Source organism: Devosia sp. Root413D1, assembly GCF_001425235.1.
GTDB lineage: Bacteria > Pseudomonadota > Alphaproteobacteria > Rhizobiales > Devosiaceae > Devosia_A.
The window spans coordinates 56795-172137 of record NZ_LMEA01000014.1 but is presented as its reverse complement, the minus strand read 5'-3'; the positions used below and the strand labels follow the sequence as shown (position 1 = coordinate 172137).

101 protein-coding genes (1 of these 101 cut by a window edge) are annotated in these 115343 nt (G+C 66.2%); 54 read left to right on the top strand and 47 right to left on the bottom strand.

Annotated elements, in window-relative coordinates:
* Window positions 1-326, top strand: partial view of an N-acetylglucosamine kinase gene (locus ASC89_RS27725; RefSeq protein ID WP_056004292.1) — the final stretch only. Its footprint begins 568 nt before the window's first position; the window shows 326 of its 894 coding nt (coding positions 569-894); its start codon lies off the left edge, out of view; the stop codon is at window positions 324-326.
* A gap of 233 nt (window positions 327-559) precedes the next feature.
* Here the strand turns inward: ASC89_RS27725 and ASC89_RS27720 are convergent, their stop codons facing one another.
* The 3 genes from ASC89_RS27720 to ASC89_RS27710 all read right to left on the bottom strand — a co-directional run bounded on the left by ASC89_RS27720 (window position 560) and on the right by ASC89_RS27710 (window position 3377).
* A complete protein-coding gene (locus ASC89_RS27720; protein WP_056004462.1) occupies window positions 560-871 on the bottom strand; it encodes a HigA family addiction module antitoxin in 312 nt (103 codons plus the stop codon).
* 38 nt (window positions 872-909) lie between these two features.
* Entirely contained in the window at window positions 910-1188 is a 279-nt protein-coding gene (locus ASC89_RS27715; protein WP_056004288.1) for a type II toxin-antitoxin system RelE/ParE family toxin, read from the bottom strand.
* A 92-nt stretch (window positions 1189-1280) separates the two neighbouring features.
* On the bottom strand, window positions 1281-3377 hold the full coding sequence (locus tag ASC89_RS27710) for an ADP-ribosylglycohydrolase family protein (protein ID WP_056004285.1): 2097 nt from the start codon (window positions 3375-3377) through the stop codon (window positions 1281-1283).
* Window positions 3378-3501: 124 nt separating this feature from the next.
* Here ASC89_RS27710 and ASC89_RS27705 point away from each other — a divergent pair, with 124 nt between their 5' ends.
* The 4 genes from ASC89_RS27705 to ASC89_RS27690 all read left to right on the top strand — a co-directional run bounded on the left by ASC89_RS27705 (window position 3502) and on the right by ASC89_RS27690 (window position 7787).
* Complete coding sequence (locus tag ASC89_RS27705; RefSeq protein WP_056004283.1) at window positions 3502-4593, top strand: LacI family DNA-binding transcriptional regulator; 1092 nt, start codon at window positions 3502-3504, stop codon at window positions 4591-4593.
* Window positions 4590-5900 (top strand): ABC transporter substrate-binding protein, encoded by a 1311-nt coding sequence (locus ASC89_RS27700; RefSeq protein ID WP_056004282.1) that lies wholly within the window; start codon window positions 4590-4592, stop codon window positions 5898-5900. Before ASC89_RS27705 ends, ASC89_RS27700 begins: the two co-directional genes overlap by 4 nt.
* Window positions 5901-6115: 215 nt before the next feature.
* The gene (locus tag ASC89_RS27695; protein ID WP_055883386.1) at window positions 6116-6958 is read left to right on the top strand and encodes a carbohydrate ABC transporter permease; all 843 of its coding nucleotides are present in this window, start codon (window positions 6116-6118) and stop codon (window positions 6956-6958) included.
* Window position 6959: 1 nt separating this feature from the next.
* A complete protein-coding gene (locus ASC89_RS27690) occupies window positions 6960-7787 on the top strand; it encodes a carbohydrate ABC transporter permease (protein ID WP_056004279.1) in 828 nt (275 codons plus the stop codon).
* Here the strand turns inward: ASC89_RS27690 and ASC89_RS27685 are convergent.
* On the bottom strand, window positions 7784-8401 hold the full coding sequence (locus ASC89_RS27685; RefSeq protein WP_055883390.1) for a hypothetical protein: 618 nt from the start codon (window positions 8399-8401) through the stop codon (window positions 7784-7786). The two genes, ASC89_RS27690 and ASC89_RS27685, sit on opposite strands and share 4 nt — an antisense overlap.
* A gap of 229 nt (window positions 8402-8630) precedes the next feature.
* Here ASC89_RS27685 and ASC89_RS27680 point away from each other — a divergent pair, with 229 nt between their 5' ends.
* The 9 genes from ASC89_RS27680 to ASC89_RS27640 all read left to right on the top strand — a co-directional run bounded on the left by ASC89_RS27680 (window position 8631) and on the right by ASC89_RS27640 (window position 17307).
* A complete protein-coding gene (locus ASC89_RS27680; protein WP_056004276.1) occupies window positions 8631-9287 on the top strand; it encodes a response regulator transcription factor in 657 nt (218 codons plus the stop codon).
* Window positions 9284-10495, top strand: coding sequence for a HAMP domain-containing sensor histidine kinase (locus tag ASC89_RS27675; protein WP_056004273.1), 1212 nt, complete (start codon window positions 9284-9286; stop codon window positions 10493-10495). Before ASC89_RS27680 ends, ASC89_RS27675 begins: the two co-directional genes overlap by 4 nt.
* Before the next feature lie 344 nt (window positions 10496-10839).
* Entirely contained in the window at window positions 10840-11310 is a 471-nt protein-coding gene (locus ASC89_RS27670; protein WP_056004272.1) for a hypothetical protein, read from the top strand.
* The gene (locus ASC89_RS27665) at window positions 11307-12782 is read left to right on the top strand and encodes an efflux RND transporter periplasmic adaptor subunit (protein ID WP_056004269.1); all 1476 of its coding nucleotides are present in this window, start codon (window positions 11307-11309) and stop codon (window positions 12780-12782) included. Before ASC89_RS27670 ends, ASC89_RS27665 begins: the two co-directional genes overlap by 4 nt.
* Window positions 12779-13465 carry an ABC transporter ATP-binding protein gene (locus ASC89_RS27660; protein ID WP_056004266.1) on the top strand — a complete coding sequence of 229 codons (687 nt, stop codon included), beginning with the start codon at window positions 12779-12781 and terminating at the stop codon, window positions 13463-13465. The genes ASC89_RS27665 and ASC89_RS27660 overlap by 4 nt, the downstream gene beginning before the upstream one ends.
* Window positions 13462-14661, top strand: a complete 1200-nt coding sequence (locus tag ASC89_RS27655; RefSeq protein ID WP_056004263.1) for an ABC transporter permease — start codon at window positions 13462-13464, stop codon at window positions 14659-14661. The genes ASC89_RS27660 and ASC89_RS27655 overlap by 4 nt, the downstream gene beginning before the upstream one ends.
* A gap of 233 nt (window positions 14662-14894) precedes the next feature.
* Window positions 14895-15722 carry an ABC transporter substrate-binding protein gene (locus ASC89_RS27650; protein WP_056004260.1) on the top strand — a complete coding sequence of 276 codons (828 nt, stop codon included), beginning with the start codon at window positions 14895-14897 and terminating at the stop codon, window positions 15720-15722.
* Window positions 15719-16555 (top strand): amino acid ABC transporter permease, encoded by an 837-nt coding sequence (locus ASC89_RS27645; RefSeq protein ID WP_056004257.1) that lies wholly within the window; start codon window positions 15719-15721, stop codon window positions 16553-16555. The genes ASC89_RS27650 and ASC89_RS27645 overlap by 4 nt, the downstream gene beginning before the upstream one ends.
* Entirely contained in the window at window positions 16552-17307 is a 756-nt protein-coding gene (locus ASC89_RS27640; protein ID WP_056004255.1) for an amino acid ABC transporter ATP-binding protein, read from the top strand. The genes ASC89_RS27645 and ASC89_RS27640 overlap by 4 nt, the downstream gene beginning before the upstream one ends.
* A gap of 224 nt (window positions 17308-17531) precedes the next feature.
* Here the strand turns inward: ASC89_RS27640 and ASC89_RS27635 are convergent, their stop codons facing one another.
* Window positions 17532-18695, bottom strand: a complete 1164-nt coding sequence (locus tag ASC89_RS27635; RefSeq protein ID WP_056004252.1) for a M20 aminoacylase family protein — start codon at window positions 18693-18695, stop codon at window positions 17532-17534.
* A gap of 50 nt (window positions 18696-18745) precedes the next feature.
* Between ASC89_RS27635 and ASC89_RS27630 the strand changes: the two genes are divergently transcribed.
* On the top strand, window positions 18746-19360 hold the full coding sequence (locus ASC89_RS27630) for a hypothetical protein (RefSeq protein WP_056004249.1): 615 nt from the start codon (window positions 18746-18748) through the stop codon (window positions 19358-19360).
* Between the two features lie 231 nt (window positions 19361-19591).
* On the opposite strand, the gene ASC89_RS27625 is transcribed toward ASC89_RS27630, so the two are convergent.
* Window positions 19592-20428 carry an SDR family oxidoreductase gene (locus ASC89_RS27625; RefSeq protein WP_056004246.1) on the bottom strand — a complete coding sequence of 279 codons (837 nt, stop codon included), beginning with the start codon at window positions 20426-20428 and terminating at the stop codon, window positions 19592-19594.
* A gap of 112 nt (window positions 20429-20540) precedes the next feature.
* On the opposite strand from ASC89_RS27625, the gene ASC89_RS27620 reads away from it, so the two are divergent.
* Window positions 20541-21443, top strand: a complete 903-nt coding sequence (locus ASC89_RS27620; RefSeq protein WP_056004244.1) for an AraC family transcriptional regulator — start codon at window positions 20541-20543, stop codon at window positions 21441-21443.
* A 294-nt stretch (window positions 21444-21737) separates the two neighbouring features.
* Here the strand turns inward: ASC89_RS27620 and ASC89_RS27615 are convergent, their stop codons facing one another.
* Window positions 21738-22745, bottom strand: a complete 1008-nt coding sequence (locus ASC89_RS27615; protein ID WP_056004241.1) for a LacI family DNA-binding transcriptional regulator — start codon at window positions 22743-22745, stop codon at window positions 21738-21740.
* 211 nt (window positions 22746-22956) lie between these two features.
* On the opposite strand from ASC89_RS27615, the gene ASC89_RS27610 reads away from it, so the two are divergent.
* The 5 genes from ASC89_RS27610 (at window position 22957) to ASC89_RS27590 (ending at window position 28261) form a co-directional block, all read left to right on the top strand.
* Window positions 22957-24279: an alpha-L-fucosidase gene (locus tag ASC89_RS27610; RefSeq protein WP_056004238.1), complete on the top strand. Its 1323-nt coding sequence runs from the start codon at window positions 22957-22959 to the stop codon at window positions 24277-24279.
* 5 nt (window positions 24280-24284) lie between these two features.
* Window positions 24285-25091, top strand: coding sequence for a DUF4037 domain-containing protein (locus ASC89_RS27605; RefSeq protein WP_244488579.1), 807 nt, complete (start codon window positions 24285-24287; stop codon window positions 25089-25091).
* A gap of 93 nt (window positions 25092-25184) precedes the next feature.
* Window positions 25185-26399 (top strand): sugar ABC transporter substrate-binding protein, encoded by a 1215-nt coding sequence (locus tag ASC89_RS27600; protein WP_244488578.1) that lies wholly within the window; start codon window positions 25185-25187, stop codon window positions 26397-26399.
* A 94-nt stretch (window positions 26400-26493) separates the two neighbouring features.
* Window positions 26494-27420, top strand: a complete 927-nt coding sequence (locus tag ASC89_RS27595; protein WP_407065088.1) for a carbohydrate ABC transporter permease — start codon at window positions 26494-26496, stop codon at window positions 27418-27420.
* Window positions 27410-28261, top strand: a complete 852-nt coding sequence (locus ASC89_RS27590; protein ID WP_055883442.1) for a carbohydrate ABC transporter permease — start codon at window positions 27410-27412, stop codon at window positions 28259-28261. The genes ASC89_RS27595 and ASC89_RS27590 overlap by 11 nt, the downstream gene beginning before the upstream one ends.
* A 481-nt stretch (window positions 28262-28742) precedes the next feature.
* Here the strand turns inward: ASC89_RS27590 and ASC89_RS28870 are convergent, their stop codons facing one another.
* The 4 genes from ASC89_RS28870 to ASC89_RS27565 all read right to left on the bottom strand — a co-directional run bounded on the left by ASC89_RS28870 (window position 28743) and on the right by ASC89_RS27565 (window position 33780).
* On the bottom strand, window positions 28743-30632 hold the full coding sequence (locus ASC89_RS28870) for an ABC transporter permease subunit (RefSeq protein ID WP_200940494.1): 1890 nt from the start codon (window positions 30630-30632) through the stop codon (window positions 28743-28745).
* 11 nt (window positions 30633-30643) lie between these two features.
* Window positions 30644-32017 (bottom strand): N-acetylglucosamine/diacetylchitobiose ABC transporter substrate-binding protein, encoded by a 1374-nt coding sequence (gene ngcE, locus ASC89_RS27575; protein WP_055883445.1) that lies wholly within the window; start codon window positions 32015-32017, stop codon window positions 30644-30646.
* A gap of 64 nt (window positions 32018-32081) precedes the next feature.
* The gene (locus tag ASC89_RS27570; protein ID WP_055883447.1) at window positions 32082-32831 is read right to left on the bottom strand and encodes a sugar isomerase domain-containing protein; all 750 of its coding nucleotides are present in this window, start codon (window positions 32829-32831) and stop codon (window positions 32082-32084) included.
* Window positions 32832-32847: 16 nt separating this feature from the next.
* Window positions 32848-33780, bottom strand: a complete 933-nt coding sequence (locus tag ASC89_RS27565) for a MurR/RpiR family transcriptional regulator (RefSeq protein WP_056004227.1) — start codon at window positions 33778-33780, stop codon at window positions 32848-32850.
* A 108-nt stretch (window positions 33781-33888) separates the two neighbouring features.
* Here ASC89_RS27565 and ASC89_RS27560 point away from each other — a divergent pair, with 108 nt between their 5' ends.
* Entirely contained in the window at window positions 33889-34896 is a 1008-nt protein-coding gene (locus ASC89_RS27560; protein WP_056004224.1) for an N-acetylglucosamine kinase, read from the top strand.
* A 328-nt stretch (window positions 34897-35224) separates the two neighbouring features.
* Complete coding sequence (locus tag ASC89_RS27555) at window positions 35225-36259, top strand: aldo/keto reductase (protein ID WP_056004221.1); 1035 nt, start codon at window positions 35225-35227, stop codon at window positions 36257-36259.
* Window positions 36260-36276: 17 nt separating this feature from the next.
* On the opposite strand, the gene ASC89_RS27550 is transcribed toward ASC89_RS27555, so the two are convergent.
* From ASC89_RS27550 to ASC89_RS27515, 8 genes are all read right to left on the bottom strand, one after another.
* On the bottom strand, window positions 36277-37779 hold the full coding sequence (locus tag ASC89_RS27550) for a DUF5060 domain-containing protein (RefSeq protein ID WP_056004218.1): 1503 nt from the start codon (window positions 37777-37779) through the stop codon (window positions 36277-36279).
* A 10-nt stretch (window positions 37780-37789) separates the two neighbouring features.
* Window positions 37790-39373 carry a DUF5060 domain-containing protein gene (locus ASC89_RS27545; protein ID WP_056004215.1) on the bottom strand — a complete coding sequence of 528 codons (1584 nt, stop codon included), beginning with the start codon at window positions 39371-39373 and terminating at the stop codon, window positions 37790-37792.
* 154 nt (window positions 39374-39527) lie between these two features.
* Complete coding sequence (locus ASC89_RS27540; RefSeq protein WP_056004213.1) at window positions 39528-40349, bottom strand: ABC transporter ATP-binding protein; 822 nt, start codon at window positions 40347-40349, stop codon at window positions 39528-39530.
* Window positions 40346-41257 (bottom strand): ABC transporter ATP-binding protein, encoded by a 912-nt coding sequence (locus tag ASC89_RS27535; protein ID WP_056004210.1) that lies wholly within the window; start codon window positions 41255-41257, stop codon window positions 40346-40348. The genes ASC89_RS27540 and ASC89_RS27535 overlap by 4 nt, the downstream gene beginning before the upstream one ends.
* On the bottom strand, window positions 41254-42159 hold the full coding sequence (locus ASC89_RS27530) for an ABC transporter permease (RefSeq protein ID WP_056004207.1): 906 nt from the start codon (window positions 42157-42159) through the stop codon (window positions 41254-41256). The genes ASC89_RS27535 and ASC89_RS27530 overlap by 4 nt, the downstream gene beginning before the upstream one ends.
* On the bottom strand, window positions 42156-43157 hold the full coding sequence (locus ASC89_RS27525; protein ID WP_055883475.1) for an ABC transporter permease: 1002 nt from the start codon (window positions 43155-43157) through the stop codon (window positions 42156-42158). The genes ASC89_RS27530 and ASC89_RS27525 overlap by 4 nt, the downstream gene beginning before the upstream one ends.
* A gap of 75 nt (window positions 43158-43232) precedes the next feature.
* Complete coding sequence (locus tag ASC89_RS27520) at window positions 43233-45140, bottom strand: ABC transporter substrate-binding protein (protein WP_056004204.1); 1908 nt, start codon at window positions 45138-45140, stop codon at window positions 43233-43235.
* 400 nt (window positions 45141-45540) lie between these two features.
* The gene (locus tag ASC89_RS27515; protein ID WP_244488577.1) at window positions 45541-46380 is read right to left on the bottom strand and encodes a DeoR/GlpR family DNA-binding transcription regulator; all 840 of its coding nucleotides are present in this window, start codon (window positions 46378-46380) and stop codon (window positions 45541-45543) included.
* A 308-nt stretch (window positions 46381-46688) separates the two neighbouring features.
* On the opposite strand from ASC89_RS27515, the gene ASC89_RS27510 reads away from it, so the two are divergent.
* From ASC89_RS27510 to ASC89_RS27460, 11 genes are all read left to right on the top strand, one after another.
* Window positions 46689-47441, top strand: coding sequence for a transketolase (locus tag ASC89_RS27510; protein ID WP_244488582.1), 753 nt, complete (start codon window positions 46689-46691; stop codon window positions 47439-47441).
* Entirely contained in the window at window positions 47441-48394 is a 954-nt protein-coding gene (locus tag ASC89_RS27505) for a transketolase family protein (RefSeq protein ID WP_056004198.1), read from the top strand. Before ASC89_RS27510 ends, ASC89_RS27505 begins: the two co-directional genes overlap by 1 nt.
* The gene (locus ASC89_RS27500; RefSeq protein ID WP_056004195.1) at window positions 48391-49863 is read left to right on the top strand and encodes a glycerol kinase GlpK; all 1473 of its coding nucleotides are present in this window, start codon (window positions 48391-48393) and stop codon (window positions 49861-49863) included. Before ASC89_RS27505 ends, ASC89_RS27500 begins: the two co-directional genes overlap by 4 nt.
* A gap of 44 nt (window positions 49864-49907) precedes the next feature.
* On the top strand, window positions 49908-50888 hold the full coding sequence (locus ASC89_RS27495; RefSeq protein WP_056004192.1) for a sugar phosphate isomerase/epimerase: 981 nt from the start codon (window positions 49908-49910) through the stop codon (window positions 50886-50888).
* Between the two features lie 204 nt (window positions 50889-51092).
* The gene (locus ASC89_RS27490) at window positions 51093-53972 is read left to right on the top strand and encodes a monovalent cation/H+ antiporter subunit A (protein WP_407065087.1); all 2880 of its coding nucleotides are present in this window, start codon (window positions 51093-51095) and stop codon (window positions 53970-53972) included.
* The gene (locus ASC89_RS27485) at window positions 53963-54298 is read left to right on the top strand and encodes a Na+/H+ antiporter subunit C (protein ID WP_055883493.1); all 336 of its coding nucleotides are present in this window, start codon (window positions 53963-53965) and stop codon (window positions 54296-54298) included. Before ASC89_RS27490 ends, ASC89_RS27485 begins: the two co-directional genes overlap by 10 nt.
* Window positions 54298-55887 carry a monovalent cation/H+ antiporter subunit D gene (locus ASC89_RS27480; RefSeq protein WP_244488576.1) on the top strand — a complete coding sequence of 530 codons (1590 nt, stop codon included), beginning with the start codon at window positions 54298-54300 and terminating at the stop codon, window positions 55885-55887. The genes ASC89_RS27485 and ASC89_RS27480 overlap by 1 nt, the downstream gene beginning before the upstream one ends.
* On the top strand, window positions 55884-56369 hold the full coding sequence (locus tag ASC89_RS27475) for a Na+/H+ antiporter subunit E (RefSeq protein ID WP_056004184.1): 486 nt from the start codon (window positions 55884-55886) through the stop codon (window positions 56367-56369). The genes ASC89_RS27480 and ASC89_RS27475 overlap by 4 nt, the downstream gene beginning before the upstream one ends.
* Entirely contained in the window at window positions 56366-56647 is a 282-nt protein-coding gene (locus ASC89_RS27470; RefSeq protein ID WP_056004181.1) for a K+/H+ antiporter subunit F, read from the top strand. The genes ASC89_RS27475 and ASC89_RS27470 overlap by 4 nt, the downstream gene beginning before the upstream one ends.
* A complete protein-coding gene (mnhG, locus tag ASC89_RS27465; protein ID WP_056004178.1) occupies window positions 56644-56988 on the top strand; it encodes a monovalent cation/H(+) antiporter subunit G in 345 nt (114 codons plus the stop codon). Before ASC89_RS27470 ends, mnhG begins: the two co-directional genes overlap by 4 nt.
* A 121-nt stretch (window positions 56989-57109) precedes the next feature.
* Window positions 57110-57475, top strand: coding sequence for a helix-turn-helix domain-containing protein (locus tag ASC89_RS27460; RefSeq protein WP_056004175.1), 366 nt, complete (start codon window positions 57110-57112; stop codon window positions 57473-57475).
* 96 nt (window positions 57476-57571) lie between these two features.
* Here the strand turns inward: ASC89_RS27460 and ASC89_RS27455 are convergent, their stop codons facing one another.
* Window positions 57572-58156, bottom strand: a complete 585-nt coding sequence (locus tag ASC89_RS27455; protein WP_056004171.1) for a hypothetical protein — start codon at window positions 58154-58156, stop codon at window positions 57572-57574.
* Window positions 58157-58401: 245 nt separating this feature from the next.
* Here ASC89_RS27455 and ASC89_RS27450 point away from each other — a divergent pair, with 245 nt between their 5' ends.
* A complete protein-coding gene (locus ASC89_RS27450) occupies window positions 58402-58761 on the top strand; it encodes a c-type cytochrome domain-containing protein (RefSeq protein WP_156384800.1) in 360 nt (119 codons plus the stop codon).
* A 273-nt stretch (window positions 58762-59034) separates the two neighbouring features.
* Here ASC89_RS27450 and ASC89_RS27445 read toward each other — a convergent pair whose 3' ends face one another.
* From ASC89_RS27445 to ASC89_RS27435, 3 genes are read right to left on the bottom strand one after another with little or no spacing between them, the layout of a single operon-like run.
* The gene (locus tag ASC89_RS27445) at window positions 59035-60438 is read right to left on the bottom strand and encodes an efflux transporter outer membrane subunit (RefSeq protein WP_056004165.1); all 1404 of its coding nucleotides are present in this window, start codon (window positions 60436-60438) and stop codon (window positions 59035-59037) included.
* A gap of 22 nt (window positions 60439-60460) precedes the next feature.
* Entirely contained in the window at window positions 60461-63595 is a 3135-nt protein-coding gene (locus ASC89_RS27440; RefSeq protein WP_056004162.1) for an efflux RND transporter permease subunit, read from the bottom strand.
* Between the two features lie 3 nt (window positions 63596-63598).
* A complete protein-coding gene (locus ASC89_RS27435; protein WP_056004158.1) occupies window positions 63599-64822 on the bottom strand; it encodes an efflux RND transporter periplasmic adaptor subunit in 1224 nt (407 codons plus the stop codon).
* 204 nt (window positions 64823-65026) lie between these two features.
* Here ASC89_RS27435 and ASC89_RS27430 point away from each other — a divergent pair, with 204 nt between their 5' ends.
* Window positions 65027-65698, top strand: coding sequence for a response regulator transcription factor (locus ASC89_RS27430; protein WP_056004154.1), 672 nt, complete (start codon window positions 65027-65029; stop codon window positions 65696-65698).
* Window positions 65695-67059 (top strand): cell wall metabolism sensor histidine kinase WalK, encoded by a 1365-nt coding sequence (locus ASC89_RS27425; RefSeq protein WP_056004151.1) that lies wholly within the window; start codon window positions 65695-65697, stop codon window positions 67057-67059. Before ASC89_RS27430 ends, ASC89_RS27425 begins: the two co-directional genes overlap by 4 nt.
* Window positions 67060-67278: 219 nt before the next feature.
* On the opposite strand, the gene ASC89_RS27420 is transcribed toward ASC89_RS27425, so the two are convergent.
* From ASC89_RS27420 to ASC89_RS27405, 4 genes are all read right to left on the bottom strand, one after another.
* Window positions 67279-68010, bottom strand: coding sequence for a GntR family transcriptional regulator (locus ASC89_RS27420; RefSeq protein ID WP_056004148.1), 732 nt, complete (start codon window positions 68008-68010; stop codon window positions 67279-67281).
* A gap of 126 nt (window positions 68011-68136) precedes the next feature.
* Window positions 68137-70056 carry a glycoside hydrolase family 127 protein gene (locus tag ASC89_RS27415; protein ID WP_056004146.1) on the bottom strand — a complete coding sequence of 640 codons (1920 nt, stop codon included), beginning with the start codon at window positions 70054-70056 and terminating at the stop codon, window positions 68137-68139.
* 181 nt (window positions 70057-70237) lie between these two features.
* Window positions 70238-72013: a M24 family metallopeptidase gene (locus ASC89_RS27410; RefSeq protein ID WP_056004143.1), complete on the bottom strand. Its 1776-nt coding sequence runs from the start codon at window positions 72011-72013 to the stop codon at window positions 70238-70240.
* Between the two features lie 2 nt (window positions 72014-72015).
* Window positions 72016-72930: a dihydrodipicolinate synthase family protein gene (locus tag ASC89_RS27405; protein ID WP_056004140.1), complete on the bottom strand. Its 915-nt coding sequence runs from the start codon at window positions 72928-72930 to the stop codon at window positions 72016-72018.
* Between the two features lie 206 nt (window positions 72931-73136).
* On the opposite strand from ASC89_RS27405, the gene ASC89_RS27400 reads away from it, so the two are divergent.
* From ASC89_RS27400 to ASC89_RS27380, 5 genes are all read left to right on the top strand, one after another.
* Entirely contained in the window at window positions 73137-74894 is a 1758-nt protein-coding gene (locus ASC89_RS27400) for an ABC transporter substrate-binding protein (RefSeq protein ID WP_082533654.1), read from the top strand.
* 313 nt (window positions 74895-75207) lie between these two features.
* Entirely contained in the window at window positions 75208-77052 is a 1845-nt protein-coding gene (locus tag ASC89_RS27395) for an ABC transporter ATP-binding protein (RefSeq protein ID WP_056004137.1), read from the top strand.
* Entirely contained in the window at window positions 77049-77972 is a 924-nt protein-coding gene (locus ASC89_RS27390) for an ABC transporter permease (protein WP_056004134.1), read from the top strand. The genes ASC89_RS27395 and ASC89_RS27390 overlap by 4 nt, the downstream gene beginning before the upstream one ends.
* Window positions 77969-78922, top strand: a complete 954-nt coding sequence (locus ASC89_RS27385; protein ID WP_056004131.1) for an ABC transporter permease — start codon at window positions 77969-77971, stop codon at window positions 78920-78922. Before ASC89_RS27390 ends, ASC89_RS27385 begins: the two co-directional genes overlap by 4 nt.
* Window positions 78923-79154: 232 nt before the next feature.
* Window positions 79155-80450, top strand: coding sequence for an alpha/beta fold hydrolase (locus ASC89_RS27380; protein WP_056004128.1), 1296 nt, complete (start codon window positions 79155-79157; stop codon window positions 80448-80450).
* A 142-nt stretch (window positions 80451-80592) separates the two neighbouring features.
* Here the strand turns inward: ASC89_RS27380 and ASC89_RS27375 are convergent, their stop codons facing one another.
* The 5 genes from ASC89_RS27375 to ASC89_RS27355 form a co-directional block, all read right to left on the bottom strand.
* Window positions 80593-81372, bottom strand: coding sequence for an NAD(P)-dependent oxidoreductase (locus ASC89_RS27375; protein ID WP_056004125.1), 780 nt, complete (start codon window positions 81370-81372; stop codon window positions 80593-80595).
* Window positions 81373-81380: 8 nt separating this feature from the next.
* Window positions 81381-83072 (bottom strand): ABC transporter ATP-binding protein, encoded by a 1692-nt coding sequence (locus tag ASC89_RS27370; protein ID WP_056004122.1) that lies wholly within the window; start codon window positions 83070-83072, stop codon window positions 81381-81383.
* Window positions 83062-84219 carry an ABC transporter permease gene (locus tag ASC89_RS27365; protein ID WP_056004119.1) on the bottom strand — a complete coding sequence of 386 codons (1158 nt, stop codon included), beginning with the start codon at window positions 84217-84219 and terminating at the stop codon, window positions 83062-83064. Before ASC89_RS27365 ends, ASC89_RS27370 begins: the two co-directional genes overlap by 11 nt.
* Window positions 84216-85202 carry an ABC transporter permease gene (locus tag ASC89_RS27360; protein ID WP_055883555.1) on the bottom strand — a complete coding sequence of 329 codons (987 nt, stop codon included), beginning with the start codon at window positions 85200-85202 and terminating at the stop codon, window positions 84216-84218. Before ASC89_RS27360 ends, ASC89_RS27365 begins: the two co-directional genes overlap by 4 nt.
* A 71-nt stretch (window positions 85203-85273) precedes the next feature.
* Window positions 85274-87184 carry an ABC transporter substrate-binding protein gene (locus tag ASC89_RS27355; protein WP_056004116.1) on the bottom strand — a complete coding sequence of 637 codons (1911 nt, stop codon included), beginning with the start codon at window positions 87182-87184 and terminating at the stop codon, window positions 85274-85276.
* A 216-nt stretch (window positions 87185-87400) separates the two neighbouring features.
* Between ASC89_RS27355 and kdgD the strand changes: the two genes are divergently transcribed.
* Complete coding sequence (gene kdgD / locus ASC89_RS27350; RefSeq protein ID WP_056004113.1) at window positions 87401-88306, top strand: 5-dehydro-4-deoxyglucarate dehydratase; 906 nt, start codon at window positions 87401-87403, stop codon at window positions 88304-88306.
* Window positions 88307-88592: 286 nt separating this feature from the next.
* Here kdgD and ASC89_RS27345 read toward each other — a convergent pair whose 3' ends face one another.
* Window positions 88593-89603, bottom strand: a complete 1011-nt coding sequence (locus tag ASC89_RS27345) for a mannonate dehydratase (protein ID WP_056004111.1) — start codon at window positions 89601-89603, stop codon at window positions 88593-88595.
* A 149-nt stretch (window positions 89604-89752) separates the two neighbouring features.
* Between ASC89_RS27345 and ASC89_RS27340 the strand changes: the two genes are divergently transcribed.
* From ASC89_RS27340 to atzF, 3 genes are all read left to right on the top strand, one after another.
* Window positions 89753-90481, top strand: coding sequence for a FadR/GntR family transcriptional regulator (locus tag ASC89_RS27340; RefSeq protein WP_055877692.1), 729 nt, complete (start codon window positions 89753-89755; stop codon window positions 90479-90481).
* On the top strand, window positions 90478-91359 hold the full coding sequence (locus ASC89_RS27335; protein ID WP_056004108.1) for an SMP-30/gluconolactonase/LRE family protein: 882 nt from the start codon (window positions 90478-90480) through the stop codon (window positions 91357-91359). The genes ASC89_RS27340 and ASC89_RS27335 overlap by 4 nt, the downstream gene beginning before the upstream one ends.
* Before the next feature lie 384 nt (window positions 91360-91743).
* Window positions 91744-93456 carry an allophanate hydrolase gene (gene atzF / locus ASC89_RS27330; RefSeq protein WP_244488575.1) on the top strand — a complete coding sequence of 571 codons (1713 nt, stop codon included), beginning with the start codon at window positions 91744-91746 and terminating at the stop codon, window positions 93454-93456.
* Between the two features lie 55 nt (window positions 93457-93511).
* Here the strand turns inward: atzF and ASC89_RS27325 are convergent, their stop codons facing one another.
* From ASC89_RS27325 to ASC89_RS27280, 9 genes are all read right to left on the bottom strand, one after another.
* Entirely contained in the window at window positions 93512-94153 is a 642-nt protein-coding gene (locus tag ASC89_RS27325) for a GntR family transcriptional regulator (RefSeq protein WP_056004105.1), read from the bottom strand.
* Window positions 94154-94183: 30 nt separating this feature from the next.
* The gene (hpxZ, locus tag ASC89_RS27320; RefSeq protein ID WP_056004102.1) at window positions 94184-94564 is read right to left on the bottom strand and encodes an oxalurate catabolism protein HpxZ; all 381 of its coding nucleotides are present in this window, start codon (window positions 94562-94564) and stop codon (window positions 94184-94186) included.
* Complete coding sequence (locus ASC89_RS27315) at window positions 94561-95226, bottom strand: cysteine hydrolase family protein (RefSeq protein WP_056004099.1); 666 nt, start codon at window positions 95224-95226, stop codon at window positions 94561-94563. The genes hpxZ and ASC89_RS27315 overlap by 4 nt, the downstream gene beginning before the upstream one ends.
* 342 nt (window positions 95227-95568) lie before the next feature.
* The gene (locus ASC89_RS27305) at window positions 95569-97083 is read right to left on the bottom strand and encodes an ABC transporter ATP-binding protein (protein WP_056004094.1); all 1515 of its coding nucleotides are present in this window, start codon (window positions 97081-97083) and stop codon (window positions 95569-95571) included.
* On the bottom strand, window positions 97083-97802 hold the full coding sequence (locus tag ASC89_RS27300; RefSeq protein ID WP_056004091.1) for a cysteine hydrolase family protein: 720 nt from the start codon (window positions 97800-97802) through the stop codon (window positions 97083-97085). Before ASC89_RS27300 ends, ASC89_RS27305 begins: the two co-directional genes overlap by 1 nt.
* Entirely contained in the window at window positions 97799-98815 is a 1017-nt protein-coding gene (locus ASC89_RS27295; protein WP_056004088.1) for a formamidase, read from the bottom strand. Before ASC89_RS27295 ends, ASC89_RS27300 begins: the two co-directional genes overlap by 4 nt.
* A gap of 27 nt (window positions 98816-98842) precedes the next feature.
* A complete protein-coding gene (locus ASC89_RS27290) occupies window positions 98843-99760 on the bottom strand; it encodes an ABC transporter permease (protein ID WP_056004087.1) in 918 nt (305 codons plus the stop codon).
* Window positions 99760-100875 (bottom strand): ABC transporter permease, encoded by a 1116-nt coding sequence (locus ASC89_RS27285; protein WP_056004084.1) that lies wholly within the window; start codon window positions 100873-100875, stop codon window positions 99760-99762. Before ASC89_RS27285 ends, ASC89_RS27290 begins: the two co-directional genes overlap by 1 nt.
* 171 nt (window positions 100876-101046) lie before the next feature.
* Complete coding sequence (locus tag ASC89_RS27280) at window positions 101047-102150, bottom strand: BMP family ABC transporter substrate-binding protein (protein WP_055877668.1); 1104 nt, start codon at window positions 102148-102150, stop codon at window positions 101047-101049.
* Window positions 102151-102437: 287 nt separating this feature from the next.
* Here ASC89_RS27280 and ASC89_RS27275 point away from each other — a divergent pair, with 287 nt between their 5' ends.
* From ASC89_RS27275 to ASC89_RS27265, 3 genes are read left to right on the top strand one after another with little or no spacing between them, the layout of a single operon-like run.
* Window positions 102438-103046, top strand: coding sequence for a Rieske 2Fe-2S domain-containing protein (locus ASC89_RS27275; protein WP_056004081.1), 609 nt, complete (start codon window positions 102438-102440; stop codon window positions 103044-103046).
* Window positions 103043-103921 (top strand): hypothetical protein, encoded by an 879-nt coding sequence (locus ASC89_RS27270; protein WP_056004076.1) that lies wholly within the window; start codon window positions 103043-103045, stop codon window positions 103919-103921. The genes ASC89_RS27275 and ASC89_RS27270 overlap by 4 nt, the downstream gene beginning before the upstream one ends.
* Window positions 103914-104537, top strand: a complete 624-nt coding sequence (locus tag ASC89_RS27265) for a glutathione S-transferase family protein (RefSeq protein ID WP_056004073.1) — start codon at window positions 103914-103916, stop codon at window positions 104535-104537. The genes ASC89_RS27270 and ASC89_RS27265 overlap by 8 nt, the downstream gene beginning before the upstream one ends.
* Window positions 104538-104611: 74 nt before the next feature.
* Here ASC89_RS27265 and ASC89_RS28655 read toward each other — a convergent pair whose 3' ends face one another.
* Entirely contained in the window at window positions 104612-104929 is a 318-nt protein-coding gene (locus ASC89_RS28655; protein ID WP_056004070.1) for an acylphosphatase, read from the bottom strand.
* Window positions 104930-105227: 298 nt separating this feature from the next.
* The gene (locus ASC89_RS27255) at window positions 105228-106220 is read right to left on the bottom strand and encodes a LacI family DNA-binding transcriptional regulator (RefSeq protein WP_056004067.1); all 993 of its coding nucleotides are present in this window, start codon (window positions 106218-106220) and stop codon (window positions 105228-105230) included.
* A 175-nt stretch (window positions 106221-106395) separates the two neighbouring features.
* Here ASC89_RS27255 and ASC89_RS27250 point away from each other — a divergent pair, with 175 nt between their 5' ends.
* From ASC89_RS27250 to ASC89_RS27230, 5 genes are read left to right on the top strand one after another with little or no spacing between them, the layout of a single operon-like run.
* Window positions 106396-107505 (top strand): BMP family ABC transporter substrate-binding protein, encoded by a 1110-nt coding sequence (locus ASC89_RS27250; RefSeq protein WP_056004064.1) that lies wholly within the window; start codon window positions 106396-106398, stop codon window positions 107503-107505.
* A gap of 6 nt (window positions 107506-107511) precedes the next feature.
* A complete protein-coding gene (locus ASC89_RS27245) occupies window positions 107512-109056 on the top strand; it encodes an ABC transporter ATP-binding protein (RefSeq protein ID WP_056004060.1) in 1545 nt (514 codons plus the stop codon).
* The gene (locus tag ASC89_RS27240; protein ID WP_056004057.1) at window positions 109053-110120 is read left to right on the top strand and encodes an ABC transporter permease; all 1068 of its coding nucleotides are present in this window, start codon (window positions 109053-109055) and stop codon (window positions 110118-110120) included. Before ASC89_RS27245 ends, ASC89_RS27240 begins: the two co-directional genes overlap by 4 nt.
* Window positions 110117-111037: an ABC transporter permease gene (locus ASC89_RS27235; protein WP_055877643.1), complete on the top strand. Its 921-nt coding sequence runs from the start codon at window positions 110117-110119 to the stop codon at window positions 111035-111037. Before ASC89_RS27240 ends, ASC89_RS27235 begins: the two co-directional genes overlap by 4 nt.
* A gap of 24 nt (window positions 111038-111061) precedes the next feature.
* Window positions 111062-112453, top strand: coding sequence for an ADP-ribosylglycohydrolase family protein (locus tag ASC89_RS27230; protein ID WP_056004054.1), 1392 nt, complete (start codon window positions 111062-111064; stop codon window positions 112451-112453).
* A gap of 355 nt (window positions 112454-112808) precedes the next feature.
* Here the strand turns inward: ASC89_RS27230 and ASC89_RS27225 are convergent, their stop codons facing one another.
* From ASC89_RS27225 to ASC89_RS27215, 3 genes are all read right to left on the bottom strand, one after another.
* Window positions 112809-113792, bottom strand: a complete 984-nt coding sequence (locus ASC89_RS27225) for a fumarylacetoacetate hydrolase family protein (RefSeq protein WP_056004052.1) — start codon at window positions 113790-113792, stop codon at window positions 112809-112811.
* A gap of 8 nt (window positions 113793-113800) precedes the next feature.
* On the bottom strand, window positions 113801-114094 hold the full coding sequence (locus ASC89_RS27220; protein WP_055877635.1) for a putative quinol monooxygenase: 294 nt from the start codon (window positions 114092-114094) through the stop codon (window positions 113801-113803).
* A gap of 304 nt (window positions 114095-114398) precedes the next feature.
* Window positions 114399-115181, bottom strand: coding sequence for an IclR family transcriptional regulator (locus ASC89_RS27215; RefSeq protein WP_055877632.1), 783 nt, complete (start codon window positions 115179-115181; stop codon window positions 114399-114401).
* Window positions 115182-115343 lie beyond the last annotated feature (162 nt).

The following is a 115343-nucleotide window of genomic DNA, read 5'->3' as shown; positions in this document are numbered from 1 at the left end:
GCGTCAACGACGACCCGACGGTCGACAACTGGGCCCCCCACGCCCCCGCCATCTTCGCCGCCGCCGACGCTGGCTCGGCGCTGGCCCAGTCCGTCATTACCGAAGGCGCCCACGCCCTCGCCGCCCTCGTCGACCAGCTCCTCTCCCGCGGCGCCACCGGCACCGATGTCGTCGTCGCCGGCAGCGTCATCGTCAACCAGCCGCGGCTCTACACGGCATTCGAGCAGGCGGTGACGGGGCGACATAAGCAGCTGAAGGTGCATGTGTTGCGCGACGCGCCGGTGGAGGGTGCGGTGCAGCTGGCGAGGCGGGCGGTGGGCAAGTAGCGAACGAACGGTGCCCCTATCGTCCCCTCTCCCCTCTGGGGAGAGGGCCAGGGTGAGGGGTAGCCAAGCACACCGGCCTATCCGCCACCGCTCAACACCTGTCCCAGCGCTTGGCGCCCCTCACCCCGCGGATGAAGCCGTCGGCCTCATCCGCCGCCCTCTCCCCAAAGGGGCGAGGGGGCGATAGGGGCACGGCCGGTGCAAAACTGGCAGGGTCCGCCATCCCCCAAATCTCAGGCCACCGCAAGCGTCGGGATGCCGCTCACGTCTACGTCTCGCTCGGCCTGCCAGGTGTCATAGGCGCCCTGCATGCGGACCCATAGGGTCGCACCGTTGCCGAACAGCTTGCCGAGGCGAACGGCCATCGCCGGCGACACCGGCTTCTTCTCGTCCAGAATGTCGTAGAGCTGCTGGCGAGAGATCCCGAGCAGCCGGGCGATCTCCGCCTTCGGCTTGCCAACGGCCGGCAGCACGTCCTCGCGCAGCAACTCGCCGGGGTGGGTGGGCTGGCGATCGGGATTACGCAGAGCCGCGTAAGTCATCATCATCGGCGCGGGGTCAAACCGCGCCCTCCATCAATCCATCAGTGATACTGCTCGAACTCGACATCCACCGCATCGGCTCCGTCGAATGCGAACGTCACGCACCACGGGCCATTGATGTGGACCGTATATCGCGTGGGATCAAAGCCCTTCAGGGCATGAAAGTCGAAACCTGGGAGGTTCATGTCTTCGGGTTTGGCCGCCGCGTCCAAAGCATCGAGACGACGCAGGATGCGTTTGTGCATCTTGGCGTCGATCTTCGCTGAGGTGCCTTTGGCCCACAGCTCGACGAGACCTTTGCCTTTGAAGCTCTTGATCACGGATGTATGTAAGCCATCAGCCGACGTACTGTCAACTATCCGCTTACATTTCTCCAAGAGCTACGGTCAATCGGCTGCCCCGATAGCACCCCCTACCGCACGCGGCCGATATGCACCTTGTCGGTCGACAGCGCCCCCTCATACACCGCGAGCCCGGTCATCCCCCCGGCATAGGTCCCGTCGCTGACCTCGAGCACCGTCCCTCCCGCGTCCACCGTGATCTGCGGCCCCGATAGCGTCACCCGCACGGGGATCGCCGTTTCGAACACCACCGGCAGCGCCGTTTCAGCCAATACCTGCTCAACCTCATCGCGGCGGCAGACCACCTGCAGCTTGCCGGTACGCGTCAGCCTCGCGGCGTAGTACTGCCGCAGCCCCTGCGCCCGAAACACCAAGGCGCCGTAGTTGCCGAGGTGCAGGTTCAGCTCCGCTTCGATCGTGATATCGCGCCAGTCGCGCGTGCCGGTGAGGATGATGCCCTCGCCGCGGTTGGCGGAAAGCCGGAACGACTCGCGGAAGTTCTTCGAGAACACACTGGCGCCGTTGATCCAGGCGCTGCGCCACATATTGCCCTCGTTATGCGGGCGGCGCAGCGTCAGCTCGGGCTCGCCACCCCAGCGCAGCCAGTCGACCAGCACCCGCCCCACTGTCGCGGTGTCGCGCACCGACATGACGAGGCCGATTTCGGCGATCGGGTTGCCGTCGAACTGCGGCACCTGCCAGCTGAGCCTTGCCGATTGACCGGCTTCCACCGTGACGCTTTGCGGCGAGATGACGCTCACCAGCGCATCGTCCTGGCCGTAATGGCGCACGGCCAGCGCCACCTCCACCGTGCCGCTGAGCCCGGCAGCCCCGGCAATGCTGGCTTCGATGGTCTGCCCGGGCCACACCCGCGGGCTCGCCAGCACTTCGTACCAGCTATGGCCGATCATCGCGGGCGGAATGAACACCGGGGTGCCCACATAGGCCGAGCGGCCCGGCGCCACCGAGATCAGTTCCACCGCCAGCGCCTCGCCGGTGCCGGAAACGGCGATGTCGCTGCCATTGCCCTCGGTGCCGCCGGCCATAAACCCCTGCACCGCACCGGGCAGTGCGAAATGGAACTGCGCCCCGCCCTTCGGCGCCGGCCGCGCCGGCTCTTTCGCCAGCTGCCGCGCCAGGTCATCGAGCCAATAGGCGATGCTGGGCGCATCGGTGAGGCCGCGCCCGCCATCGGCGGTGGAGAGGTAGAGCCGGTCGGCCACCGGGCCGCGCCAATCCTGCTCGCCGTCGAACCCGGCGAGCCCGAGCATGATGCCCTGGAGGCACCCGAGGTTGCCGGCATTGCAGTCGGTATCCCAGCCCGAAGTGTTGACGATCATCTGGCCGCGGCTGAAATCGTCCGGCGCGTGCAGCAGCGCCATGATCATCAGCGCGTGGTTGGGCGCCACGTGACACACCCCGGCATATTTGTCATAGCCGTACGTGTCCTCGATCTGCCGGCGCGTCGCCTGCCAGTCATCGCCATTGGCCCGCACCCAGCCGCGGATATCGGCAACCAGCCTGGCGATCAGGCTGTCCGCGGGAATGAAGCTCAACCCGGTTTCGAGCAGGTGCTCGACATCGCGGCTCAAAAACGCCTCGGCCTCCATCGCCGCCCACAGCACCGCCGCATGGACGCTTTCGCCATCATGGCTGACGCTGCCGGCGGCGCGGGCGAGCTTTGCCGCCTGCGCCGGGTTGCCCGGCGATACCAGTGCCCAGCCATCGATGAAGATCTGCGCCCCGATCTGTTCGGCGACGATCTTGCCATTGGTTTCGATGGCGCCCGAGCGCGGCGCCGGAATGCCCTTAGCAAGGTTCAGCCAGGCGGTGTGCTCGGTCGAATTGCCCGCCCCGCCCCACCAGAACACCGCGCGGTTCTCGACCACGTAGTTGAGCCAGGTCCGCCCAATGTCCTCGGCGCTGAGGTTCGGTGAAGCGCCGTAATCCTCGAGCGCCCGGACGAAGCTGAAAGTGCCCGAGACGTCATCGTCGGTCACCACCAGCTCGGCCCCCAGCCGCTCGTTGACGTAATAGGTGATCGGGCCGAGTTCCTTGAGGATGCGCTGGTAGGTCCAGTTCTCGAACGGCCGTCCGAGATAGACGCCGATCAGCTTGCCGAGCACGCCGGCATAGATCCGCTCGAGGGTATCGGTGGGGAGGGTCATGGGGGTCTCAATACTCTGAAGGGTCGAACGGGCGGGTGCAGACGGGTGTGAAGCTCGTAAGCCATCCGGCTTGACGGAAACAGCTCATCTGCCTACTGATACGTATCAGTAGCCGAGTTTCAAGATGAAATCGACCAGAAAACCGACGCAGAAGGATGTCGCGACCCACGCCGGGGTGTCGCAGGCGGCGGTATCGTCGGTGCTGTCGGGTGATGCCGCCGGCATCAGGCCAGAGGTGCAGGAACGCATTCGCGACAGCGCCAAGGCGCTGAACTACGTGCCCAACCGCATGGCGCAGGCGCTGAAGACCAACCGCTCGATGATGATCGCCTGCATCGTCCCCGATCTCTCCAACCCGTTCTATCCGCCGCTGATCCGCGCCGTGCAGAAAGTGGTCGAACCGCAAGGCTACGACGTCATCGCGCTCAGCACCGATGGCTCCGGCGCCGCGGAAGCGCGGATGATCGAACTCTGCATCGACCGGCGCGTTGCCGGCATTGTCGGAGTGTTCTTCGTCGCCACCATCCGCGAGCTCGCTGGAGCGCTCGCTGCCGACATTCCCGTCGTGCGCTATGAATCCGCCCCCAAGCGCGGCGGCGCCCTGCCGGTCGACGACTACTATGTCGACAACCACCAGGTGGCGTCCGCCCTGACGGCGCAACTGATCGGGCTCGGACACCGCGACATCGTCTTCATGGCGTCGCCCGGCGGCCCGGAGCGCGCCCGTATCGGCGGCTACAGCGCGGCGCTCGTCGCCGCGGGGCTCACCCCGCGCGTCGTCACCGCCCCGAGCTATTCCATCGATGGCGGCGCGGCCATCGCGGCAGAGCTGCTCGCCGAGGGCAGCGGCCGCCCCACCGCCATCATGTGCGCCGACGACCTCTTGGCCTGCGGCACCATCCGCGCCTGCCAGACCAGCGGTCTGTCGCTACCTCAGGACATGTCGGTCACCGGGTTCAATAACCTGGCGATGACCGACGTTCTCAATCCGTCGCTGACGACGGTATCGCTCGGGCAGGAGCTGTTCGGCCAGTTGGCTGGCGAACGGCTGCTGGCCCGGGTTCGTGGCGATGTGGAGGGGCCGGGGGAGGCCGTCGCATTGCCCTATGCAATCGTAGATCGCGCTTCGACTGCTCGTCCCAGAGGCGATACCTCGTCCTCACGGGTGCAGCAGGCGAGCCTCCCCGACACCGGCATATCAGGGAACGCTTCATGACAAAATTCTCACGCCTCTTTTCGGGTGTGGCCGTCGCGGCCATGACCCTTCTGACGCCCGGCCTCGCTGCGGCGCAATCGGCTTCGTGGTGGTACGAAGCGCTGACCCCCGAGCAGCAGCGCCTGCTCGACGACACGCTGGTCGCGGGCTTCAATGCCAGCCACCCCGGCTCGACCCTCGCCCTCGAGTATCGCGGCAACGCCATCGAGAACCAGCAACGCCTGGCGCTGATGTCCGGTGGTGGCCCCGACATCATCAATTCCAACGGCCCAGCGACGGCGCTGCCGATGGCCAAGGCCGGCCAGCTGCTGAAGCTCGATGATTATGCCGCCAAATACGGCTGGAACGAGCGGCTGATCCCGATGTTCCTCGAACTCGGCAAGGTCGATGGCGAGCTCTACTCCATCCCCAAGAACTACGAGGCGATGGGCCTGTTCTACAACGCCGATTTGTTCGCAGAGAAGGGTTGGACGGCGCCTAAAACCGTCGCCGAGATGGAAGCTCTCGCCGATACCATGCTGGCCGAGGGGATGACCCCGTTCGTCGCCGGCAATGCCGGCTTCCGCCCCGCCAACGAGCAGTTCTTCACCGTGGCGCTCAACCAGCTGGTCGGCCCCACCGCCATCCATGAAGCACTCTCGGGTAAGCGCCCGTGGACCGACCCGGTCTTCGTCGACGCCATGCAGAGGTTCAAGGCCTGGTACGACAAGGGCTATTACGGCAAGGACTACTTCTCCACCTCGACCATCGATGCCTTTGCCGGCATGGTCACCGGCAAGACCGGCATGGCGCCGCAGGGCACCTGGGCCTTCTCCTGGGTGAAGGATTACTTCGATCCGGCCGGCGCCAAGGCCGCCTTCACCTCGATCCCGGTGGCCGAGGGCGTTCCCTATCCGCTGTTCCCGATCGGCATCGGCTCGACCCTGTCGATCAACGCCCATTCGCCGAGCCCTGATACCGCGGCGCAAGTCATCGACTATGTGTTCAGCGGCGATTTCTACGGCGCGATCGTCCCGCAATGGCAGGGCGAATGGAACGTGCCGCTCGGCGACTTGAGCAAGGTGACGCTCAAGGGTGAGGTGACCCCGCTCTACCAGGAGGCGACGACGATGATCGCCGATGCCCTCGCCAGCGGCAATTACGGCTACACCACCTGGACTTTCTGGCCGCCCAAATCCGAGCAGTACATCATCTCGGGCGTCGAAGAACTCTGGCTCGGCACGGCCACACCGGAGAAGTTCCTCGCGGGCTTGCAGGAGCTGTTCGCCGCCGAGCTCGCCGAAGGCAGCGTCCCGCCATTGCCGTGAGGTGATGGGGCCCGAGCACCGGCCTCTCCGCTAATCCTCCCCCGCGTGGCGGGGGAGGGGGACCAGCGAAGCTGGTGGAGGGGGCGGCAAGACCCTCGGCTTTGAGTTCCCCCTCCACCGCCTTCGGCGGTCCCCACGCGGTGAAGGCCTAAAGCCTTCATCCGCCTCCCCCGCCACGCGGGGGAGGATAACCGAGAGTCCCGGAATCCCCGCCCATGTGGTTGTTCGCCCTCCCTGCCCTTGCCATCAATGTCGCGCTGATCCTGATCCCGGCGCTGCTGACCGTGGCTTTGGCTTTCTGCACCTGGGACGGCTTTTCGGCTCCGGTGTTTGTCGGCTTCGCCAATTTCCAGGCGATGTTTGCCGACCGGGTGTTCTGGATTGCGCTCGGCAACAACCTCAAGTGGACGCTGATTTTCCTCACCGTGCCGATCGCCATCGGGCTCGTCGCGGCAACGCTGCTGCTCACCATCAAGCGCGGCCGCACCTTCTTCCAGATCGTCTATTTCATCCCCGTGGTGGTGGCGACCGCCATCACCGCGCGGGTCTGGCAGGGGATGATCTACAACCCCAATACCGGCGTCTTCGGCCTGCTCGCCCGCTTCGGCATCGAGCTCTCCGATCCCCTCGCCGCCACCCACTCGGCGCTTTACGGCATCGCCGTGGTCGACCTCTGGCACTGGTGGGGGTTCCTCGCGGTGATCTTCCTTGCCGCGCTCCGCCAGGTGCCTGAGGAAATGGTCGAAGCCGCCCGGCTCGATGGCGCCGGCTTCTTCGCCTTGATGCGCGACATCCTGATCCCCGCCATCGCCCCCACCATCAAGCTGATGATGGTGATGACGGTGATCTGGTCGTTCCTGGTGTTCGACTTCGTCTACATCCTCACCCAGGGCGGCCCGGCCTATTCCAGCGAAGTGCTCTCCACCCTCGCCTATCGCAACGCCTTCTTCGAGTTCGATCTCGGCCGCGCCGCGGCTGTCGCCCTGGTTATCGCCCTGTTCGGGCTTACCGCCACCTTCGCCTATGTGCGGCTGCAGACCCGGGAAAGGGTGAACTGAAATGCTCGGAACCCGCAGGTCGCGCGCTATCTCCTACATCGTCCTGGCGCTCGGCGCGCTGTTCGCGCTTGGGCCCCTGCTCTTGATGCTGCTCAACGCCTTCAAGACGACACCCGAGATCATCCTCAGCCCCTTGAGCTGGCCAACTGAGCTCAACTGGTCGAACTTTGTCCGCGCCTGGACCGATGCACGGTTGGGCGAAACCATGCTCAACAGCGCCAAGGTCACCGTGATGACCATTATCCTCGTGCTCACCACCGGGGCCGGCGCCGCCTATGTGCTGGCGCGCCAGAAGATCAAGCCATGGAAGGCGGTGAGCGCCTATTTCCTCGCCACCACCACCGCGCCGATCCAGCTCTTCCTGTTCCCGCTCTATTTCGGCTTCGCGCGGCTCGGGCTGATCAACAACCCGGTGGCAGTGTCCTTCGTCTACTGCGCCATGTTCAGCCCCTTCGCCATCATGCTGCTGCGCACTTACTTCATCGCCATCCCCAAGGAGCTCGAGGAAGCCGCCAATCTCGATGGCGCCAATGCCTGGCAGGTGTTTTCGAAGGTCATGCTGCCGATCGTCTCGCCCGGGCTGCTCACCGTGGCGCTGATCATCGGGCTCTATTGCTGGAACGAATTCCTCATCGCCTCGACGTTCCTGCAGAGCAAGAACGAGATGACGGCGGTGGTTTCCTTCACCCTTCTGAGCGGCAAATACACCAGCGACTGGGGGCAGATCATGGCCGCTGCCATGATCATCGTGCTGCCGATCCTGATGCTGTTCCTGCTGCTGCAGCGGCATTTCATCGACGGCATGGCGGGCGGGTCGACAAAGGGCTAGTGCCTCGGTCTGCGACTGCGCACGCCGCCACGCACTTCCGCGGCTGCGGCAATGCCGACACCTGCCCCACTGTTACCGGACCGCCCGCGCAGACTCTTGCGACAGATCGCTGCCGCTTCGGCCACGAAGCGATGAAAGGGATGGATGGAGAAGCGTGACAGCAGGTCGTTCCAGACCTCGGTGTCGCCGGTCCAGTCACCGATCGAGCCCTCGATCGGTTCAGCAAGCAGGTGAAACGCGAGGTGCGGATTGTACCGCGAAACGCCGCGCACCAGCCCGTCGGTCACCTCGGTCGGCACCGGCCGGCTGAACACCAGCAGCAGCGGGCCCCGTTGACGTAGCAATGCCCGGGTTTTGCGGCACAAGTAGTCGTGCCGGGCCCGCGCCGCGGGGTAATGCGCATCGAGCTGATCCTCGGTGAGGCCTCGCGGAAACTCGTGTTGATGGGAGCTGTTGTGCCGTCCATTCCACACCACGCCGGAACGGATTTGCAGGTCTGACCGCTCGAACATGCCTTCGAAGTCCCGTTCGAGATAGCGATGGATCGCTTCAGCAGGGGTGATCTGCCAGTCGAAGATCCCGCTTGGGCTGGCGTCCCCGAAGACGCGCTGCAAGTGAAACTTGCCCCGGCAGTTTGGCCCCAGACTTACCGCGGCACGCACCCTTTGCATTGCGCGAGCGTGGCACGGCCCGATCGTCTCCGCAACGCCCCCACCCGCTATGGCGCCAGCCGTCGCTTCCTAACGCCGCCCTAACACCGCGTCGCCTAGAGCGAGAGCGGCGAGCTCTGGCGTTTCACCCGTTCGGTGAAAGCTTTAGCATGGTTTGCTGGAGGGTAAGCGGGTGCGCGTTTTAGTGGTCGAAGACGAACGGCAGCTGGCGGATTCGATCGCCGAGGGCCTGCGGCTCCATGCCATGGCGGTGGATGTGGCCTATGACGGGGCAGCCGGGCTCGATCGGGCGCTGGTCAACGATTACGACGTGCTGGTGCTCGATCGCGATATCCCGCTCGTCTCGGGCGACGAGGTCTGCGCCGTGCTGGTCGAGACCCAGTCCCCGACCCGCATCCTGATGCTCACCGCTGCCACTGCCGTGGCGCAGCGCGTTGCCGGGCTCGGGCTCGGCGCCGACGACTACCTGACCAAGCCCTTTGCCTTCGCCGAGCTGGTGGCCCGCGTCCAGGCCCTGGCCCGCCGCGCCCGGCCGGCCATCCCGCCGGTGCTCGAACGCTCCGGCCTCCGGCTCGATCCCCACCGCCGCATTGTGCTTCGAGGTGATAAACCGATCGATCTGTCGAAGAAGGAATTCGCCGTTCTCGAGGAACTGCTGCGCGCCGATGGCGGCGTCGTCTCGGCCGAGCAGTTGCTCGAAAAAGCCTGGGACGAACAGATCGATCCGTTCTCCGGCGTGGTGCGCTTCACCGTGATGAACGTGCGCCGAAAGCTCGGCGAGCCGCAGCTGATCGAAACCGTGCAGGGCGTGGGGTACCGGCTCAAATGAAGATTTTCGGCTTCCCCTGGACCATCCGCACAAGGCTGAGCCTCCTCTATGCCGGCGCCTTCTTCGTTGCCGGCGTGGCGCTGATTGTCGCCATCTACCTCTATCTCGGCGTCGTGCTCGACCGGCAGTTCAGCATCCGCCTGGTGACCGACGACGCGCCGATGGCCCAAGGCCAGTTGGGCGCCCCGGGCGAGCTGCCGCCGCGCGAGCTGATGGACGAGGCCGGGCGCATCAGCGTCATGGTGCGACAGGCGCGGGTCAACACGCTCGACACCATGCTGATGGTGTCGTTCATCCTCGTCGGCATCCTCACCATCATTGCCGGGGTGATCGGCTGGCTGGTGGCCGGCCAGGCGCTGCAACCCTTACGCGACATCACCGCCACGGCCCGCCGCGTCGCCGACCGGAGCCTCCATGAACGCATCGCGCTTGATGGCCCCAGGGATGAGATCAAGGATCTCGCCGATACGCTCGACGCCATGCTGGAGCGGCTCGACCGCTCCTTCGACAGCCAGCGCCGCTTCGTCGCCAATGCCAGCCATGAGCTGCGCACCCCGCTCACCATCACCCGCACGCTGATCGAGGTGGCGCTGCTCGAAGCCGGCCCCGACGACAAGCTGCGCCAGCTTGGCACCACGCTCCTCGCCGTCAACCAGCGCCACGAGAAGCTGACCGATGGGCTTTTGACCCTCGCCAGCGGCGAGCAGCGCGCCGCCGAGTTCCATACCGTCGAACTGGGCGAAATCGCCGGACACATCGTCACTGAGCTCACCCCGATCGCCGAACGGGCCGGCGTGCGGCTCGGCGCCGCCTTCGTCCCCGGCACCGTGATGGGCGACGCCTTCCTGCTCGAGCGGCTGATCCAGAACCTCATCGAGAACGCCATCCAGTACAATGTTGCTGAGAACGGCTGGGTGAGCGTCCACACTGCGCTGAGCGGCAACGGCGTCGAACTGGTGGTCGAAAACACCGGCCCCCTCGTACCGGCCTACGAGATCCCCAGCCTGTTCGAACCGTTCCGCCGCCTCGCCGCCACCGAACGCCTCGCCGGCGCCACCCGCGGCCCCATCACCCGCGGCGCCGGCCTCGGCCTCTCCATCGTCCGCTCCGTCGCCCACACCCATGGCGGCGAGGTTGAAGCCACCCCACGCGAGGGCGGTGGGCTGGTGGTACGGGTGCGGTTTCCGGCGGCTTCGGCCGCTGACTGAACGTGCAGTCAGCGCACCCTCTCCCGCTTGCGGGGGAGGGGGGACCAGCCGAAAGGCTGGTAGGTGGGGGGCCACAAACACCGGCCGAACACCCTCCCCTTGACGGGGAGGGATGGGGTGGGGTGTGCCACGCGCTCGATGCTCGCTGAAGCCGCCAAGCACCGTGCCTTCCCACACCCCCTCCGAGCTCCGCTAGGTCGCTTCGCTCCCAAGCTCCGCTTGCCTCCCCCGTCCAGGGGGAGGTGGGCATCGAGTCCTTGGCCAGCTCTGTACTCACCTAACACCCGCCTAATACCGCATCTCGTATCCCGTCGCTCCCAAGTGCAAACGACGGAGACATGACGATGCTCACCCAGACTTTCCTCCCCCTCCTCACCGCCGCCCTGCTGCTGGTCGCCCCGCTACCCTCCTTCGCCCAGGCCCCCGCCGACAACGACGATGCCGCCCTCGCCTATGCCCAGTGCATGCGCGACAACGGCTATGCCGAGTTTCCCGATCCGACGCCGGGCGAGGGCATGCGCTTTCTCATCACCCCTGGCAGCGCCGCCCGTTTCGAAAAAGCCTCGGCCGCCTGCCACGATCTCGCCCCCGAGGGGATGCGCGGCGAAGGCGTCACCCCTGAGCAACTCGAGGGCCTGCTGAAGCTGGCGCAATGCGTGCGCGAGCACGGGCTGCCGAACTTCCCCGATCCGAGCCCCGATGGCGGCTTCGATGCCGGCAAGATCGGCGCCGGACCGGATGATCCAAAGCTCCGTGCCGCCATGGATGCCTGCCGCGAGCTGAGCGGTGGCGCCCGGATCATGATCGGCGGATGATCCACCTCCGCACCATGCTCTCCGGCGGCGCGCTTGCTATTGCCGCCGGGGCCGTCGCGATCGCGGGCTTTGTGCTGCTGCAGCCGGCGCCTCCATCGGCTGCACCGAGCGCCGCCCCCATCGCGACGGCCGAGATCACCCGGGGCGAGCTGGTCGACAGTAAGACCGTCACCGGCACGCTCGGCTATAGCGAGCTCACGGCCTTGCGCCCGAGCCTCGCCGGCGCCTCGGCAATGGTCACCGCGCTGGCGCCGGTGGGCGCCACCATCGAGCGTGGCGAAGCGCTCTACGGGCTCGATGGCCAGCCGGCCATCCTGTTCTACGGCACCGTGCCGCAACACCGCACACTCCGCTTCGATGCCGATACGGACGTTCCCGTCTGGGTCGAGCTCGAACAGAGCGAAGCCGCCGTGGCCGCCGCCGACCTGACGGTGGCGCTCGAAACCCAGCGCCTCGCCGATGCCGAAGCACGCAGCACCGATCTCGCCGCCCGGCTCGCCGACGCCAGCGCCAGCGCCCCTGCCCTCCCCGAGTTCATTGAACTAAGCGGCGCCGTCGCGGTCGCTGCGGCGAAGCTGGCGCGGGTCACCGAACTCTCGGCCGCCGAACTGGCGCCCAGCGCCGAAATCGCGGCCGCCGAAGCCGAGCTCGCCAAGGCCCGCGCCGCCGCGGCCGCCGCCATCCGCACCCTCGATAAGGACCTCGCCGCGGCAAAACTCGATGCCGTCGCAGCCCGCGTCGCCATTGCCGATGCCACAGTGAAACGCGACGCGCTGCGCGATACCCACGCGGCGCTCGTCGCCCGGGCCGACGACACTGCCGATGTCGCGCAACTGGCCGACAATCTCGCCGCCCTCGGCTATGCCGGCCCGCTCGGCCAACAGGTGCGCAGCTGGCAACGCGTCTCCGGCCTCGCCGTCACCGGCATTGTCAGTCTCGGCCAGGTGGTGATTGCAGAGGGGCCGGTGCATGTCGCCGCGCACGATGCCAGTGTCGGCGAAACCCTGCTCGCCGCCTCAGCCGACCGCAGCTCGATCCTCGATTATTCCGACATCACCAAGCTGGTGACCGTGCCGCTCGCCGTCGCCGACCAGGCGCTTGCCGCGGTCGGCCGCCCCGTCACCGTCACCCTGCCTGATGATCGCAAGGTGGCCGGCACGATCTCCGAGGTCGGCTCGGTGGTGACCGACGGCAATATCGAGGTGACCGTGGGGATCGCCGACCAGGCCGCCCTCGACGGGCTGGAAGTCGCCTCGGTCGACGTGGATTTCGTCAGCGAGCGCCGCAATGACGTGCTCTCGGTGCCGATCGCCGCGCTGCTGGCCCGGCCGGAAGGCGGCTTTGCCGTCGAGCTCGTCGATGCTGGCGGCACCAAGCTGGTGCCCGTCGATACCGGCCTGTTCGCCGCCGGGCGGGTCGAGGTCAGCGGCGACGGCATTGCAGAGGGCGAGCGGGTCAGCGTGCCCGGATGACGGCAACCATCGTTTCCCTGAGGAACGTGTCGCGCGGCTTTGCCGGCGGCGTGCTGGCGCTGCGCGATGTCAGCCTCGAGATCGGGCGCGGCGAGCTCGTCGCCATCGTCGGCCCCTCCGGCTCGGGCAAATCCACCATGCTCAACATCATCGGTACGCTCGATCGCGCCAGCGCCGGCACTGTCGAAATCGACGGGCTGGCGGTCGAGAACCTCAAGGACAGCCAGCTCTCGGCGCTGCGGGCCCGCCACATCGGCTTCGTGTTCCAGCATTTCCACCTGTCGCCCGGCGTCTCGGCGCTCGACAATGTCGCCGATGGCCTGCTCTACACCGGCACCGGATTGCGCGAACGGCGCGAGCGCGCCGAAGCGGCGCTGTGCGAGGTCGGGCTTGCCCACCGGCTCGACCACCGCCCACATCAGCTGTCGGGCGGCGAAAAGCAGCGCACCGCCATTGCTCGCGCCCTGGCGCGGCGGCCGCTGCTGCTGCTCGCCGACGAGCCGACCGGCGCGCTCGACAGCACCTCGGGCGAAGGCGTGGTGCAGTTGCTGCTCGGCCTCCACCGCGCCGGCACCGCCGTGGTGGTAATCACCCATGATCGCGACCTCGCCGCCCGCTTCGACCGGCAGGCCGCCATGCGCGACGGGCAACTGGTCGAAGACACCAGGCGGAGCATAAGATGAGCACGCTGCAACCCGCCAAACTGCTGGCCATCGACGTGGTGCGGCTCGCCGCCTATGGCTTAACGGCCCGGCCGCTGCGTGTCGTGCTCTCTGCGCTCGGCATCGCCATCGGCATTGCCGCAATGATCGCGGTGGTCGGCATTTCCACCTCGAGCCGCGCCCAGCTCAACCAGCTGCTCTCCGAACTCGGCACGAACCTCCTCAGCGCCGGGCCGGGCAAGTCGATGTTCGGCGAAGCCGCGACCATGCCGCCCGAATCCATCGCCATGCTCGGCCGTATTGCCGAGGTCGAAATGGTGAGCGCCATCGGCGTCCTGGCCGATGCGCGGATCTATCGCTCCAACCGCATCCCCGTGAGCCAGTCGGGCGGCCTTGCCGTCTACGCCGCGAGGCTGAACCTGCTCGAAACCCTGAGCGCGGAGGTCGCCGTCGGCTCCTGGCTCAACGAAGCCACCGCCAACTACCCCGCCGTGGTGCTCGGCGCCCGCGCTGCCGCCCGGCTCGGCATCGGCCGCGGGCTGATCGGTCAACAGGTGTGGCTCGGCGGCCGCTGGTTCACCGTGGTCGGTATCCTCGCACCGGTCTCGCTGGTGCCCATGCTCGATCTATCGGCGCTGATCGGCTGGCCCGCCGGCGAGCGCCACCTCGATTTCGAGGGCGATATCACCACGCTCTACCTCCGCACCGCCCCCGACGCAGTGGAAGCCGTGCGCAGCATCCTCGCCCCCTCCGCCAACCCCAAGGAGCCCAACGAGGTCGATGTCTCCCGCCCCTCCGATGCGCTGGCCGCCGAAGCCGCGGCCGACGTCGCCTTCACCGGATTGCTGCTCGGGCTCGGCGCTGTGGCGCTCCTGGTCGGCGGCATCGGCGTCGCCAACACCATGGTGATTTCGGTGCTGGAGCGGCGCGCCGAAATCGGCCTCCGCCGCTCACAGGGCGCGACACGCGGCCATATCCGGATGCAGTTCTTCGGCGAGGCGCTGCTCCTCGCGCTGCTCGGCGGCGGCAGCGGCGTCCTGATCGGCGCGCTGGTCACCATCGGCTACGCCCACGTCATGGGCTGGCCGGTGGACATCCCCCTGTGGGTGCCGGCCGGCGGCATGGCCGCAACGCTGCTGATCGGCGGCATTGCCGGGCTGTACCCGGCGATCCGCGCCGCGCGGCTCGCGCCGACCGAGGCGCTGAGCGTGGGGTGAGCGGCCACCGGCCTCTCCATGATCCTCCCCCGCGTGGCGGGGGAGGATCACTGCACTATCAGCGGCTCCGCCCCATTCCCCGCAACTCATTGCAACTGCAATGAACTTTCCCGCCATTCCGAATCTCTGCAATTCTATGGCTGGCGTCGCGCCGGATTGTCGGTAAATTCCCCCGCGGGGCTTGGTGGACGGGGCATTTCAGCTTGCCGCCGGGCGAAAACACGAGAGTGAAGATGGCTCAAAAGCACAATGTTCTGACTGTTGCGCTGCTGGCTCTGATGGCGATGGTCGTCACGCCGGTGCTGGCGCAGGAAAAGACTCCCAACGATCCGCGGCTGTTCACGCCCGGCAAGCTCACCGTCTCGACCTCCGAGCCGAGCTATCCACCATGGGTGCTCGACAACAATCCGGAAGCCGGCGAAGGCTTTGAGGCGGCGCTGGTTTACGCGCTCGCCGCCGAACTCGGGTTCAAGAAAGATGACGTGGTCTGGGTCGACGTGACCTTCGACGGCGCCATCGCACCCGGCCCGAAGGCCTATGATTTCTCGATCCAGCAGATCTCGGTCACCCCGGATCGCGCCAAGGTCGCGACCTTCTCCGATGTCTACTACCAGTCCGACAAGGCCGTGATCGCGCTCCCGGCCTCGGCCGTCGCCGGCGCCAAGAGCTTCGCCGACCTGAAGGCGGCCAAGTGGGGCGTTGCCGTCGGCACCACCGATTTCGACTACGTGACCAACGTGCTCGGCATTGCCGATGCCGCCGTGTTCGACGACCAGGCGGGCGTGTTCCAGGCGCTGCAGGGTGGCCAGATCGACGCCACCGTCGCGGCGCTGCCGACGGCGCTCTATGCCACGTGCTGTCAGGTGCCTGAGGCCAAGATCACCGCGATCCTGCCCAAGGACCCCAAGGACGAGGGCCTCGGCCTGCTCTTCGCCTACGAGAACCCGATCGTGCCGTGGATCAACGAAGGCCTCGCCGCGCTCAAGTCCAAGGGCACCATCGACGAGCTGGCCAAGAAGTACCTGATCGCCGATCCGAGCATTCCCGAGATCACGCAATGACACGACGACCCGGCAAAGGACGCCGGCAGATCGCTCTCAAGGACCGGCTCGCGCCGGTCCTTATTAGTTTGGCCAGCGTCGTCCTGGTGTTCGGCGCCATCGCGTACTTCGTCGGTACGGCCGAGCAATGGCCACGCATCCAGAGCCAGTTCTTTTCCGTCGACGCCATGATTGAAGCAGCGCCGGGCGTTGCCCGCGGCTTCCTCGTTTCCTTGCAGATCTGGCTGATCAGCCTCGTCTGCATCGGCATCTGGGCGCTGGTGCTGGCGATTTTCCGCGCCATGAGCGGCCCGTGGTTCGCGCCGCTGCGCGTCTTCGCCATCGTCTATGTCGATCTGTTCCGCGGCCTGCCGGCGCTGCTGTTGGTGCTGCTGTTCGGCTTCGGCATTCCGGCGTTGAACCTCCCCGGCCTGCCCAAGGAAGGGCTGTTCTGGGGCGGGGTGGCGCTGATCCTGAGCTATTCGGCCTATGCCACCGAGGTCTATCGCTCCGGCATCGAGGCGGTGCATGAGGGCCAGGGCATGGCGGCCAAGGCGCTCGGCCTCAGCCAGTGGCAGACCCTGCGCTACGCCATCCTGCCGCAGGCCTTGCGCAATGTGGTACCGGCCATGCTGAACCTCGTCGTCGCGCTGCAGAAGGATGTGGCCCTGCTCTCAGTGCTCGGCGTCCGCGATGCAGTGCGCGAGGCGCAGATCTACACCGCCCGCACCTTCAACTATTCCTCGCTCGTCGTCGCCGCGATCCTGTTCCTGCTCGCCACCATCCCCCTGGCGCGCCTGACCGATCACCTCGCCCGCCGCGACCGCCAGCGCCGCCTGCAAGGTGCCAAATGAACCGCATCGAGATCGAACAGCTCACCAAATTCTATGGCGAACGCCAGGTGCTGGACGCGGTGGATCTCTCGATCGCACCGCACGAAGTGGTGTGCCTGATCGGCGCCTCCGGCTCCGGCAAATCGACGCTGCTCCGCTGCATCAACGGGCTCACCGAGTTCGACGAAGGCACCGTCAGGCTCGACGGCGTCGATATCTACGACGAGAGCTTTGGCCGCACCGGGCTCTACAAGCGCGTCGGCATTGTCTTTCAGGCCTATAACCTCTTCCCGCATATGAGCGTGCTCGAAAACATCACGCTGGCGCCGATCCGCGTCCATGGCCGCGATCGCCGCGAGGCCGAGGCGGCCGGGCTGAAACTGCTCGAACTGTTCGGCCTCGGCCAATATGCCAAGGCCTATCCCGAGCAGCTCTCGGGCGGCCAGCAACAGCGCGTCGCCATCGTCCGCTCGCTCGCCACCGAACCCGACGTGCTGCTGCTCGACGAGGTGACGGCGGCGCTCGACCCCGAGCTGATCGGCGAAGTGCTGAAGATCATCCGGGATTTGAAGACCAGCGGCATGACCATGGTGATCGTCACCCACGAAATGGGCTTCGCCCGCGACGTCGCCGACCGCGTCTGCTTCCTCGACGGCGGCCGCATCGTCGAACAAGGCAACCCGCACCAGCTGTTCTCAAAGCCGGAAAACCCGCGGACGCAGAAGTTCCTGGAGCGGATTATCGCAGCGGGTAGGTTGGAGGCGACGGTTTAGATCAAGCGCTGCACTCTCCTTGATCCTCCCCCGCGTGGCGGGGGAGGGGGACCGCCGAAGGCGGTGGAGGGGGCGGCAAGAGTCGCCGGTTGGTTTAGCNGGCAAGAGTCGCCGGTTGGTTTAGCTCCCCCCACCACCAGCTTCGCTGGTCCCCCTCCCCCGCCACGCGGGGGAGGATCACCGCACCGCCGGTGGTCTACTGCGCCGACTGCCGGCGTCAGTGCCTACCCGTTCGCCGCCAGATAGTCCTCGACCAGCGCCACCCAATACTTCGCCGCCGGCGCAATCACCGCGTCGTTGAAATCATACCGCGGGCTGTGTAGATCCGCGCTCGCCCCATTGCCGACGAACAGATAGCTCCCCTTCTGCTTCTGCAGCATGAAGGCGAAATCCTCGCTCACCAGCAGCGGCTTCAGCGCCCCGACCTTCTCCTCGCCGAAGTGCTTTATCGCCGTCTGCCGGGCGAACGTCGTCTGGTCATGGTGGTTGAACAGCGCCGGAAAGCCCGGCGGGTGGACCACCTCAGCCACCGCGCCAAAACTCGCTGCCTGCGCTTCGGCCAAGAGCTTGATCCGCTCGCGGATCCGGTCGCGCACCGCCTCGGTGAAGGCGCGGGTGTTGAGCTGCAGTTCGACGCTGTCGGGGATCACATTGGGCATCGAGCCGCCATGCATCATCCCGACGGTGACCACCGCGGTTTCCAGTGGGTCGATGTTGCGCGAGACGATCGATTGCAGCGCCAGCACCAGCGACGAGGCGGCGACGATCGGGTCCACCGCCTCATGCGGCATGGCGCCGTGCCCGCCCTTGCCCTTGATGGTGATGATGATCCAGTCGACCGCGGCCATGGCCGGCCCGTCGATGAAGCGGAACTCGCCCTCCGGCACCCCCGGCCAGTTATGCATGCCGAACAGCGCATCGACCGGGAAGCGCTCGAACAGCCCGTCCTCGATCATCTCGACCGCGCCGCCGACTTCCTCGGCCGGCTGGAAGATCAGCCGTACCGTGCCGGAGAAGTTGCGCGTCTCGGCCAGGTGCTTCGCCGCGGCGAGGAGGATGGTGGTGTGCCCGTCATGCCCGCAGGCATGCATCACGCCGGGCTTCTGGCTGGCATAGTCGAGGCCGGTCGCTTCGGCGATCGGCAGCGCGTCCATATCGGCGCGGAGCCCGATTATGCGCTCCCCTGCCCCGGCCCTGAGCGTTGCCACCACGCCGGCGCCGCCAATGCCGGTCGCCACCTCATAGCCCCAGCCGGTGAGCAGTTCGGCGACCAGCGCGCTGGTGGCGAATTCCTCGCGGCTCAGCTCCGGCGCGGCATGCAGCCGCCGGCGCAGGGCGATGAAATCGGCGATGTCGTTCGGGGCGGTAAGGGGCGGAGTGACTTTCATGGCGAGCGCCTGTATCGCAGACTTCCGACCCCGATAGAACAGCCTACGCGATGCACCATCCCCTGCTCGACCTGTTGACCAACGCCGCCGAAGGGCGCTTTCCCGCTGTCGATGGCGGCGTCACCGTGCTGCCGCCTTTGGCCGGCGGCTGGGAATGTTCGGTCGCCTTCACCGGCCACGCCGTCGTCGCCACCGCACGCTCGGCCGACGAGGTGCTGCGCCAGGGCCCCGATGGTTTCGGCGCCTCGATGGCGCCGGATTTCCTGCGCTGGCTGGCTGGACCAGCAGGCTTCATCGGCGTCATCGACGCGATGCTCTATACCCGCGGCACCGGCACTTCGAGCCTGCCGCTCCGCACCGATGCCGACGATCACCCACGGGTGAAGTATGCCCGGCAATACCGTTCCGATGTCCGGGTCTATGGCGACGAGCGCGGCCTCATCACCATCGGCGCCGGCCTCGCCGGGCGGCGCGAACTGAGCGTCGAAGCCGGCACCCACAATCTCGGCTTCGGCACCTCGCTGATCAAGGAGGCCGTCGGCCTCGTCCCCGAAGGCGAACTGCTGTTCGCCGCGGTTTCGCCGGGCAACGCGCGCTCGCTCCGGGCGTTCCTCAGTTTGGGCTTCACTCCGATCGGCAGCGAAGCGCTGATCCGGCCGGCTTGATGCTCACCGGCGGCAGGGGGGTGGCCTTCTCCCCTTGTGGTCGCGGGACGAGGGCGTAGCCCTCGCCCGGAGGTGCCCGAAGGGCGGATGAGGGGTCCGCGCACGAAGTGTAGCGCGATCGGAGCGTAAGCGACGAGCGACCGGAGTGCGCGGAGAGAGACCCCTCATCCGGCCTTCGGCCACCTTCTCCCACAAGGGGAGAAGGCACTCACACCACCGTCAGCGCTCTCGTCACACAAACCGCGCCGCATTATCCGCGACATAATCCACCAGCCGCCGCGCCGCGCGGCCGGTGACCCGCGAAACATCGCCGCTGTCCGCCGCCACCCAGCCCTGCGTCACCGGGTAAAAGATCGGCGCCAGGTGCTCGGCATATTCGCGCGTCAGCCCGCTGCGCTCAGCCGAGGCGATGAACTGGCTGACCTCGATCGGCTCGTAGCGGATCGGCTTGCCGCTCACTGCCGAAAGCACCGAAACCGCATCGGCATAGGTGAGGCTCTCGGCCCCGGTGAGGGTCAGCGCCTCGCCGTCGAAATCCGGCCGGGTCAGCGCCGCCGCCGCGACGTCGGCAATGTCCCGCGCATCGACGAAGCTGGTCCGCGTCTCGCCGGCCGGCAGCTGGATCAGGCCGCGCTCGCGCACATCCTTCAGCCAATAGGTGTGGAAATTGTCGAAGAACCAGTTCGGCCTGAGCAGGACATAGGGCGTGCCCGACGCTTCGATCTTCCGCTCCAGCTGGCGGAACGGGATCGCCTCGTCGGCATCGACGCCGATGGCCGACTGCAGCACGATCTTGATGCCCGCTGCCGCAGCCGCGTCGACGAAACGGCCGAGCATATGCAGCGGATGGTGCGGGCCGGTGGGCACCACGAGGTAGATCGCGTCGACACCCGCCAGGGCCCCCGCAAAGCTCTCCGGCGCTTCGAAATCGAGGCGAGTGGCTTCGCCGAGGCTGGCCTCGCCGCGGCGCGAGGCGGCGCGGACGCGATGGCCGAGCGCCAGGAGGCGCGGCACCAGGTGTTTGCCGACGGTGCCGTTGGCGGCGGTGACGAGAATGGTCGAGGACATGGGCGTTGCTCCAGTTGTTATCAGCCACATGTGGTCACCTCGGTGAGCCGATCCATGCTCATGTCGTGCAATTCCATTGCCGATCGTCTCATCTCGCATTATCTGTCCCTGCATGACCGTGCTCGACCAATGGATGCGGATGTACTCCCGACCCCAGCTCACACTGGTGCGCAGCGCCGTGGTGGGGCGTTGGGGTTTTAGTCTCGACCCCGGCGCCACCGTGGCCTTCCACCTGGTGAAGAAGGGCAGCGGCTGGCTGCGCCGCCCGGGCGTGCCGGCCATCCGGCTCGAACAGGGCGACCTCGTCGTCATCGCCAATGGCGAAGCGCACGACGTCACCGACCGGAAGGACGGCCTCGCCGAGCCCGTTGCCGAATTTGCCAGGCGGAGCTTCGAGCTCAGCGGGCGCGAGCCCGACGCGGTGATCTTCTGCGGCACGCTCAGGGCTGACACGGCGCGGCGCCAAACCGGGGTGTTCGCCATCCCGCCTTTCATCCATCTGAGCGGCGCCGAGATCGCCGACGACCCGGGGATTGCCGGGCTGGTGGCGCTGCTCAGCGCCGAACTCGAATGCACCTTTGAAGGCAACGAGACGCTGATCGAAAGCCTCACCGCCGGACTGATGATCTACGTGCTGCGCCGCGCCGCCGAACAGGCCGGCCACTCCCCCGGCTGGCTGGTGGCGATGAACGACCCGCAACTGGCGCGAGTGTTCCAGGCCATCCACGCCACGCCCGCCGAGCCCTGGACCGTCGAGGAGATGGCCAGCTCCGCCGGCCTCTCCCGCGCCACCTTCTCGCGCCGTTTCGCCGAACGGGTGGGCGAACCACCGCTCAGCTACCTCACCGCCTGGCGCATGACGCTCGCCGGACGGCGGCTCTTGCAGGGCAAACAGCCGCTTTCACGTATTGCGGCCGAGGTGGGCTACAGTTCGGAGGCAGCGTTCAGCCGGGCGTTCAAGCGGCATCACGGCGTGGCGCCGGCGGCGTATCGGAATGTGGGGGTGGGTGTGTAGCAACGGCGGTGCCACGTACGTCCCCTCGCCCCTCCTCGGGGCGCGATAGCGCCTCCGGGGGGAGAGGGTCAGGGTGAGGGGCGCCAAGCACACCGCGGTAGCCGAGTGAGCGCGAGTGGCACCGCCTCACCCCTCAACCGGCCTTCGGCCACCTTCTCCCCTGAGGGGAGAAGGGAAGGAGACCATCGTTCAGCCAGCGCGCTTGGCGCCCCTCACCCCGCGATGCGGGCCTTCGGCCCACATCGCCGCCCTCTTCCCAGAGGGGCGAGGGGGCGCTAGTGGCCCAGCCGGTGCTCAAACCCGCCGACAAGAATTCCCCGGCACGAACTTCGGCGACAGCACGAAATCCTGCGGTGGCTCCGCCGCCGCCTCCGGCGTGGTGATCCGCTGCAGCAGCCGCCTTGCGATGATGCCGCCCAGCTTCAGCGTATCCTGCACCACCATGGTGATGCGGGGGGTGATGACGTTGCTCCACTGCACGTCGTCGATCATGCACAGCGAAATGTCGCCCGGGCAGTTGAAGCCCAGCTCCTGCATCGCCTGCAGCGCCGCCAGCGCCACTGCGTTATTGGCGCCGAGGATGGCGGTGGGGCGCTCGGGCTGGATCAGCAGCCGCATCGCCGCCTCATAGCCAGCCGAGCGGGTGAACTGGCCATCGACCACATAGTTGGGGTTCACCTCAACCCCGGCGCTGGCCATGGTCTCGACGAAACCGCGATAGCGTTCCGACGCCGTGTGCATGTGCTGTGGCCCAGCGATGAAGGCGATACGCCGGTGCCCGAGCTGCAACAGGTGCTCGGTCAGCATGGCGCCGGCGAGGTAATTGTCCGAGCCGACGAAATCGCGCTCGATGCCGGCAACCTTCTGGTCGAAGCAGACCATCGGCACCTTGATGCTCTCGACGAAGCGCACATAGTCCGGCCCGAAGCTCGACGGCGCCAGGGCGAGGCCGGCGATCTTCAGCCCGATCAGGTGCTCGACCAGCGCCTGCTCGCGCCCCGGCTTGCCCGAGGAGTCAGTGATGAGGACGAAATGCTCGTGCTCGAGCGCGTAGTTCTCGAGCTCGCGACGGATATCGCCGAAGAACGGGTTGCCGACATTGCCGACGACCAGCCCGATCATCTTCGAGCGCCCGCGCGCCAGGCTCTGCGCCAAGGGGTCGGCGACATAGCCCACCGCCGCCACGGCGCTGCGGATCCGCTCCAGCGTTTTCTGGCTCACCCGGCCCGGATTGCTGAGCGCCAGCGACACGGTCGAGACCGAGACTTCCGCGAGCCTCGCTACGTCACGAATGGTGGCCATCAGTTGGTTCTCGAACCGCTTCTATCCGGAGTGGGAGCTTGGTTGGTGAGACGCTCGGCGGACAATTCTGTTGCAATACCTAGCAGTTGCAGGGCTTCACGCAACTGAAATCCACCGAACTGCCCTGTTCCAGATTCCGCCTTGACTCATTGCGCAGTCGACATCAGGATAAAAATCGAACCGGTTCGATAACCGGACCAAGGAGGATAGATTGGATAGCGCACTCACCGTCAGCGGTGGCCTCGACTCGTCGGCGGGCAAGGCCTGGTTCAGCAATGACCGCTTCGGCATGTTCATTCACTTCGGGCTTTACGCCCTCGCCGCGCGCCATGAATGGGTGCAGCACCGCGAGGAAATCGCGCCGGAAACCTACGCCAAGTATTTCGAGAACTTCGACCCCGACCTGTACGACCCCAAGGAGTGGGCGCGCCGGGCGCGCGAGGCCGGGATGAAATATGTGGTGCTGACCGCCAAGCACCACGAGGGCTTCTGCCTGTGGGATTCGAAGTTCACCGACTACAAGGCGACCAACACCCCCTACGGCAAGGACCTGTTGAAGCCCTATGTCGAGGCGTTCCGCGCCGAAGGGCTGAAGGTCGGCTTCTACTATTCGCTGATCGACTGGCACCATCCGGAATTCCCGATCGACGGCATCCATCCGCTGCGCAACCACCCCGATGCGCTGGAGATGAACAAGAGCCGCGATGTCAAAAAGTACGCCGAGTACATGCATAACCAGGTGCGCGAGCTGCTCACCGGGTTCGGCGAGATCTCGGTGATCTGGTTCGACTTCAGCTACCCCAAGCGCGAGTACAAGGGCATGCCCGGCAAGGGCCGTGCCGACTGGCAGTCCGAGGAGCTGATCGGGCTGGTGCGCGAGCTGCAGCCCAACATCATCGTCGGCGACCGGCTGGACCTGCCCACCGACGGCAACTTCCCCAAGGATCTCGCCACGCCGGAGCAGTATACGCCGCGCGTCGCGCCCACCATCAACGGCAAGCCGGTGCGCTGGGAAGTCTGCCACACCTTCTCTGGTTCGTGGGGCTACCACCGCGACGAGAACACTTGGAAGGATGCCGGCCAGCTGATCAACATCCTGATCGATACCGTGGCGCTCGGCGGCAACCTGTTGATGAATGTCGGGCCCACGGCCCGCGGCACCTTCGACAAGCGCGCCGTCACCGCGCTCGAAACCTATGGCGAGTGGCTGCATGTCAACGGCCGCGCGATCTATGGCGCCGGGCCGTCCGAATACCAGGCGCCGGCCGGCACCCGCTTCACCCAGAAGGGCAACCGGCTCTACCTCCACCTCCAGACCTGGCCGTTCCGCCACGTCCATATCCCGGGGCTGGGGCGCAAGGTGAAATATGCCCAGTTCCTGCACGATGCGAGCGAGATCCACTGGCTCGACCCCGATGCCGAGGTCGATTCCAACATCGGCGTCGCAGTCGGCGACGGCATGCTGACGCTCGAACTGCCGGTGCTGAAGCCCGATGTGGTGACCCCGGTGGTCGAGCTGATCCTCAGGGATTGACGATCTTGCCGGTAGCATTGGCTGACGCGATGGCCCCCGAGGCCGAACTGATCGCGGCGATGGCTCCGCTCATCGCCGACCTTGCCGAGGACGGCGCCGGCGCGGTTGCGCTCGCCGGGTCGCGCGGCAAGGGCCGGTCGGACCGGCAGTCGGACTACGACTTCCGCGTCTACGCCCATGCCTACCGGCAAGACCTGAAGCAGACCGGGCAATGGAACCGCTTCGAGGCGGCCATGGCCGAGTGGCAGTCGCAGGGCGTCCGCATGGATGGGGTCTGGATGCGCAGCTACACCGGCGTCGAGAGCGATCTTGGCGCCTGGCTCGGCGGCACTGCCATCCCCAAGAGCTTCGAGTGGACCATCTGGGGCTACCACCTGCCGACCGATCTTTCGAGCCAGCAGATCGTCAGCGATCCGGAAGGCCGGCTCGCCGGCTGGAAGGACCAGCTCGCCTGCTACCCGGAGCCGCTGCGTAACTCGGTGCTCAAGCAGTACCGCGAGATCCTGAACTACTGGGCTGCCGACTATCACTATGAGAGCAAGGTCGACCGGCGCGACCTGGTGTTCCTTGTCGGCATCACCGGCAAACTCAGCAACGCGATCCTGCAGGTCGTGTTCGCGCTCAACCGCGCCTATTACCCGGGCGATGGCTGGAACCTGCCGATGGCGGCAGAGCTGCCGCTGCTGCCGCCCGATTTCACCTCCCGCATGGCGGCGATCCTGGAGCCGGGGCGCGACCCCGACGCCTTCCACCGCCAGCGCACCGAGCTCATTTCCATGATCGCCGATCTGGAGGTGCTGATCGCGGCCTGACCGGCCGTGGTGACGCCGGAGCCGAGGACTCCGGAACAACGACCAAAAAACTACCGAAGACCCAACGAATACCTGTGATTGAGGAGACACATCGTGAAGTTCACGCATCAACTGGCTGCCCTGGCGCTTGCCGGCACCGCCATCCTGTCCACCGCCAGCTTTGCCCAGGAGCAGGTGAACCTGACCTGGCAGATGTGGGGTGACGAGAAGGATACCCCGCTGTTCCAGAGCCTCGCCGACCTGGTGACGGCCGAATACCCCAACATCAAGGTGACGCCGCAATTCTCCGGCTGGACCGATTACTGGACCCGCCTGCCGGTGCTGGCCTCGTCCGGCCAGATCGCCGACCTCGTCGCCATGCAGTCGATGCGCATGCCGAGCTTCTATGGCGTGCTCGAGCCGCTCGATCCGTTCATCGCGGCGGACAATTTCGACAAGTCGGCGTTCGAATCCTCGATCATTAGCGGCCTGTCGCAGGATGGCGTGCAATACGCCCTGCCCTATGACGTCGGCCCGTGGCTGATGTTCTATAACCGCGACAAGTTCGCCGAGGCCGGCATTGCCGAACCCAAGCCCGACTGGACTTTCGACGACTTCAAGGCAGCCGCCGAAAAGCTGACCAGCGGCGACAATTACGGCTACGCCGTGCAGGCCTTCGATTTCGTCGCCCAGCCGATCGCCCTCGGGGCCGAGTATTTCAATGACGGCAACCAGTTCGACCTGACCAACCCCGGCTATGCCGCCGCGGTGGGTAAGCTCGTCGACCTCGTGGCGGTCGCCAAGGCCTCGCCGGTCTTTGCCTCGGGCGCCGGCGCCCAGACCGGCAGCGGGCGCTTTGCCGCCGGCAACGCCGCCATGGTGATCGATGGCCCCTGGTCGCTGCTGACCACCCAGGCCTCGGTCGGCTTCAAGGTCGGCGTCGCCCCGCTGCCGCGCGACGAAGGCCCGTCCCGCTACATCACCGCCGGCTCGGGCTGGGGCATCTCGGCCGCCAGCCAGCACAAGGATGAGGCGTTCAAGGCACTGAAGGTGCTGACCGGTCCCAAGGCGGCGGAGATCCTCGCTTCGGCCGGCCGTGCCCTGCCCGGCCGCCTCGCCGAGCAGAAGTTCTGGTACGACGTCGCCGCCAAGGATATCGCCGGCGCCCGCGAGACGCTGCAATACTCCTTCGACCACTCGACCCCGTTCCGCCTCAATGAAAGCTGGAACGAGTTCGAGAACCTGCTCACCCAGTATCTCCCGCTGGCGCTCAACGGCGACAACACCACGGACGCGGTGCTGGCCGATATCCAGAGCCAGCTGCCGTAAGTCCCGACGCCCGGCCGGCCCCGAATCCGGCCGGGCTACCTACTGCAATGGCGCCGTCACAGGCGCTGCGAGGGAGGAGGTGCCCATGACACTTATCCAGGATACCGCGGTCGCGACCAGCGCCCCGGCCGCCCGCCCGCGAAGGCGCAGCGGGCGACGCGAGGGCCGCACGGCCTTCTTCTTCCTGCTGCCTAGCCTGTTGGGGGTACTGCTCTTCCTGGTGCTGCCGATCATCGCCTCCCTGGCGCTGAGCTTCACCAACTGGAAGCTGCTCGGCAAACCCGCCTTTGTCGGCTTCCAGAACTACATCCGGCTGTTCACCGCCGACCCGCAGTTCTGGACCGTCCTACGCAACACGCTGTTCTTCACCGTCGAATATCTGGTGCTGAACATCATCATCTCGGTGGGGCTCGCGACCTGGATCGCCAGCCTCAAGCGAGGGCAACGGTGGTTCCGGGTGGTGTTTTTCCTCCCCACATTTACACCCGGAATCGCCGTCGCCATCGTCTGGATGCTGATCTTCGCGCCGGGCGGCTTCTTCGATTTCATCATGAAGTCGCTGTCGCTGGGCGTGCCGAACCTGTTGACCGACCAGACCCTCGCCATGCAGGCGGTGATCATCGTCTCGCTCTGGGCCAATGTCGGCTACAACACCGTGCTGTTCAACGCGGCGCTCGACATGGTGCCGCCGAGCTATCTCGAGGCGGCCAAGATCGATGGCGCCAGCGCCTGGGATCGCTTCTGGAAGATCCGCCTGCCGCTGATCTCGCCCACCCTGTTCTTCGGCACGGTGATGACCGCCATCACCTCGCTGCAGGTGTTCGACCAGATCTATGTGATGACCCGCGGCGGCCCCGGCAACGCCACCGCCACGCTGGGCTACGCCATCTACCAGCGCGGCTTCCAGAATTTCCAGATGGGTTACGCCTCTTCCATCGCCTGGGTGATGTTCGCGCTGATCATGGCGCTGACTGCCCTGCAATTCTGGCTGCAGCGCAAGTGGGTGCACTATGACAACTAAGGTCCGGTCCCGGCGCCTCACCCTGGCGCTCGATATCCTCAACCACGGCGCGCTGATCCTCGTGGCGCTGCTGTTCCTGTTCCCGTTCTTCTGGATGGTGTCGAACGCGGTGCGCTCGAATGCCGAGGTGCTGGCCATCCCGGTGCGCATCCTGCCGCAGGAGTTCCAATGGGATAATTTCGCCAAGACCTGGTCGGAGCTGCCCTTCGGCCGCTTCTTTCTCAACTCGATGGTCGTCGCCGGCAGCGTCACGGTGATCACCGTGGTGGTCTCGTGCCTCGCCGGCTATGCCTTCGCCCGGCTGAAATTCCCCGGCCGCGACACCCTGCTGCTCGGCTATGTCGGCACGCTCATGGTGCCCTCGATCATGCTGATCATCCCGCTGTTCCTCATCGTCAACAGCCTGGGCATGGTCAACACCTTCCAGGGCGTCATCCTGCCGGTGGCCTTCGGCACCTTCGGCGCGTTCCTGTTGCGCCAGTTCTTCCTCTCGATCCCCGACTCGCTCGAGGAAGCGGCGCTGATCGACGGCGCCTCGCGGCTCCGCATCCTCATCAGCATCATCGTGCCGCTGTCGATGCCGGCCATCGGGCTCCTGTCGCTCTTCACCTTCATCGCCCAGTGGAACAACTTCCTCTGGCCGCTGATCGTCATGACCGGCCAGGAAAACGCCACCCTGCCGGTCGGCCTCACCCACTTCCAGACCCAGCAGGGCACGCAGTGGAACTACATCATGGCTGGCGCCGCCCTCTCGATGCTCCCCGGCATCGTACTGGCGATCCTGCTGCAGAAGCTGATCTACAACTCGATCGCGCTGAACGCGGGCATGGGTGGGCGGTAGGACCACTCACTGCCGGTGGCGGCCTCGCGTCCCCTCTCCCCTCTGGGGAGAGGGTCAGGGTGAGGGGTAGCCAAGCACACCAGAAGAGCTGCTATCGCCGTTTGCCCCGCCCCATCCGCGCGCTTGGCGCCCCTCACCCCGGCCCTCTCCCCAGAGGGGCGAGGGGCGTTGTGGTGCCGCCAGTGCTACCTGCCGTCCACCGGAGCCCGCAATCGGCCCCTCTCCCCTGAGGGGAGAGGGTAGTGCAGCTAGGACCGTCAGGTCCGTAGCGGAACTAGGGTGAGGGGTTCAGCTTCTCAGCGAGCGCGAGTTGCGCCGCTTCACCCCGCAACCGGCGCTGCGCGCCACCTCCCGGCGAGGGCTACGCCCTCGTCCGGTTCCCCTGAGGGGAGAAGGAACAGATGGCCACCATCGCCGCGCACCCCCAAAAGCAAAAGGGGCACCCTGAGGATGCCCCTTCGCTTCGAATATGCAGTCCTGCCTACTTCAACATCCCCGTCTGCACCGAGCCCTGCAGCTGGCGCTGGAAGATGATGTAGGTGACGAGCACCGGCAGCACCGTGATCACCACGGCGGCGAACAGCGCGCCGAAGTTCACTGCATAGCCCGCCTGCGAGGCGAATGACGCCATGCCCTGGCTCAGGACGTAATTGGCGGTGTTGGTGTTGAGCGCGATCGGCAACAGGAACTGGTTCCACAGCCCGAGGAAGTTGAAGATCGCCACCGAGGCGATGCCGGGCTTCGCCATCGGCAGCATGATGGTGAAGAAGATGCGCCACGGGCCGGCGCCGTCGATCATCGCCGCCTCGGCGATCTCCTGCGGCAGGGTGCGGAAGAAGGCGTAGAGGAAGAACACCGTGAACGGCAGCGCGAAGGCCACATAGGTGATGATCAGGCCGGGAAAGGTGTTGAGCAAGCCGAAGCCGCGCAGCGTCTGGAACAGCGGCACCACGGCGAGGAAGATCGGGAAGGTCAGCCCGGCCAGCATCAGGTAGTAGATGATCTTGCTGCCCCGGAACTCATAGCGCGCCAGGTAATAGGCGCACATCGAGCCCAGCAGCATGACGATGGCCAGCGCGAAGCCGACAACGATCACCGTGTTGAAGAAATAGGTGCCGATCGACGCCGAGGTCCACGCCGACACGTAGTTGTCGAAGTTGAAGCTGGTGGGCAGCGTGAAGGGCGAGGCGAAGATCTGCTGCGTCGTCTTGAACGAGCTCATCAGCACCCAGAGCAGCGGCGCGCAGATGATCACCACCCAGGCGATGAGCGCGATGTGCGAAATCGTGGCGACGGTCTTGTCGGTCCAGATGGTCTTTCTCGCCACCGGATGCTCGAACTGCGCCACCGGCTTCGCGGGCGTCGCGATCGCGGCGGCGCGAATGGCGGGCGCCGCGACAATGGCGGCCGGCTTCGACTTGGGCGGACGACCGGTCCACCAGAACACGAAGAACACCAGCGCGGCAAAGATCAGCGTGATGATCGCCAGCGTAGCGCCCATCGAGGTCGCGTAGCCGAATTTGCCCTTCTTGAAGGCGGTATTCAGCAGGTGCTGCGAAATCACCACGGTGGAGTTGGCCGGCCCACCGCTCGGGTTGAGCGCCTGCATATAGACGAAGGCGTCGAGCGCCAGGATGCCGAGATAGACGTAAGCGGTGCGGATATTGTCGCGGATCATCGGCACGGTGATCGAGATCGCCGTGCGGAAGCGGCCGGCGCCATCGACGCGCGCCGCCTCATAGACCTCGGCCGGGATGCCTTTGATCGCTGCGATGAACAGCACCATGTAGAAGCCGACCATCGACCAGGCGATGACGAAGATCGAGGCGCCCATGGCGGTGCGCTCGTCGCCGAGCCAGGCGAAGGACTTGAAGAAATCGAACCCCAGGGCGGTCAGGATACCGTTCAGCAGGCCGCTCGAGGGGTCGTACATCTGCGCCCACAGGATGCCGATGACGATCGCCGGCACGGTGTAGGGGAAGAACGAGATCACCCGGTAGATGCCGGAATGCTTGAGCCCCTGGATCTCGCCGCGGGTCACCCCGCCAATGGTCACCAGCGTCGCCAGCGTCACCGAGAGGATGATCACCAGCGGCGGCAGCACCACCACCAGGACGATGGAGTTGTAGACGGCCTTGGTGAAGACCGGATCAGTCAACAGGGTGACATAATTGGCCAGGCCAACGAAGTTCATCTTCTTCGAAAAGCCTGACCAATCGGTCATTGAGTAGTAAAAGGCTTGCACGAATGGCGAGATCACGAAGATCACGTAGATCGCCAGGGGGAGCCCCAAAAACACCAGCGCGAAGCTGGAGCCCTCGAGGCTTGGTAGTTTCCACCGACGGGTTGTCGTGGCCGGTGCCCTCGCCATCGTGCTGTCCATTACTTCACTTCGACTTTCGTGACGGAGGCGTCGTTGTAAACGGCGCTGGTGATCGCCTCGAGAGCGGCAGTGAAGGCGGCTACGTCAAGCTTGCCATCGAGGAAGCTGTTCCAGACGACGAGTTCGTCCTGGTTCGTGCCGTAGAGGTCGAACGAGTTCCAGGTGAAGACGTCGTTGCCGGCGTCGGCCAGCAGCTTGCTCTGCGAGACCAGAGCGGTCGAACCGAAACCGTCGGCCGGCACGGTGTCCTTGACGATGGTCGGGGCGAGCTTCGTCTTGGCGAAGTTCGTCGCGGCTTCCTTCGAGAGCATCGTGCGGAGCAGTTCCTTGCCACCGGCAAGGTTCAGCGCGCCCGCCGGGATGATGAACGGTTCGCCCGCCGTGGCGTGCAGAGCCGTCTTCGGCAGCTTGTCGTTGGCGTCGATCGACAGTTCCGGCATGCCGGTCATCTTGAAGTCCGCCTTGGTGGCCGGCTTCATTTCGTTCTCGATCCACGAGCCCGACGGATAGAGCAGGAACGACTGGTCGTTCGACCACTGCGCCTGAGCAGCGGTGAACTGAGTGCCCGCGCCACCCGGCTTCATCATGCCGCCCGAGATGATCTCATGCAGCGCGGTGAAGACGGCCTGGAACGCCGGATGCGACCAGAAGCCCGGGGTGAAGTTGTCGACGGCCAGACGCACTTCGTCGCCGCCCGCCTTGATCGCCGAAGCGACCGCAGTGGTGCGGTAGTAGGTCGCCGCTTCCTTGCCCCAACCGAACAGGTAGAGACCCTTTTCCTTGGCAACCTTGCCGAGCTCAATGGCTTCCGCCCAAGTGGTCGGCGGGGTCCAGCCATTGGCCTCGAACAGCGAGGCCGAGTACCAGATACCGTAGACGGTCATCACGTAGTTCAGCGCGATGAACTTGTCGCCGAAGGTGCCCGGCTTCTCGACGCCACCCACCAGGGTGTCGCGGATCTTGGTGCCTTCGAGGCTCGGCGCGTCGAGCACCGAGTTCATGTCTTCGAGCTGGTCGATGATGGCCGCAAAGCCGATGGCCTGCGCACCCGAGTTGTCGATCAGATCCGGCGGGTTGCCGCCGAGGAAACGCGGCTGCAGTTCCTGGGCGATCTGGGTCGACGGCGACACCTTGACGGTGACGGTCGGGTGGTTCTTCTGCACGAGGTTGGCGGCGAACTCGACATAGTCGATGCCGTAACCGCCGTTGAAGATGACGGCGTCAACGGTCGAACCGTCGGCGACACCAAACGGATTGGCCGCGTCCTGCGCGAAAGCGCTGGTCGAGCCGAGCAGGCCGCCAAACGGCGCGACTGCCACGAGGGCCGTCGTGCCGCGCAGGAATGCGCGGCGGTCAATGGTCTTTTTGAACATTTAGTTCCTTCCCTTCTCCAAGTATTTAGTCGTTAGGCCCCACGCCAAACGCCTCCGTAGTCCCTCAGGACTCCCCACGGATGCGCGTGCCGTAAAGATCTTCGAGAGCACGATTGTGTTCGTCGCCCCCGGGGATATTTGCCGAGATGTAGAGCGGCGGCGTCTTGCCGCGCTTGAGCAGCGCTTCAGCGACGCCGATGGTGATGCGCTGAGCAATGAATGCTGCGGTGAGCGAGGAGACTGCGCCTACGCCCATGCCACCCTCCAGTTGCAGCGTACTGTCGCCGAAGGGCGCCAGGTTGTCGATGGCGATATCTGCCACTTCCATCAAACGCTTGCCGCTCGGATGCTTGGGCGTGACTTTGCTGGTGTGGTCGAAGCTGGTCACCGCCACCACCTTGTGGCCGCGCGCCTTGGCGGCGAGCGCCAGTCCGACGATCGAGCCGTTGACGCCCGAGTTCGAGGCGATGATGAACACGTCGTTCTTGTCGAGCTCGTAGAGCGACAGGAGGTTTTCCGCGACGTTCGGGTCGCGCTCCAGCGCGGCGCCGCCAAGGATCGACAGGTCCTTGCCGCCGCGCAGCACCAAAGCGCGCAGCGGGATGCGGTTGGCGGCGATCAGCCCGCCGGCGCGGCCGGCGATTTCCATGGCGAAAGCTTCCGAGTGACCGGTGCCGAAGGCCTGCACCACGCCGCCGGCCGCCACTGCGTCGGCCACCAGCGCGATGGTGTCGTCGATCGCCTGGTTCGGGCCCGCGAGCTTGGCGAGGCGGGTCGAAACTTCGGTATGAAACTGCGTAGTCAGGTCGGTCATAATCACATGGGTTCCGTTAGGTCTGGGCCGTCGCGCGGCGCGCGGCAGTGTTAGGCAAGCCACCCCGCATCGGGCGGCGGCGTGGCGCTACCGCGGCGCCGGAGGCGGCGAGGAAGCGCGTCGTGCGGTCGAAATTCGATTGCGCAATCAACAGGTAAAGCAGATCCACCACGAACAGCTGGCAGTGCCGGGCCGACAGGTCCGCCGGCTGCAGGTAGCCATCGGGCGAAGCGGCGATCAGCACGTCATGGGCGAGGCGAGCCAGCGGCGAATCCGGGTTGCCGGTGATCGCCACGGTATGGGCGCCCGACGCCTTGGCGACGGTCAGCATCTGGATGGTTTCGTCGGTGCGGCCGGTATTGGAGATGCCGATGGCAACGCACCGGTCATCGAGTATGGCGGCGCTGGTCAGCCCGTTATGCACCTCGGCCCAGGTATGGACATTGACGCCGATGCGATAGAGCCGCGCCTCGGTCTCGAGCGCCGTGAGCGCGCTGCCGCCGACGCCATAGACGTCGAGCTGCCGAGCCTTGACGATCGCCTGCGCCACCCGGATCGCGGTGGGCATATCGAGCAGCCCCGCCGTGGTCTGGAGGCTCAGCACATGGGTGTTGAGCAGCGCGTTGCGGATCTCGTCCGGCGAGTCATCCGGCCCGAAGGACCGGCCGATTTCACCGATCCATGCCGCCTTGGCTCCACCGCGGCCGACATCCTCGGCAATCCCGACGCGCAGCTGCGAATAGCCGCCATAGCCGATCATCCGGCAGAAGCGGGTGACGCTGGCGGCCGAGGTCCCTGCCCGCTCGGCCAGATCGGTGATCGAGAGGTTCAGCGGCGCCTTCGGATCGTCAATGAGGACCGCTGCGATTTTCGCCATCGTAGCCGGCATCTGGGACTGGTAAGTCCTGATCCGGTCCAGAACGCTGAACGTCTTTGCGATGGCGGTCATCTATGTTAGGAGCCCATGCCCTGAAAATCACTCTCAAGAAGGCCGCTGTGCGGATGAAAACAATTCTTATCCAGCAATTTTCACGAAGGCAAGCGGGTCGATAACGCGATGAACAAGGCGTTGCTCGCCATCGATGTGGGCGGTTCCACATCGCGTGCCACTCTGGTCGATCATGCCGGCCGCTGTCTCGGCCAGGGCCGCAATCGCGGCGGCAACCCGGCCTCGAACAGCCCGGAACAGGCGGCTTCCGCCATCATTTCGGCGGTCGAGGCCGCCGTCGCCGATGCCGGCGGCCAGCTCGATATCGAGCTGGCGCTGCTCGCGCTGGCCGGCCCCCGCGCCCATGTCGCGCAGGATCGGCTGGAAGCGGCCTTCCGTGAAAATGGCCTCACCGGCCCCCTGGTTTTCGCCGGCGACCTCGAGGCGATGCTCGCCTCGGTCACTGCGGCGCGCGACGGCTATTGCATCGTCGCCGGCACTGGCGCCGGTGCGGTGCGGGTCCGTAATGGTGCAATCGAAGCCGTGGTCGATGCCGCCGGCTACCTGCTCGGCGATCTCGGCTCGGGCTACTGGCTCGGCCATCACGCGGCGATCGCCGTCACCGCCGACCTCGAAGGCCGTGGCCAGAAAACCGTGCTGACCGCCGCGTTGCTCGGCGCCTTCGGCATCGCCTATTCCGACGAAAAAGCCTTCAGCGGCCGGCAGCTCTGCCTGCAGCAGTTTGTCGACGCGATCTACAAGCTCCGCCCGATTGAGCTCGCCCGCTTCGCCCCACTGGTCATCGCCAACCGCACCGACCCCGTTGCGGCGGCGCTCCTGGCGCAGTCCGAGGCCTACCTCCTCGCCGACTTCAAGATGATCTTCGACCCCGGCATGCCCGGCCCGGTAGCGCTCGGCGGCGGCATCGCTCCGCACCTGTTGACGCTGCCCGCCGCGGTCTCCGAAGTGATGCGCGCCGCCGGCCACACGCCGGATGTTCGCATCGCCGGCGACGGCTCGGTCGGCGCGGTGGTGCTGGCGCTGCGGGCGATCGGCCTCGCAGTCGACGACAGCACGGTCGCGACCGTGACGGCGTCGATGGCGGCAAGGAACGCGACGTCGGCGGTGTCGGCCTAGGAGTACCTGAGGACCCCTTGACTTCCTTGGGCGCACGGGCGTCGCAAAGTGCGTCCCCTCGCCCCTCTGGGGAGAGGGTCAGGGTGAGGGGGAGCCAAGCACACCGGCTGAACGAGTGCCCCCTCTACCTGTCCTGATTGTCGTGCGCTTGGCGCCCCTCACCCCACGGATGAGGCCTCAGGCCCCATCCGCCGCCCTCTCCCCAGAGGGGCGAGGGGGCGGTGTGGCGCGACCAGTGACAACCCGCAGCCCCCCGCTTGCCCAACCCCCTGTCGTCTGACAGCTTTGCCAAAAAGCCAGCGAAGTGCCTTTGGGGAGGTCCACCACCGTGACTGTCACCGTCTCAACCCGTCGCCGCGTCGGGCGTACCGCGCTGGAGCTGCCGGTGTTCGGTTTCGGCGCCGCGCATCTGGGCGAGCTCTACGCCAGGCTGGACGAAGCCGAGTCACAGGCGACCCTGGCCGCCGCCTGGGAGGCCGGGGTGCGCTTCTACGACACCGCGCCCTGGTATGGCCGCGGCCTCTCCGAGCATCGGCTCGGCGGGTTCCTCCGCACCCGGCCGCGTAACGAGTTCATCGTCAACACCAAGGTCGGCCGCATCCTCCACCGCCCCGATGACCCCGCGACCTTCAGCACCGCCCCCTGGGCCGGCGGCCTGCCCTTCGAGGTGGAGTTCAACTACACCTATGATGGGGTGATGCGGGCCTACGAGCAGGTGCTGCAGCGGCTGGCGCTCAACACCGTGGATACGCTGGTGATCCACGACCTCGACACCATGTTCCACACCCCCGAACTGGTGACGGTGTACCTGAAGCAACTGACCGACGGCGGTGGCCTCAAGGCGTTAGAGGAGCTAAAGGCCGCCGGCGATATCAAGGCGATCGGCGTCGGCAACAACGTCCCCGGCAATCTCGACGAGATGCTGAGTGCCATCGACGTCGATTTCGCCATCGTCGCCATGCCCTATACCCTGCTCGACCAGAGCGTGCTCGATACCTCTATGCAGCGCTGCCTCGATCGCGGCATCAGCGTCATCATCGGCGCCCCCTTCGCCTCCGGCATCCTCGTCACCGGCTCAGGCGCCGGCGCCATGTACGCCTATGGCAAAGCCCCGCCCGAAGTGCAGGCGAAAGTCCGCGGCATCGAGGCGGTGTGCAAAGCCCACGGCGTCAGCATGCCGGTCGCAGCCCTGCAGTTCCCCCTCGCCCACCCGGCCGTGGTCTCGGTGATCCCCGGCGCGGCGAAGGCGTCGGAGGTGCAGGCGAATGTCGCGGCGCTCGCGGTGAACATTCCCGCGGAGTTCTGGTCGGATCTGAAGGCGCAAGGGTTGCTGGCGGCAAACGCGCCGGTGCCGGGCCGCTAAAGCCCGCAGCCCAGTGACTAGTCCAACTGCCTGATCCGCAGCGCCAGGTACGGCCGGCTCGGCAGTTCCACCCCGAACGCCGCATCGGCCTTGCCACCCCGCACCACCTCGCTATGCCGCGTCGGGTGCGGCACCAGCGCGGCAATCCGTTTGGCCGGCGTCACCGTCATCGCCCAGGTGTCGATCAGGTCGACCTCAAAATTCCCGTCTTCCTTCGGCAGCCCGGTGGTCCATTGATTGGGCTGGTGCTCGCCGAAATAGATGTAGCTGACCTTGCCGTCGCGGGCCCCGGAGATGCGGCTCCACGGCCAGGAGGCATTGTGGCCCATCGGCGTCAGCCCGTCCGTCGCGTCTTCCTCGACGATGGCGCGGAGGAACCCGATGCGCTTCCAGGCTTCGCCATGGAGTTTGCCGCCCTTGGCCCACCAGATCAGGTCGTCGGGGTCGGCATAGGTCTCGCCGTGCCCGGCATAGCCGCCGCGCATCACCGTGGTCCAGAACCGGTGGGTGAGCTCCTCAGCCGTGATGTTGCCCCAGCTCGGCCAGATATTGCCTTCGTATTCCGGCTCGTCGTTGACCACGGGCTTGCCATACTGCTCGCGCCATTCCGGGGTGCGCTTCACATCCCAGTTCTGGATGCAGACATGGCTGACCCAGGCCTTGCGATGGTCGAAATTCATCGACTGGTCGCCATTGTGGATCGACTTCAGGTGGCCGTAGGGGTCGTTCTCTTCGAGGATGTGGAAATAGCGGTCCCACTGCGCCACCGGCTTGGTGTCGAGCAGGAAATCGTACTCGTTGGCGAGCGCCCACCAGACGTTGGCATAGGCGCTGAGCCGGGCCGCGAGATACGCGACGTAGCGGAAATCCTGTTCCGCCGACATGTTCGAGTAGCCCCACCGGTCATAGGGGTGGAAGATGATCAGGTCCGCCTCGATCCCCATGTCGCGGAGTTTCCCGACCTGCTGCTCGAAGTGCTGGAACGCTTTCGGGTTGGGCCGGTCGAAATCGAGCTTGCCGTCGACGCCCGGCAGATAGACGTCCTGCAGCGGCTCGTTGGTGTTGAACGGATAATCCTTGGGGAACACCCCCATGCGGATCTTGTTGAACTTGGCCTCGCCGAGCGTCTCCAGCGTTTCGGCCTGCATGGCAAGCGGCTGGTGCGTCCAGGCATAGCAGGTGGTGCCGAAAGGCACGTAAGGCGTGCCGTCGGCATGGGCGAAGTGGAACTTGTTCTTCACGGCCACCGGCCCGTGCTGGCCTGGGCGCGCCGCGGTGACGGTGAAGCTGCCGGTCTTGCCGTCGAGCGCAGCGGTCTGCGACCGCGTGCGGAACGTCCATTCGCCCCCATGGTCGGGCATGAAGCGCACCCGATAGGTGCCGTCGCCATCGTAGAAGCCCGGCACCCGCACTTCGCGCGAATGCTGCGCGAACACCGCGTCAAAGCTCACCTCGAGATAGGGGTTGCCGCTGGCCGGGCCGGCAAAGCTCGCTTCGAAAATATCGTACTTGGCGGTCATGGAGAGATCCTCAGTCGATGCGCTTGAACAGCAGCGCCAGATAGGGTTTCGGCTCGAAATGCAGCACGTCGCCACGCTTGACGCTCGGCGCGAGCGGCGTCTCGGTCATGTTCCAGGTGTCGATCAGCGTGGCGCTGTACTGCTCGTCGGGCGGCACCGCGACTGTCGCCTCGCTCGGCTGGTTCTCGCCCATGTAGCTCAGGTAATAGCGGTGCGGCTGCCCGGCAGTCGGCCACCACGCCATCGCCGGAGCCCAGCCCTCTTCGCCTGCCGGTGGCACGAACAGCTGCTGCAGCACCACATTGTCGAGCCCGCCTTGCATGGCGATGCGATAGGCGCCGGTGGATTTGATCGGATCGAGCCCTTCGTCAGGCCCCTCCTCCATGATGCGGCGAAGGAAGGCGATGCGTTCGACACTGTCGCCGATCAGCTTGCCGCCCTTGGCCCACCAGATGGTGTTGGTCTCATTATTGAAGGTCTCGCCATGGGTGACATAGCCGCCATTGACCACCCCGTCCCAGAAGCGGCGCACCATCTTCTGGCCACTGATACTGCCCCAGAGCTCGGCGATGGTGCCCTCGTAGCAGCACTCGTCGATCGAGACCGGTTTGCCGTATTTCTCGCGCCACACCGCCGACATGTTGGCACTCGAGCGCTGGATCGAAGCGTGGGTGATACGCGGGTGGTTGTGGTCGTAGAACTTGAAACAGTTATGCACCGATAGCAGGTGCCCGAAGGGGTCGTTGTCGGCGGTGATGTTGATGAAGCGATCCCAGTCCTGCGGGGTCTTTTGCGGCATCAGGTCATATTCATTGGCCATCGACCACCACACATTGGGGAAGGCCGCGAGCCGGGCCGTGAGGTAGCGCAGGTACCGGTCATCCTCGGCCGGCGACATGCGCGAAAAACCCCAGCGGTCATAGGGGTGGAAGACGATCAGGTCGGCTTCGACCCCGATCTCGGCGAGCTGCCTGATGCGCTGTTCGAGATGCTGGAAATAGGCCGGCTCGAACTGCGTGAAATCGAACTTCCAGCCATACTTGTCGGCCCCGGCAAAGCTGCCGTCCCACTTGCTTTTGCCCGCAGTCACCAGCTTGAACGGATACCGCTCCGGCTCGTTCTCATTGTAGCGATAGTGCTTGGGGAACACGCACATGCGGATCTTGGTGAAGGGCGCCTTGGCGAGGCTCGCGAGTGTCTCCTCCTCCAGCGCATCGCCCTGCAGGTTCCACACATAGGCGGTGGTGCCGATATTGGTGTAGCGCGTGCCATCGGCGTAGCGGAAATGGTGCCGGTTGGCGACGCGCACCGGACCGTGATGGTTGGGCAGCGCCGGCCCCACTTCGAAGGTGCCGCTGACATAGTCGAGCGCCGGCGCATTGCTGCGGGTTTCGTAGCTCCAGGTGCCCGCGGTGTCGGGCAGGAAGCGCAGTTTGTAGACGCCGTCACCGTCATAGAACCCGTTGACCCGCACCTCGCGCTCGCCCTGGCGGAAGGTGGCGGTGAGCTGGATCTCGAGGAAGGGGTTGCCGGTGGAGGGGCCCGTCAGGCTCAGCTCCCAGGTGGCCCAAAGCGAGGCGGTGGTGGTGGTCATCTGCAAAAATCCATTGAATTACAAGTTGAACGCTGTCGCTCCCCTCCCCCTTGAGGGTGGGGGGTGGGGGTGGTGCGGTTCAAGAGCCGATGGACCCCCACCCCCAACCCTTCCCCTCAAGGGGGAGGGGAGCGAGAGGCCGGTGGACAAAAACTCACGCCGCCACCTTCCGCGGCCGCCAGCGGCTCTTTGTCGTCGGGATCGAGCTCAAGAGCAGCTTGGTGTAGTCGTGCTGCGGATCGCCCATCACCTGGCGGGCCGGGCCGAACTCCACCACCACGCCCTTGTTCATCACCGCCACGTAGTCGGAGATGTAGTAGGCGGTGGCAAGGTCGTGGGTGATGTAGAGAAAGCTCCGGCCGGCTTCGTCGCGCAGCTGCTTGAACAGGTTGATGATGATCATCCGCCGCGACGCATCGATCATCGATACCGGCTCGTCGGCAACGATCAGCTTGGGCTGCGGGATCAGCGCTCGCGCCACCGAGATGCGCTGCAGCTCGCCGCCCGAGAACTGGTTGGTGTACTTGCCGCGCACCTCGCCGTATTTGAGCCCGACGCTGGTGAGCGCCGCCGCCACCGCCGCCTCCGCCTGGGCGCCATCCATGCCGCCGACGCGCCGCGCCGTTTCATGCAGATACGCATCGACCGGCCGATAGCGGCTGAAGGCCTCGAACGGGTTCTGGAAGATCGGCTGCACCAGCCCGAGAAACTGCTGCTTCGAAAGCGTCGTGCCTTTGCCGGTCACCACCGTGTCATAGACGATGGCCCGGCCCGAGCTCGGGGTTTCGAGCCGCAGCAGGGTTTTGGCCAGCGTGGTCTTGCCGCTGCCGGATTCCCCGACCACCGCGATCACCACCGGCTTGTCGCTCTCGACCGTGATGTTGACGTCGTTCAGCGCCTTGACCTGCCGCGAGCGCACCAGCCCACCCTGCCGGTAGACCTTGTTCAGGGCTTCGGTCTTCAGGATCACGGTCATGCCGCTGCCCCCACAATCTGGCTGGGTCGCGCCATGAAATGCCCCGGCTTCACCTCGATCAGCTCCGGTTCCACCCGATAGGCCCGGTCACCCCCTGCCCCGGCCATGCTGGCCAGCACGCCGCGCATGCTGTCGTCGCCAATAGTGGGCAGCGAGTCGATCAGCATCTTGGTGTAGGGGTGCTGCGGGTCGGCGAAGACGCTTTCGGTGTCGCCATACTCGACCACCCGGCCGGCATACATGATCAGCATCTTGTGGGTGACCTGGTAGTGGACGCCCATGTCGTGCGAGACGACGAGGATGGTGTTGCCCATCAGCTCCTGCACTTCCATCAAGAGCAGCAGGATTTCCTTCTGCACCACCACGTCGAGCGCCGTGGTCGGCTCGTCCGCGATGATCAGCTCGGGCTGGAAGAAGGTGGCGAGCGCGATCATCACGCGCTGCCGCATGCCGCCCGACAGCTGATGCGGGTAGGACTCCATCGCTTCAGCCGGCAGGCCGAGCTTGCCGATATAGGCCCGCGCCCGCTCCAGCACCCGCTTCTTGTTGCTGTCGGTGCCGGGGAAATCGGTGAACTGGTCGCGGATGCGGATCACCGGGTTCAGCGAGTTCATCGAGCTCTGTGGAATATAGGAGATCGATTTGAACCACTCCCGGCGGATGGTCTGGGTGGTCACCGGCAGCCCGTCAGCACCCTTCATGCCATATTCGATGCTGCCGCCACTGAGCGACATCGGCGATTGGATATCGCCATAGATCGCCTTCATGAGCGTGGACTTGCCGCAGCCGGATTCCCCGGCAATGCCGACGATCGAACCATCCGGAATGGTCAGAGTGACGCCGTTGACCGCTTCGATCACCCGGTTGCCGATGCGGTAGCTGATCTTCAGATCATTGAGCTTGATCATGCGACACCCCGCTTGTTGGCGAATGCGGCGTTGAAGCCGGTCGAGGTCAGGAACAACCCGAGAAAGAGCAGGATCGAGGCGACGATCGGCGCCACCAGCCAGGGGTAATTGCCGGTGAACAGCGCGTTGTAGTTGAGCGCCCAGAAGATGATCGAGCCTAGCGTCGGCACCTCGACCTTACTGAGCCCGATCACCGCCAGCGTCGCCTCGGTATTCACGGCAAAGAGGATGGTGTTGATGAACCCCACCACCATGTAGGCCGAGACGTAAGGGAAGATTTCCCTCGTGAGGATGTTGAAGGTGTTGGCGCCCGAAAACCGCGCCATGTTGATGAACTCACGCTCGCGCAGCGACAGCGCCATCGAGCGGATGGTGCGGGCGCCCCAGGCCCAGCCGAACACCACGATGATCAGGCCCACGGTGAGGAACGAGCTGTTGCCGCGGATCACTGCACCCAGAATGATCAGGATCGGCAGCAGCGGAATGGTGATGAAGCTGTCGACCACCAGCATCACTACGCGCTCGTAATTGCCGCCGATATAGCCGGCGCTGAGCCCGACCGCGGTCGAGATGATGGTGACGCCGACGCCGACCAAGACGCCGAGGATCAGCGAGTTGCGGATGGCGAACACCAGGAACCAGAAAATGTCCTGCCCGATGGCATTGGTGCCGAGCAGGTGCTCCCAGGACATCGGCATGTTCTTCAAATACGTCGCCTGCAGCGACGGATCGGCGGGCGCAAAGAACGGCAACACGATACTGCCGACGATGAAGATGCTGACGAGGCTCAGCCCAATGGCGAGCCGCGCGTTGAGCAGCCACAGCAAGCTGTCGCGGCGCTTGGCTGTCGGGGCGGCGGGAATGGCGGCGGCACCCGCCGCCGAGGGGCTCTCGGTCGTCATTTGTGGCGGATCCGCGGGTCGAGGAGGGGATAGATGAGGTCGATGACGAGGCCGGCCGTGGCGACGGCGATGATCGAGATGGCGATGGCGCCGTACAGCACGTTGTAATCGCCACCGCTCGCCGCGGTGCGCATGATCAGCCCGACGCCCGGATAGGAGAACAGCATCTCGGTGAGCAGCGCGCCGTTGAACACCGTGCCCAGCGACAGCGCCAGCGCCGTCACCTGCGGCAGCATGGCGTTGCGGAACACGTAGCGCACCATGCGGGTCCAGTTCGAGGCGCCCTTCAGCCGGGCATAGGTGACGTAGGGCTCCTCGGTGGTCGCCACCGCCAGCGCCTTCATACTGAGGATGTTCCAGCCGAACCCGGCGAGCACCAGCGTCAGCGCCGGCAGCAGCGAGTTGTAGATCACCATGCCGAATTTCTGCGGCGTCATCTGCCCGACCGGGAAGGTCGGCGACAGCGGGAAGATCGGGAAGATGTAGGCGAGCAGCAGGATCACGCTGACCGCGAGGATGTAATAGGGGATCGGGTAGAGCAGGATCCCGACCACTTCGAGGATGGTCGCCGCCTTCTTGGTGTGGAAGTACCCCGCCACCAGCCCGACCATGTTGCCGAGCAGCCAGGCGATGAAGGTCGAGATCAGCAGCAGCCCCAGCGTCCAGGGCAGCGCGTTGAAGATCATCTGGCTGACCGGCTGCGGGTAATAGGTGAAGCTCGGCCCGAAATCGAAGTGCAGCACCACCCGCTCGAGATAGCTCAGGTACTGGCTGAACAGGTCGCCCTTCAGCCCGTAGAGCTGCTCGAGATTGGCGCGCAGCTGGATGATGTCATCGGCGGTGAGCGCGCCGCTGGCCCGTGCCTGGATCTGGCCGATATAGCCGTCGATCGGGTTGGCCGGCATCAGTCGCGGCAACAGGAAGGTGATCGTCAGCCCGATGAACAGGACCGCGAAATAGAGGCCAACACGCTTGGCCACGTATTGCAGGACACCCATTGGCCCACCTGCTCCGAGAACGAGAAAAGGGAATGGGGCGGCCGGGAGGAAAGCCGCCCCACCATCGACCAGCGGCTACTTGCCGGTCGGTTCGATGTTGACGATCGTCTTCTTGAACGACGACCACCAGGTGTAGGGCGCCGCGTAGAAGTTCGATTGCTTGGGATAGTTCTTCCAGTAGGTCGAATTGGTCGGGATCGTCGTCGGGATGTTCATCAGGTTGATGAACTGCATGCCGCTGGTCAGCTTCTTGGCGATCTCGATGCCGTTGGCGACGAACGGCTCCGAGCCGATCTCGAGCACCTTGCTATCCTGCACCAGCTTGAAGATCTCCGGGTCGGTGACACGGATGAAGTTGCCCTGCAGCGGCTCGTTGGAGTCGACCGGCTTGACGAACGTGTCGCTGAACGAGTTCCAGCTGTTGAACCAGTTGGAGTTGTAGGTGCAGGTCATGTTCCAGTTGACCATCAGGTCGAGCTTGGCGTTGGTGTTCTGCACCGTGGTGAACTCGCCATTGTCGGCCTGGCGCGCGGTGACGTTGAACCCCGCCTTCTTCCAGCTGTCGGCGATCGAGAAGCCGGTGCGCTGCATCACCTTGTTCCAGTCGGCCGGGATGACGAAATCGAGCGTCCACGGCGAGCCGTCGGGCTTGGTGTAAAAGCCGTCCGCGCCCTTCTTGATGCCGACCGAGCCGAGCAGCTTTTCGGCTTCCGCCGGGTCGTACTTCCACCAGCCCTGGCCAAAGCCCTGCTTGACCGCATCGCCGGTCGGCAGGTCCGCCTCGGGGGTGCCCTGCGCCTTGAGCGCCGCCACCATGCCGTCGCCGAAGCCGGCATCGAACGGCTTGTAGCCATCCGAGAGGGTCAGCCCGTTGAGGAACTCCAGCATCGGCTGGTAGTAGACCGGGTCGGTGATCGGCGTGTCGGCGAACGGCAGGGCCGCGGCCTTGAACTGCCCGCTGACGGCGCTGATGCCGACCTGCTGCAGGTTGGTCGTCAGGGCCAGCGCCCAGCGCACTTCGGGCAGGTCATAGGGTGACTTCTGCTGGTTGAAATAGACGCCGTAGGCACAGGCGTCGTTCATGTCGTGGTACGGCAGCGTCGGCGAGAAGGTTTCGATCGCCGGGTTGCGCGCCTTGGCGGCGGCAATCGAATCCGGGCTCATGAAAGTGTCGACGTCATACTGGTTCTGGACGAACGCCAGGGTGCGCGTCTCTTCGGCGCCGAAATCCTTGTAGAGCACGTATTTCGGCTTCGGCGTGCCGAGGTTCCCCCAGCCCGAACGCTGCCAATCGTCACGCAATTCCCACAGCTGCCAGAAGCCGTTGGGGTCGAACTCCTTGATCTTGTAGGGCCCGAGCGTCACCGCATTGGTGTTCTTGAAGGTGACGACATTGTCGCCCTGCCCTTCGAAGATGTGCTTGGGCACCGGCACGAACAGCGAGCCCCAGGTATAGACGCCGAGCACGGTCTGGAAATCATAGGCCGGGTTCGCCGTCTCGATATCCATGGTGTAGTTGTCGACCTTGGACCAGCTGCCCTCTTTCACGTAATTGGTGGTGCGGGCGACGAAGGTCAGCTTGTCCTTGTACTTGAAGGACGTATCGAGCGTGTAGATCAGGTCGTCGACGGTGAACTCCACCCCGTCGCTCCAGAACACGCCGGGGCGGATCTTGATGCGGAACTTGGTGTGCTCGGGGTTGAGCACTTCCACCGGGCCGGCAGCGAGCTCAGGGTAGGATTGGCCGGTCGCCGTATCCATCTCCCACAAAAAGCTCCAGCCCAGTTCGCGGAAGCCGCGCCAGATCGCATACTGGTTGAGCGGGTTCTGCACATCGGGGTTGGCCGATTTGCCGTCGAAGGTCTGCACGATCAGCGTCTCGTTGCGGGGCGTGCCCACATCGGTCATTTCCTGCGCGTAGCTGGCGCCTGCCAGCAGCAGCCCCGCCAGCGGGGCCAGCACGTATCGGCCAAGCCGTACCATTGTCCGTGTCCTCCTCTTGTGCCCCGATCGCCGCCGGTCTCGGCAGTCGCATCCGGGATTGAACCTCGCGGTGGTCGGCCATCGCACAGCCGTGCCCGTCAGCCGGCTGCAAGCCGCCTGGACATCAGTCGCCGTGATCGAAGGGCTCCTCACCTGCTCCCCTGCACCCAGGCGCAACCTGCACCTGAGGTACATCGCAAACAGACGAGTTCTGTCTGTTTCGCTTTGTTTGCGATTAATGAGGATTACGGAGGTATCTGAGGCAAGTCAATGCCGATTTTCGTCGGGATCGCCAGCAAGCAGCGCTGATCCGGTCCGGTTCGACAGCACGTGACAGCGCCCTGCCCCAACGGCTGGCGCTGGAGCAGCGAGACTAAGGGACTGCCAGGCTTAAACTATTTCAGCGAGCGATGATCAGCTCGATGCCGCGGCGCTCGAATTCGCGGGCATCCTCATCGCGGATCCCGTCATCGGTGATAAACGAGTGAATCACGTCCAAAGTGCCAAGCCGCGTGAACGAAGTGCGGTTGATCTTGGTCGAATCCGCCACCAGGTAGACGTGCTGCGCCGCCTTGATCATCGCCTGCTTGAGCTGCAGGTCGGCAAAGCTCGGATAGGTGAGTCCCGCTTCGAGCGACACGCCGGCGGTGGCGAGGAACAGCTTGCCGGCGAGGATATCGCGGAAATACTCCACCGACTTGTCGCCGCTCAGCGACAGGGTCGGCGCCTTGAACTGGCCGCCCGGCATATGCACGGCAAAGCCCGGCACCGCGCCGAGGATCAGCGCGATGTTGAGCGCATTGGTGATCACCGTCAGCTCGCGCCGCTGCAAGAGGCCATGCGCGACCTCGGTGGTGGTCGAGCCGGCATCGAGGATGATCGTCTCGCCATCACCGACCAGCGATGCGGCCCGCACCCCGATCCTGCGCTTTTTATCCATATTCTCAAGGTGTTGCAGGCTCAGCGTCTCGACCTGCCGCGGCAGCGTCTTGAGGAACGCGCCGCCATGCTCCCTGGTGATATAGCCGTCAGCCTCCAGCCGCTCGAGATCCTGCCGGATCGTCGCTTCGCTGACTTCGAACGCAGCCGAGAGGTCGCGCACCCGGGCGCTGCCCTCTTCCTGCAGCCACTCGAGAATCTTGCGCCGCCGCGGCTCGGCCAACAGTCCGCTCAGCGTGCCGGCGTCGACGCCGCCGCCGGCCTTGCGGTCCTGCCGGCGCATGCTCTTCTGCTCGTTCATCTCTCAGGCGCGCCTCTGCTGACCTCTGGCAAATTACCGTGGCGGCTGGGTTTTCCGCAACCCGCACACTTCGGATATCTAGCGACTATATGCCAAACGAAACCATTCGCAAATTTTCGATAGTGACGAGCGGCAAACAATCGGTTAGTTGTCGCAGCAAGATGCATGGGAGGCAGCGGCAGCAAGCCCGCCTACCCCGAATGCTGGAGGAGGCAGTTTTGACGTTCCCGGCTTCCGCCGAACTTCGCAACGATCCGGTCGCGCTGATCCGCGACAAGGCGTTGTGGATCCGCCGGCGCAGTTTCCAGATGGTCTACGAGGCGCAACTGGGTCATCCCGGTGGCGATTTCAGCGCCGCCGACGTGCTGGCGACGCTGTATTTCGGCGTGCTGCGCCACGACCCCGCCGATCCACGCAACCCGGCGCGAGATCGTTTCGTGATGAGCAAGGGCCACTGCACCGGTGCCTTTTATGCCGTGCTGGCCGCCGCCGGCTTTTTCCCCGAAGCGCAGCTGAACACCTACATGCAGCCGCTGTCGCTGCTCAACGGCCACCCTAACCGCAACTACCTGCCAGGCGTGGAGACCAATACCGGCCCGCTCGGTCATGGCCTGCCGGTCAGCGTCGGCATCGCCATTGCCGGCCAGATCGACAGTGCCGATTTCCGCACTTTCGTTCTCACCGGCGACGGCGAGTTGCAGGAAGGCAGCAACTGGGAAGCGGCGCTCACCGCCGGACACCGCAAGCTCGAGAACCTGACGCTGATCATCGATCGTAACCGGCTACAGCAGGGGGCGCGCACCGAGGAGACCGCCAGCCTCGACCCGCTCGACGACAAATGGCGCGCCTTCGGCTGGCATGTCGAGATGGTCGACGGCCACGATCACCGCGCCCTCTACGAGGTGCTGAGTAAGTCGCCTAAAGGCCGCGGCAAGCCGCTCTGCGTCATCGCCAACACATTCAAGGGCAAGGGCGTCAGCTTCATGCACGACAACGTCGCCTGGCACCACGGCGTGCCCAACAAGGACCAGTACGAGCAAGCCATGCGGGAACTCGCCTGATGAGCGCCGCCGCCCCTGCCCCTGCCGGCTGGCACGATTGCCGTGACACCTTCTCGAAAACCGTCGAGGCACTGGCCGAAGCCGATCCGCGTATCGTCACCGTGGTGAGCGACAGCGTCGGCTCGTCCAAGCTGGTCAATTTCCGGAAGCGCTGGCCCGAGCGCATGGTCAATGTCGGCATCGCCGAACAGACCGTGGTGGCAGTGGGCGCCGGCCTCGCCAATGGCGGCAAGATCCCCTTCGTTTCCGCCGCCGCGTGCTTTCTCACCGCCCGGGCAATGGAGCAGATCAAGGCCGATATCGCCTACACCAATGTCAACGTGAAGCTGATCGGCCAATCGAGCGGTGTCGCCTATGGCGAGCTCGGCCCGACCCACCATTCCATCGAGGATATGGCCTGGCTGCGGCTGCTCAACAACCTGACGCTGATCGTCCCCTCCGACCCCTGGGAAACCGAGCAGGCGATCCGCGCCGCGGCGGCGCTCGATGGCCCGGTGTTCATCCGGGTGAGCCGCATGCCGGTGCCCGACCTGCCGCGCTGTAACGCGCGCTTCGAGATCGGCAAGGCCGAAACCCTGCGCGACGGCAACGATCTCGCCATCATCGCCAATGGCGTGATGGTGCACCGGGCGCTGGCCGCGGCCGAAGCCCTCGCCGCCGACGGCATCGCCGCGCGGGTCATCAACATGTCGACGGTCAATCCGCTCGACGAGGCAACCATTCTCGAAGCGGCAAAGACCGGCGCCGTCGTCACCGTCGAAGAGCACTCGGTGCGCGGCGGCCTCGGCGGTGCGGTGGCCGAAGTCTTGGCGACGCACGATCCGGTGCCGATGCGCATCCTCGGCTTCCCCGGGTTCCTGCCTACCGGTTCGGCCGACTGGCTGCTCGAGCATTTCCATCTGAACGCCGCCGGCATCGCCGACGCGGCGCGCCAGCTCCTCGCCCGCAAATGAGCAACGGGCTGATCCTCGCCATCGACCAGGGCACCACCAACACCAAAGCTCTGGCGTTCGACGCCGAGGGGCGGGTGGTTGCCAGTGCCTCGGTGCCGATGGCGGTCAGCTATCCACAGCCCGGCTGGGCCGAGCAATCGGCGACCGACATCTGGCAGAGCGTCGCGCACGTGATCGCCGAGGTAGTGGCCAAGGTCGGGCCGGATCTGGACGCGCTGGCGATTTCCAACCAGCGCGAAACCATCGTGGTGTGGGACAGCCGCACCGGCGCGCCCATCGCTCCGGCCATCCTCTGGCAGTGCCGCCGCTCAGCCCCCGCCTGCGCCGCCATCCGCGCCGCCGGGCATGGCGAGCTGATCGAAGCCCGCACCGGGCTCGGCATCGATCCGTTGTTCCCGGCAGCCAAGCTTGCCTGGATCCTCGACCAGGTCTCGGGCGCCCGCGACGCCGCCGCCTCGGGCCGGTTGCGCGCCGGCACCATCGACGCCTGGCTGCTCTGGAACCTGACCGGCGGCGAGCACGCCACCGACCATTCCAACGCCTCGCGCACCCAGCTGTTCAACACCGAGGCGCTGGCCTGGGACGAAGAGCTCGGCCGCATCTTCAACGTGCCGCTTGAGCTCCTGCCAAAAGTCCGCCCCTCGGACAGCGCCTTCGGCACCGTGGCCAACGGCGTCTCCGCCCTCGCCGCCGGTACTCCCGTTCACGCCATGATCGGCGACTCGCATGCGGCTTTGTTCGGCCACGGCGTGCGCGAGCCGGGCACGGTGAAGGCGACCTACGGCACCGGCTCGTCGCTGATGACCCTGACCACAGGGCGCATCGTGAGCCGCAGCGGCCTCTCCTCGACCATCGCCTGGAGCACCAGTGCCGGCGTCGCCTATGCGCTCGAGGGCAATATCTCGGTCTCCGGCCAGGCCGTCGCCTTCATGGGAAGCCTGCTCGGCATCACCGACCCCGCCGCCGTCGCCGCACTGGCCGCCACCGTGCCCGACAGCAATGGCGTGATCTTCGTTCCGGCTCTGGTCGGGCTCGGCGCCCCCTACTGGGATCCGGACGCCCGCGGCAGCATCTCGGGCCTGGCGCTCGGCACCACCCCGGCGCACCTGGCGCGCGCCGCCGTCGAGGCCATCGCCTTCCAGGTCAGCGACGTCTTCACCGCCATGGAAACCGACCTCGGCCAGCCGCTGGCCCGGCTCTCCGCCGATGGCGGCGCGGCGCGCAACGACATGCTGATGCAGTTCCAGGCCGACCTGCTCGGCCGCCCGGTGCTGCGCGGCGAGCTGCCCGAAGTCAGCGCCGCCGGCGCCGCGCTGCTCGCCGCGACGGGCCTCGGCCGCAACACCACACGGGCCACCAAGGCGCAACGCCAATTCACCCCGCAAATGTCCGCAGCGCAGCGCAATGCCGCGCTCTCGGGCTGGCTGAGCGGCGTCGGCCGCGTGCTGCAGCGCGACCCCATCACCTGAACCAACCGCCCCGGGCGGAGCAACAAACGAGGGAGAACAACAAGATGAGCAAGCTGCGCTTCGGAGCCGGCATCTGGCACTTTGCCACCTATGTCGACCGCTACGCCACCGACGGCTATGGCGAGCCGCGCAACGTCATCGAGGCCATCGACCTCGCCGGCAAGGTGCGCGACCTGAGCGTCGTCGACATCAACTACCCGTTCTTCGGCGGCGAATTCAGCAACGCTGAGATCAAGACAGCGCTCGAGCGCAACAAGCTTGGCGTCATCGGCATCACCCCCGAGATCTACACCCGCGAGTTCAGGAAGGGGGCCTTCACCAACCCCGACCCCGGCATCCGCCAGCGCGCCCACGAACTGATCACCGAAGCCGCCGGCGTGGTGCGAGCCTTCGGCGCCGAATACGTCAAGCTCTGGCCCGGCCAGGACGGCTGGGATTACCCGTTCCAGGTCGACCACGGCACGCTGTGGAAGAACTCGCTCGATGGCGTCGGCCGCCTCGCCAGCGAGAACCCGGATTTGAAGTTCGTCATCGAATACAAGCCGCGCGAGCCGCGCGTGCATATGAGCTTTGACTCGCTGGCGCGGACGCTGCTCGGCATCGAGAAGATCGGCCTCCCCAATGTCGGCATCCTGCTCGATTTCGGCCACGCCATTTTCGGCGGCGAATCGGCGGCAGACTCCGCCCAGATGGCCATCGATTACGGCCGGCTGTTCGGCATGGACGTCAACGACAACTACCGCTCCTGGGACGACGACCTGGTGGCCGGCAGCCTCCACCCGATCGAGCTGTTCGAGTTCTTCCATGTCCTGCGCAAGAACAAGTGGGACGGCGTCTGGCAACTCGACCAGTTCCCCTTCCGCGAAGACAGCGTAGAGACCGCCGACCACGCCATCGACTTCCTCAAAGCGGTGGATCGCGGTCTGGAGGCGCTCGACCTGAACGCGCTGCGCAAGGCCCAGGACGACCACGACGCCATCACCGCGCTGCGCATCGCGCAGAAGGCGCTGTTCGGGGCGTTCTGAGGAACGTGCAGTCGGCGAGCCACCGGCCTCTCCGTGGTCCTCCCCCGCCACGCGGGGGAGGATTACGGCGCAGCCGGCGCTCAAACCGGACAAGCTGCCGCACCGACAAATGGTGCACTTTCCAACCGCCTCGACGCCACCTATACCCGATGCACACACTGAGCTGGGGACGGGACGCTGCCGGGATTTTCGCCTGACGTCGCATTGGGAATATTGTGTGCCTTGCCATTTCTGGCATGCGTCCTCGCCTATGCGCTGCAGGGTCGACTAGCCTCGGGAGCGGTGTATGTCACCGGCGGCGTCGCAGCCCTGCTCTTCCTCGTCACCCTGCTGCTGTTCCCGCAGGTTTCAGCGGGCGACGCGCTGGTCTACCGCATCGAGTGGATCCCGCAGCTCGGGCTCAACCTGACGCTGCGCATGGATGGCCTCGCTTGGCTGTTCTGCGTGCTGATCACGCTGATCGGCCTGCTCGTCGTGCTCTATGCGCGCTACTACATGTCGCCCAAGGATCCGGTGGCGCGCTTTTATGCGCTGCTGCTCGCCTTCATGGGGGCGATGCTGGGGCTCGTGCTCTCCGGCAACATCATCCAGCTCGCTGTGTTCTGGGAGCTGACCAGCCTCGTCTCGTTCCTGCTCATCGGCTACTGGTACCACCGCGGCGATGCGCGCGATGGCGCCCGCATGGCGCTGATCGTTACCGGCATGGGTGGGCTGGCGCTGTTCGTCGCCATGCTGCTCATCGGCCATATCGTGGGCAGCTACGAGCTCGACGATGTGCTGGCTTCGGGCAGCACGCTGGTCGATAGCCCGCTCTACCCGGTGACGCTGATCCTGTTCCTGCTCGCCGCCTTCACCAAGAGCGCGCAGTTCCCGTTCCAGTTCTGGCTGCCCAACGCCATGACGGCGCCGACCCCGGTCTCGGCCTATCTCCACTCGGCCACTATGGTGAAGGCCGGCGTGTTCCTCCTCACCCGCTTCTGGCCGGTGATGTCGGATTCCGAGCTCTGGTTCGCCATCGTCACCTATACCGGGCTCGCGACGCTGATCTTCGGGGCTGCCGCGGCCTTGTTCCAGCGCGACCTCAAGGGCCTCCTCGCCTATTCGACCATCAGTCACCTCGGCCTCATCACCACGCTGCTCGGCATGGGGACGCCGCTCGCTGCCGTCGCGGCGATCTTCCACATCGCCAACCACGCCACCTTCAAGGCCTCGCTGTTCATGGTGGTGGGCATCATCGACCACGAGACCGGCACCCGCGACGTGCGAAAGCTCAGTGGGTTGTGGCGGTTCATGCCGTTCACCGCCACCTTCGCCATCATCGCTTGCGGCGCCATGGCCGGGGTGCCGCTGCTCAACGGCTTCCTGTCGAAGGAAATGTTCTTCACCGAAACGGCGGAGTTCCACCCCGACATCTTCGTCAACTACTCGCTGCCGATCGGCGCGACCATTGCCGGCATGCTGAGCGTCGCCTACTCGATCAAGTTCGTGCATGGCGTGTTCTTCGGGCCACCGCCAACCGAACTCGACCGGGTGCCGCACGAACCGCCGGCCTTGATGCGGCGGCCGATGGAACTCTTGGTAGTGGTCTGCCTCGCCGTCGGCATCATCCCCGGCATCACCATCGGGCCGTTCCTCGCCGCGGCAGTGCAGTCGGTGCTCGGGCCCGACACGCCCTATTACAGCCTCTCAGTCTGGCACGGCTTCAACTGGCCGCTGCTGATGAGCCTCCTCGCCATGCTCGGCGGCGTGGTGATCTACGTGCCCTATTACCGGCGCTTCCGCGATGTCGACGGACTGCCCTTGCTGACCCGCTTCCGCGGCCAGCGTATCTTCGAACGCCTGCTGCTGAACGCCACCAACAAATGGGCGCGCAGCTTCATCGAGCTGTTCGGCACGCAACGGCTGCAGCCGCAGATCTTCATCGTGGTGCTCCTGGCGCTCGCCGCGGGCGTCGCGGCCGGCTGGGCCCGCATGGGCAACCTGCCGCTGCCGGAAAGCTTCGATCCGGTGCTCGGCCTCGTCTGGCTCGTGGGCGGCATCAGCGCCATCGCCGCCGCACAGCAGGCCAAGTTCCACCGGCTCGCGGCAATGATCCTGATGGGCGGCGCCGGGCTCGCCACCTGCATCACCTTCGCCTGGCTGTCGGCGCCCGACCTGGCGCTCACCCAGCTGCTCGCCGAAATAGCCACCACGGTGCTGATCCTCTTGGGCCTCCGCTGGCTGCCCAAGCGCCTGCCGGTGCCGGAGGACCTGACGCTGAAGATGCGGCTCAGGCGCCTGCGCGACGTCGGCCTCGCGGTGTTGGTCGGGCTGGGCGCCGCCCTCTTGAGCTACGCCGTGATGACCCGCGACGCTCCCCTGGGCATCTCGGAGTTCTTCCTCGCCAACGCCTACAAGGAGGGCGGCGGCACCAACGTGGTCAACGTCATGCTGGTGGATTTCCGCGGCTTTGACACGATGGGCGAGATCACCGTGCTCGGCGTCGTGGCGCTCACCGTGTTCGGCCTGTTGCGCCGCTTCCGGCCGGCCGTCGACAGCGCCGAGCGGCCCGAGCAGCAGCGCCTGCTCGATGGCAGCGCCGACGGCCAGCGCGTCGCCGACGATTTCCTGCGCATCCCCTCGCTGATCATGAGCTGGCTGTTCCCGGTGGTGATCCTGATCGCCATCTACATGCTGCTGCGCGGCCACGACCTGCCGGGCGGCGGCTTCATCGCCGGCATCATCATGTCGCTGGCCTTTATCCTGCAATACATGGCCCGCGGCACCCGCTGGGTCGAAGAGCGGCTGCGCGTCCTGCCGGTGCTGTGGATCGGCTGGGGCCTGCTGCTCGCCATGCTGACCGGGCTGGGGGCGATGGCGCTGGGCGCGCCGTTCCTCACCTCGGCTTTCGCCTATGCCGAGATCCCGCTCATCGGCAAAATCCCGCTGGCGACGGCGCTGCTGTTCGACCTGGGCGTCTTTGCCCTGGTGGTCGGCGCCACCGTGCTGATGCTGATCGCGCTGGCGCACCAGTCGATCCGCCGGCCCAAGCCTGCCGGATCGGCCAAACCCAGGGAACGCGAGGGGCTGGCAAAATGGAACTGATCCTTGCCGCCGCCATCGGTGTGCTTGCTGCCTCCGGGGTCTATTTGATCCTCCGCCCCCGCACCTTCCAGGTAATCATCGGGTTGTCGCTGATCTCCTACGCGGTGAACCTGTTCATCCTCGCCATGGGCCGGCTGCGCATGGATGCGGCGCCGATCCTCGATGGCGCCAACGCCAACCCGGCCGACTATGTCGATCCGGTGCCGCAGGCGCTGGTGCTCACCGCCATTGTCATCGGCTTTGCCATGACGGCTTTGTTCCTCGTGGTGCTGCTCGCCGCCCGCGGCTTGACCGGCAATGACCATGTCGATGGGAAGCTCGACTGATGGCCGAGCTCAACCACATCGCCATCCTGCCCATCCTCGTGCCGATGGCGGCGGTGATCGCCAACCTGCTGCTGGGCAACCTCAGGCCCGTCAGCCGGGTGCGGCTCAACATCGCCTTCAGCGTCGTGCTGCTGCTGGTTTCGATCCTCTTGCTGGTGGTGCTGGCGCGATCGGATGGGAACCTCGCAGCAGTCTACCCGCTCGGCAACTGGCCGGTGCCGTTCGGCATCGTCTTGGTCGCCGACCGGCTGGCGGCGGTGATGGTGCTGGTCACCTCGATCCTGTCGCTCGCGGCCCTCCTCTATGCCTCGGCGCGCTGGCACAGCCGCGGCAGCAACTTCTTCCCGCTGTTCCATGCCCTGACCATGGGGCTCAACGGCGCCTTCTTGACTGGCGACCTGTTCAACCTGTTCGTCTTCTTCGAACTGCTGCTCGCCGCCTCCTACGGGCTGACGCTGCATGGCGGTGGCCGCAACCAGGTGAAGGCGGCGCTGCACTATATCGCCATCAACCTCGTCGCCTCGTTCCTGTTCCTCATCGGCGTGGCGCTGATCTACGCCACCACCGGCACGCTCAACATGGCCGATATCGGCCGCGCCGTGCCGCTGATCGCCCCCGATGATCGCGGGCTGTTCGATGCCGGCGCTGCGGTGCTGGGGGTCGCCTTCCTGATCAAGGCCGGCTCCTGGCCGCTGCATTTCTGGCTGCCGCGCACCTATTCTTCGGCGGCGCCACCCGTCGCGGCCCTGTTCGCGGTGATGACCAAGGTGGGGTTCTACGCCATCCTCAGGCTCTGGACCCTGGTCTTCGCCAACGCCTCGGGCCCGGAACTGGCGTTCGGGCAGAACGTGCTGCTGGTGCTGGGGCTGGCGACCATCGCCTATGGCAGCATCGGCGCGCTCTCCAGCAAGGCGCTCGACCGGCTGGCGAGCTACCTGATCCTGGTTTCGGCCGGCACGCTCCTCCTCGCCGTCGGCTACAACGCGCCAGGGGTGACCAGCGGGGCGCTCTATTATGTGGTGGCCGCCACCCTCGCGGCCGGGGCGTTGTTCCTGCTCAAGGATGTGATCGACCAGATCCTGCCGGCCGAAGCCCAGGTGCTGGCCGTGTCGCTCGAAATCTACGGCGACGAGGAAGAGGCGCCCGATGACAGCGACGAGGTCAGCCGCACCCTGCCCGGCGCCGCGACGCTGGTCAGCTGGTGCTTCGCCATTGCTGCGCTGATCATGGCCGGCTTGCCGCCGCTCTCCGGGTTCGTCTCGAAATTCGCCATGATCTCGGCAGCGCTCGGCGCCGGCCCGACTGCCGCCACCTGGTGGTTCATCGCGGCGCTGATCGGCTCGGGGTTCCTGGTGCTGGTGGCGATGGTGCGCAACGGCATCAACATCTTCTGGACCTCGCTGCCCGACAGCGACGTCCCGCGGGTCCGTACTGCCGAAATCGTCCCGATCGTCGCGCTCCTGGCGCTCTGCGTGCTGCTGGCGCTGGCCGCCGGGCCGGCGATGGCGTTCTTCGCCGAGACGGCGGCATTCATCCACTCGCCGCAGGGCTACATGGATGTGGTGCTGCCCATGGGGACTGCGCCATGAAGCGCCTGCTCCCCTATCCGGTTCTCGCCGCGCTGCTGCTGCTGATGTGGCTGGTGCTGCAGCAATCGATCGGCTTGGGCCAGATCCTGCTCGGTGGCGCCGTTGCTGTTGCCGCCGCGCTCGCCGCCAGCGCCATCCTGCCCGGGCGCGTGCGTTTCCGGGGCCTCACCAGCCTGCTGCAGCTGGTGGCGGTGGCCGGCATCGACATCATCCGCTCCAACATCGCGGTGCTGCTGATCCTCATCAACCCGAGGGCTGAACCCTCGGCGGGCTTCATCAAGATGGAATTGCAGCTGACCAACCAGTTCGGGCTGGCGGTGCTGGCCTGCCTCCTCACCGCGACGCCGGGCAGCGCCTGGCTCGAATATGACGGCGAGCACAACACCGTGCTGATCCACGTGCTCGACCTCGCCGACAAGGACGAATGGATCGCCACCGTCAGGCACCGCTACGAGCGGCTGTTGCTGGAGATTTTTCAATGAGCCAGATGATCCTCGACTGGAGCCTCCTCGCCGCCCAGCTGATGCTGGGCGTCTGCATGCTGGCAACGCTCTACCGCATGGTGCGCGGCCCCCGCGCCCAGGATCGGATCCTGGCGCTCGATGCGCTCTATGTCGTCGGCCTGCTGCTGCTGGTGACGCTCGGCATCCGCACCGGCTCTACGATCTATTTCGAGCTCGCCATGCTGATCGGCCTGCTCGGCTTCGTCGGCACGGTGGCGCTGGCCAAGTTCCTGATGCGCGGCGAGGTGATCGAATGATCGACGAGCTGCCGCTCTGGCTTGCCATCCTCGTCTCGGTTTGCGTCGTCGTCGGCGCCGGCCTCACCATGGCCGGGTGCCTCGGCCTCGTCCGCTTCCCCGATTTCTACCGTCGCATCCACGCCCCCACCATGGGCACCAGCATGGGCGGCGGCCTGATCCTCCTCGCCTCGGCGATCTTCTTCACCGTGACGGAACAGCGGCTGGTGATCCACGAACTGGTGATCTTCCTGTTCGTCACCGTCACCACGCCGGTAACGCTGATGCTCCTGGCCCGGGCGACGCTGTTCCGCGATCGGATTGAGGAAGCGCGGGAGACGGAAGACGGCAGTCGGCAGTAGGCAATCGGCAGTCGATGGGCAGTGCCACGACTGCCGACTCCCAACTGCCGACTGCCGCACCTGCAAGCCTGTCGCAAGCTTGCTGGCGCAGGGTGCACCTGTGTGAATCGAGGTGCCGAAAATGACCAAGCCAGACGCAACCATCGTCCGCGAAGTGTTCGACCTGACCGGAGCGCGCTGGACCGTGCCGGTGCTGGTGGCGCTGGAAACCGGCCGGCTGCGCTTCGGCGAAATCGCCCGCGATGTCGGCGGCGTGGCGCAGAAACAGCTGGCGGCGACGCTCAGGGAACTGGAGCGGGATGGCTTCGTCGAGCGCACCGCCTTCGCTACGATTCCGCCGCGGGTCGAATACGAACTGACCGAGCTGGGCGAGGAACTGGTCGGCGGGGTGAAGCGGCTCGGCTCGATCGCGCTGAACAACCGCGACCGTATCGTTACGGCGCGCCGGCAGTTTGCCGAGCGAGCGGAGAACTCCGCGGCGATCTAGCACCGGCAGCGCCCCAACGTCCCCTCGCCCCCCGGGGGCGCTTCTTGCGCCCCCCTTTGGGGAGAGGGGGCGCTGTGGCACCGCCGGTGACAGTTCCTACATCTTGTGCTCAGCGTGGTCGCAGGTCACCGCTGGGTTGAACGGCATCAGGTCGCCCGCCGGGTTGGTGCGGTAGAGCCAGACATGCTGGTCGTAATGCGGCATGAAGCCATGCGCCTCGTCGCCGGCGGTCGCCGGGTCGTCGGCCATGTGGTCCCAGGCGCGCCCGTTGAGCACCAGCTCCTCGGTCTTGCCCGACGCATCCCAGGCCGCCTGGAACACCAGGTTCTCCACCGCCACCAGCTCGAGCGTGCCATCGGCCTGCGGCTCATAGATCAGCACCGAGGGCTTCATCCAGTCGGTGTAGGTGCTCTTGCCGTCCACCTTGGGGGCGGTGCCGGTGATCTCGAGCAAGCCCGGGTGAATGTAGTGGAGCCCCATAGCGCCAAGCTCGGCCGGCAATCCGGAATTGGCGGCCGACACGCAATGGTTTTCGGGCAGGATGTAACCATCCGCCAGCGCCACCTTCACGTCCTTGTACTTGTCCACGGCCTTGCGCATGTCGTCGAGGCTGACATCGGCGGCCGACGCGACCATCGGGCAGAACGAAGCAGCCAGTGCAAGCAGAACCAGTCTTCTCATGTTCTTCCTCCCACGCGAGACGCCGCAGGCGGGCGGCCGGCGGCTGCGAGGAGGGCAGCATATCACGCCGCGAATAGGCGTATCCAGTAACAGCTGACGCCAGATTCATCAGCGACGACACGTATTTACAAAGACTATTTCGCCACCATGCGATGCACTTCGCGCGCTGTGACTGAGGATGTGCTAGTGCTTATGCGCCAGGATGATTTCACCTCCTCGTTCGAACACTGACTTTGGTCGCCACCATGCAGCGGACTTTTGTCGCTCTACTCCTGATCTGCTTCAGCCAGGCGACAGCGGCGGCAGAAGCCGTGGGCCAGCCGCCGACCTGGGCAGATATCAACCCCATCGTCACCAAGCACTGCGTGATGTGCCATTCCGCCCAGGGCGCCGGGAAAGGCCTGCGCCTCGACAGCTACGCCCTGGCGATCGCCGGCAGCAAGGATGGCCCGGTGCTGCTGCCGGGCGACCCCGAAGGCAGCGAACTGATCCGCCGGCTGAAGGGCATCAGCACCCCGCGCATGCCGTTCTTGAGCTACCCGCTGGCAGAGGAGCAGATCGCGCTGTTCGTCCGCTGGGTGGAGGCGGGGATGCCGGAGCGGTGAGACGGCCTGATCTTGGGCGCTGACTGATAGAGACGGCCCCCTCCCGGCCTCCCCCATAAAGGGGGAGGTGAAGAGCCGAGGCTCTGTCTTCGATCGTGCCCAACGCACTGGCGGGGCACCTCCCCCTTTATGGGGGACTTCGAGCCGTCCCGAAGGGCAAATCGCTCCAGCGGAGCGATTTGAGGGGAGAAGGCCATGAGAGCTACGCTCGAATGGCTAAGGAGGGGGCCGTCTGCCGGCAGTTGATCGCTATGTCGGAACCGCAGGACTCGCTCACTTCCCCGCCAACGCCCCGATCCCGCCACCAATCGCCACGTTCAGCGCCACGTAATTGCTCGCATATTGCCGCGTCGACGTTGCCAGCTGGGCCTTGGCATCGAACAGGCTGCGTTCGGCGTTGAGCACGTCGAGGATCTGCCCCTGCCCTTCCTGGTAGCTCTTCCGCGCCAGTTCGAGCTGCCGCTGCGCGCTGTCCGACACCTTGGTCGCCGCGTCGATGCTGCGGCCGTCGCGACGCACCGCGGCCAGCGCGTTTTCGGTCTCCTCGATGGCGCCGCGCACCGCGCTCTGCCAGCTGAGATAAGCCTGGTTCACTTTCGACAACGCCGCCTGGTGGTTGGCCTTGGCCCGCCCGCCATCGAGGAACGGCAGGCTGAGCGTCGGCCCGAACCCCCAGCTGGTGGTATTGCCGCCGGCCAGCGCCGCCAGCTGAATATTGCCGCTGAGCGTGATCGACGGATACATCTGCGCCTCGGCGATCCCGGCATTGGCGGTCGCCGCCAGCAGCGCCCGCTCGGCCGCCTGGATGTCCGGCCGCTGCCGGATCAGGTCGGCCGGAACGCCGGCATTCACCTTGGCCCGCGGCCAGGGCTGCGGCGCGCCCTTGATCAGGTCCTTTTCGATCGCGCCCGTTGATTGCGCCGTCAATGTCGCCAGCCGGTTGAGGCTGCGCACGAACCCCAGCTCCTGGCTCGGCAGCTGCAGCGAGGCGGCATCGAGCGCGCTCTGCGCCTGCAGCACATCGAGCTGCGAGCCGGCGCCGTTAGAAAGCAGCGACTGCGTCAGTTCCAGCGTCTGCTGGCGGGTGGCAAGGCTCGAGCGGGTGAGCGCCAGGGATTCCTGATAGTAGCGCAGGTCGATATAGGCGTTGGTGAGTTCCGACAGGAAGGTCAGCCGCGCCGTATCGACCGAGAGGTAGGCCTGATCAAGACCGGCCTCGGCGGCCTTCCTCGAATTGGCATACTGCCCGAACAGGTCGAGCATCCACGACGCGGTGGCGCCATAGGTCACCGACGAACTCGATGCCCCCGAGCCGCCGCTTTCGCGCCCGGTGGCGCTGCCCGAGGCCGAGGGCAGCACGGTGGCGCCGACGGCGATCAGTGCGGCATTGGCCTCGTTGATCCGCTCCACCGCCTGGGCGATCGAGAGGTTCTGGGCAAGCCCGCGGTCGATCAGCCGGCTCAGCCGCTGGTCGCGGAACGCCGTCCACCACGCTTTGTTGCTGTTGTCGACGGAAACTCTAGCGTTAGACGAGGCGCTAAACGCGGCGGCCACCGCCATCTGCGGCTTCTGGTAGGCGAGCGAGGAACAGCCCGCCAAGAGCGCCGCGATGCTGATGGCAACGAGCAGTCGGGGCAGGCGCGCGGCGCGCGCCTGCAAAGCCGGTGCGGTGATCATGATCAGTCCTTGGGTTATCGAATCAGTGCGGGGCGACCTCGGCCGCCGCAGGCGTTGGGTGATGCTGCGCCGGCTCGCGCCGACGCAGCACACGCTTGACCAGTCCGCTCAACGAGTCGGTGTAGGTCAGCATCACGGGAACGACGACCAGCGTCAGCAGCGTCGAGCTGATCAGCCCGCCGATCACTGCATGAGCCATCGGCGCGTTCTGGCTCGAGCCTTCATGGAGGCTCAGCGCCAAGGGCAGCATGCCGAACACCATGGCGAGCGTCGTCATGATGATCGGGCGGAAGCGGGTGCCCCCGGCTTCGACCAGCGCATCGAACAGGTTCCAGCCCTCGCGCACGTGCTGGTTGGCATTGTCGACGAGCAGGATGGCGTTCTTCACCACAAGGCCCATCAGCATGATGAAGCCGATCATCGACATCATGTTGAGCGTCGAGCCGCCGATCAGCAGCCCGACCAGGACGCCGATCAGCGACAGCGGCAGCGCCATCATGATGGCAATGGGCTGGACGAAACTGCCGAACTGGCTGGCCAGCACCAGGTAGATGAACACCACTGCGAGGAGCAGCGCCGAGCCGGCAGAGGAGCCGATATCGCCCAGCTGCTCGGCATCGCCGCCCATCGACATGCGGTAGCCCGCCGGCATCTCGATCGCGTCGATCGCTGCCTGGATCCTGGGCATCAGCTCGCCGATATTGGCGCCGCTGATATTGGCGTCGACCGTCACCTGCCGCGACAGGTCCTGCCGGTTGATCTCGGCCGGGCCGGTCGAGGTTTCGATCTCGGCAATGTCGCCGAGCCGGATCACCGCGCTGTCATTGCGGCTGATCGGCAGGTTGGAGAGCAGCTCGACGCTGTTGCGCTCGCCTTCCGGCAACCGCACCACCAGCTTGTAGGTTTCTTCCGCCGGCGAGGTCCATTCGCTGACCTCCTCGCCACTGAGCATCGGCTGCAGCACCGCGCCCACCTGCTGCAGCGAGATGCCGGCCTCGCTGGCGAGCTCGCGGTTGACCCGGATGCCGACGATCGGCTGCGCCGCATCGAGCGACGTCTCGATATCGGTGAGGCCGGGGATCTGGGCGAGCTTTGCCGCCAGCTGGTCGGTGAGGTCGCCGAGCACCGCAAAACTGTCGCCATAGGCGGTGACCTGGATCGGCTTGCTCAGGCTGCCAAAACCGCTCGAGACGCCGACAATGGTCTTCACCCCGGGCACCTGAGCGAGAAGATCTCGAACTGGCGCCGTCATTTCGTGCGGCATCAGCTGGCGTTCGCCCGGCGGCACCATGGTGACGACGACGGTGCCGGCATTGTTGCTCGATACGCCCTGCCCACCGGCGACGGTGGCATAGGTGCGCTTCACTTCGGGCAGCGTGCGCAGCAGCGCTTCCACCTGCCGGACCTTCTGGCCGGTATAGTCGAGCGAGGAGCCCTGCGGCGTCTCCACTTCGACCTGGAACTCGCTGTTGTCGGTGGCCGGCGTCACCTCGAACCCGACCAGCGGCACCAAAGCGAAACTGGCGAAGAACAGCACCACGGCGGTGGCGAGCGTCGTCATCCGATGCCTCAGGCACCAGCGCAGCAGCGCCCGATAGCCGCCGGCGCACCACTCGAAGAACTGGTCGAACTTCGCCACCGCCCGGCCGAGCGGGCCGCGCCTGGCGCCCGGCTCGGAATCCGGGTCGTGCCACACCGACGACATCATCGGGTCGAGCGTGAAGGCGACGAACAGCGAGATCAGCACCGCCACCGAGACGGTGACGCCGAATTGCAGGAAGAACCGCCCCATGATGCCGTCCATGAAGGCGACGGGGAGGAACACCGCAACAATCGACAGCGTCGTCGCCAGCACCGCGAGACCGATCTCGTTGGTGCCGTCGAGCGCCGCCTGCACGTGGTTCTTGCCCATATGCAGGTGCCGCATGATGTTCTCGCGCACCACGATCGCGTCGTCGATCAGGATGCCCACCGACAGCGACAGCGCCATCAGCGTCATCATGTTGAGCGTGAAGCCGAGCGCGAACAGCACTGTCATCGTGCCGATGATCGAGATCGGCAGCGTCAGCGCGGTGATGACGGTCGAGCGCCACGAGTTGAGGAACAGGAACACGATCAGCACGGCGAGCCCCGCGCCTTCGACGATCATGTTCTGCACCGTGTGGAACGACTGCTCCACCGGCACGGCATTGTCGGCCACCACGTCGATGCTGACGCTCTCGGGCAGCTCGCGCTCCTGAAGCCGCTCGAGCTCCTGGTGCACGGCCTTCGCCACGCCCACCGTGTTGGCGCCCTGCACCTTGATGATGTTGATCGCCAGCGCCCGCTCGCCATTGATGAAGGCGAGACTTTCCTCGTCGCCCTGCCCCTGGGTGATGGTCGCCACATCGCCCAGCCGCACCGCCTGGCCGCCGGTGCGCGACACGATGATGTTACGGAAATCCTCGACATCCTCGAGCCGGCCTTCGACCTGGATGGCGCGCGACACCGCGCCCTCGGTGATGGTTCCGGCCGGCAGGTCTAGATTGTTCTGGCGGATCGCCGAGATCACCTCGGACATGCTGACGCCGAACCCGTCGAGCCGGTCCGGATCGACCAGCACATCGAGCTGCGCCGGCACCCCGCCGACCAGATCGGCGCTGCCGACGCCCGGGATATTGCGCAGCCGGTTGACCACCACGTCATCGGCCAGCTGCGTCAGCTCGCGCGAGCTGAGCTTGTCGGAGCGGATGGCCAGCGACATGATCGGCATGGCATTGGGATCGAACCGCAGCACCCGCGGCTTATCGGCATTATCGGGCAGGTTGGCTTCGATGCCGGCGATCTTGTCGCGCACCTCCTGCACCGCGTCGACCGAGCTCACCTCCATGTCGAACATCATGATGATCATCGCCGCGTTCTGCTGCGCGATCGATTGCAGCGTATCGATGCCGCTGATCGAGTTCACCGCGTCTTCGATCGGCTTGATGATGTCGTTTTCGACCGATTGCGCCGAGGCGCCGGGATAGTTCACCACCACCGCGACGACCGGCAGGTCGATATTGGGCATCTGCTCGATGGAGAGGCGCGAGTAGGAGTAGAGGCCGAACACCAGCAGCGCCACCATGACCATGGTGGCGAAAACCGGGTGGCGGACGCTGATCTTGGTGAGGAACATGGCTCAGTTCTCCACCACGGTGACGCGCATGCCGGGCTTCAGATCGTCGAGCTGGCCGGAGACATAGCTCTCGCCAGCCACGAGGCCCGAGGCGAGCTCGGTCATCCGGCTCGACACCCACTTGCGCGCAATCTCGACCGGCTGGCGCACCAGCGCCCCATCGGCGATCCTGAGGATATGCGTCCCCTCGTCATCCTCGCGCAAAGCCGCGTCGGGCACGGCAAACGCCCCCTGCGTCTCTTCGATGACGATGCTGCCCGAGGCGAACATGCCACCACGCAGCTTGCCTTCGGGGTTGGGCACCGAGATCAGCACCGGCACGGTGCGGGTGCCCTTGGCCGCGACCGGGCTGACGCCCTCGACGGTCGCGGCAAAACTCTGGCCGGGCAGTCCCTCGACCGTAAGGGATACCCCTTGCCCCGGTGACAGCTTCGGGCTGGCACTCACCGGCACATAGGCGGTCATTTCCATCATCGAGAGATCGACGAGATCGAACAGAGCCGCCCCTGATGTGATCAGCTGGCCCGGCTCGATCGAGCGCGCCGCGACGATGCCGTCGAACGGCGCGGTGATGGTGGCGTTGCGGATCACCAGTTCGGCGCCGGCAACCTGCGCCTCGAGCGCCGCGAGGTTGGCCTTCAGCGCTTCGATCGAGGCTTTCTCGGATTCCACAGTGGCGCTGGGGGTGAGGCCGCTATCGGCCAGGCGCAAGGTGCGCTCGAGCTGGTTCTCGGCCTGCGCCAGTTGCGCCCGGGTCGCCGCGGCAGTGCTGCGCTGCTGGCTGAGCTGGATCTGGGAGGTTTCGACATCAACCGTCGCCAGCACATCGCCTGATTTCACCTGGTCGCCGATCCGCACGTCGACGCTCTTCAGCGTGCCGTTGACCTGCGAGGCGATGGCAATGGAACGTCGCGGCATCAGCGAGCCCGTCGCCTTCAGCGTTTCCGACAGCGTCGCCGGCTCGGCCGTGGCGACGTCAATCGTGAGCAGCCGCTTCACCACATCCGGCGCGGTTGCGGCGGTTTCGGTCGGCGTCGAGGCCTGCGGCGCAAGGAACTGCGGCAACACGAACACCGCGAGGCCGACCACCACCACGGCGGCACCGGCCCACAGCCAGGGGAAGCGCGCCGGCTGGATGCCGGCCGCCAGCAGCGCCCGCTTCTTCAGTTCGCGCCGGCTCAGCGCCCACTCGGGTTTCGCGGCGGGCTGGATTGCGGGCTCGTCCATGGCGCAGTCCTCAGGGTGATGGGTCCAAACGTCTCGCCGCCCTGGGAGACCCCGGGGCATTGCGAGCGATGGCTTGTCTGCCGCCAAGCTTGCATGAACCTTGCGTGGCCCCGGCGCAGCGCGCATGGGTCGGTTGCGCGGGCCGCCTCGGTCGGCGCAAGCTTTCGGCAAGCTTGATCGGCGATGACGACGAAGGAGGTGCCGATGCGGCTATTGCTGGTTGAAGACGAGCCCGACATGGCGGCGCTGCTGCGCGCGGCGCTGGAGAAGCACGATTTCGTCACCGATCACGTGCCCTCGATCGAGTTCGCCATCGAGGCGATCGAGACGGTGGCGCATGACCTGGTGATCCTCGATCGGCAGCTCGGCGATGGCGACGGCGCCTCGCTGATCGCCCATATCCGCAAACGCCGCCCGCACACCCCGATCGTCGTGCTCTCCGCCATGGGCGGCGCCCATCACCGCATCGAGGGCCTGAACCTCGGCGCCGACGACTATCTGGCGAAACCCTTCGTCGTCGACGAGCTGGTGGCGCGGCTCCGCGCCGTGCTGCGACGGCCCAGCCAGGTGGAAACCGCGCCGTTGGCGATGGGCAACCTGTCGCTCGACCTCAACCACGGCGACGTGTTCGTCGATGGCGAAAAGGTCGATCTGCCGCGCCGCGAATACCTGGTGCTCGAAAGCCTGATGCGCCGGTCCGGCCGCACCGTGCGCCGCGCCCTGCTCGAGGAGGACGTCTACGGTTCGGACGACGAGATCCAGTCCAATTCGCTCGAAGCCCATATCTCGCGCCTCAGGCGCAAGCTCGCCGAAGCCGGCAGCACCGTCGAAATCCATCCGGTGCGTGGCGTCGGTTACCTCCTCAGGCAGTCATGACCCGCAAACCCAAAATCGTCCGGCTCGAACGCCGCCTCACCCGCCGCATGATCCAGGTGCAGGCGGTGGCGCTGTTGCTGTTCTTCGCGCTGGTGGTGTTCCCGCTCGGCATCTACCCGGCGCTCCGCTTCATCGATGCGCCGCCGCTCGACCCAGGCAATTCCGCGACCTTCGCCGAGGCGATCCGGCCGGCCGCCGGCGGTGGCGCCGAAATCGAGATGACCTCCAAGCTGAAGCAACTGATCGCCGACAGGCCGGCGGTCTGGTTCGTTGCCGCGACCGAGGCGGGCACCGAGGTTTCCTACGGCAAGATGCCCATCTACTACGAGGAGTTGCACGGCGAGCTCTGGCAATTCGCCTCGGTCGACGTCCGCCCGCGCGCCGGCTCGCAGGCCGATGGCTTGCAGCTCGAAAAGCACCAGAGCCAGATCGGCGACGTCATGGTGGTCTCGGGCGGTGGGCGGACCATCGGTGTGGTGTCGTTCGTTGCCGGCTTCTGGGCCCTGTTCAGCCTGGCCCTGCTCGCCATCACCAGCATTGCCACGACCATCATCATCCCCAAGGTGATCCGCCGCGAGCTGCGCGGTTTGAAGCAGGCCGCCGAGCAGGCCGAACTGATCGATATCGATGCCCGCGGCACGCAGCTGCCCACCGAGAACGTGCCGCAGGAGGTCCGCGCTCTGGTCGACGCCGTCAATGGTGGCCTCGCCCGGCTCGACAAGGCCTATGCGCAGCGCGAGCGTTTCCTCGCCGATTCCGCCCACGAGCTGCGCACCCCGATCGCCATCCTGCAGACCCGGCTGGAGACCGCCGAGCCCTTCCCCGAAAAGGCCCGGCTGCTGATGGATGTCGCCCGCCTCTCGAGCCTCGCCGACCAGCTGCTCGACCTGCAGCGCATGGACCTGGGCGAAACCACGATGGAGCCGCTCGACCTGGTCGAACTCGCCGGCACCGTGGTCAGCGATCTCGCGCCGCTCGCCCTCAACGCCGGCTATGAACTGGGGCTCAACGCGCCGGATCACCCGGTGCTGATCCGCGGCGACGAAGGCAGCCTCACCCGCGCCCTCGCCAATGTGGTGCAGAACGCCATCGTCCATGCCGCCAATCACGGCCAGATCGTCGTCGAGGTCAGCCCCAACGGCACCGTCTCGGTGATGGACGACGGCCCCGGCATCGCCCCCGCCGACCGCGAACGCATCTTCGAGCCGTTCTACCGTATCAAGCCGCTGGCCACCGGCGCCGGCCTGGGTCTGAACCTCGTCGCCTCCATCGTCCAGCGCCACAAAGGCCGCGTCGCGGTCACGGAGTCCCCCACCGGCGGCGCAAGATTCTCGATGCTGCTGCCATTGGTGGAAGGCTAGCGCGAAGCTGGCAGTCGGTAATCCTCCCCCGCGTGGCGGGGGAGGGGGACCGCCGAAGGCGGTGGAGGGGGCGGCAAGAGTCGACGGTTAGTTTAGCTCCCCCACCACCAGCTTCGCTGGTCCCCCGCGGTGAGGACCTTCGCCCTCATCCGCCCCCCCGCCACGCGGGGGGACTACGGAGAGGCCGGCGCCTTAACGGAGAGGGCCGCTGACTGCCAGCTACGACGCCAAACTGATATGCGAGGTCGTGTCCCGCGCGATGTAGCTCTGGATCTGCCGCACGATCTGCGCCGCGTGGCCGGCCGCGAGCCTGTCCGCCAGTTCCGCATCTCCGGCCGCCACCGCCGCAACCATCGCCTCGTGCTCATCGACATACTGGCGCGGCAGGGTGTCGTCGAAACTCTGGTAGTAGAGCCTGAGAATCCGCCGTCCTTCATCGAGCAGCCGGGTGAACAGCCCGGTGAAATAGCTGTTGCCGCCGGCGGCGGCGATCGCCACGTGGAAATCGCGGTTGGACTGGATCATCTTCAGCGCGTCGCGCTGCGCCACCGCATCGGCATAGGCGGCCTGGAGCTTCCGGATCGTCACCATGTCGCTGTCGCGCCGGTGCACCGCGGCGCCGCGCGTCGTTACCCGATACATCAGCGTCAGCGCCTCGAAATAGATCGGCAGCTGCACAAAATCGATCGACGAGACGATGGTGCTGCGGTTGGGCAGCGTCGTCACCAGCCCCTCGGCCGAGAGCCGCACCAGCGCCTCGCGGATCGGGGTGCGTGACATCTCGAACTGCTCGGAGAGCCCCACCTCGTCCAGCGGCGCGCCCGGCTCCAGCGTCAGGTCGAGGATCGACTGGCGCAGCTTCTCATAGACGGTCTGCGCCCCCTGCCCGCGCACCCGCACCGGCTCGCTGCCATCCGGCGCCGCTTTGCCCTTCTTTGTCGCCCCGCGCATAGCAGCCACGACGATTCTCCTGCATTCAGCCTGCTCTCGGCGCTAGAAAGCCGGTTCCACCGGCGATTGCAACGGCTGCTTCCGGCTATGCCTGTTCTGCACCCCTCCCCCTTGAGGGGAGGGGTGCTAGGCCTCGAGCAGCCACACCAGCATGCCGCCCGCCTGGCGATTGGCCCAGAGGTGATAGGGGATCGCCGTAAAGCGCGTCGGCTCCAGCGTCGAAGGCGCGTTGCGATAGAGCGCCCCACCCCAGCCGGCATCACCAGCCTTCACTGCGCTGCCGCTGAGCGTCACCGCGCCACCGAGCAGGTCGGGATCGAACGCCGTCTCGATCGCCGCCCCCGGCGCCAGCCGCAGCCGCTGCGGCACAAAGCCGTTATCGACCTCTTCGAGGCAATAGACCACCGGCCCGCGCTTCAGCGCCACCCGCCCGGCATCTTCGGTGACTTCGGGGTTGGCGTAGAGCCGCTCGACCGGCATGGCGAAACCGATCCGCACCTCGTCGCCGGCCCGCCACTCGCGTTCGATGGTGGCATAGCCCTTGGTCACCTCAAGCGGCACGAAGGCGCCGTTGACGCTGAGCTTCGCCTCGCCGCACCAGCCCGGCACCCGCAGCCTGAGCGCAAAGCGCTTCGGCGTCGCCGGCGAAATGCCGAGCCGGATGTCGCCATCCCAGGGATAGCGCGTCTCCTGGCTCAGCTTGACCACGGTATCGCCCAGCACCGCCTCGGCGGTGTTGGCGCCATAGAGGTGCACCGCCAGCTCGTCGGGCTTCGTGGTATAGAAATAGCTGCCGAGCGAGGCGATCAGCCGGGCGATATTGGTCGGGCAGCACGGGCAATAGTGCCACTTCCAGCGCCTGTTATCGCCGTGACTCTCGAGCACGTTCTCGTAGAAATAGTGCTCGCCATCGCGCGAGATCCCCGACAGCGCGCCGTTGAACAGCACCAGCTCGACATGGTCGGTGAAGCGCCCGTCGAGCTCGATCTGCGCCATGCGATGGCCCCAGAACGCCAGCGCCACCGCCGCGCAGGTCTCGGCATAGGCGGTGACGTTGGGCAGGTCGTATTCCCGCGTGAACCCCTCATTGGCATGGGCGGGTCCCAGCCCGCCGGTGACATAGAGCTGCCGTCCGGTCAGGTTGTCGAACAGCCGGTCGGCGGCAGCGAACAGGCTGAGATCGCCGGTTTCGGCGGCGACGTCGGCCATCGCCGAGAACAGGTACATGGCGCGCACCGCATGGCCCACCACCTGGGTCTGCTCGCGCACCGGCATATGGGCCTGGCTGTAGGAGTAATCCTTGAAGATATAGTCCCTGGGGTCCTTGCCACGCCGCCGCGCCTCCTCGTCGTGGTAAGCCGGCTGCTGGCCGCGCTCGTTGACGAAGAATGTCGCGAGGTCGAGGTGCCGCTGGTCGCCGGTGATGCGATGCAGCTTGATCAGCGCGATCTCGATCTCTTCATGCGCATCATAGCCGCGCAGTTTCCCCGGCTCGGGCCCGAAGGTGTCGATGATGTGGTCGACGGCGCGGCTCATCACCTCCAGAAAGCGCCGCTTGCCGGTCGCCTCGAAATAGGCGACGGCCCCCTCGAGCAGGTGGCCCATCGAATACATCTCGTGCAGGTCGCGGAGGTTCGTCCAGCGCTTCTCCGGCTCGCGCCGGATGAACCACGAATTGAGGTAACCGTCCGCCAGCTGCCCCTTGGCCAGCTGCTCGACGATCTCGTCGATCTTTGCTTCGAGCTCCGGGTTGGGATGCGCCTTCAGCGTATAGCTCGCCGCCTCGATCCACTTGCCGAAATCGCTGTCGAAGAAGTGCTGCATGGAAAGCCCGCTCGGCTGGATCGGGCGAACCAGCGGCGCCGGCGGCAGGTGGAAGTTCAGCACCTCGAGGAACCCCTCCTCGTCGAGCCGCTGGTGCTGCGTCGGCACGGTGACCTTACGCACCGTCTCGCTCCAGCTCTCCCAGAACCCGCCAGTGAAATCGACCTTGGCGTGGTCAACGGGAGTGTAGCGATCGAGGCGTGGATTGGAGGGGGCGGACATTGGGATGCCTGGTTTCAATAGTTAGGTGTTCACTGATCAGCGCCACAACCACGGTGTCATCCCAGCGAAAGCTGGGACCCAACTCGCAGCCCGCGCCAGCTGATGGATGGGTCCCAGCTTTCGCTGGGATGACAGCCGGTGGGAGGTCGGGGATGGTGCCCAACCCCCATTCTGGTGCGCTTCAATTACCCACCGAGATCGCCGCCGTCATCCGCTCGAGCCAGGCCCGAGCCGACAGCGACAGCTTGTCCGCCAGCGCCTGCCGCACCCGCGCATGATAGCCATCGATCCACGCCACCTCCTCGCGGGTCAGCGCGCTCACATCCGCCAATGCCAGGTCGATCGGCGCCAGGGTCAGCGTCTCGAAGCGCAGGAACCCCGGCGCCGCGGCGACCGTCTCCACCTGGTTTTCGACCCTGAGCCCGAACTCGCCTTCGCGGTAATAGCCGGGCTCGATGGTCATGATCACGCCGGGGGCGAACTCATAATTGTTCACCACCTTGCCGAAGCGCTGCGGGTGTTCGTGCACCGAGAGGAAGTGCCCGACCCCGTGCCCGGTGCCGTGGTCGTAATCGAGGCCGAGATCCCAGAGCGGCCGCCGCGCCAGCGCATCGAGATGGTGCCCGCGCGCCGTCACCGGGAACTGCGCCGTCATCAGCGCCACAAAGCCCTTGAGCACCGCAGTATAGGTGCGACGCACCTCGTCGGAGACTGGGGCGAAGGCCGTCGTGCGGGTGACATCGGTGGTGCCGGTCAGATACTGCCCGCCGGAATCGATCAGATAGACGCCGCTGGTCGTCAGGGCGGCATTGGTCGCTTCGCTCGAAGCGTAGTGGCACATCGCCGCGTTGGCCGCCGAAGCCGAGATCGAGCGGAAGCTCGGCTCGACGAAACCCTCGCCCCGCGAGCGGAACTCCAGCAGCTTGTCCTCGGCTTCGAGTTCGGTGATCGGCTTGCCGGCCGCCTCGCGGAGCGCGACGTTGTCGGCGAGCCAGCTCAGGAACTCAGTGAGCGCCACGCCATCGCTGACATGCGACGCGCGGAAGCCCTGGAGTTCGGTGCTGTTCTTGATCGCCTTGGCAATGGTGATCGGGCTCGTTTCCGACAGCACCGTGCCCCCTGCCCCGGTCACCGCCAGCGCCGCCGCCACCGAGGCGAAACGCGGATCGACCAGCGCCCGCTTGCCGCCCGCGCGCGCCGCGATGCCGGCGAGCAAATCGGCCGGCGAGCGCGTCGTCACCGCTTCGAGCTCATAGGCCTCGCGATCATTGGGGAGCTTTCGCTCATCGACAAACCACTCGGTATCCCCGCTCTTGTCGAGCAAGAGGAACGACTGCGGCAGCGGCGTGTATTTGACATCGCTGCCCCGCACATTGAGCAGCCAGGCGATATTGTCGGGCTGCGTCTCAACCAGGAAATCCGCCCCCAGCTCAGCCAGCCGCGCCCCGATCCGGCGGCGCTTCGACTGAGCCGCTTCGCCGGCATTGGCAAAACTGCTGATCCGCCCGGTCGGCGGCTCCGGCTGATCCGGCCAGATCGCATCGATCGGATCGGCCTCGAGCGGCACCAGTTCGCCGCCGGCCTGCTGCATCGCCGCCATCAGCCGCTGATGCAGGTCCGACGGGATCAGCATCGGGTTGAAACCGATCCGGCGGTTGCGCGGCAGCTTTTCGCCGAGCCAGCGCTCCAGCGGAAAATCATAAAAGTGCGAGATCTCGAACGCCCCGAGATCGACTTCCTGGCGCACCTGCACCTGGTAGCGGCCATCGACGAAGATCACCGCCGCCTCGGCAGTGACCAGCGCGATGCCCGCCGAGCCGGTGAAGCCGGTGAGATGGCGCAGCCGCTCATCATGCGGCGCGCAATATTCACCCTGGTGGGCATCGAAGCGCGGCACGATCACCCCGTCGATACCCAGGGCCCCGAGATGGGCCCGGAGCGCCTGAAGTCTGGTCATCGTCAGAAGCCGTACTTGGAGAGATCCGGCCGGCTCTTCAGCCCGGCCTCGGTGATGGCGCGCACTCGTGCTTCCTCAGCACCGACCAGCGGCAGCCGCGGCGCCCGGGTCACCGGCGAGGTGCCGCGGACAATGGCCTCGACCAGCTTGATGTTCTGGACGAATTTCGGCCCGATATCCATGCTGAGCAGCGGCAGGAACCAGCGATAGATCTCCATCGCCTCGGGGATCCGCCCCTCTGCCGCCAGCTTGTAGATGGCCACCGTCTCGCGCGGGAAAGCCACCACCAGCCCGGCGATCCAGCCAGAACAGCCGAGGATCAGGCTTTCGAGCGCCAGGTCGTCGACCCCGGTCAGCAGCTGATAGCGATCACCGAGCGCCCGCAGCGTCTCGTTGATGCGGCGGGTATCGCCGGTCGATTCCTTGATGGCGACGAATTTCGGCTCGTCCGCCATTTCCTTCAGCATCGCCTCGGTGACGTTGATGCCATAGGCGATCGGGTTGTTGTAGATGATGATCGGCAGGCCGGAGGCGGCGGCGATGGAGCGGTAATGCGCCACCACTTCGCGATCGTCGGCGAGATAGCGCATCGCCGGCAGCACCATCAGCCCCTCGATACCGATCGCCTCGGCCTCCGCCGCCAGCGCCGCGCCGGCCCGGGTGGAGTCTTCGGCAATGGTGAGGAGGATGGGCTTCCGGCCGGCAGCCTCGGCGATTGCCGCCTTGGCGATGGCGAGCTTTTCCTCGCGCGTCAGGCTACTGGCTTCACCGAGCGAACCGCAGACGATGACGCCGTCGACGCCGGACTCGATCTGGTAGGCAACATCCGCCCGGACGGCAGCGAGGTCGACCTCCTGATCACTAGTCATCTTGGTGGTGATCGCCGGGAATACGCCGCGGAAATCGCTCTTCTGCATCGTCTGGTCCTTGTCTCGCGGGCAACGGCCGCACTCGTCGTTCAGGACGCGTTACGGCGTCCGGCCTTGTAGCTCTCATAGGATGAAAAGCAACTGTCGGCAAGTTGTCGACATTACTATTGACAAGCTGCGTACAGGCTGTCGACTATCCCCAGCACGGGAGAGGCTGCGCATTGCGGCCGCTCGCCCACATCAGGAGGGAACCCATGGCGCATACCACCCCGAAACGCCTCAAACTGCTGCCCCGGCTGGCGCTCGCCGGCCTCGTCGCAACGGCCCTGTCGGCCCTGCCCAGCTTCGCGCAGGACGCCCAGCCCGGCGGCACCCTGCGCATCCTCGGCACCGAGGATCTCGACCATTTCGACCCGACTTCCGCGGCTCTGGTCACCACCAACAATTTCCTGCGCGCCGTATCGCGCCAGCTGATCTCCTACGAAGCCTCCACCGACGAGACGGTGCGCATCACCCCCAAGGGCGATCTCGCGACCGAAGTCCCGCAGCCGACCGATGACGGGCTCACCTACACCTTCAAGATCCGTCAGGGCGCGCAGTGGAACGCCCCCTCGGGCGCCCGCCAGATCACCTCGGCCGACCTCGAGCGCGGCTTCAAGCGCATGTGCAACCCGGCTTTGGGCTCGGCGGCGCTGACCTATTATTCGAGCCTCGTCGCCGGCATGGCCGAGTTCTGCGATGGCTTCAGTAAGGTCGAGCCGACCGTCGAGGCGATGAAGACCTATATCGAGGGCAACGACATCACCGGCATCGAGACGCCTGATGATGAGACCGTGGTGATCAAGCTGACGCAGCGCGCCGGCGACTTCATCTACATGCTGTCGCTCGCGACCTCTGCCCCGGCGCCGATCGAAGTGCTCGACTACCTGCCGGATGGTCCGGATTACCGCAGCAACTTCATCGCCAGCGGCCCCTACACTCCCGGCGCCTACACTCCGGATTCCTCGCTGCAGCTGGTGCGCAACCCGGCCTGGACCGCCGAGAGCGATCCGCTGCGCAAGGCCTATGTCGACCAGATCGACATCACCTTCGGCCTCACCGTCGACGCCATCATGCAGCAGCTGCAATCGGGCGACGGCGACATGACCTATGACGTCACCATCCCGCCGGCGATCCTGCAGATGCTGACCGCCCAGGGCGACGAGAAGCTGATGACGGTGTCGTCGGGCAACACCAACTTCATCTTCATCAACACCGTTTCGGGCAACAATAACGGCGCGCTCAAGGATCTGAAGGTACGCCAGGCGCTGAACTACGCCGTCGACAAGGCCGCCATCGTCCAGCAGATGGGCGGGCCGTCGATCGCCAAGCCCGTCAACGGCATTTTCGGCCTCGGCGTGCTCGGCTACCACGAGTTCGACCTCTACCCCTCGCCTGAGGCCAAGGGTGACCCGGAAAAGGCCAAGGCGCTGCTTGCCGAAGCCGGCTTCCCCAATGGCATCACCTTGAAAATGCCGTTCCGCAACAAGGGCAACGAGCCGGCGGTGGCGCAGACCATCCAGGCCTCGATGGCCAAGGCCGGCATCACCCTCGAGCTGACCCCGGTGGCTCCGGCTGACTACTACTCGAAGTTCATGACCAACCCGGTGAACACCCAGGAAGGCACCTGGGATATCGCGCCGGTCGGCTGGACTCCGGATTGGGCCGGCGGCTCGGCGCGCTCGGTGTTCCAGCCGCAGTTCAGCTATGACGGCACGCACCAGACCTACAACTACACCGACTACAACAACGACAAGGCCAACGAACTGGCCCAGCAGGCGATCAACGCCACGACGCCCGAAGAAGTCGGCGCACTCTGGGCCCAGGTCGACGAGCTGGTGATGGCCGATGCGCCGGTGGTGCCGCTGATCGCCAACCTGATCGTGCTCTACCACGGCGCGGCTGTGCAGAACTTCCAGCCTTACTCGATCGGCGTCCAGGGCGACTGGACCAACGTCTGGCTGCAGCAATAGGCTGGGGCTGGTTCGAACGCCCGTACTTCCCCTCTCCTCGCGGTGAGGGGAAGTACGGTTTCGGCGATCACAAGCGTATTTCTGGGGCTCGTGGTCGAGTGGACCCACCGTGATCACCCCACCACCGGCTGTCATCCCAGCGAAAGCTGGGATCCAACTCGCAGCCCGCGCGAGCGGGGAAATGGGTCCCTGCTTTCACAGGGATGACACTGGTGGGCAGGTCAAGGGCCGAGTCAGCCGTGCAGCCGGTTCAGCTCAATCGAATACCGCACCAGCGCTTGCGAGGCGCCGGTGCCCAGTCTGGAGTGGTTGCGTGGCAGTTCTCGAAGCGCGGCATCTGAGCGTCGATATTCCCACTGAAGACGGCGTGATCCACGCGGTGCGCGACGTCTCCTTCGCGCTCGAAGCCGGCGAACTGTTCGGCATCGCCGGCGAGTCCGGGTCGGGCAAGAGCGTATTGACCCAGGCCATTCTCGGCCTCCTGCCCAACGCTACGGTGACCGGCGAAGTGCTGTTCGAGGGCCGCAATCTCCTCGGCCTGAAGCCCGCCGAATTGCAATCGATCCGCGGCTCGCGCATCGGCATGATCTTTCAGGATCCGATGTCGAGCCTGCACCCCTATTACACCGTCGGCAGCCAGATCACCGAGATGATCCACGCGCACGAGAAGGTGGATAAAGCCGTGGCGCGCCGCCGCGCCGTCGACCTCCTCGCCCGCGTCGGCATCAGCGAAGCCGATCGCCGTTTCGACAGTTTCCCGCACCAGTTCTCGGGCGGCATGCGCCAGCGCGTGATGATCGCGATGGCGCTGATCCTCAACCCGCCACTGGTCATCGCGGACGAACCAACCACCGCCCTCGATGTCACGGTGCAGGCACAGATCGTCGCGCTGCTCGACGAGATGCGGCGCGAGCGCGGCACCACCGTGGTGATGATCACCCACGATCTCGGGCTCCTCTCCAGCATCGCCGACCATGTCATGGTGATGTATGCCGGACGCCGCATGGAGCTGGGGCCGAGCGCCCCGCTCTTCGCCGCCCCGGCCCACCCCTATACGGCCGGGCTGCTCGCCTCCTCGCCCGCCAATTACGAAGCCGGCGCCGAGCTGGTGCCGATCCCCGGCCGCCCGCCCAGCCTGCTCGAAACCCCCAGGGGTTGCGTATTCGCGCCGCGCTGCGCCAGCGCCCTGCCCCGCTGCACCACCGAAGCGCCACCGCTCCGCGTCTTCAGCGACGGCCTGCAGTCGCTGTGCTGGCTGGAGGGTCCGCCCGCCGATGCCGCCGCCAGCGTCGCGGCCATCGCCAAAGCCCCAGCCGCCGACGAGATCGTAGTCAAAGCCGAGGGCGTCCGCCTGACCTATGGCGGCGGCAGCCTGTTCAATCCGGGCGCCGGCTTCGAGGTGCTGAAGGGCATCGATCTCGAACTGCACCGTGGCGAAACCCTCGGTCTCGTCGGCGAAAGCGGCTGCGGCAAATCCACCTTCGCCCGCGTGCTGGCCGGGCTGATCCCAATGACCCATGGCAAGGTTTCGCTGCTCGGCCGCGACCTCGGCAGCCTCGATGGCCGCGCCTGGCAGGCGATGCGGCGCGAGGTGCAACTGGTGTTCCAGAACCCCTTCGGCGCCTTGAACCCCCGACGCCGCGTCGGCGCCATTATCGGCGATCCCTATCGCATCCACGGCCTCGCCGGTGGCGCTGAGCGGAAGCGCGAAGTGCAGCGGCTGATGGAGCTCGTCGGTCTCAACCCCGAGCACTACAACCGTTTCCCCTCGGAATTCTCCGGCGGCCAGCGCCAGCGCATCGGCATCGCCCGCGCCCTCGCTCTCAACCCCTCGCTGATCATCTATGACGAGCCGGTCTCGGCCCTCGACGTGTCGATCCAGGCGCAGGTGCTGAACCTGATGCGGTCGCTGCAGCGCGACCTCGACCTCACCTACCTGTTCATCTCGCACGATCTCGCGGTGGTCCGGCATGTCTGCGACCGCATCGCCGTGATGCAGGCCGGCCAGATCGTCGAGCTCGCCGAGGCCGAGACGCTCTACCGCGCCCCGCAGCACCCCTACACAAGGACGCTGCTCGCCGCCTCGGTCACCACCCCGCCCCGCCACTCCGCCGCCGGCCGCACGCTGGTCTCCTCCAATGTCGTGGAGGCCGCATGAGCGCCGGAGCTGCCATTCCCGTCGTGCAGCGTGGTTCGCTGGCGCTGACGCTGCGCCGGCTCGGGCGCGACCCAGCCATCGTCGCCGCGCTGGTCTTCATCGTGCTGGTTGTGATCTTTGCCCTCTCGGCGCCATGGATTTCGGCGCTCACCGGCCACTCCGCCATCGAGCAATATCGCGATACCGGCCTCTCCGAGATGGGCCTGCCGGTGGCGCCGAATGCCGAGTTCCTGTTCGGCACCGATCATCTGGGCCGCGATGTCCTCGTCCGCCTCGCCTATGGCGCGCAGGTCTCGCTCACCGTCGGCGTCCTCGCTGCCGTGGTCGCGGCGTTGATCGGCATCACCGTCGGCATGGTCGCCGGCTATTTCGGCGGCTGGGTCGATACCGTCCTCAGCCGCGCCATGGACCTGGTCATGAGCGTGCCGTTCCTGCTCTGCGCCCTGGCGCTGGTCTCGGTGTTCGGCCCCAGCCTGTCGCTCAGTATCGGCGTCATCGTTTTCTTCAGCTGGACCACCATGGGCCGCGTCATCCGTGGTCAGGTGATGTCGCTGCGCCGGCAGGAATTCGTCGAGGCCAGCCGCTCGCTCGGCGCCGGGCCGCTGTCGATCATGTTCATCGACATCCTGCCCAACCTGAGCGTGCCGATCATCGTCTACACCACCATGATGATCCCGGGCTCCATCGTCTTCGAGGCGACGCTGAGCTTTCTCGGCATGGGCATCGTGCCGCCGGCCCCGAGCTGGGGCGGCATGCTGGCCGATGCCGCCGGCAACTCGCTCTATCTCGTCGCCTCCTGGCTGGTGCTGATCCCCGGCCTCGCGCTGCTGTTCACCACGCTTGCCTTCAACATCCTCGGCGATGGGCTGCGCGACGCGCTCGATCCGCGTGGCCGGCCAGTGCGGAGGAAAGCCAGATGATCCGCTATCTCTTTGGCCGAGTCGCGTTCGGCGCGCTGATCCTGCTCACCCTCAGCATGTTCGTGTTCTTCCTGTTCTTCGTCGCCCCGGGCGATCCGGCCCGCATGGTGGCGGGCGACAAGGCGACCGAAACGCAGCTGATCCAGATCCGCACCAATCTCGGCCTCGATCGGCCGATCCACGAGCAATATCTGAGCTTTCTCGGCAAGGCGGTGACCGGCGATCTCGGCTTTTCCTACCGCAACCAGCAGCCCGTCGCGAAGCTGATCTTCAACCGGCTGCCCGCCACCTTGTCGCTGGTGGTCGGCGGCGTCCTGGTCTGGCTCGCCGTCGGCATCCCCATCGGCATCATGTCGGCCCGCCATCCCGGCGGAGTGCGCGATCGCTTGGGACAGGGCTTCATCCTCATCGGCCTCAGCTTCCCGACTTTCGTGCTCGGCATGATGTCGCTTTACCTGTTCTATTTCCTGCCCCGGCAATCGGGCTTCATGCTGTTCCCGGCCGGCGGCTTCAAGCCGTTCCTGCCCAACCCGGCGATCTGGGCCTGGCACCTGGTCCTGCCCTGGACCACGCTGGCGCTCACCACCGCCGCGGTCTATGCGCGGCTCACCCGCGGCCAGATGCTCGAAGTGATGGGCGAGGATTACATCCGCACCGCCCGCGCCAAGGGCCTCTCGGAGCGCAAGGTCGTCTGGAAGCACGGCATGCGCGCCACCCTCACCCCGCTCGCCACCCAGCTCGGCGCCGATATCGCACTGCTGCTCGGCGGCGCCATCGTCATCGAACAGGTCTATGGCCTGCAAGGCGTCGGCGCCCTCGCGGTGCAGGCGGTGGCCAACCAGGACCGGCCGATCATCATCGGCGTGGTGCTGCTCGGCGGCCTGTTCATCGTCGTTGCCAACATCATCGTCGACATCGCCTATGTGCTGCTGGATCCGCGTGTGCGGTGATGTTCTTCAGATCTGGAAACGCTTCCTCGATGCATGCAACCACCCACCGGCCGTCATCCCGACGAAAGTCGGGACCCAGTGCTCAGGCTCATCCCCAAGCGCGATCCCTCGGACCTTGCTGTGACGGACCGGATGGGGTCGTGTCTGCCAACCGTCCGAGCACTGGGTCCCGGCCCTCGCCGGGATGACGGCCGGTGGTTTGGTCCGGCCACGAGTTCCCAAGGAGACAAAAATGCCCGTCGCCGAATACACCATCCCCGGCATGCTGATCCGCGACCACCTGCTACCGGTGCCGCTCGACTGGAGCAAACCTGAGGGCCAAACCATCGAGCTGTTCCTGCGCGAGGTGGTCGACCCGACCAAACGCCATGAAGACCTGCCGCTATTGGTGTTCCTGCAGGGTGGCCCGGGCGGCAAGTCGCCGCGGCCGACCAAGGGCAGCCCGTCCTGGCTGGCCGAGGCGCTGAAGACGCATCGGGTGATCCTCCCCGACCAGCGCGGCACCGGCCGCTCCACCCGCATCGAAGCCGCTACCATGGCGGGCTTTGCCACTGGGGACGCCGCCGCCGACTACCTCAGCCATTTCCGCGCCGACTCGATCGTCGACGATTTCGAGCACGCCCGCAAAACCCTGTTCCCCGGTAAGCGCTGGGAATCCCTCGGCCAGAGCTATGGCGGCTTCCTCACCCTCACCTATTTGTCGCGCTACCCCGAAGCGCTCGCCGCCTGCTACGTCGCCGGCGGCCTCGCGAGCCTCGTGCCCAATGCCGACGAGGTCTACCGCCGCACCTATCCGCGCGCCGCGGCAAAGAGCCGGCTCTACTACAAGCGCTATCCCGATGACGTCGCCCGCGTCGCCGCCATCGCCGATTTCATCGACAGCAACGACGTGCGCCTGCCCGATGGCGACCAACTCACCGTCAAGCGGCTGCAGACCATCGGCATTGATCTCGGCATGGCGCCCGGCCACGAGAACGTCCACTGGCTGATCGACGAAGCCTTCTCCACCCCGGATCGGCTCTCCGACCATTTCCTGTTCAGCGTCATGAGCCTCACCAGCTATGACAGCGGCCCGCTGTTTGCCGCGCTGCAGGAGAGCATTTACGGCCACGGCGCCGGCGCCACCAACTGGGCCGCCGAGCGGGTCCGCGCCGATCACCCCGAGTTCGACCCCGCCGCCCGCCCGCTGCTGTTCACCGGCGAGATGATGTTCCCCTGGATGTTCGAGGAAATCCGTTCGCTTCGTCCGTTCCGCGCCGGCGTCGAAACCCTGGCGGCGCGCCGGAGCTACTCCGAGCTCTACGACCTGAAGCGCCTCGCGACCAACCAGGTGCCGGTCAGCGCCGTGGTCTATTACGACGATCTCTATGTCGATGCGGGCCTGTCGCTCGAAACCGCCGCGGCGGTCGGGAACCTGCAGCACTGGGTCACCAACGAATACGAACACGACGGCATCCGCCAGAGCGGCAACGTGTTCAAGCGGCTGGTGGAAATGGTGAAGGAAGCGGGTGGGCCGGTTAGGGGTTAGGCGGCCGGCCGCGATCTGCTCCCCTCCCCCTTGAGGGGAGGGGTTGGGGGTGGGGGTCCATCGGTGATCACCGCACCACCCCCTCCCTCAATCCCTCCCCTCAAGGGGGAGGGAAGCGACGACTGCAAGTCCGGCTCAGACCTCAATCCTCAAAATGCCCCCGCACCGCAAAGCCGCCGCCCTGCAGCACCGCCACCTCCGGGTCCGGCGCCGGCCAGCCGCCCGCCGGCGCCGGCAGCTCGCCTGAGCCATGCTCCGGCGTCCAGCCCAGCGTCTGGTCCGGCGCGTTGACGTACCAGGCGCCGGCATTGTCGGAGATGCCGAACACCGTACGGTAGCCCAGTTCCGGCGCGTCGAGCCCGGCGAGCACCAGGCGCCACAGGTCGTCGCGGTCGCACCAGATCTTGATGTCGCGCTGCGAGCCCGGATTGTTGGCGGCGCAGATCCTGATGTTGAGGCAGCCGATGCCGAACTTGTCGTGGTAGAGCCGGCTGAGGTTCTCGCCGAACAGCTTGCTCACCGCATAGAGCGAATCCGGCCGCACTTCGGCATGCCGGTCGAGCGGCGCAGCGGCGACCTCGTGCATGCCCAGCACATGGTAGGACGAGGCGTAGATCACCCTCTTCACCCCGGCTTTGCGGGCACTTTCGAAGATATTGTAGGTGCCGGCGATATTGGCATCGAGGATCGCCTGCCACGGCTTTTCGTTCGCCATGCCGCCCAGGTGCACCACGGCCGAGATGTCCTGCCGCATCAACTCGTCGATCGCCGCGCGATCGGCAAGGTCGGCCGGCACCACCGGCCCACCGTCGGCTGGCGCCGTGATATCGGTCGCCAGCACCGCCCTCCCCGCTTCGGCAAATCTCGACCGGAAGTGGGTGCCGAGCCTGCCGGCGGCGCCCGTCAACAGGATTTGCGGCATGATCTACCTCAGGCAGGAGCCGAAAGCCGCAGGCGCGGATCGGGACGGGGGACGGCGCGGATCAGGGTCTGAGTATAGGGATGCTCGGGCCGCTCGCAAATCTGCTGCACGTCGCCGATCTCGACGATCTTGCCGTTCTTCATCACCGCGACGCGGTCGCAGAAATAGCGGATCACCGAGATGTCGTGGCTGATGAACAGGTAGGACAGACCATACTCGTCCTGCAGCCCGCGCATCAGGTCGAGCACCTGGTGGCGCAGCGACACGTCGAGCGCCGAGGTCGGCTCGTCGGCGATGATCAGCCGCGGCCTGAGCGCAATGGCGCGGGCGATCGAGATGCGCTGCCGTTGCCCGCCGGAAAAGGCATGCGGATAGCGCTCGCCGCCATCGGCCGGCAGCCCGACGCGCATCAAGAGCTCCGCCACCCGATCGCGCATCTCGCGCTCGCTCATCGCCGTGTTGGTGCGCAGCGGCTCCGAGATGATCTGGTAGACAGTCATCCGCGGGTTGAGCGAGGAATGCGGATCCTGGAACACCATGCGCACTTCGCTGTAGAGCGATTTCATCTCGCGCTTCGATAGCCGCGCAATATCGACTTCCACCCCGTCGCCGCGCCAGTAGTTCACCTGCCCGCCGGTCGGCGTGTAGATGCGCAAGAGCGTGCGGCCCAGCGTGGTCTTGCCCGAGCCGCTCTCGCCCACCACCCCGACGGTTTCGCCCTTGTTGATGGTGAGGCTGACCCCGTCGATCGCCTTGAGATAGGCGGCGGGTTTCCCCAGCATGCCGACATTGAGCGGGAAATGCAGCGACAGGTCGCTGATCTCGGCGATCGGCGATTCCTCGGCCGGGCGTGGCGGCCGCGGCGCCGGCGTTTCGAGCTTCAGCACCGAGCCGAGCAGCGCCTTGGTGTAGGGCTGCTGCGGCCGCTCGAACAGGTCGAACACATCGGCCTGCTCGACCATCTCGCCCTTGAACATCACCATGACGCGGTCGGCGATCTGCGCCACCACGCCCATGTCATGGGTGATGAACAGCACCGCCATGCCGCGATCGCGCTGCAGCTCGCGCAGCAGCGACAGGATCTCGGCCTGGGTGGTGACGTCGAGCGCCGTGGTCGGCTCGTCGGCGATCAGGATTTCCGGGTTGCACGACAGCGCCATGGCGATCATGGCGCGCTGCCGCATGCCGCCGGAAAACTCGAAGGAGTAGCGATCGAGCGCCGCCTCGGGGTTCGGAATGCGCACCCGGTCGAGCAGAGCGGCGGCCCGCTTCCGCGCTTCCTCCTTGCTGATCTTTTCGTGCAGCAGGATGGTCTCGACGATCTGGTGGCCGATGGTGTGCACCGGCGAGAGACTCGACATCGGCTCCTGGAAGATCATCGCGATGCGCCGGCCGCGCACTTCGCGAATGCCGCGCCCGAGCGCCCCGAGCTTGACGATATCGAGCTCGCCGCTGCCAGTATCGAGCAGGATTTCCCCCGCCGTGATCCGCCCAGGCGAGGCGACGAGCTGCAGGATGGCGCGGGCGGTGACGCTCTTGCCCGAGCCGCTTTCGCCCACGAGGCACAGCGTTTCGCCGCGCGACAGGGTGAAGCTGACGCCGCGCACCGCATGCACCACCGATTTGTGCACCGGGAACTCGACGGCGAGGTTCTTGACCGTGAGAACCGGTTTGGTGTTGGGCGCGGCGTTACTTGGCATAGGGATCAGCAGCGTCGCGGACGCCGTCTCCGAGGAAGTTGAGCGACAGCACCGCCACCACCACGCAGATGCCGGGGACGAACAGCCAGGGCGCCTGGGTGATGGCGCGGAGGTTCTGCGTATCCTGCAGCAGCACGCCCCAGCTGACGATCGGCGGCTGCAGCCCGAGGCCGAGGAAGCTGAGCGCGGTTTCGGCGAGGATCATGTGCGGGATGGCGAGGGTGACCGCGGCGATGATGTGCGAATAGAGGCTCGGCATCATGTGGCGCATGATCAGCCGGAACTCGCTCACCCCGTCGAGCCGCGCTGCGATGACGAAATCCTCACTCCTGAGGCTGAGGAAGCGCCCGCGCACCACGCGGGCGATCTCGGTCCAGCCGATCAGCGACAGGATGACGAGGATCGAGAAATAGACCTGCAGCGGCGGCCAGTCTTTCGGCATCGCGGCAGCGAGGCCGAGCCATAGCGGAATGGTCGGCACCGAGCGGATGAACTCGATGACCCGCTGGATCACCCGGTCGACGAGGCCGCCGCGATAGCCGGAAATCCCGCCCAGGATCATGCCGATGATCAGCGACAGGCTGACCCCGACCAGCCCGATCGACATCGAAATGCGGGTGCCGTGGATGGTGCGGCTGAGCAGGTCCCGGCCGAGCCGGTCGCCGCCGGCGAGGAAGAACGGCTTGTTCTTTTCAAGCGGCCCGATCAGGTGGATATCGGCATCGAACAGCCCCCACATCTTGTAGCTCTGGCCTTTGACGAACAGCCCGATCGGGATGATCTCGCTCGGCTTGGGAGTGAAGATGCGCCTAAAACTCTTGGCGTCGACCTTGATGTCGAAGCCGGTGACATGCGGCTGGAACCGCGAGCCGCCGGCGCCGTCATCGACGAACCAGCCGATCGCCTGCGGCGGCACATAGGTGAAGCGCGGATCAAACTTGGCCGGATCCTGCGGCGCCAGGAACTCGGCGAACAGAGCCACGAAATAGATCAGCCCGACGATCACCAGCGACAGCACGGCGAGCTTGTGTTTCTTGAACTTGTGCCAGAACAGCGTCCACTGCCCGGCCGCCTGCAGGCGTCCGGCAATGAGCTGCTGGTCGAGCAGCCCGGCCTCGATATCGGTGGCTTCGGTGGGGGCGCTCATGACAGCCGGATCCTGGGGTCGGAGATGGCGAGCAGGATGTCGGAGACCAGCGTGCCGATCAGCACCAGCCCGCCACTCAACAGGATAAAGGCGCCGGCCAGATACATGTCCTGGCTCTTCAGCGCCTGCAGCAGCAGCGGCCCGGCGGTGGGGAGATTCAGGACAGTGGACACCACCAGTTCGCCCGAGATCAGCGCCGGCAGCACCCAGCCGACGGTGGAAATGAACGGGTTCAGCGCCACCCGCACCGGATAGGTGAGGATCAGCCGCCCCTCGGGCATCCCCTTGGAACGCGCCGCCTCGACATAGGGCTTGTGCAGCTCATCGAGGAGGTTAGCGCGCATCACCCGGATCAGCGAAGCGGTGCCGGCGGTGCCGAGCACGAAGATCGGGATCCAGGCATGGGTGATGAAATCCCACACCTTGGCCAGCGACAGCGGCGCATTCTCGAAGGCCGGCGAGAACAGCCCGCCCACCGAGACGCCGAACCACATGGTCGAGGCATAGAGCAGCACGATGGCGAGGAGGAAATTCGGCGTCGCCATGGCGAGAAAGGCAAAGGCGGTGGCCACATAGTCGGTGATCGAATATTGCCGCACCGCCGAGTAGATGCCGATCGGCAGCGAGAACGCCCACATCAGGATGAGCGTCAGCACCGAGATCAGCGCCGTCATTCCCATGCGGCCCCAGATCAGTTCGGTGACCGGCTGGTTCCACTCGAAGCTGTCGCCGAAATCGCCGCGGGTGACGATGCCGCCGATCCACTTGAAGTATTGCACCACGACATTCTCGCCCAGCCCATAGCGCTCGCGCAGGCTGTTGAGCATGGCGCTGTCAACCGTCTCCCCGGCCTGCGCGATCTGTGCCGCATAGGTCGAGACATAGTCGCCCGGCGGCAGCTGGATGACGGTGAACGCCAGGATCGAGATCGCCACCATCGCCGGGATCATGCCGGCTATTCGCTTGAGGATGTAAAGGAGCATGAACCGGCCCGGGGGTTGGACGATCCGGCGGACAGCGCCCGCCGGATCGTGCCTTGAGATGCTCTGGGGGACTACTGCTTGAAGTAGAACTGCTCGGTATTCAGCGTACCCGGGTCCGGATGGATCCAGCCGGTCGGGGTATCGTCGGGCACGTTGCCCAGCTTGTTCGACACCACCGCGAAGCCCTGGATCGCGCTGCCAATGCCGATCTGGTAGAACTGCTCGGCGCTGATATCGAGCAGCTGGCTCAGGAGCTTGGCCTGTTCGTCGGCGTTCGAGGTGCCCTTGATCTGGTCGTACAGCGCCCACTGCTGCTTGACATAGTCGGGCGGCTCGACCCCGCCATCCTTGATGTAGAACTTGGCCCAGTCGACGGCGAAGTTCGATTCCGTCGAGAACGGGAAGTAGTCGCGCGGATCGATATAGACGTCGATGCCGCCCGATGTGGCGCCCCACACCACGATATCGTGCTGGCTGGCGGTCTTTTCCTCGTAGAAGCGGGTGCGATCCATCGCCGTGAAGCGGGCATCGACACCCACTGCCTGCCAGTACTGCACCAGCAGCTCGGCGACATCGGCGGTGTTGCCCAGCGCCGTCACCGCGGCGACGTTGACCACCAGCGGGCTGCCGTCGGGCGCGAGGCGCAACCCGTTGCTGCCGCGCTTGTCGAGGCCGATGGAGTCGAGCAGCCGGTTGGCTTCGTCGGCATTGTACTCGAGATACTGGGTGGCCAGCTTCTCGTTGTAGAATGCCGTGCCTTCGAGCGGCGCCACCTGACGCGGCGTGCCCTGCCCCAGATAGACCGTATCGATGATCGCCTGGCGGTCGAGCGCATAGGACAGCGCGATGCGGAAATCCTTGTTCGCAAAGATCGGCGCCTTCACCGCATCATGCGAGTTGAGGTTGACCGAGATGGCGAGCGAGTTGCCGACCCGGGACTCGCGCGGGCTGATGCGGAAATTGCCGGCCTCCTGGCCTTCCGACAGCACCGGCAGGTTGGTGGTGTTGGCGGTGTGGCGGACTTCGTAGTCGATCTCGCCGGCGAGGACGCTGAGCAGCAGGGTCTGCGCTTCGGCATTCACCGACATCGAGAGCCCGTCGATATAGGGCAGCTGGTTCCCGGCGGTATCAACCTTCCAGTAGAACGGGTTGCGCTCGAGCGCCACGCGGGTGGCGCCCGCCACATAGGGCTCGGTGATGCGCCAGGCCTCGATCGTCGGGCGATCCGGGTTGCGCCAGCGCTGGATGTTCTCGATGCCGACGCCGCACATGTTGACCATCTGCTCGGACCAGTCGGCGACGCCCGCCGCCTTGGCGTTGGCATCGGCCTCCGGGTTGTACTTGGGCAGGAACTGGCTGCAATAGGCCTTGCTCAAGAGCGTCAGCTGCACGCCGTAGACGCTGGCGGCGTTGAGGATGAACAGGCCATTCGGCTTGCTCCACGACAGGGTGAACTCGGTGGGCGAGGCGACGGCAATGGTCGGCAGCTCGCCCTCGACGGTCAGCCAGCCCGGCTTGGTCGGGAACAGCTTCTCGTCCGGCAAAATGTCCTGAACGAAGAACGCCACGTCATCGGCGGTGAACGGCGTGCCGTCCGACCACTTCATCCCCTCGCGCAGCGTGAAGGTGAAGGACTTGCTGTCTTCGCTGACGCTGTACGCGCTGGCGATATTGGGCTGGATTTCGCCGGTCCACTCGGCATCCCAGGCAAGCAGCGGCTCGTAGCCGAAGTAGGTGAACAGCATGTTGCGGTCATTGCCGCCCACCATGCCGCCGCGGAACGTGCCGCCATACTGACCGACTTCACTGACCGGCGTGATGATGCGCGGTGCGGCGCCAACTCGCTCGGCCACCGGCGGCAAGCTGCCGTCGGCGACGGCCGCGTCGAGCACCGGCGCCTGTTTGTAATCGACGGCCAGTGCGGCGCCGGCCAAGGCCAGCATCGATACCCCGGCCAGTGCAGGCATCAGGAAATGCTTCAATTCACCCTCCCCTCGAAAGTGCATCCGGACGCCGGGAGCGTTCCCCTTCAGCGTCGGCGGGGCAATGTGGTATGACTGCAAATGCACTGTCAAACGATAAATCATACTACTTTGCTGCGAGTCGCGCTTGATGCGGCTTTCGTTGCGTTGACAGCGGGGTTTTGCCGGTGCTAGCACCAAGAAATAGTACTAATTTTCTGCCCTGGGAGACGCCTGGTGACTTTTGACGAGATCAAATCGAAGATCGGTTCCGGGCTCCTGTCCTTCCCGGTGACCGATTTCGGCGCTGATGGCGAGTTCGACGCCGCCTCCTATGCCAGGCGCCTGCAATGGCTCTCGTCCTATGGCGCGGCCGGGCTGTTCGCGGCGGGCGGCACCGGCGAGTTCTTCTCCATCGGCTATGACGAGTATGACGCGGTGATCCGCACCGCGGTGGAGAACAGCGCCGCCGACGTGCCGGTGCTGGCCGGCGTCGGCTATGGCACCCGCATGGCGGTCGATCTGGCGAAGCGCGCCGAAAAGGCCGGCGCCGCCGGCATCCTGGTGCTTCCGCACTACCTGATGTTCGCCGAGGAACAGGGCGTCATCGCCCACATGCAGGCGATTTGCGACGCGGTTGGGCTGGGGGTCATCTACTACGCCCGCGACAACACCCGGCTGTCGCCCGCCGGGCTCGAAAAACTGGCCGAGGCCTGCCCGAACTTCATCGGCTACAAGGATGGCATCGGCGACCTGCAGCTGATGCAGCGCGTCGCGCACCGGCTCGGCGACCGCGTCGTCCATATCGGCGGCCTGCCGACCGCCGAAGTCTTCGCCCAGCCCTATCTCGAGATGGGCGTCACCACCTATTCCTCGGCCGTCTTCAACTTCGTGCCCGAGCTGGCGCTGCGCTTCTACAACGCCGTGCGGCAGCGCGACACCCAGGTGGTCGACGGGCTGATGAAGAGCTTCTACCTGCCGCTGATCGAGCTGCGCGACCGAAAGCGCGGCTATGCGGTGTCTATGATCAAGGCCGGCGCCGACCTGGTCGGTCGCTCGGCCGGCAAGGTGCGCACCCCCCTCACCGAGCTCGACGCCAGCGAGCGCCAGATCCTCGCGGATCTGATCGCCGCCAACGCCTGACGGCTCTCCCCCGTCACGGCGAAAGGCCCGGATCGCAGGATCCGGGCCTTTGTCTCTTTGGTGCCCCCGGCGGATCACTAACCACCGGCGCCCCCTCTCCCCTGAGGGGAGAGGGCAAGTGGAGCTAGGACCTTCAGGTCCGTAGCGGAACTAGGGTGAGGGTTCAGCTTCTCAGCGAGCGCGTATTGCACCGCTTCACCCCTCATCCGGCGCTTCGCGCCACCTTCTCCCCTGAGGGGAGAAGGGACAGAGCAGCCTGCGTCACCTCAAACCAGTCAACGCCCCCTCAAGCCCCATACGGATCCCAGCCATTGGCCTGGAACAGCGCAATGATGTACCCAAAGCAGAACGCAAATGCCGTTTCCATCGAGTTGTCGGCATCGATATGCGGCACGTGGTCGGGCATGATCATGCCGTCATAGCCGACCTCGTGGTAGATCTTCAGCGCCGCCGGCATGTCCATGTCGCCATTGTCGGGGAACTCCTCGGTGAACGAGTAGCGGCCGCCCTTGATGTTGCGGAAGTGCACGTTGAAGATCTTCTTGCGGCTGCCGAACCAGCGGATCACCTCGCCGATTTCGGAGCGCGGATCTTCCATCCCTTCAGCCACCGTGCCCTGGCAGAAATTGAGCCCGTGATAGGGGCTCTCCGAGGTCTGCACGAAGCGCATCAGCCCTTCGACGCTCGACAACACGCGGCTCTCGAAGCCGCGATAGCCCGGCGGCGTCATCGGGTCGTGCGGATGGCAGGCGAGCCGCACCTTGTTGGCGGTGGCGACCGGCACGACGCGCTCGAGGAAATACTCGATGCGGCCCCAGAACTCCTCCGATGAGACCTTGCCGGCAATGGTCAGCGTGTCGCCATCCGTCGCCTCTGCGGCCCGCCAGGTCGAGAGCTTCTGCCCGCCGCGACCGGTCTCGGATTCGGTGCGCGGAATGCCCAGCACGTTGAAGTTGTACTTTGCCGCCCCGATCCCCGCTTCGGCCAGCGCCTCGATGATGCGGCAGATGCCGTCGATCTCGCGGTCTCGCTCGCCCGGCTTGCCGAGCACGATGCCGGGTGACTGGTGCTTGCGCTCGATACCGGACGAGGGCAGCGGCAGTTGCACCATGTCGAGCACCAGGCCGAACTTCGAAACATGCTCGGCGTGTCGCATCAGGATATCGCGATCCCACTGCCAGGGGTCGCCGACCGGGTCGATGCACACATGCTTCACCCCCAGTTGTGCCAGCTGCCTGAGGTAGCGGTCGCCCACTTTGGCGAACTGATCGCCGCCGAGCTGCGTGCCTACGTACATTCATTCCCTCCAAAAATATGACTTCTTCAAAGTAGTATGATAGTTTCTCCACATCGGCAACGGTGGCAATGCGCGGCACCTCTTCCGCAACCCGCTTGCCCCGCCTATGAATGCGCCTCAGAACCCCAGCCGAACGGCCCCGAACCCTGATGTCTTCCAGCCCTGCCATCCACCTCACCGACCGGGTCAAGCTCGACCTGTTGCGGCTGATCGAGACCAACGCGCTCAACCCCGGCGACAAGCTGCCGCCGGCCGATCGGCTGTGCGAGCAGTTCTCGGTGAGCCGCACCGTGGTGCGCGAGGCGATTGCCAGCCTCAAGGCCGAGGGCCGGCTGCGCTCGCTGCGCGGCAGCGGTGTCTATGTCAGCAAGCCTCCCCTGCCCGCCGGGGGCCTCTCGATGCTGATGGCGGCGCCTGAAGAGATCGGCGACGTGCTGGATTTCCTCGAGTTCCGCATCAGCGTCGAAGTCGAAGCGGCCGGGCTCGCGGCCGAGCGCCGGACCGAAACGAACCTCCTCCGCATGGAGCAGGCAATGACCCAGTTCAATCGCCACCTCAGCGACAACACGCTGGCTACCGACGCCGACCGCGCCTTCCACCGCGCCATCGCCGACGCCACCAACAACAAGCGCTTCCGCCTGTTCGTCGACGAGATGGGCGAGCGGCTAATCCCGCGGCGGGCGCTCGGCGCCAGCTTCTCCGACGACAAGAGCAAGTCGGAATTCCTCGACGTCATCCGCACCGAACATCAGCGCATCTTCGACGCCATCAGCGATCGGAAGCCCGACGAGGCCCGCGTCGCCATGCGCCAGCACCTCGAAGGCGGCCGCCGCCGCTATCGCGAATGGAGCCTCGCGCACGAGGATACCGAACAGTGAGCGCCCCCGAGATCACCACCGTCGCCGCCGACCGCTGCGATATCGGCGAGAGCCCGGTCTGGGACGAGCGCACGGGGCTGCTCTACTGGGTCGACATCACTCCCGGCACCATCCACCGCATCGATCCCGCCACCGGCGTGCGGCAGCGCTGGGAATTCGGCGAACCGGTCGGCGCACTGGGGCTCTGCCGGTCCGAAAAGCTGGTCGTCGCGCTCAGGAGCACGGTGATCCTGTTCGACCCGCGCGACGGCAGCCGACAGCTGCTCGCCGCGGTGACGCACAAGAAACCCGAGATGCGGCTCAACGACGGCAAGGTCGGCCCCGATGGCGCCTTCTGGGTCGGCTCGATGGATGCGAGCGGCGAGGCCAACCCCGCGGGCGTGCTTTATCGTGTCGCCCCCGATGGCGGCGTCAACGTCATCACCGAGGGGTTTCGCATTTCCAACGGCCTCGCCTGGGATGGCGCGGGCACCCGCATGTACCATTCGGACTCGCGCGGCATCTGGATCGATATCTACGATTTCGATCCGGTCAGCGGCGCAGCCAGCAACCGCCGCCGCTGGCTCGAGCTCGACGAATTGACCGGCCGCCCCGATGGCGGCGCCTGCGATATCGATGGCAACTACTGGTCCGGCGGCGCCTCGGCCAGCCGCCTCAACTGCTTCTCCCCGGAGGGCAAACTGCTCCACTGGGTCACCCTCCCCAACCTCCGCCCCACCATGCCCTGCTTCGGCGGCCCCGATCTCACGACGCTCTACGTCCCCAGCCTCAGCACCGGGGTGCCGGCCGAGGATCTGGCGAAGTGGCCGCTGTGTGGGGCGATGGTGAGCTTTGCGAGTGGCACCAGGGGTGTGCCGGTCGGCAGGTTTGCGGACTGAGCGGACCTATCGCCGGCGGCGCCCCATCGTCCCCTCGCCCCTCCTAGGGGGCGCAATAGCGCCCCCGGGGGGAGAGGGTCAGGGTGAGGGGCAGCCAAGCACACCGACCGACCCGCCGCCGTTTTATCTGCACGATTCCAGCGCTTGGCGCCCCTCACCCCGCGAATGAGGCCGTCGGCCTCATTCGCCGCCCTCTCCCCAGAGGGGCGAGGGGGCGGTGTGGCTGTGCCACTGGCCATGTCAAACAGCCCCACCTGCATCACTTCGTGCATCCAGATCACATCTGCACATTTTTTCTGCATATCACTCGCCAATGCACACATCTCCGTAGGCCGCTCCGCCAGACTGTGCATAATCAGCTCGACCATCATCGAGGGCCGAGCCTTGCAGATTTCTCCCGTCACCGCCGTCCAGCGGGCCCTTGCCGCCCTCGCCGCCTATGACGACCCCGCATGCTTCATCAGCCTGAAGCCTGAGGCCGCACTGCTGGCCGAAGCCGCAGCGCTCGAAGCCGCCGGCCCGGCCGGCAAGCCGCTCTACGGGCTGATCTTTGCGGTGAAGGACAATATCGACGCGGCCGGCCTCCCGACCACCGCCGCCTGCCCCGACTTCGCCTATACCCCCGAGGCTTCCGCCTTTGTCGTCGCACGGCTCGAGGCGGCTGGCGCCATCGTTTTGGGCAAGACCAACCTCGATCAGTTCGCCACCGGCCTCGTCGGCGTGCGTTCGCCCTATGGCGTGCCGCGCAATGTGCAGCGCGCCGATCTGGTGCCTGGCGGTTCGAGCTCCGGCTCGGCTGTTGCGGTGGCCGCCGGCATCGTCGATTTCGCGCTCGGCACCGACACCGCCGGTTCGGGCCGCATCCCCGCCGGGATGAACGGCATTGTCGGGCTGAAGCCGACCCTCGGCCTGTTCTCGGCCAGCGGCATGGTGCCGGCCTGCCGCACGCTCGATACCATCTCGGTGTTCGCGCGCGATGTCGCCACCGCCTTCCGCGTCACCACGGTCGCCGCCGCCTACGATGCCGCCGACGCCTTTTCGCGCCCGCTGCCGGCGCCCGCTCTCTCCGCCGCGCCGCCAAGCCTGCGGGTCGGCGTGCCGCACCCGGCGCAGCGGAAATTCTTCGGCGACGCGGCGGCCGAGGCCTCCTATGCCGCCGACCTCGAACGCCTCGCGGCGCTCGGCGCCGAGATCATCGAGGTGGATTTCGAGCCGCTGCACGCCGTGGCCCGGCTGCTTTACGAGGGGCCGTGGGTGGCAGAGCGCTATGCCGCGACCAAACGCCTGCTCGAGGCGAGCCCGAGTTCCTTCCACCCGGTGACGCGCAAGATCATCGAAGGCGCCCGCGGCCTCACCGCTGTCTCGGCCTTCGAGGCGACCTACCGGCTGATGGATCTCAAGCGCGCCGTGGCGCCGCTGCTGGCCCGGCTCGATTGCCTCGCCGTGCCGACCGTGCCGCGGGCCTATACCGTGGCGGAGCTCACGGCCGACCCGATCACTCTCAACTCCAACCTCGGCAGCTACACCAACTTCGTCAACCTGCTCGACCTCGCCGCCCTCTCGGTACCGACGGCCGCTCGGTCCGACGGCTTGCGCGGCAGCCTGACGCTGATCGGCCGCGCCGGCAGCGACGGCACCCTCGCCGGCATCGGCGCTGCGCTCGTGGGGGAGGATTTGGCGGCTCCTGTCCGCGCGACGGCCGACCGCATCGAGATCGCCGTGGTCGGCGCCCATCTCTCCGGCCTGCCGCTGAACGGCGAGCTGACCGGCCTCGGCGGCAGCTTTCTCCGCGCGGCCACCACCACGCCCGACTACCGGCTCTATGCCCTCCCCGGCACCACCCCGCCCAAGCCTGGCCTGCTCCGGGTCGCCGACGGCACGGGCGCGGGCGTCGCCACCGAAATCTGGTCGCTCGACGCGAGCGGGTTCGGCACGTTCGTCGCCAAAATCCCGTCACCCCTGGGCATCGGCACGCTGCGGCTGGCGGATGGCACCACCGCCAAGGGGTTCGTGGTGGAAGCCGAGGCGGTCAAGGGCGCCCGCGATATCTCGGAGTTCGGCGGGTGGCGGGGGTTTCTGGCGGCGAGCGCCGGATGAGCAGCCCATCCTCCCCCGCGTGGCGGGGGAGGATTACGGCACCGCCCGCGCTCCCCTAAACCCGACTCAACCGCTCATACGCATCGCCGACAATCGCGATGTGCTTCCGCATCGCGGCCTCCGCCTCACCGCGATCCCCGCGCAGGATCGCTTCGACGATCAGCCCGTGTTCGGCATGCGATTGCTGGAGCCGCCCGCGCGCCCCGAACTGCGCCCGGCGGAACGGCTGCAGCCGTTGCCGGGTCGAGATGGTGATCTCACTGAGATAGGCGTTGTGCGCCCCCTCGTAGATCGCGGTGTGGAACGCGTCATTCGCCTCGGCATAGCCGGTATTGTCGCCGGCCCTGACGATCCCGGCCATCTGGATGTGCTGCGCATCGAGCGCCTCGCGCTCGGCCGCCGTCATCATCTGGGCGCAGAGCCCGGCGCACAGCGCCTCGAGATAGCCCATCACCTCGAACATACCGGCCAGCTCGTCCGGCGCGGGCTTTGCCACCAGCGCGCGGGCATGCGGCTTCTGGTCCACCAGCCCGCTCGCCGCCAACAACCGCAGGGCATCGCGCACCGGGGTGCGCGACACCGCGAACTCGCTGGCCAGCAGCGTCTCATCGAGCGGCGTGCCGGGTTCCAGCTCGCCGGCAATGATGCGGCTGGCCAGCACGCGGCGGATCTCCTCGCCGGAGGTGCGTTTCAGCATAGTCCCCTCTAGTCCCTGCGTAGTTGTGATCTACGCGTCGATGACGCTGACATGCGCCGCCGCGACGCGCCAGCCATCCGGCATCCGTATCCACGTCTGCATCTGCCGTCCAACCCGCCCGGGGACGCTGTCATGCGAAAACAGCGTCGCGGCAATGGCGGTGTCCGGCCCATAGGTGGTGATCACCGTCTCGGCGAGCCGCCGGTCGGCCCCGGAGGAACGGCGGAGCAGCCGGAATGCCCGGATCGCCTCGCTGCCATGGAGGTTCTCGGCGATGCCGTAACGGACGGTCAGCGGGCTATCGAGGAACAGCTCGTCGAGCACCGCGACGTCGTTGTCGACCAAAGCCGCCTCGTAGCGCGCGAACACCGCTTCAACCTCGGCCAGCACCGCGGGATCATTGATCATCATGCCTTGACCGCCCCTTGCAGCGCCGCGAGCGGCGTCACCCAGCCGACAATGCCGCCCTGCGCCGCGATCATCTTGAGGGTGGCTGCCTTGAACTCAGCAAAATAGCTCTCGGTCGCATCCTCGATCAGCAGGCACTCATAGCCACGATCATTGGCCTCGCGCATCGAAGTCTGGACGCAGACTTCCGTGGTGACGCCCGCAAACACCAGATGCGTGATGCCGAGCTCCACCAGTTGCTCGTGCAGGCCCGTAGCCCAGAACATCCCCTTGCCCGGCTTGTCGATGACCATCTCGCCTTCGAGCGGCGCCAGCGCATCGACAATCTGGTTGCCCGGCTCGCCCCGCACCAGCAGCCGCCCCATGGCGCCGACCTCGCCGATATGAAGGCTCGGGTTGCCGCGCCGGATTTTTGCGGGCGGGCAATCGCTGAGGTCCGGCTTATGCGCCTCGCGCGTATGGATCACCGGCCAGCCCTGAGCCCGGAACAGCCCGATCAGCGCCGCCGTCGTCGGGATGATCGCCTCGAGCCGTTTGACGTCATTGCCGAGCGAATCCCCAAAGCCGCCGCGCTCGATGAAATCGCGCTGCATATCGATGACAACGAGCGCCGTATGCGCGGGGTCGAGCGCATAGGGATAGGGCCGCGCGGGAACGGAGATCATCGGCGGACATCCATGACGAAGGAGCCGCGGCAGGGGATGTGGAGGACGAGGTAGTCGGCGGGGCCGGCGCCTGCGGCCACCCCCCTCCCGGCCTCCCCCACAAGGGGGGAGGTGGCAGACCCAGTTCCTGGCACGGTCGTGCCCCAAGCGCCGGCCGGCACCTCCCCCCTTGTGGGGGAGGTTGGGAGGGGGGTGGCCCCACGCTCGGTTGCGCCAATCAGTCTGGTGAGGGGGCCCCTGCCACGGACCCAATCGAGGGCCCCCTCACCCGGCGCTGCCCACCGCCAGCCTCTGCCCCAGCTCTGGGGTTTCGTCTGCCCTGTCGCGGTCGCAGCGTCCATCTCAATGTCCCGCCATGTGTTGTCCGATGGTGTTCCGGTCAGTGTCCTCGATGCGGGCCACGTAGTTGATCGTCCCCCCGCTCATCACCGCTACCCGGTCGGCGAGTTCGAGGATCTCGTCGAGGTCCTCGCTCACCAGCAGCACTGCCGCCCCGCGGTTGCGCTGCTCCATGATCTGGCTGCGGATATCGGCCACCGAGGCGAAATCCAGCCCGAAGCAGGGGTTGGCGACGATCAGCACGTCGACGTCGCCACTGAGCTCGCGTGCCAGCACTGCCCGCTGCACATTGCCGCCCGACAGCGTCTCGATCGGCGCATCCGGCCCCTGGGTTTTCACCCGGTATTTGGCGATCAATTCCTTGGCCTTCTCGCGCATCGGCCCGGGCGACATCCACCAGCCGAGCTTGGCCACCGGCGGCTTGTCGAACGAGCGGAACGCCAGGTTCTCGGCGACGCTCATCCGCGGCACGGTGGCGTTCTTCAGCGGCTCCTCGGGCAGCCCGAACACCTTGTAGCGATCGAACGATCCGCGCTTGGGCCGGAAGAATTCGCCATTGATGTAGATGCCGCCATCCGACAGCGGCCGCTGCCCGGAGAGCGCCTCGACCAGCGCCGATTGCCCGTTGCCCGACACCCCGGCAATGCCGACGATCTCGCCGGCTTTCACCTTGAGATTTACCGATTTGATCGCCGGCAGCCCGTCATTGTCCTCGGCGAACAGCCCCGCGAGCTCCAGCCGGTCGGCCCCTTCATTGTGCTTCTTGCGTGCCGCGCGTTCGCGGATCGCCGTATCGCCGATCATCATGGCGCTCATGTCCGGCACGCTCACCGTCTTGGCATCGCCCGCCCCGGTGAAGCGGCCGCGCCGCAGCACGGTGAAGTGGTCGCAGAACGCCTTCACCTCGCGGAACTTGTGCGAGATCATCAGCACGGTGATCTCCTTGCGGTCGGCCATGCCGCCCAAGAGCCCTAGCATTTCGTCGGCCTCGCCCGGTGTCAGCACCGAGGTCGGCTCGTCGAGGATCATGAAGCGCTGGTCGAGATAGAGCAGCTTCAGGATTTCGAGCTTCTGCTTTTCGCCCGCCGACAGCGACGAGACCGGCGTATTCATCGGCACCCGGAACGGCATCTCGGCCATGAAGGCGTCGAGGTGCTTTTTCTCCTTGGCCCAGTCGATAATCGCCGGCGCATCGGCGCGCGAGATCACCAGGTTCTCCGCCCCGTTGAGGCACGGCACCAGGGTGAACTGCTGGTAGACCATGCCGATGCCATTGGCCCGCGCGTCGCGCGGCGAGCGGATCGAGACTTCCTGGCCGTCGAGCCGGACCTGCCCCTTGTCGGCGCTGTAAAAGCCCATGATGCATTTGACCAGCGTCGACTTGCCGGCGCCGTTCTCGCCGAGCAGTGCATGGAACGAGCCGGCTTCGACCTTGATCGACACATCGTCGAGCGCCACCAGCGGCCCGAACACCTTGGTCATGCCGATGGCTTCGAGCGAAGGCGCGCGACCGGCCATCACAGCACCTCGATGAGTGCGGCGGACGTCGCGACCGCGCCGAACACCCCGCCCTGCATCTTGATCATGTCGATGGCGGCGAGGTGGTTGTCGTATTTGGTGGCGGCGCAGCAATCCTCGAGCAGCACGCATTCGAAGCCGCGATCATTGGCCTCGCGCATCGTGGTGTGGACGCAGACATCGGTGGTGATGCCGGTGAGCACGATGTTGCGGATGCCCTTGAGCCTGAGGATCAGCTCGAGGTCGGTGGAGGCGAACGAGCCCTTCCCCGGCTTGTCGATGATCGCCTCGCCCGGTGCCGGCGCCAGTTCCGGGATGATCTCCCAGCCCGGCTCGCCCCGCACCAGGATGCGCCCCTGCGGCCCCTGGTCGCCGATGCCGGCGCCGATCCGCTGCGACCGCCAGCGCTTGTTGGACGGCAGGTCGCTGAGGTCCGGCTTGTGGCCTTCGCGGGTGTGGATGATCGGATAGCCCTTGGCCCGGAACGCAGCCATCAGCCGCTTCAGCGGTTCAATGGGAGCCCGGGTCAGCGAGATGTCGTAGCCCATCGAGTCGACATAGCCGCCAGGCCCGCAGAAATCGGTCTGCATGTCGATGACCACCAGCACGGTATTGTCGGGCCTGAGGTCGCCGTCATAGGGCCAGGCATAGGGCGTCGAGGCGATGGTCTTGCCGCCGGGCACGGCAGCAGCATCGATCCGTTCGTCGGCAAGGCTCATTCGGCAGCCTCCTGCAATGTCTCGCCATAGCGGCGGGTCGGCTTGGCAAAGCCCGAGGGCGTGCCGTCGGTGACTTTCACGCTCGCCTCCCAGGGCAACCGGTACTGTCCGGCGACGAGATCGTGCATGAAGCTGTACGGGCAATCCTGCGCGCCACCGTCGACGGCGGTGAAGCCGCGGTGACCGAGCTGGTAGATGTTGTTCTCGACGCCCCAGTTGGCCCGCGCCTCGCGCACCAGGTCGGGGCGCACCTCGGCGGTGATGATCTCGTCGGCCCGCCCGGTCGTGCCTTGGGCGATAATGGAGCCGTCAAAATCGACGATCATCGCCTCGCCCATCGAGTCGAAGGTGCCGTCCGAGCCGCACATGCAGACATTGGCCGTCACCATCAGGTTGTGAAAACTGTTGGCCTGGTTGGTGAAGCGCCAGGCCTGCCGGATCGGGGCGGTGTAGCCGGCAGTGCGCAGCATGATCTCGGCCCCCTTGTAGGCCGCCTCGCGGGCCATCTCGGGGAACATGCCGTCGTGGCAGATGATCAGGCTGAGCTTGGCGCCCTTCGGACCCTCGATGACGGGAATGCCGAGATTGCCCGGCTCCCAGGGTTCCACCGGCACCCACGGGTGGAGCTTGCGATAGTAGAGCTTCAGCTCGCCCTGATCATTGATGACGATGCCGGAATTGTACGGGTTGCCGCCGGGGTTGAGCTCCATGATCGAGAAGCACCCCCAGATCCGGTGCTCCTTGCAGGCCGCCTTGAACGCCGCGACCTCCGGCCCATCCAGCGAACACATGATCGCCGGGTTGGTATCCATCGACAGCCCGTGCAGCGCGTATTCGGGGAACACCACGAGATCCATGGTCCCGAGGTTCCGTCGCGCCTTGCCGACCATCTCGACGATCCGCGCCGTCTGCCGCTTGAGGTCGGCGGGCGTTGCCACCACCGGCAGTTGCAGCTGCACCAGCCCGATCACCACGCCATTGTCGGATTTGTTGAGACCGCCAAGTCCGCTCATGACAAAGCTCCACTCATCGGAACGCTCCTACTTGGTGATCGACAGTTCGCCCGGCACATCCCGCGCCGCGGCTTTCGAGCCGGCGGAAATGATCATGATGATCAGCGTCAGGATGTAGGGGGCGGCGTTGAAGAAGTAGTAGCCCTGGGAAATGCCGATCGATTGCAGCGAGGGCCCGAGGGCTCCGGCGGCCCCGAACAGCAGCGCCGCGAAGATGCACTTGATCGGGTCCCAGCGCGCAAAGATCACCAGCGCCACCGCCATCAGCCCCTGGCCGGAGCTGAGCCCCTGGTTCCAGCTGCCCGGATAGTAGAGCGACAGGAACGCCCCGCCGATCCCGGCGAGAAAGCCGCCTGCCGCGGTGGCGAGGAAGCGCACCAGGTCGACCGATACGCCCATCGCCTTGGCCGAGGCGGCGCTGTCGCCGGTCATCCTCACGATCAGGCCCCAGCGGGTATTCCTGAAGGCCCAGAACATGAAGACGGCAAGCGCGATGCCGACAAAGAACAGCGGGTTGACCTGCAGCGCCTGGGCCAGAGCCGGGTTGCCGGTCCAATCGCCCAGCGGAATGGCGTCGAGCCGCGGCGCGGTCGGCTGGATGAACGGCTTGCCGAAAAAGAAGGCGAGGCCGGTGCCGAAACTCATCATGGCGATGCCGACGGCGATGTCGTTGACCCGCGGCAGCTTGCAGATATAGCCGTGCAGCGCCCCCAGGAAGAGCCCCGAACCGCCGGCGGCGAGCACCCCCAGCCAGGCATTGCCGCTCAGGTAACTCACCGCGTAGGCGACCATGGCGCCGAGCACCAGGTTGCCCTCGAGCCCCAGATTGATGCGCCCCGATTTCTCGGTGAGCGTTTCGCCCAGCGCCACGAACATGAAGGGCGTCGACACCCGGATGGCGCCGCCGAGCATGGCGATGAGCACGGTGACCAGCGCGTTGTCCATCAAGTCCGCTCCCCCGTTGCCTTGGGCTGGAAGATCTTCAGCCGCCCGTAGAACGTCTCCGACACCAGGAGCACCACGAACATCATCCCCTGCAGCACCAGGATCGTCGCATCGGGCATCCCCATCCGCCGCTGGATCACCCCACCGGCCGCCGCCAGCGCCCCGAAGAGGATCGCCACCGGGATCACCGCCAGTGGGTTCTGCCGCGCGAGGAAGGCAACGAGAATGCCGGTAAAGCCATAGCCGGCGACCAGCGAGGCATTGGCCTGGCCGTGGATCGCCGCGACTTCGAAGAAGCCGGCGAGCCCGGCGGCGGCGCCGGCAATGGCGCAGCAGACCACCATCAGCCAGCCCACCGGCAGACCCTGCGCCCGGGCGGCTCGGAGGTTGCCGCCGGTCATCCGCGCCGCAAAGCCAAACGTGGTGCGGCTCATCAGCACCCAGAGCAGCAGCGCCAGCACCACGCCCGCCGCAAAGCCCCAGTGCACGTCGGTGCCGGGGATCGCCCCGATCCGGTAGGCATCGCCGATCGGCATGGTCGAGGGCTTGTTGGCCGACGCCGGGTCGCGCAGCGCCCCCTCGACGAAGAAGTTCATGATGGCGATGGCGATGTAGCTCATCAGCAGCGAGGCGATGGTCTCGTTGACACCGCGCGCATATTTGAGCCAGCCAGTGAACCCCACCCACAGCCCGCCGGTCACCACCGCGGTGAGCGCCATGATGAGCAGCGTCAGCGGCGGCGGCACGGCGCTCGAGACCAGCGGGATGGCGATGGCGGCAGCGCTGAAGCCGCCCAGCACCAGCGCCCCTTCCCCGCCGATCATGGTGAGCCCGATGCGCGCCGGAATGGCGAAGGCCAGGCCCGTAAGGATCAGCGGCGCGGCGCGCTGCAGAGAATTCTGGATCGAGAAGGACGAGCCGAAGCCACCGGTCCAGATCAACTGGTAGAACTGCAGCGGGTCCTTGCCGATGGCGAGCAGGAACAGCGCGAACAACACCGCCGAAACGACGAGCGCCCCCACCGGAATGCTCACCGCCTCGGCGAGGCGGAGCAGGCCGAGGCTCGGCCCGGCCTTGGCCGGGATCGCGGCGGTGTCGGCGGTTTCAGCGGTCATGGTCTACCTCGCATCCGGTGGTCGTGGACCCCCACCCCTGTCCCCTCCCCGCAAGGGGGAGGGAGACCAAAACACCAGCCTCAGTGTGGGCGTCTCCCTCCCCCTCGCGGGGAGGGGCCAGGGGTGGGGGCGGCACGCGCCGGCCCCCGCATTCGCCAACCAACCGTCAGATCACGTAATCGACCCCTGCACGCCCTCGAGCAGCCAGTTCATGCCGTCGAGATACGGGTCGTAATTGTCGTAGTCCTTGTCGACGACGACGTTGCCGGCATTGTCCTTGAGCGTGCCCTTGTAGATCGGGGCGCCAGCGACCAGCGCGGCGATGGCGGCGTCGGCTGCGGCGATCGCCTCGGGCGTCGCACCCGCGCCATAGGGCGTGTTGCGCAGCATGTCGTTATTGTAGCCGCCGACCAGGAAATTGGGCGGGGTTTTACCGGCGGCGATATCGTCGGCGTAGGATTTGTAGATCGTCTCCCACTTGTATTCGGCGCCGGTGATGAAGCCCTTGGGCGCCAGCGGCGCTTGGCTGGCATTGTGGCCGGCGGTCTTCACCCCGCGCCCCTCGGCGGTCTCGATCACCACCTTCGGGCTGTCCACATGGCAGGTGATGACTTCGCAGCCGGCATCGACCAGCGCATTGGTGGCCTCGGCCTCGCGCACCGGCAGGCTCCACTCGCCGGTGAAGATCACCTGCACCGTGGCGTTGGGGTTCACCGAACGCGCCCCGAGCAGCGCCGAGTTGATATTGGACAGCACCGACGGAATGGGCTTGGCCGCGACGAACCCGATCTTGCCGCCCGACGAGAGCCCGGCGGCCACGCCGTTCACGTAATGCGCCTGGTTCAGGTACGGGAAATACGAGCCGGCATTGGCCGGGTCCTTGTCCTTGTTCCACAAGGGCGCCGCGTGCCGGAAGGTGACGTCAGGATACTTCTTGGCCAGCTCGACCACGAACGGGTTGTAATAGCCGAACGAGGTGGCGAGGATCAGGTTGGCGCCATCGAGGTTGATCATCGACTCCATGGACTTGGCCACGGCGTCGGTCTCGGGCACATTCTCTTCTTCCACCACGGTGATGCCGGGCAGTGCCTTCAGCGATTCCACCGATACGGCATGCGCCTGGTTCCAGCCGAAATCGTCCTTCGGCCCGACATAGACAATGCCCAGCACGACATTGGTCTGCGCCCGGGCGATCCCGAACGGCAGCGCCGATGCGGCAAGCCCGGCTGCACCGACCTTGAGCAACCTGCGGCGTGAGATAGCGGTTAGTGTCATGACGTCTTCCCCTGGATTGCACCTTTGGGCGCCGCCTTCTCAGCCCGGCGCCGGTATCCACCGAGGTCAATGCAATCCATGTGCCAAGCCGGAGCGGCGCCCGATCAGCGCCATTCCATCAACGATTCCAGCGCATTGAGTGGAATGGCCGGAGAATGCCGCTTGCCCGGCCCGAGCAATGAATGCTTAATGCATCCGCACGACCGATCGAGTTGCCCATTCTTTGATCACATGCACGTGCATTGCATACAATGCGTTGACCATCGCTAACCAAGGACATCTCGCCCATGGCTGACTGGATACCGATTGCCCTGAGCCGCGATGTGCCCGTCGGCATTACCCGGGCGGTGATCGTCGACACCCGCGAGGTGATGATCTGGCGTGGCGAGGATGGCGTGGCGCAGGTCTGGGAGGATCGCTGCCCGCATCGCGGCATGCGGCTGAGCCTCGGCTTCGTGCGCGGCAACGCGCTGAACTGCCTCTACCACGGCTGGCAATATGGCGCCGGCGCCAACTGCCTCCGCATCCCGGCCCACCCGGATCTGACCGTACCGCCCACCATCCGCGCCAATGCCTATGCGGCGACCGAGACCGGCGGCATGGTCTGGATGAGCAGCGACAGCGCCGACCCACCGCCGCTGCTGCCCGCGCTAACCCCGGTGATCACCCTCGCCATCGAAGCGGCCCCCGAACGTGTGCTTGCCGCGCTGGGCGGCTCGACCGCCGAGCCGCTCATCGGGCTACCCTTCGCCGGCGGCACCCTGCAGCTCGGCTGGCACCGCGCCCATGCCGCAAAAACCATGCTGCACGCGACTGGGGCCGGCGCCGATATCGCCGCCGCCACGGCGCACCTGCGGGCCCTGCGCCAAAGCCTCGAACAGGAAGCCGCCGCATGAGCCTCACCGACGACCGGGCCGCGCTCGACCAGTGGTACACGCTCGGCGCGCTCCAGGATTTCCCCGCTGGTGCCGAGGTCCCCTCCCGCCTCCTCGGTGAAGATCTCACCGTCCGCCGGCTTACCGATGACGTCGAGGTCCGTGCCGCCGGCCGCGCCCTCCCCGTCCGCACCGATTACGGGCACCTGTGGACCAGTTTCGGTACGCCGGAGCGCGACTTGTTCGAGCTGCCCGAAAGCCGCGAACCGGATCGGCGCTGGATCCATTGCGGCCCGGTCCGCGTCCGCGCCTCCGGCCTGCGGCTGGTCGAGAATTTCCTCGATCTGGCCCACTTCCCCTATGTCCACACCGATATCCTCGGCTCCGAGGCGCATCCGGAGGTGGCCAGATACGAGGTCGAGCAGCGTCGCGACGTCGATGAGCTCTGGGCCACCAAATGCGAGTTCTACCAGCCCAAGGCCGCCGCCGCCTCCGACGAGGGCCAGATCAGCAAGTACATGTACCGGGTGGTGAGCCCCTTCAACGTCATGCTCTACAAGACCCCGCCCACCGCACCCGATCGCTGGGACGTCATCGCGCTGTTCGTGCAGCCCGCCGATGAGGCGGTGTCGGTGGCGCATGCCTTCATGCTGGTGATCGACTTGACCAGCACCGATGCCGAACTCAGCGCCTTCCAGCAGATGATCTTCGTCCAGGACAAGATCGTGCTCGAGAACCAGCGCCCTTCACTGCTGCCGCTGCAGCCGGGCCGCGAAACCCCGACCCGCGCCGATTTGAGCTCGGTGCTCTACCGCCGCTGGCTTAAGGAAAAGCAGCTCCGCTTCGGCACGGAACCCAGAACGGACCTGCAGAGTACGGACCTGCCGCATGCCTAAGCTCTACGACTATGTGCTCTCGGGCAGCTGCTACAAGGTGCGCCTGCTGCTCAGCCTGCTCGGCATCGCCTACGAAACCCAGGCCGTCGACTTCTTCCCCGGCCGCGAGCACAAGCGTCCGGAATTCCTGGCGCTCAACCCGCTCGGCCAGCTGCCGGTGTTCGAAGACGCCGGCCTCGTCCTCCGCGACGCCCAGGCGATCCTCTGCCACCTCGCCAACACCTACGACGCGTCAGGCCAGTGGCTGCCGCGCGACGTGCGCTTCGGTTCCGTGATGATGTGGCTGAGCTTTGCCGGCGGCGAGCTGATGGCCATTTCCGGCGCCCGGATGATCGCCATGCTGAACTACGCCGGCGATCTCGCCGCGCTGCAGGCCAAGGCCCGCGCCGCCCTCCGCCTCCTCGACGACCACCTCGCCGACCGCGCCCAGGCCGGCGGCCTATGGCTGGTCGGCGCCACCCCCACCATCGCCGACATCGCCATGTTCCCCTACGTCGCGCTAAGCCACGACGCCGGCATCGGCCACGAGGATTATCCGGCAATCAACCTCTGGCAACGCCAGGTGCGCAAGCTCCCGGGATTTGTGGGGATGCCGGGAGTGCCGGATTACTTTTAGCGATCATTGAAGCCCGCCGTCGGCGTCCCTCTCCCGCTTGCGGGGGAGGGCGCCCGACTGCGGGCTACGGAGGATCAGCGCGAAACCCCACCCCGCACCTCAAACCCATTCCCCACCGGCCCCGCCTCGTCCACAGCCTCGATCGTTTCGACCAGCGCTTCGAGCGGTCCGAGCGTGCAGGCCATTTCCAGCGCCCCGACCAGCGCCTCAGGCCCGGCCGCGACCAGCGTCACCGCCGATCCGTCGGCGCTCACCCAGCCGCGGATATCGAGCCAGCGGGCGCGCTCGGCGACGAATTCCAGATAGCTCGCCACCTCCAGCCGGCCGCTGATCGCATAGCGCCGCCGTACCGGCGCGCCGCCTTCGACATCGGTGGAATAGTGGTTGTGCATCGCTCGAACCCTAAGCCGTTTCGACCCGGACGGTCGAGCCGCATCACCGGACCCACGCCGAGTGCGTCCCCTCTCCCCTCTGGGGAGAGGGTCAGGGTGAGGGGTAGCCAAGCACACCGGCGATGAATGGCGGGCATCTCCGGCGTCCCAGTCGGGTCGCTTCTCCCCTCAGGGGAGAAGGTGGCGCGAAGCGCCGGATGAGGGGTGAAGCGGCGCAACTCGCGCTCGCAGAGAAGCTGAACCCCTCACCCGAGTTTCGCTACGGACCTCACGGTCCTAGCTGCACTTCCCTCTCCTCTCAGGGGAGAGGGGGCACCCGCGCCGTCGAACCGCGTTCGACCAGTGTCACCGGCAGCACCACATCCACGACCGGCCGCTGCCGATCGTCGAGCCGCGAGATCAACAGGTCCGCGGCGCGGCTGCCGAGCTCGGCCAGCGGCTGGCGGATGGTGGTCAAATCGATCAGCGGCCAGCTCGCCCATTGCATGTCGTCAAAGCCGAACACCGATACATCGCCCGGCGCGCTCATGCCGCTATCCTTCAAGACGCTCAGCGCCGCGATGGCGACGAGGTCGTTGACGCAGGCGATCATCGTCACCTCGCGCCGGCGGATCGCTGCCACCGCTTCCGGCGGCAGTTGCGGCACCAGCTGGACGTTCACTTCCCATACCAGCTCCACCCGCCCCGCTGCCGCATCGACGAACCCCTGGCGGCGCTCGAAGCTGCTGGTGAGATCCTGGAAGCCCGAGAGCATGCCGATACAGCGATGCCCAAGCGCGATGGCGTGCTCGGCCATCAGCCGGCCGCCCGCATAATGATCGGCATGCACGCTGTCGAGCCCGGGGAATTTTGCGTCGAGTGAGACGATCGGGAACAGCGGCGGGTCGGCCAACTTGAAGTTGGGGTGTAAGAGCGCCACCGCGCCATCGACGCCATGCTTGGCGAGGGTGCGCACCACCTTTTCCTCGCGCATCGGCGCATTGCCGGAATCGATCACCAGCGTCGCATAGCCATGCGCCTCGGCCCGCAACTGCACCGCCTGGGCGATTTCCGGGAACACCGGGCTGGTGAGGGTGGGCAGGATACAGCCGATAATGTTGTTGCGGCCGGTCTTCAGCGCCCGCGCCGCATTGTTGCGCGAGTAGCCGAGCTCCTTCGCCACGCGCCGAACCAGCGCATCAACTTCCGGCGTTACCTTGTTGAGATCGTTGAGAACATAGGACACCGTCGCCGAGGAGACCCCGGCGACTTTCGCCACATCCTTGATGGTCGGGCTCCTGCCCCTGCTCATCTGATCTCCATGCCCCGCCGTCGCCATCTGTGGACGAAGTTCGTAGCGCTGCCAAGTGGTTAGCGGACTACGACGAAATCCGTCTTGACTCCCCCTATAGCACCTCGCTTATCTATTTACACGATTAAACGACCTGATCGTTCAGTTTCATCGGATCGCTCTGGAGGAGTTTTTCATGACTAAATCGGTTACCCGCGTGGCGCTGCGCCGCGCTGCCCTCGGGCTGGTCAGCGCCACCGCGCTGCTCGCCGCCACTGCCGCCGGCGCCCTCGCCGCCGACAAGGTGCTGCTGCTGGTCAACGGTGCGCTCGGCGACAAGTCGTTCTTCGACTCGGCCAACAAGGGCATCGAGCAAATCAAGGCGAAGTACGGCGACGAGGTCGAGACCAAGGTGCTCGAGATCGGCGACGATCCGACCGGCTGGGAGCCGGCGCTGCTCGAAGTCTCCGAGCAGGATTGGGACCTGATCATCGGCGGCACCTTCTCGCTCAGCGAAACCCTGGGCGCCGTGGCCGAGCAGTACCCGGACAAGAAGTACATCCTGTTCGATGCGAGCCTCCCCTTCGAAGGCGGCGCCTACCCCAACGTCTACGCCGTCCAGTACAAGCAGAACGAAGGCTCCTATCTCGGCGGCATCCTCGCCGCCGGCCTCTTGAAGTCGGGCCTGCCGGCTGACGCCGGCACGGCGCTCGGGTTCCTCGGCGGCATGGATATCCCCGTCATCAACGACTTCCTCGTCGGCTACATCGCCGGCGCCCAGTCGGTCACCCCAGACATCAAGGTCTCCGTCGCCTATGCCGGCTCGTTCACCGATGCAGCCAAGGGCAAGGAACTGGGGCTCGCCCAGTATCGCTCCGGCGTGGCGCTCGGCTTCATCGCCGCCTCGCAGGCCGGCCTCGGCCAGGCCGCTGCCGCCAAGGAAACCGGCAAGTTCGTGCTCGGCGTCGATTCCGACCAGGAAGCGATCTTCGCCGAGAGCGATCCGGCGATTGCCAGCCAGGTGGTGAGCTCGGTGCTGAAGAACGTCGATGTCAGCCTCGTTCGCGCCTACGACCTCTACAAGGAGGGCAAGCTCCCCTTCGGTTCGGCCGAAACGGTCGGGCTCGCTGAAGGCGCCGTCGGCATCGTCGAGACCGGCAATTACGAAAAGCTCGCTTCGGCCGAGACCAAGGCCGCCATCGCCGACGCCAAGGCCAAGATCGCTTCCGGCGAAGTGGTCGTGCCGACCGCCTTCGGCATGGACACCGCCGCGATCAACGCCATCCGCGACGCCGTCCGTCCGTAAGCGCCGATGAGCAACTCGCCGCACCTGGCCGAGGGCCCCATTGTCTCGTTCCGGGGAGTGTCGAAGACCTACCCGAACGGCACTGTGGCCCTCACCGATGCCAGCTTCGATATTCGGAGGGGATCGATCCATGCCATCTGCGGCGAGAATGGCGCCGGCAAATCCACGCTGATGAAGATCCTGTTCGGGCTCGAAAGTCCGAGCGCCGGACAGGTCCTGATCGATGGCGCCGCGGTCGACACCGCGACGCCCGATTTCGCCGGCAAGCACGGCATCGGCATGGTGCACCAGCATTTCTCGCTGGTTCCCATCCTCACTGTCACCGAGAACATCATCCTCGGCCACGAGCCGCGCCGCTCGATCTTCATCGATCGCAGCAAGGCGCGCCGCCAGGTGGTTGAATTGACTCAGCGCTTCGATCTCGCGGTCGACCCCGATGCGCGCACCGACACCCTGTCGGTCGCAGCGCAGCAGAAGGTCGAGATTTTGAAAGCCCTGTCGCGCGATACTCGCCTTCTCATCCTCGACGAACCGACCGCGGTGCTGTCGCCGCCCGAAATCGAAGAGCTGTTCAACCGCCTGCGCGACCTCTGCGCCGCCGGCATGACCATCCTCTTCATCTCCCACAAGCTGCACGAAGTGCGGGCGCTGGCCGAAACCGTCACCGTACTGCGCGCCGGCAGGGTGGTGGGCACCACGCCGCTTGCCGAGGTCGACGACACCACAATCACCCGCATGGTGATGGGCCGCGATGTCGATGTGCCGCGCCGCCAGCGCCAGCGCACCGACGCGCCGGTGGTGCTCGAACTCGACCGCGTCTCCACCCGCTCGCGCGACCCCGCCGACCGCATCGAGGACATCTCGCTTTCGATCCGCGCCGACGAGATCGTCGGCATTGCCGGGGTCGATGGCAGCGGCCAGCGCGGCCTCGTCGGCGTGCTGAGCGGGCTGATGCATCCGGCCAGCGGCAGCGTCCGGCTCGCCGACGCCGACATGTCACGCGCCGCCGCGCCCGACTGGCGCAAGGCCGGCCTCGCTTACCTGCCCGCCGATCGCTACGCCCGCGGCGGCACCGCCGCCTTGAGCCTCGCCGACAACGCCATTGCCGGCACCGATGGCGACAAGGCGTTGCAATGGGGCCCGTTCCTCCGTCGCGGCGCTATCCGCAAGCGGGTGCAGCAGATGATCGCCGATTACGCCGTGCGGGCCGGCGGCACCGGCGAACGGCTGGATTCGCTGTCGGGCGGCAACGCCCAGAAACTGATCGCCGCGCGCGAGCTTGCCGGTTCGCCGAAACTGCTGATCGCCGACCAGCCGACCCGCGGCGTCGATGTCGCCGCCGCCGCCCTGCTGCACGGCCGCATCGACCTCGCCGCCCGCGACGGCGCCGCCGTGCTGCTGATCACCGCCGATCTCGATGAGCTGCTGCGCCTCGCCGACCGGGTGCTGGTGCTGTTCAACGGCAAAATCGTCGCCGACCTCCAAAACCATGCCGGCCTGACGCCCGCCGCGCTCGGCCCCTATATGCTCGGTCTGGAGACGGCCGCATGACCCGCTCCATTCTCGCCGGCCTCACCGAATTCGCTCTCACTGCCCTGGTCATCGGCTTGGTGATCCTCGCCGTGCTGGTGCCGCTGGCGCTGTCGCAGCCGGATCCGCTCGAGGTGCTGCGGCTCTTCGTCCTCGGCCCGTTCGGCACCATCCGCCATATGGGCAATATCCTCGAAGCAGCGACGCCGACCATGATGACCGGGCTTGCCGCCACCATCATTTTCCGCGCCGGCATGTTCAACCTCGGCGTCGAGGGCAGCTTCTTTCTCGGCGGCCTCGCCGCTGCGGCGACCGCCGTGCTGCTGCCGCTCACCGGCTTTGTCGCGACGCCTGCCGCCATCCTGGTCGGAGCGCTGGTCGGCTCGCTCGCCTGTATCGTCCCGGGTTACCTGCGCGTGCGCTTCGGCGCTTCCGAGATGGTCAACTCGCTGGTGCTGAACTTCGCCTTCCTGTTCGCCGGCGTCTATGTACTCAACTACGTGCTGCGCGACCCCAATGCCGGGGCGCTGATGTCCTACAAACTCCCCGGTGATTTTACCCTCGATCGGCTGCTGCAGGGCACCCGCCTCCATACCGGGGTGATCATCGCCTTCGTCGCCTGCCTCCTCGGCGGCATCTGGCTCTATGGCACCCGCTCCGGCCTCAATGTCCGCATCGTCGGCTCGAGCCCCGGCTTTGCCAGCCATCTCGGCCTCGCCTCGTCGAAACTCCTGATGCAGGCGCAGATCGCCGGCGGGCTGATCGCCGGCATGGCCGGCGCCATCGAGGTGCTCGGGCTCTATAGCCGCTTCTCCTGGACCGGGCTGCCCGGCCACGGCTGGACCGGCATCACCGTTGCCATCCTCGCCCGCGAGAACCCGTTCCTCGTCATCCCCGCGGCTCTGTTCCTCGCTTATCTCCAGGTCGGCGGCGACATGCTGGCGCGCAATCTCGACGTGCCCAGCGAGATCGTCGGGCTGGTCACCGCCGCCATCATGCTGGCGGTCACCGCCGCCGCCATCTTCCGCCACCCGGCCTTCCTGCGGCTGATCCGCGACATCAAGGGTCAGGAGCAAGGCGCATGATCGAGTTCTTTGGCGCCATCGCCGACCCCGCCGTTTTCGCCACCGTGCTGCGGGTGATGACCCCGCTGCTGCTGGCGGCCTTGGGCGTGCTGATCTCCGATCGCGCCGGGGTGCTGAACATCGGCATGGAAGGCATCATGCTGTCGGGTGCGCTGATTGGCGTCTTGGTCAGCGCCGCCACCGCCAACCCGTTCCTCGGGCTGTTCGCCGCGCTTATCGGCGGCGGCCTGCTCGGAGCGCTGATGGCGTTCTTCATCAACGGACTGGGCACCCAGTTCATCATTACGGGCATCGCGTTGAACATGGCGGCGCTTGCCGCAACGACGCTCGGCCTGTTCCTCGCCACCGGCGACAAGGGGATGTCGGGCGCCCTGAAAAGCGGCGTGCTGCCCAATCTCGACATCCCCTTGCTCGGCGGCGTGCCGATCCTCGGCCCGCTGCTTTCCGGGCACCATATGCTGACCTATCTCGCCATCCTCGCCGTGCCGGCGGTCGCCATCATGCTGGCCCGCACGCCGTTCGGCCTCCATATCCGCGCCGTCGGGTCCGACCCCAAGGCGGCGGCCGCCGCCGGTATCTCGCGCAACCGCGTGCAGCTCTATACGCTGACCCTCTCGGGCGTGTTCGGTGGCGCTGCCGGCGCTTATCTCTCAATGGGTTATGTCAGCTGGTTCGCGCAGAACATGACGGCTGGGCGCGGCTTCATCGCGCTCGCCGCCGAGGTGATGGGCATGGGCACCGCCTGGGGCACCTTTGCTGCCGCCGCCGTGCTCGGCATTGCCGAAACCGTCGCCATCACCATGCAGACCAAGGGCCTGCCCAGCGAGCTGATGCAGATGATCCCCTACATCGTACCCGCCGTGATGCTCACCGTTTACGCGGCGCGCCGACAGGCCAAAGCCCGCAAGATTTCCTGACCACCCCTAGAACGAAGGTAGCCCATGAAAGCCTGGGAACTGACCCGCGACCTGCTGCGCGACACCCTGCCGATCGTCCGCACTGCCGAAGAGCAGACCTGGGACGCCAGCGCCATCATGAATGGCGGCGACATGCTGATGGCGATGTACTGGCAGAGCAACGTGCCCGGCTCGGCCGCGCCCGAATGCCTGATGGCCGGCGCGCTGCAATCGCTGGAGAGCAAGGGCTTCGTGCTCGCCCCCTATGGCGAGCTGCTGCAGCAGGGCCTCGATGCCCTGGGCAAGAAGGACTACGAAGCGCTCTACACCATCGACTTCCGCCTCCGCGCCATCATGCGTGCCGCCGTGGCCGACCCCAACCACAAGAGTCAGCAGACCCTGCGCTATACCGATTGGGCGGCATTCGATGCCGACGTCAGCTGGCCTGCCGATACCGCCGTCGATGTGGCGAGCGCCGATTTCGTCGACCGCACCCGCGCTGCCTGGCTCGGCCAGCTGGTCGGCGCCGCCGCCGGCACGGCGCTCGAGGGCTATACCGCCGAGAACATCGCCAAGGTGTTCGGCCCGATCCGCGATTACGTGCGCGAGCCCAACACCTATAATGACGACATCACCTTCGAGATCGCCTTCCTCGAGGCCTTCGCCGACAAGGGCCACGCCGTCACCGGCGCCGATATCGCCGAGCGCTGGACGGCGCTGATCCCGATGGGCTGGTCGGCCGAAGCCGTGGCGCTCGCCAGCATCCGCCGTGGCCTCTTGCCACCCCTCACCGGCTCGCTCGATAACCCCTTCGACGAGTGGATCGGCGGCCAGATGCGCGGCACCATCTGCGGCATGGTCGCCCCCGGCCAGACGCGCGAAGCCGCCCGCCTCGCCTATATCGACGCCGAGATCTCCGCCGCCGGCAACGGCATCCTCGGCGAAGTGTTCAACGCCGTGCTCGCCGCCCGCGCCTACACCGAGACCGACAGCAAAGCGCTGCTGGTTTCGACGATCGAGCTATTCTCGACCCGCACCGAATACGGCGCCGTCCTCGCCTTCGCCCTCGAAGCCTGCCGCACCTCGGCGGACTGGCAGACCGCCTGGGCCAAATGCGATGCCGAATACATCGAGTACAACTGGATCCACGTCTACCCCAACGCCGCGGCGCAGGTGGTGGCGCTGTGGTTCGGCAACGGCGATTTCGACCTGACGCTGGAGATCATCTGCGGCATCGGCCACGACGTCGATTGCAACGCCGCCCAGATGCTCTGCGTCCTCGGCATCCAGCACGGCAGTTCCATCATCGCCGACCGCTGGTCCGCCCCCCTGCTGGTCGACGACATCGTCACCTACATGCGCAGGCCCGCGGAGATCGCGTTCGATGATCTGGTTGGGCAGACGGTCGAGGCGGTGCGGAAGGCAAGGCGCACTTAAGGCGCGGCTCCATCGCTCCCCTCCCCCTTGAGGGGAGGGGTGGGGGGTGGGGGTGGTGAGGGACGCTCGGTGCTGACTGCACCACCCCCTCCCTCAATCCCTCCCCTCAAGGGGGAGGGAGGCGATAGCCCGGGGCCAGGGTGAGGGGCGCCAAGCGCGCCGAACCAGATGCACCGCCACCCAGGGGCTCCAATCTGACCCACCGCAATTGCCCCAAACTTGGTGTCATCCCAGCGAAAGCTGGGACCCATTTCACCGCCCGCGCCGACGGAAAGTTGGGTCCCAGCTTTCGCTGGGATGACAGCTGGTGGGTGGGAGAGAACCTGCCAAACCCCAGGCGCTCAGGTAGGCAGCCCTACCCTATCGCATTACTCAGCGTGCCCAGCCGATCCATCGTCAGCACCACCTTGTCGCCCTTGGCCAGCGTCTTGCCGACTTCGGCGGCCGAGCCGCCGCCCACGGTGCCGCTGCCAAAAATCTCGCCGGCGACCAGCACCTCGTTCGTCGAGGCATGCGCGATCATCTGGTCGAAGCGCCAGTGCATGGTGGAGGTGCTCGTGTCACACCAGGGCAGGCCGTTGACGCTGGCCTGCATGCGCAACGCGTAGATGTCGGGGATCTCGTCCGCCGTCACCAGCCAGGGGCCGAATACGTGGCCCTTTTCGAAATCCTTGCCCTTGGCGGGCCCGAGGCCAACCGACATTTCGCGCTGCTGAATCTCGCGGGCGCTGAAGTCGTTATAGATCATGTAGCCGTAGATATGGCTGAGCGCGTCGGCGCGCTGGATGTTGCTGCCGCCCCGCCCGATCACCGCCGCGAATTCGAACTCGAAATCCATGTTGGTGGCATAGGCCGGCATCGGCACGATATCGCCATCGGCGCCGACCGCCGAGGGGTTGCCCTTGTAGTAGACCGGCAGCTCGTACCACTGCGGCGGAATTTCGCGCCCGAGCTTGGGGTAGATGTTCTTCAAGTGCGTCTCGAACGCCATGAAGTCGCGGATCAACGGCGGCCGCGGCACGGGCGCCAGCAGCTGCACCGCCTCGGGCGCGAAGACCAGGGTCGCGCCATCGGGCCCGGTCTCGTCTTTCGCCGTCACCCAGTCGAGGGCCGACTGCGCCGCATCGAGCGCAGTCACCCCGTTCTGGATGAAGGCCACCATGTCCGAGGGGATGGTGGCGGCGGCAAGTCGCGCCGCCCCTTCCCGCGACGCCCCGTTATCCCCCAGCACCGCCCGATAGGCCGACTGCAGGTCGGCATAGCGGCCATCCGGCAGCACGGCGCCGATCCGGGTTACGGGACCGGTGACAGTGGAAAGCTTAAAGGAAACGAGGCGCATCGCAAACCTCAGGAGATGGCGAGTTCGTAGAGCTCGCGCTCGCGCTTTTCGAGCATCGGGATCACGGTGCCCTCGATGATCGACTTGAAGTGCGGCGTCTCACGGTGCGCGGCCAGCGCTGCGGCATCGACATAGTGCTCATAGAGCACGATCAGGTTCTCGTTCTCGGTCGACTTCGACACCTGGTAGAACTTGCAGCCCGGCTCGCCGGCTTCCACCAGCGGCTTCATTTTGACGAGTTCGGCCAGCACCTTCGGCACGTTGCCCGGCTTCGTGTGGTACTTGGCGATCAGGACGATCATTGCGGTTCCTTCCCTATGTGTCCGCTGGTCAAATCGTTCAATATGCTGAACGATATTCTCGGTATTGAACAATCTATGGCGTGGGGGACGATGTCAATGTAGACGGCAGTCGTAGTCGGCAAGGGCCGGTGCGGGCTGACCCCCACCCTTGATCCCTCCCCGCAAGGGGGAGGGAGACGCAGACTACGATATCGGTGTGAGGGTCTCCCTCCCCCCGGGGCGACATCTGGTCGTCCCCTTGCGGGGAGGGGACAGGGGTGGGGGTCAGCGCGCGCCGGCGTCGCAGCATGAACCACCACAGCCCTCAAGTATTCCCGCCGAGCCGGTGGCTGAGCTTGTCGGCCAGCGCCCGCACCGCGTGGCTGACCTGCGCCCGCGAGGTGTCGTTCACCTCGCCGCGCAGCAGCCCGATGGCGATGCCGGCCACCGCGTGGTCGTCGCTGGCGTTGAACACCGGGGCGCCGAAGCACACCATGGCGTCGCGCAGCTGCCCGTCGTCGATCGAGTAACCGCGCTCGCGCGTCTCCTCGAGCTCGCGCATCAGCGTCTTGAGGTTGGGCACGCTCTGCTTGGTCCAGGGCTCCGGCCACTCGTCGCCGAACAGCGCCTCGACTTCCTCGGGCCGCATCGTCGACATCATCGCCTTGCCGGTGGCGGTGAACGGCGCCGGCAGGCGTACGCCCGGCCGGAAACTGACCCCGAGCGGGTCGGTGCCGCGCCGGCAGGCGACATACATCACTTCCCGACCGGTCAGGATCGAGAGGTTGATCGCCTGCTCCGAGATCAGGTCGGTCGCCTCGGCGATGCGCATGAACTCCTGCGTCAGGTCGCTCTGGCCTTCGAAGGCGTTGGCCCAGCTCAGCACATGCGGGCCGACCGCGAACTGCGACGGCCCCACCCGCATCATCAGGCCGAGATCGACCAGGGTATGGCAAAGCCCATGCACCGTGCTCTTAGGCAGGTCCAGCATCCGCGCCAGCTCCGACACGCCCTTGGGCTTGCCGCCGGTCGAAAGCGCATCGAGAATTTTCTTGGTCCGGACCAGCGCGGGGACGGCCTTACCCCGCTGCTCGGTGTCTTCGATCATTGGCTATCCATTCTCCTTGCCCGAGTTTAGGCATTAGCGACCTGCGGGACCAGCGTGCAAGCAGTTCACTCGCACCGGTCTCTCCATGATCCTCCCCCGCGTGGCGGGGGAGGGGGACCAGCGAAGCTGGTGGAGGGGGGAGCCAAAGCCGGCGAGTTTTGC

Coding starts and splice junctions, on each gene's coding strand:
- ASC89_RS27485 (WP_055883493.1), top strand. CDS start 53,963: ATGGAACTGATCCTTGCCGCCGCCATCGGTGTGCTTGCTGCCTCCGGG.
- ASC89_RS27420 (WP_056004148.1), bottom strand. CDS start 68,010: ATGCGCGGGGCGACAAAGAAGGGCAAAGCGGCGCCGGATGGCAGCGAG.
- ASC89_RS27425 (WP_056004151.1), top strand. CDS start 65,695: ATGACCCGCAAACCCAAAATCGTCCGGCTCGAACGCCGCCTCACCCGC.
- ASC89_RS27345 (WP_056004111.1), bottom strand. CDS start 89,603: ATGTACGTAGGCACGCAGCTCGGCGGCGATCAGTTCGCCAAAGTGGGC.
- ASC89_RS27505 (WP_056004198.1), top strand. CDS start 47,441: ATGAGCGCCGCCGCCCCTGCCCCTGCCGGCTGGCACGATTGCCGTGAC.
- ASC89_RS28870 (WP_200940494.1), bottom strand. CDS start 30,632: ATGGCGAGGGCACCGGCCACGACAACCCGTCGGTGGAAACTACCAAGC.
- ASC89_RS27495 (WP_056004192.1), top strand. CDS start 49,908: ATGAGCAAGCTGCGCTTCGGAGCCGGCATCTGGCACTTTGCCACCTAT.
- ASC89_RS27220 (WP_055877635.1), bottom strand. CDS start 114,094: ATGATCGTCCTGATCGCCAAGTACCACACGAAGCCGGGCAACGTGCCG.
- mnhG (WP_056004178.1), top strand. CDS start 56,644: ATGATCGACGAGCTGCCGCTCTGGCTTGCCATCCTCGTCTCGGTTTGC.
- ngcE (WP_055883445.1), bottom strand. CDS start 32,017: ATGTTCAAAAAGACCATTGACCGCCGCGCATTCCTGCGCGGCACGACG.
- ASC89_RS27325 (WP_056004105.1), bottom strand. CDS start 94,153: ATGCTGAAACGCACCTCCGGCGAGGAGATCCGCCGCGTGCTGGCCAGC.
- ASC89_RS27385 (WP_056004131.1), top strand. CDS start 77,969: ATGATCCGCTATCTCTTTGGCCGAGTCGCGTTCGGCGCGCTGATCCTG.
- ASC89_RS27280 (WP_055877668.1), bottom strand. CDS start 102,150: ATGACACTAACCGCTATCTCACGCCGCAGGTTGCTCAAGGTCGGTGCA.
- ASC89_RS27285 (WP_056004084.1), bottom strand. CDS start 100,875: ATGACCGCTGAAACCGCCGACACCGCCGCGATCCCGGCCAAGGCCGGG.
- ASC89_RS27340 (WP_055877692.1), top strand. CDS start 89,753: ATGTCTTCCAGCCCTGCCATCCACCTCACCGACCGGGTCAAGCTCGAC.
- ASC89_RS27470 (WP_056004181.1), top strand. CDS start 56,366: ATGAGCCAGATGATCCTCGACTGGAGCCTCCTCGCCGCCCAGCTGATG.
- ASC89_RS27705 (WP_056004283.1), top strand. CDS start 3,502: ATGAAATCGACCAGAAAACCGACGCAGAAGGATGTCGCGACCCACGCC.
- ASC89_RS27565 (WP_056004227.1), bottom strand. CDS start 33,780: ATGACCGCCATCGCAAAGACGTTCAGCGTTCTGGACCGGATCAGGACT.
- ASC89_RS27360 (WP_055883555.1), bottom strand. CDS start 85,202: ATGCTCCTTTACATCCTCAAGCGAATAGCCGGCATGATCCCGGCGATG.
- ASC89_RS27270 (WP_056004076.1), top strand. CDS start 103,043: ATGAGCCTCACCGACGACCGGGCCGCGCTCGACCAGTGGTACACGCTC.
- ASC89_RS27435 (WP_056004158.1), bottom strand. CDS start 64,822: ATGGACGAGCCCGCAATCCAGCCCGCCGCGAAACCCGAGTGGGCGCTG.
- ASC89_RS27290 (WP_056004087.1), bottom strand. CDS start 99,760: ATGGACAACGCGCTGGTCACCGTGCTCATCGCCATGCTCGGCGGCGCC.
- ASC89_RS27225 (WP_056004052.1), bottom strand. CDS start 113,792: ATGCGCCTCGTTTCCTTTAAGCTTTCCACTGTCACCGGTCCCGTAACC.
- ASC89_RS27400 (WP_082533654.1), top strand. CDS start 73,137: ATGGCGCATACCACCCCGAAACGCCTCAAACTGCTGCCCCGGCTGGCG.
- ASC89_RS27460 (WP_056004175.1), top strand. CDS start 57,110: ATGACCAAGCCAGACGCAACCATCGTCCGCGAAGTGTTCGACCTGACC.
- ASC89_RS27625 (WP_056004246.1), bottom strand. CDS start 20,428: ATGTCCTCGACCATTCTCGTCACCGCCGCCAACGGCACCGTCGGCAAA.
- ASC89_RS27520 (WP_056004204.1), bottom strand. CDS start 45,140: ATGGTACGGCTTGGCCGATACGTGCTGGCCCCGCTGGCGGGGCTGCTG.
- ASC89_RS27530 (WP_056004207.1), bottom strand. CDS start 42,159: ATGACGACCGAGAGCCCCTCGGCGGCGGGTGCCGCCGCCATTCCCGCC.
- ASC89_RS27510 (WP_244488582.1), top strand. CDS start 46,689: ATGGTCTACGAGGCGCAACTGGGTCATCCCGGTGGCGATTTCAGCGCC.
- ASC89_RS27265 (WP_056004073.1), top strand. CDS start 103,914: ATGCCTAAGCTCTACGACTATGTGCTCTCGGGCAGCTGCTACAAGGTG.
- hpxZ (WP_056004102.1), bottom strand. CDS start 94,564: ATGATGATCAATGATCCCGCGGTGCTGGCCGAGGTTGAAGCGGTGTTC.
- ASC89_RS27655 (WP_056004263.1), top strand. CDS start 13,462: ATGAGCACGCTGCAACCCGCCAAACTGCTGGCCATCGACGTGGTGCGG.
- ASC89_RS27300 (WP_056004091.1), bottom strand. CDS start 97,802: ATGAGCCTTGCCGACGAACGGATCGATGCTGCTGCCGTGCCCGGCGGC.
- ASC89_RS27670 (WP_056004272.1), top strand. CDS start 10,840: ATGCTCACCCAGACTTTCCTCCCCCTCCTCACCGCCGCCCTGCTGCTG.
- ASC89_RS27500 (WP_056004195.1), top strand. CDS start 48,391: ATGAGCAACGGGCTGATCCTCGCCATCGACCAGGGCACCACCAACACC.
- ASC89_RS27720 (WP_056004462.1), bottom strand. CDS start 871: ATGATGACTTACGCGGCTCTGCGTAATCCCGATCGCCAGCCCACCCAC.
- ASC89_RS27540 (WP_056004213.1), bottom strand. CDS start 40,349: ATGACCGTGATCCTGAAGACCGAAGCCCTGAACAAGGTCTACCGGCAG.
- ASC89_RS27590 (WP_055883442.1), top strand. CDS start 27,410: ATGACAACTAAGGTCCGGTCCCGGCGCCTCACCCTGGCGCTCGATATC.
- ASC89_RS27615 (WP_056004241.1), bottom strand. CDS start 22,745: ATGGCCACCATTCGTGACGTAGCGAGGCTCGCGGAAGTCTCGGTCTCG.
- ASC89_RS27560 (WP_056004224.1), top strand. CDS start 33,889: ATGAACAAGGCGTTGCTCGCCATCGATGTGGGCGGTTCCACATCGCGT.
- ASC89_RS27430 (WP_056004154.1), top strand. CDS start 65,027: ATGCGGCTATTGCTGGTTGAAGACGAGCCCGACATGGCGGCGCTGCTG.
- ASC89_RS27445 (WP_056004165.1), bottom strand. CDS start 60,438: ATGATCACCGCACCGGCTTTGCAGGCGCGCGCCGCGCGCCTGCCCCGA.
- ASC89_RS27545 (WP_056004215.1), bottom strand. CDS start 39,373: ATGACCACCACCACCGCCTCGCTTTGGGCCACCTGGGAGCTGAGCCTG.
- ASC89_RS27235 (WP_055877643.1), top strand. CDS start 110,117: ATGATCGAGTTCTTTGGCGCCATCGCCGACCCCGCCGTTTTCGCCACC.
- ASC89_RS27215 (WP_055877632.1), bottom strand. CDS start 115,181: ATGATCGAAGACACCGAGCAGCGGGGTAAGGCCGTCCCCGCGCTGGTC.
- ASC89_RS27230 (WP_056004054.1), top strand. CDS start 111,062: ATGAAAGCCTGGGAACTGACCCGCGACCTGCTGCGCGACACCCTGCCG.
- ASC89_RS27375 (WP_056004125.1), bottom strand. CDS start 81,372: ATGCCGCAAATCCTGTTGACGGGCGCCGCCGGCAGGCTCGGCACCCAC.
- ASC89_RS27660 (WP_056004266.1), top strand. CDS start 12,779: ATGACGGCAACCATCGTTTCCCTGAGGAACGTGTCGCGCGGCTTTGCC.
- ASC89_RS27515 (WP_244488577.1), bottom strand. CDS start 46,380: ATGAACGAGCAGAAGAGCATGCGCCGGCAGGACCGCAAGGCCGGCGGC.
- ASC89_RS27415 (WP_056004146.1), bottom strand. CDS start 70,056: ATGTCCGCCCCCTCCAATCCACGCCTCGATCGCTACACTCCCGTTGAC.
- ASC89_RS27525 (WP_055883475.1), bottom strand. CDS start 43,157: ATGGGTGTCCTGCAATACGTGGCCAAGCGTGTTGGCCTCTATTTCGCG.
- ASC89_RS27645 (WP_056004257.1), top strand. CDS start 15,719: ATGACACGACGACCCGGCAAAGGACGCCGGCAGATCGCTCTCAAGGAC.
- ASC89_RS27410 (WP_056004143.1), bottom strand. CDS start 72,013: ATGACCAGACTTCAGGCGCTCCGGGCCCATCTCGGGGCCCTGGGTATC.
- ASC89_RS27620 (WP_056004244.1), top strand. CDS start 20,541: ATGACCGTGCTCGACCAATGGATGCGGATGTACTCCCGACCCCAGCTC.
- ASC89_RS27255 (WP_056004067.1), bottom strand. CDS start 106,220: ATGAGCAGGGGCAGGAGCCCGACCATCAAGGATGTGGCGAAAGTCGCC.
- ASC89_RS27630 (WP_056004249.1), top strand. CDS start 18,746: ATGCACCATCCCCTGCTCGACCTGTTGACCAACGCCGCCGAAGGGCGC.
- ASC89_RS27475 (WP_056004184.1), top strand. CDS start 55,884: ATGAAGCGCCTGCTCCCCTATCCGGTTCTCGCCGCGCTGCTGCTGCTG.
- ASC89_RS27370 (WP_056004122.1), bottom strand. CDS start 83,072: ATGCCAAGTAACGCCGCGCCCAACACCAAACCGGTTCTCACGGTCAAG.
- ASC89_RS27405 (WP_056004140.1), bottom strand. CDS start 72,930: ATGCAGAAGAGCGATTTCCGCGGCGTATTCCCGGCGATCACCACCAAG.
- ASC89_RS27650 (WP_056004260.1), top strand. CDS start 14,895: ATGGCTCAAAAGCACAATGTTCTGACTGTTGCGCTGCTGGCTCTGATG.
- ASC89_RS27450 (WP_156384800.1), top strand. CDS start 58,402: ATGCAGCGGACTTTTGTCGCTCTACTCCTGATCTGCTTCAGCCAGGCG.
- ASC89_RS27250 (WP_056004064.1), top strand. CDS start 106,396: ATGACTAAATCGGTTACCCGCGTGGCGCTGCGCCGCGCTGCCCTCGGG.
- ASC89_RS27675 (WP_056004273.1), top strand. CDS start 9,284: ATGAAGATTTTCGGCTTCCCCTGGACCATCCGCACAAGGCTGAGCCTC.
- ASC89_RS27690 (WP_056004279.1), top strand. CDS start 6,960: ATGCTCGGAACCCGCAGGTCGCGCGCTATCTCCTACATCGTCCTGGCG.
- ASC89_RS27305 (WP_056004094.1), bottom strand. CDS start 97,083: ATGGCCGGTCGCGCGCCTTCGCTCGAAGCCATCGGCATGACCAAGGTG.
- ASC89_RS27570 (WP_055883447.1), bottom strand. CDS start 32,831: ATGACCGACCTGACTACGCAGTTTCATACCGAAGTTTCGACCCGCCTC.
- ASC89_RS27710 (WP_056004285.1), bottom strand. CDS start 3,377: ATGACCCTCCCCACCGATACCCTCGAGCGGATCTATGCCGGCGTGCTC.
- ASC89_RS27275 (WP_056004081.1), top strand. CDS start 102,438: ATGGCTGACTGGATACCGATTGCCCTGAGCCGCGATGTGCCCGTCGGC.
- ASC89_RS27440 (WP_056004162.1), bottom strand. CDS start 63,595: ATGTTCCTCACCAAGATCAGCGTCCGCCACCCGGTTTTCGCCACCATG.
- ASC89_RS27535 (WP_056004210.1), bottom strand. CDS start 41,257: ATGATCAAGCTCAATGATCTGAAGATCAGCTACCGCATCGGCAACCGG.
- ASC89_RS27380 (WP_056004128.1), top strand. CDS start 79,155: ATGCCCGTCGCCGAATACACCATCCCCGGCATGCTGATCCGCGACCAC.
- ASC89_RS27480 (WP_244488576.1), top strand. CDS start 54,298: ATGGCCGAGCTCAACCACATCGCCATCCTGCCCATCCTCGTGCCGATG.
- ASC89_RS27315 (WP_056004099.1), bottom strand. CDS start 95,226: ATGATCTCCGTTCCCGCGCGGCCCTATCCCTATGCGCTCGACCCCGCG.
- ASC89_RS27695 (WP_055883386.1), top strand. CDS start 6,116: ATGTGGTTGTTCGCCCTCCCTGCCCTTGCCATCAATGTCGCGCTGATC.
- ASC89_RS27295 (WP_056004088.1), bottom strand. CDS start 98,815: ATGAGCGGACTTGGCGGTCTCAACAAATCCGACAATGGCGTGGTGATC.
- ASC89_RS27390 (WP_056004134.1), top strand. CDS start 77,049: ATGAGCGCCGGAGCTGCCATTCCCGTCGTGCAGCGTGGTTCGCTGGCG.
- ASC89_RS27640 (WP_056004255.1), top strand. CDS start 16,552: ATGAACCGCATCGAGATCGAACAGCTCACCAAATTCTATGGCGAACGC.
- ASC89_RS27455 (WP_056004171.1), bottom strand. CDS start 58,156: ATGAGAAGACTGGTTCTGCTTGCACTGGCTGCTTCGTTCTGCCCGATG.
- ASC89_RS27245 (WP_056004060.1), top strand. CDS start 107,512: ATGAGCAACTCGCCGCACCTGGCCGAGGGCCCCATTGTCTCGTTCCGG.
- ASC89_RS27240 (WP_056004057.1), top strand. CDS start 109,053: ATGACCCGCTCCATTCTCGCCGGCCTCACCGAATTCGCTCTCACTGCC.
- ASC89_RS27550 (WP_056004218.1), bottom strand. CDS start 37,779: ATGACCGCCAAGTACGATATTTTCGAAGCGAGCTTTGCCGGCCCGGCC.
- ASC89_RS27635 (WP_056004252.1), bottom strand. CDS start 18,695: ATGAAAGTCACTCCGCCCCTTACCGCCCCGAACGACATCGCCGATTTC.
- ASC89_RS27665 (WP_056004269.1), top strand. CDS start 11,307: ATGATCCACCTCCGCACCATGCTCTCCGGCGGCGCGCTTGCTATTGCC.
- ASC89_RS27365 (WP_056004119.1), bottom strand. CDS start 84,219: ATGAGCGCCCCCACCGAAGCCACCGATATCGAGGCCGGGCTGCTCGAC.
- ASC89_RS27700 (WP_056004282.1), top strand. CDS start 4,590: ATGACAAAATTCTCACGCCTCTTTTCGGGTGTGGCCGTCGCGGCCATG.
- ASC89_RS28655 (WP_056004070.1), bottom strand. CDS start 104,929: ATGCACAACCACTATTCCACCGATGTCGAAGGCGGCGCGCCGGTACGG.